The 108,049-nt window shown below is 71.4% G+C and carries 102 protein-coding genes and 1 riboswitch; of the genes, 49 read left to right on the top strand and 53 right to left on the bottom strand.

Translation table 11 applies throughout. From position 1 onward, the window contains the following. Positions 1-58: 58 nt before the first annotated feature. Positions 59-1,450: an MFS transporter gene (locus tag ACFVXA_RS32510; RefSeq protein ID WP_362027844.1), complete on the bottom strand. Its 1,392-nt coding sequence runs from the start codon at positions 1,448-1,450 to the stop codon at positions 59-61. 70 nt (positions 1,451-1,520) lie between these two features. Here ACFVXA_RS32510 and ACFVXA_RS32505 point away from each other — a divergent pair, with 70 nt between their 5' ends. The 4 genes from ACFVXA_RS32505 (at position 1,521) to ACFVXA_RS32490 (ending at position 4,994) form a co-directional block, all read left to right on the top strand. Then, positions 1,521-2,516, top strand: coding sequence for a helix-turn-helix domain-containing protein (locus ACFVXA_RS32505; protein WP_362027847.1), 996 nt, complete (start codon positions 1,521-1,523; stop codon positions 2,514-2,516). Further along, positions 2,513-3,019 (top strand): GNAT family N-acetyltransferase, encoded by a 507-nt coding sequence (locus ACFVXA_RS32500; RefSeq protein ID WP_362027849.1) that lies wholly within the window; start codon positions 2,513-2,515, stop codon positions 3,017-3,019. The genes ACFVXA_RS32505 and ACFVXA_RS32500 overlap by 4 nt, the downstream gene beginning before the upstream one ends. 81 nt (positions 3,020-3,100) lie before the next feature. Further along, complete coding sequence (locus ACFVXA_RS32495) at positions 3,101-3,820, top strand: DsbA family oxidoreductase (RefSeq protein ID WP_383748288.1); 720 nt, start codon at positions 3,101-3,103, stop codon at positions 3,818-3,820. Between the two features lie 124 nt (positions 3,821-3,944). Then, the gene (locus ACFVXA_RS32490) at positions 3,945-4,994 is read left to right on the top strand and encodes an aminotransferase class V-fold PLP-dependent enzyme (protein ID WP_390028044.1); all 1,050 of its coding nucleotides are present in this window, start codon (positions 3,945-3,947) and stop codon (positions 4,992-4,994) included. A 153-nt stretch (positions 4,995-5,147) separates the two neighbouring features. Here the strand turns inward: ACFVXA_RS32490 and thpD are convergent, their stop codons facing one another. From thpD to ACFVXA_RS32465, 5 genes are all read right to left on the bottom strand, one after another. Further along, positions 5,148-6,047: an ectoine hydroxylase gene (gene thpD, locus ACFVXA_RS32485; RefSeq protein WP_362027854.1), complete on the bottom strand. Its 900-nt coding sequence runs from the start codon at positions 6,045-6,047 to the stop codon at positions 5,148-5,150. A gap of 7 nt (positions 6,048-6,054) precedes the next feature. Continuing rightward, positions 6,055-6,453, bottom strand: coding sequence for an ectoine synthase (locus tag ACFVXA_RS32480; protein WP_362027857.1), 399 nt, complete (start codon positions 6,451-6,453; stop codon positions 6,055-6,057). 59 nt (positions 6,454-6,512) lie between these two features. Further along, entirely contained in the window at positions 6,513-7,784 is a 1,272-nt protein-coding gene (ectB, locus tag ACFVXA_RS32475) for a diaminobutyrate--2-oxoglutarate transaminase (protein ID WP_389939614.1), read from the bottom strand. Between the two features lie 55 nt (positions 7,785-7,839). Then, complete coding sequence (ectA, locus tag ACFVXA_RS32470) at positions 7,840-8,385, bottom strand: diaminobutyrate acetyltransferase (RefSeq protein WP_389469614.1); 546 nt, start codon at positions 8,383-8,385, stop codon at positions 7,840-7,842. Positions 8,386-8,919: 534 nt separating this feature from the next. After that, positions 8,920-10,020 (bottom strand): pyridoxal-phosphate-dependent aminotransferase family protein, encoded by a 1,101-nt coding sequence (locus ACFVXA_RS32465; RefSeq protein ID WP_390028050.1) that lies wholly within the window; start codon positions 10,018-10,020, stop codon positions 8,920-8,922. 211 nt (positions 10,021-10,231) lie between these two features. Here ACFVXA_RS32465 and ACFVXA_RS32460 point away from each other — a divergent pair, with 211 nt between their 5' ends. The 4 genes from ACFVXA_RS32460 (at position 10,232) to ACFVXA_RS32445 (ending at position 13,882) form a co-directional block, all read left to right on the top strand. Beyond that, on the top strand, positions 10,232-11,080 hold the full coding sequence (locus ACFVXA_RS32460) for a transporter substrate-binding domain-containing protein (protein ID WP_362027866.1): 849 nt from the start codon (positions 10,232-10,234) through the stop codon (positions 11,078-11,080). After that, positions 11,077-11,910 carry an amino acid ABC transporter permease gene (locus tag ACFVXA_RS32455; RefSeq protein ID WP_362027869.1) on the top strand — a complete coding sequence of 278 codons (834 nt, stop codon included), beginning with the start codon at positions 11,077-11,079 and terminating at the stop codon, positions 11,908-11,910. Before ACFVXA_RS32460 ends, ACFVXA_RS32455 begins: the two co-directional genes overlap by 4 nt. Beyond that, on the top strand, positions 11,907-12,692 hold the full coding sequence (locus tag ACFVXA_RS32450) for an amino acid ABC transporter ATP-binding protein (RefSeq protein ID WP_362027872.1): 786 nt from the start codon (positions 11,907-11,909) through the stop codon (positions 12,690-12,692). The genes ACFVXA_RS32455 and ACFVXA_RS32450 overlap by 4 nt, the downstream gene beginning before the upstream one ends. A gap of 101 nt (positions 12,693-12,793) precedes the next feature. Beyond that, the gene (locus tag ACFVXA_RS32445; RefSeq protein ID WP_384400966.1) at positions 12,794-13,882 is read left to right on the top strand and encodes an amidohydrolase family protein; all 1,089 of its coding nucleotides are present in this window, start codon (positions 12,794-12,796) and stop codon (positions 13,880-13,882) included. 59 nt (positions 13,883-13,941) lie between these two features. Here the strand turns inward: ACFVXA_RS32445 and ACFVXA_RS32440 are convergent, their stop codons facing one another. Then, positions 13,942-15,201: a serine hydrolase domain-containing protein gene (locus tag ACFVXA_RS32440; RefSeq protein ID WP_389469621.1), complete on the bottom strand. Its 1,260-nt coding sequence runs from the start codon at positions 15,199-15,201 to the stop codon at positions 13,942-13,944. Between the two features lie 335 nt (positions 15,202-15,536). Between ACFVXA_RS32440 and ACFVXA_RS32435 the strand changes: the two genes are divergently transcribed. Beyond that, the gene (locus ACFVXA_RS32435; RefSeq protein WP_390028042.1) at positions 15,537-16,451 is read left to right on the top strand and encodes an SCO1860 family LAETG-anchored protein; all 915 of its coding nucleotides are present in this window, start codon (positions 15,537-15,539) and stop codon (positions 16,449-16,451) included. Between the two features lie 129 nt (positions 16,452-16,580). Here the strand turns inward: ACFVXA_RS32435 and cobC are convergent, their stop codons facing one another. Genes cobC through cobM form a run of 6 tightly spaced genes read right to left on the bottom strand, consistent with a single transcriptional unit; the run spans position 16,581 to position 23,222 of the window. After that, positions 16,581-17,810 (bottom strand): Rv2231c family pyridoxal phosphate-dependent protein CobC, encoded by a 1,230-nt coding sequence (gene cobC / locus ACFVXA_RS32430; protein ID WP_390028039.1) that lies wholly within the window; start codon positions 17,808-17,810, stop codon positions 16,581-16,583. After that, on the bottom strand, positions 17,800-18,744 hold the full coding sequence (locus ACFVXA_RS32425) for a sirohydrochlorin chelatase (protein WP_383909076.1): 945 nt from the start codon (positions 18,742-18,744) through the stop codon (positions 17,800-17,802). Before ACFVXA_RS32425 ends, cobC begins: the two co-directional genes overlap by 11 nt. Continuing rightward, positions 18,741-19,361 (bottom strand): precorrin-8X methylmutase, encoded by a 621-nt coding sequence (locus tag ACFVXA_RS32420; protein ID WP_384023263.1) that lies wholly within the window; start codon positions 19,359-19,361, stop codon positions 18,741-18,743. Before ACFVXA_RS32420 ends, ACFVXA_RS32425 begins: the two co-directional genes overlap by 4 nt. A 5-nt stretch (positions 19,362-19,366) precedes the next feature. Then, the gene (gene cobJ / locus ACFVXA_RS32415) at positions 19,367-21,151 is read right to left on the bottom strand and encodes a precorrin-3B C(17)-methyltransferase (RefSeq protein ID WP_390028036.1); all 1,785 of its coding nucleotides are present in this window, start codon (positions 21,149-21,151) and stop codon (positions 19,367-19,369) included. Further along, entirely contained in the window at positions 21,148-22,407 is a 1,260-nt protein-coding gene (gene cbiE, locus ACFVXA_RS32410; RefSeq protein WP_362027891.1) for a precorrin-6y C5,15-methyltransferase (decarboxylating) subunit CbiE, read from the bottom strand. Before cbiE ends, cobJ begins: the two co-directional genes overlap by 4 nt. Beyond that, complete coding sequence (cobM, locus tag ACFVXA_RS32405) at positions 22,404-23,222, bottom strand: precorrin-4 C(11)-methyltransferase (protein ID WP_390028034.1); 819 nt, start codon at positions 23,220-23,222, stop codon at positions 22,404-22,406. Before cobM ends, cbiE begins: the two co-directional genes overlap by 4 nt. Before the next feature lie 249 nt (positions 23,223-23,471). Here cobM and ACFVXA_RS32400 point away from each other — a divergent pair, with 249 nt between their 5' ends. Beyond that, positions 23,472-24,200: a ZIP family metal transporter gene (locus ACFVXA_RS32400; protein WP_362027897.1), complete on the top strand. Its 729-nt coding sequence runs from the start codon at positions 23,472-23,474 to the stop codon at positions 24,198-24,200. 11 nt (positions 24,201-24,211) lie between these two features. Here ACFVXA_RS32400 and cobI read toward each other — a convergent pair whose 3' ends face one another. The 10 genes from cobI to ACFVXA_RS32350 form a co-directional block, all read right to left on the bottom strand. Continuing rightward, the gene (gene cobI / locus ACFVXA_RS32395; protein ID WP_362027900.1) at positions 24,212-24,943 is read right to left on the bottom strand and encodes a precorrin-2 C(20)-methyltransferase; all 732 of its coding nucleotides are present in this window, start codon (positions 24,941-24,943) and stop codon (positions 24,212-24,214) included. Then, positions 24,940-26,382 (bottom strand): cobyrinate a,c-diamide synthase, encoded by a 1,443-nt coding sequence (locus tag ACFVXA_RS32390; protein WP_390028031.1) that lies wholly within the window; start codon positions 26,380-26,382, stop codon positions 24,940-24,942. Before ACFVXA_RS32390 ends, cobI begins: the two co-directional genes overlap by 4 nt. After that, a complete protein-coding gene (cobO, locus tag ACFVXA_RS32385; protein ID WP_383745404.1) occupies positions 26,376-26,975 on the bottom strand; it encodes a cob(I)yrinic acid a,c-diamide adenosyltransferase in 600 nt (199 codons plus the stop codon). The genes ACFVXA_RS32390 and cobO overlap by 7 nt, the downstream gene beginning before the upstream one ends. After that, positions 26,975-28,990 (bottom strand): putative cobaltochelatase, encoded by a 2,016-nt coding sequence (locus tag ACFVXA_RS32380; protein ID WP_390028030.1) that lies wholly within the window; start codon positions 28,988-28,990, stop codon positions 26,975-26,977. The genes cobO and ACFVXA_RS32380 overlap by 1 nt, the downstream gene beginning before the upstream one ends. Continuing rightward, positions 28,987-32,640: a cobaltochelatase subunit CobN gene (gene cobN, locus ACFVXA_RS32375; RefSeq protein ID WP_384400987.1), complete on the bottom strand. Its 3,654-nt coding sequence runs from the start codon at positions 32,638-32,640 to the stop codon at positions 28,987-28,989. The genes ACFVXA_RS32380 and cobN overlap by 4 nt, the downstream gene beginning before the upstream one ends. Then, positions 32,637-34,169, bottom strand: coding sequence for a cobyric acid synthase (locus ACFVXA_RS32370; RefSeq protein ID WP_390028027.1), 1,533 nt, complete (start codon positions 34,167-34,169; stop codon positions 32,637-32,639). Before ACFVXA_RS32370 ends, cobN begins: the two co-directional genes overlap by 4 nt. Beyond that, a complete protein-coding gene (locus ACFVXA_RS32365) occupies positions 34,166-35,110 on the bottom strand; it encodes a cobalamin biosynthesis protein (protein ID WP_384023188.1) in 945 nt (314 codons plus the stop codon). The genes ACFVXA_RS32370 and ACFVXA_RS32365 overlap by 4 nt, the downstream gene beginning before the upstream one ends. A 118-nt stretch (positions 35,111-35,228) precedes the next feature. Continuing rightward, a riboswitch (cobalamin riboswitch) is annotated at positions 35,229-35,370 on the bottom strand. A gap of 112 nt (positions 35,371-35,482) precedes the next feature. Next, positions 35,483-35,707 (bottom strand): hypothetical protein, encoded by a 225-nt coding sequence (locus ACFVXA_RS32360; RefSeq protein WP_362027921.1) that lies wholly within the window; start codon positions 35,705-35,707, stop codon positions 35,483-35,485. Between the two features lie 12 nt (positions 35,708-35,719). Next, positions 35,720-36,961, bottom strand: coding sequence for an inorganic phosphate transporter (locus ACFVXA_RS32355; protein ID WP_362027924.1), 1,242 nt, complete (start codon positions 36,959-36,961; stop codon positions 35,720-35,722). Between the two features lie 179 nt (positions 36,962-37,140). After that, the gene (locus ACFVXA_RS32350) at positions 37,141-37,902 is read right to left on the bottom strand and encodes a lysozyme (RefSeq protein ID WP_383909096.1); all 762 of its coding nucleotides are present in this window, start codon (positions 37,900-37,902) and stop codon (positions 37,141-37,143) included. 196 nt (positions 37,903-38,098) lie between these two features. Between ACFVXA_RS32350 and ACFVXA_RS32345 the strand changes: the two genes are divergently transcribed. From ACFVXA_RS32345 to ACFVXA_RS32335, 3 genes are all read left to right on the top strand, one after another. Then, on the top strand, positions 38,099-38,827 hold the full coding sequence (locus tag ACFVXA_RS32345; protein WP_390028023.1) for a class II aldolase/adducin family protein: 729 nt from the start codon (positions 38,099-38,101) through the stop codon (positions 38,825-38,827). A 302-nt stretch (positions 38,828-39,129) separates the two neighbouring features. Next, on the top strand, positions 39,130-40,257 hold the full coding sequence (locus ACFVXA_RS32340; RefSeq protein WP_383909102.1) for an alpha/beta hydrolase family protein: 1,128 nt from the start codon (positions 39,130-39,132) through the stop codon (positions 40,255-40,257). A 250-nt stretch (positions 40,258-40,507) separates the two neighbouring features. Next, entirely contained in the window at positions 40,508-41,911 is a 1,404-nt protein-coding gene (locus tag ACFVXA_RS32335; RefSeq protein ID WP_383909105.1) for a hypothetical protein, read from the top strand. A gap of 19 nt (positions 41,912-41,930) precedes the next feature. Here ACFVXA_RS32335 and ACFVXA_RS32330 read toward each other — a convergent pair whose 3' ends face one another. Both ACFVXA_RS32330 and ACFVXA_RS32325 read right to left on the bottom strand, forming a co-directional pair. Further along, entirely contained in the window at positions 41,931-42,344 is a 414-nt protein-coding gene (locus tag ACFVXA_RS32330; protein WP_362027938.1) for a VOC family protein, read from the bottom strand. 104 nt (positions 42,345-42,448) lie between these two features. Then, positions 42,449-43,336, bottom strand: a complete 888-nt coding sequence (locus tag ACFVXA_RS32325; protein ID WP_384023197.1) for a neutral zinc metallopeptidase — start codon at positions 43,334-43,336, stop codon at positions 42,449-42,451. Positions 43,337-43,998: 662 nt separating this feature from the next. Between ACFVXA_RS32325 and ACFVXA_RS32320 the strand changes: the two genes are divergently transcribed. The 4 genes from ACFVXA_RS32320 to ACFVXA_RS32305 all read left to right on the top strand — a co-directional run bounded on the left by ACFVXA_RS32320 (position 43,999) and on the right by ACFVXA_RS32305 (position 48,026). Beyond that, on the top strand, positions 43,999-44,793 hold the full coding sequence (locus ACFVXA_RS32320) for a hypothetical protein (protein WP_383745380.1): 795 nt from the start codon (positions 43,999-44,001) through the stop codon (positions 44,791-44,793). 90 nt (positions 44,794-44,883) lie between these two features. Continuing rightward, positions 44,884-46,482, top strand: a complete 1,599-nt coding sequence (locus ACFVXA_RS32315) for an ABC-F family ATP-binding cassette domain-containing protein (RefSeq protein WP_362027947.1) — start codon at positions 44,884-44,886, stop codon at positions 46,480-46,482. Between the two features lie 372 nt (positions 46,483-46,854). Next, positions 46,855-47,076: a helix-turn-helix domain-containing protein gene (locus tag ACFVXA_RS32310; RefSeq protein WP_006123601.1), complete on the top strand. Its 222-nt coding sequence runs from the start codon at positions 46,855-46,857 to the stop codon at positions 47,074-47,076. Positions 47,077-47,222: 146 nt separating this feature from the next. After that, a complete protein-coding gene (locus ACFVXA_RS32305; protein ID WP_362027950.1) occupies positions 47,223-48,026 on the top strand; it encodes an enoyl-CoA hydratase/isomerase family protein in 804 nt (267 codons plus the stop codon). Between the two features lie 120 nt (positions 48,027-48,146). On the opposite strand, the gene ACFVXA_RS32300 is transcribed toward ACFVXA_RS32305, so the two are convergent. After that, a complete protein-coding gene (locus ACFVXA_RS32300; protein ID WP_390028022.1) occupies positions 48,147-48,884 on the bottom strand; it encodes a nucleopolyhedrovirus P10 family protein in 738 nt (245 codons plus the stop codon). Between the two features lie 86 nt (positions 48,885-48,970). Between ACFVXA_RS32300 and ACFVXA_RS32295 the strand changes: the two genes are divergently transcribed. The 5 genes from ACFVXA_RS32295 to amaP are packed head-to-tail and all read left to right on the top strand — an operon-like array spanning position 48,971 to position 51,359. Continuing rightward, positions 48,971-49,459, top strand: coding sequence for an Asp23/Gls24 family envelope stress response protein (locus ACFVXA_RS32295; RefSeq protein WP_383745375.1), 489 nt, complete (start codon positions 48,971-48,973; stop codon positions 49,457-49,459). Between the two features lie 33 nt (positions 49,460-49,492). Continuing rightward, the gene (locus ACFVXA_RS32290) at positions 49,493-49,678 is read left to right on the top strand and encodes a hypothetical protein (RefSeq protein ID WP_362027959.1); all 186 of its coding nucleotides are present in this window, start codon (positions 49,493-49,495) and stop codon (positions 49,676-49,678) included. Positions 49,679-49,723: 45 nt separating this feature from the next. Further along, positions 49,724-50,065, top strand: a complete 342-nt coding sequence (locus tag ACFVXA_RS32285) for a hypothetical protein (protein ID WP_390028021.1) — start codon at positions 49,724-49,726, stop codon at positions 50,063-50,065. Beyond that, positions 50,062-50,775, top strand: coding sequence for a DUF6286 domain-containing protein (locus ACFVXA_RS32280; RefSeq protein ID WP_389936604.1), 714 nt, complete (start codon positions 50,062-50,064; stop codon positions 50,773-50,775). Before ACFVXA_RS32285 ends, ACFVXA_RS32280 begins: the two co-directional genes overlap by 4 nt. Positions 50,776-50,780: 5 nt before the next feature. Further along, entirely contained in the window at positions 50,781-51,359 is a 579-nt protein-coding gene (gene amaP / locus ACFVXA_RS32275; protein WP_390028020.1) for an alkaline shock response membrane anchor protein AmaP, read from the top strand. A 27-nt stretch (positions 51,360-51,386) separates the two neighbouring features. Here the strand turns inward: amaP and ACFVXA_RS32270 are convergent, their stop codons facing one another. From ACFVXA_RS32270 to ACFVXA_RS32240, 7 genes are all read right to left on the bottom strand, one after another. Beyond that, positions 51,387-52,142: an SDR family oxidoreductase gene (locus tag ACFVXA_RS32270; protein WP_362027972.1), complete on the bottom strand. Its 756-nt coding sequence runs from the start codon at positions 52,140-52,142 to the stop codon at positions 51,387-51,389. Positions 52,143-52,147: 5 nt separating this feature from the next. Then, positions 52,148-54,016 carry a glycoside hydrolase family 15 protein gene (locus ACFVXA_RS32265; RefSeq protein WP_384023220.1) on the bottom strand — a complete coding sequence of 623 codons (1,869 nt, stop codon included), beginning with the start codon at positions 54,014-54,016 and terminating at the stop codon, positions 52,148-52,150. 113 nt (positions 54,017-54,129) lie between these two features. After that, positions 54,130-54,921, bottom strand: coding sequence for an SURF1 family protein (locus ACFVXA_RS32260; RefSeq protein ID WP_390028049.1), 792 nt, complete (start codon positions 54,919-54,921; stop codon positions 54,130-54,132). Positions 54,922-55,010: 89 nt separating this feature from the next. After that, the gene (locus ACFVXA_RS32255) at positions 55,011-55,244 is read right to left on the bottom strand and encodes a hypothetical protein (protein ID WP_362027978.1); all 234 of its coding nucleotides are present in this window, start codon (positions 55,242-55,244) and stop codon (positions 55,011-55,013) included. Between the two features lie 226 nt (positions 55,245-55,470). Next, positions 55,471-56,487, bottom strand: a complete 1,017-nt coding sequence (locus ACFVXA_RS32250) for a DEDDh family exonuclease (RefSeq protein WP_384401020.1) — start codon at positions 56,485-56,487, stop codon at positions 55,471-55,473. Positions 56,488-56,655: 168 nt separating this feature from the next. Further along, positions 56,656-59,241 carry an MXAN_6230/SCO0854 family RING domain-containing protein gene (locus ACFVXA_RS32245; RefSeq protein WP_390028048.1) on the bottom strand — a complete coding sequence of 862 codons (2,586 nt, stop codon included), beginning with the start codon at positions 59,239-59,241 and terminating at the stop codon, positions 56,656-56,658. A 196-nt stretch (positions 59,242-59,437) separates the two neighbouring features. After that, positions 59,438-60,055 (bottom strand): TetR/AcrR family transcriptional regulator, encoded by a 618-nt coding sequence (locus ACFVXA_RS32240; RefSeq protein WP_390028019.1) that lies wholly within the window; start codon positions 60,053-60,055, stop codon positions 59,438-59,440. A gap of 107 nt (positions 60,056-60,162) precedes the next feature. On the opposite strand from ACFVXA_RS32240, the gene ACFVXA_RS32235 reads away from it, so the two are divergent. The 8 genes from ACFVXA_RS32235 (at position 60,163) to ACFVXA_RS32200 (ending at position 68,041) form a co-directional block, all read left to right on the top strand. Then, entirely contained in the window at positions 60,163-60,960 is a 798-nt protein-coding gene (locus ACFVXA_RS32235) for an acetoacetate decarboxylase family protein (protein ID WP_362027986.1), read from the top strand. Beyond that, on the top strand, positions 60,960-61,844 hold the full coding sequence (locus ACFVXA_RS32230; protein ID WP_383745354.1) for an SDR family NAD(P)-dependent oxidoreductase: 885 nt from the start codon (positions 60,960-60,962) through the stop codon (positions 61,842-61,844). The genes ACFVXA_RS32235 and ACFVXA_RS32230 overlap by 1 nt, the downstream gene beginning before the upstream one ends. A 15-nt stretch (positions 61,845-61,859) precedes the next feature. Next, the gene (locus ACFVXA_RS32225) at positions 61,860-63,143 is read left to right on the top strand and encodes an amidohydrolase family protein (RefSeq protein WP_362027992.1); all 1,284 of its coding nucleotides are present in this window, start codon (positions 61,860-61,862) and stop codon (positions 63,141-63,143) included. Further along, positions 63,140-64,366 carry an amidohydrolase family protein gene (locus ACFVXA_RS32220; protein ID WP_390028017.1) on the top strand — a complete coding sequence of 409 codons (1,227 nt, stop codon included), beginning with the start codon at positions 63,140-63,142 and terminating at the stop codon, positions 64,364-64,366. Before ACFVXA_RS32225 ends, ACFVXA_RS32220 begins: the two co-directional genes overlap by 4 nt. A gap of 143 nt (positions 64,367-64,509) precedes the next feature. Next, on the top strand, positions 64,510-65,220 hold the full coding sequence (locus ACFVXA_RS32215) for a VIT family protein (RefSeq protein ID WP_362027997.1): 711 nt from the start codon (positions 64,510-64,512) through the stop codon (positions 65,218-65,220). A gap of 182 nt (positions 65,221-65,402) precedes the next feature. Further along, a complete protein-coding gene (locus ACFVXA_RS32210; protein ID WP_383745346.1) occupies positions 65,403-66,275 on the top strand; it encodes a sterol desaturase family protein in 873 nt (290 codons plus the stop codon). Next, positions 66,272-66,952: a lysoplasmalogenase gene (locus ACFVXA_RS32205; RefSeq protein ID WP_383745343.1), complete on the top strand. Its 681-nt coding sequence runs from the start codon at positions 66,272-66,274 to the stop codon at positions 66,950-66,952. Before ACFVXA_RS32210 ends, ACFVXA_RS32205 begins: the two co-directional genes overlap by 4 nt. A 39-nt stretch (positions 66,953-66,991) precedes the next feature. Then, positions 66,992-68,041 carry a zinc-dependent alcohol dehydrogenase family protein gene (locus ACFVXA_RS32200; RefSeq protein ID WP_390028015.1) on the top strand — a complete coding sequence of 350 codons (1,050 nt, stop codon included), beginning with the start codon at positions 66,992-66,994 and terminating at the stop codon, positions 68,039-68,041. A 52-nt stretch (positions 68,042-68,093) separates the two neighbouring features. Here ACFVXA_RS32200 and ACFVXA_RS32195 read toward each other — a convergent pair whose 3' ends face one another. From ACFVXA_RS32195 to ACFVXA_RS32175, 5 genes are all read right to left on the bottom strand, one after another. Further along, positions 68,094-69,107: a CopD family protein gene (locus ACFVXA_RS32195; RefSeq protein WP_362028008.1), complete on the bottom strand. Its 1,014-nt coding sequence runs from the start codon at positions 69,105-69,107 to the stop codon at positions 68,094-68,096. 100 nt (positions 69,108-69,207) lie between these two features. Continuing rightward, a complete protein-coding gene (locus ACFVXA_RS32190) occupies positions 69,208-70,728 on the bottom strand; it encodes a CoA transferase (protein WP_390028013.1) in 1,521 nt (506 codons plus the stop codon). A gap of 7 nt (positions 70,729-70,735) precedes the next feature. Next, the gene (locus ACFVXA_RS32185) at positions 70,736-71,047 is read right to left on the bottom strand and encodes a hypothetical protein (RefSeq protein WP_390028011.1); all 312 of its coding nucleotides are present in this window, start codon (positions 71,045-71,047) and stop codon (positions 70,736-70,738) included. Positions 71,048-71,052: 5 nt separating this feature from the next. Next, positions 71,053-72,585 (bottom strand): S8 family serine peptidase, encoded by a 1,533-nt coding sequence (locus ACFVXA_RS32180; RefSeq protein WP_390028010.1) that lies wholly within the window; start codon positions 72,583-72,585, stop codon positions 71,053-71,055. Positions 72,586-72,771: 186 nt separating this feature from the next. Continuing rightward, complete coding sequence (locus ACFVXA_RS32175) at positions 72,772-74,301, bottom strand: S8 family serine peptidase (protein ID WP_362028016.1); 1,530 nt, start codon at positions 74,299-74,301, stop codon at positions 72,772-72,774. Positions 74,302-74,705: 404 nt separating this feature from the next. On the opposite strand from ACFVXA_RS32175, the gene ACFVXA_RS32170 reads away from it, so the two are divergent. From ACFVXA_RS32170 to moaA, 3 genes are all read left to right on the top strand, one after another. Next, positions 74,706-75,062, top strand: a complete 357-nt coding sequence (locus tag ACFVXA_RS32170; RefSeq protein ID WP_362028019.1) for a DUF485 domain-containing protein — start codon at positions 74,706-74,708, stop codon at positions 75,060-75,062. After that, positions 75,059-76,681: a cation acetate symporter gene (locus tag ACFVXA_RS32165; RefSeq protein ID WP_362028021.1), complete on the top strand. Its 1,623-nt coding sequence runs from the start codon at positions 75,059-75,061 to the stop codon at positions 76,679-76,681. The genes ACFVXA_RS32170 and ACFVXA_RS32165 overlap by 4 nt, the downstream gene beginning before the upstream one ends. Positions 76,682-76,851: 170 nt before the next feature. After that, positions 76,852-77,841: a GTP 3',8-cyclase MoaA gene (gene moaA / locus ACFVXA_RS32160; RefSeq protein ID WP_362028024.1), complete on the top strand. Its 990-nt coding sequence runs from the start codon at positions 76,852-76,854 to the stop codon at positions 77,839-77,841. Here the strand turns inward: moaA and ACFVXA_RS32155 are convergent. After that, the gene (locus ACFVXA_RS32155) at positions 77,838-78,080 is read right to left on the bottom strand and encodes a hypothetical protein (RefSeq protein ID WP_390028009.1); all 243 of its coding nucleotides are present in this window, start codon (positions 78,078-78,080) and stop codon (positions 77,838-77,840) included. The genes moaA and ACFVXA_RS32155 overlap by 4 nt on opposite strands. 233 nt (positions 78,081-78,313) lie before the next feature. Then, the gene (locus tag ACFVXA_RS32150) at positions 78,314-78,724 is read right to left on the bottom strand and encodes a DUF3099 domain-containing protein (RefSeq protein ID WP_390028007.1); all 411 of its coding nucleotides are present in this window, start codon (positions 78,722-78,724) and stop codon (positions 78,314-78,316) included. Positions 78,725-78,970: 246 nt separating this feature from the next. Here ACFVXA_RS32150 and ACFVXA_RS32145 point away from each other — a divergent pair, with 246 nt between their 5' ends. Beyond that, positions 78,971-79,252: a GlsB/YeaQ/YmgE family stress response membrane protein gene (locus tag ACFVXA_RS32145; protein ID WP_384023235.1), complete on the top strand. Its 282-nt coding sequence runs from the start codon at positions 78,971-78,973 to the stop codon at positions 79,250-79,252. 78 nt (positions 79,253-79,330) lie between these two features. On the opposite strand, the gene tyrS is transcribed toward ACFVXA_RS32145, so the two are convergent. Genes tyrS through ACFVXA_RS32130 form a run of 3 tightly spaced genes read right to left on the bottom strand, consistent with a single transcriptional unit; the run spans position 79,331 to position 83,597 of the window. Next, complete coding sequence (gene tyrS, locus ACFVXA_RS32140; protein WP_384023238.1) at positions 79,331-80,599, bottom strand: tyrosine--tRNA ligase; 1,269 nt, start codon at positions 80,597-80,599, stop codon at positions 79,331-79,333. Positions 80,600-80,643: 44 nt separating this feature from the next. Beyond that, positions 80,644-82,038, bottom strand: a complete 1,395-nt coding sequence (locus ACFVXA_RS32135; RefSeq protein WP_390028006.1) for a metallopeptidase TldD-related protein — start codon at positions 82,036-82,038, stop codon at positions 80,644-80,646. Continuing rightward, the gene (locus ACFVXA_RS32130) at positions 82,035-83,597 is read right to left on the bottom strand and encodes a TldD/PmbA family protein (RefSeq protein WP_383745324.1); all 1,563 of its coding nucleotides are present in this window, start codon (positions 83,595-83,597) and stop codon (positions 82,035-82,037) included. The genes ACFVXA_RS32135 and ACFVXA_RS32130 overlap by 4 nt, the downstream gene beginning before the upstream one ends. Positions 83,598-83,805: 208 nt before the next feature. Here ACFVXA_RS32130 and fabG point away from each other — a divergent pair, with 208 nt between their 5' ends. From fabG to ACFVXA_RS32115, 3 genes are all read left to right on the top strand, one after another. Further along, positions 83,806-84,510 (top strand): 3-oxoacyl-[acyl-carrier-protein] reductase, encoded by a 705-nt coding sequence (gene fabG, locus ACFVXA_RS32125; RefSeq protein ID WP_362028045.1) that lies wholly within the window; start codon positions 83,806-83,808, stop codon positions 84,508-84,510. 5 nt (positions 84,511-84,515) lie between these two features. Further along, complete coding sequence (gene fabI / locus ACFVXA_RS32120) at positions 84,516-85,283, top strand: enoyl-ACP reductase FabI (protein WP_362028048.1); 768 nt, start codon at positions 84,516-84,518, stop codon at positions 85,281-85,283. A 168-nt stretch (positions 85,284-85,451) separates the two neighbouring features. Then, a complete protein-coding gene (locus ACFVXA_RS32115; protein ID WP_362028126.1) occupies positions 85,452-85,796 on the top strand; it encodes a hypothetical protein in 345 nt (114 codons plus the stop codon). On the opposite strand, the gene ACFVXA_RS32110 is transcribed toward ACFVXA_RS32115, so the two are convergent. Then, entirely contained in the window at positions 85,780-86,487 is a 708-nt protein-coding gene (locus ACFVXA_RS32110) for a FadR/GntR family transcriptional regulator (protein ID WP_362028051.1), read from the bottom strand. The two genes, ACFVXA_RS32115 and ACFVXA_RS32110, sit on opposite strands and share 17 nt — an antisense overlap. 127 nt (positions 86,488-86,614) lie before the next feature. Here ACFVXA_RS32110 and ACFVXA_RS32105 point away from each other — a divergent pair, with 127 nt between their 5' ends. The 4 genes from ACFVXA_RS32105 (at position 86,615) to ACFVXA_RS32090 (ending at position 89,207) form a co-directional block, all read left to right on the top strand. Next, complete coding sequence (locus ACFVXA_RS32105; RefSeq protein WP_383745320.1) at positions 86,615-87,943, top strand: CynX/NimT family MFS transporter; 1,329 nt, start codon at positions 86,615-86,617, stop codon at positions 87,941-87,943. Positions 87,944-88,051: 108 nt separating this feature from the next. Beyond that, the gene (locus ACFVXA_RS32100; RefSeq protein ID WP_268240483.1) at positions 88,052-88,168 is read left to right on the top strand and encodes an SGM_5486 family transporter-associated protein; all 117 of its coding nucleotides are present in this window, start codon (positions 88,052-88,054) and stop codon (positions 88,166-88,168) included. Between the two features lie 171 nt (positions 88,169-88,339). Further along, complete coding sequence (locus ACFVXA_RS32095) at positions 88,340-88,555, top strand: hypothetical protein (RefSeq protein ID WP_362028057.1); 216 nt, start codon at positions 88,340-88,342, stop codon at positions 88,553-88,555. A 133-nt stretch (positions 88,556-88,688) separates the two neighbouring features. After that, entirely contained in the window at positions 88,689-89,207 is a 519-nt protein-coding gene (locus tag ACFVXA_RS32090) for a histidine phosphatase family protein (protein ID WP_362028060.1), read from the top strand. A 100-nt stretch (positions 89,208-89,307) separates the two neighbouring features. Here ACFVXA_RS32090 and serB read toward each other — a convergent pair whose 3' ends face one another. Both serB and ACFVXA_RS32080 read right to left on the bottom strand, forming a co-directional pair. After that, positions 89,308-90,513, bottom strand: a complete 1,206-nt coding sequence (gene serB / locus ACFVXA_RS32085; RefSeq protein ID WP_362028063.1) for a phosphoserine phosphatase SerB — start codon at positions 90,511-90,513, stop codon at positions 89,308-89,310. 516 nt (positions 90,514-91,029) lie between these two features. Further along, positions 91,030-92,814 carry a streptophobe family protein gene (locus tag ACFVXA_RS32080; protein ID WP_390028004.1) on the bottom strand — a complete coding sequence of 595 codons (1,785 nt, stop codon included), beginning with the start codon at positions 92,812-92,814 and terminating at the stop codon, positions 91,030-91,032. Between the two features lie 241 nt (positions 92,815-93,055). On the opposite strand from ACFVXA_RS32080, the gene ACFVXA_RS32075 reads away from it, so the two are divergent. Then, positions 93,056-95,575 (top strand): FHA domain-containing protein, encoded by a 2,520-nt coding sequence (locus tag ACFVXA_RS32075; protein WP_390028046.1) that lies wholly within the window; start codon positions 93,056-93,058, stop codon positions 95,573-95,575. Positions 95,576-95,665: 90 nt separating this feature from the next. On the opposite strand, the gene ACFVXA_RS32070 is transcribed toward ACFVXA_RS32075, so the two are convergent. The 3 genes from ACFVXA_RS32070 to ACFVXA_RS32060 all read right to left on the bottom strand — a co-directional run bounded on the left by ACFVXA_RS32070 (position 95,666) and on the right by ACFVXA_RS32060 (position 98,530). Continuing rightward, positions 95,666-96,418 carry a transglycosylase SLT domain-containing protein gene (locus ACFVXA_RS32070; protein ID WP_383745312.1) on the bottom strand — a complete coding sequence of 251 codons (753 nt, stop codon included), beginning with the start codon at positions 96,416-96,418 and terminating at the stop codon, positions 95,666-95,668. Between the two features lie 298 nt (positions 96,419-96,716). Continuing rightward, positions 96,717-97,838 carry an S-adenosylmethionine:tRNA ribosyltransferase-isomerase gene (locus ACFVXA_RS32065; RefSeq protein ID WP_390028003.1) on the bottom strand — a complete coding sequence of 374 codons (1,122 nt, stop codon included), beginning with the start codon at positions 97,836-97,838 and terminating at the stop codon, positions 96,717-96,719. After that, on the bottom strand, positions 97,835-98,530 hold the full coding sequence (locus ACFVXA_RS32060; protein WP_389747756.1) for an SDR family NAD(P)-dependent oxidoreductase: 696 nt from the start codon (positions 98,528-98,530) through the stop codon (positions 97,835-97,837). The genes ACFVXA_RS32065 and ACFVXA_RS32060 overlap by 4 nt, the downstream gene beginning before the upstream one ends. A gap of 188 nt (positions 98,531-98,718) precedes the next feature. On the opposite strand from ACFVXA_RS32060, the gene ACFVXA_RS32055 reads away from it, so the two are divergent. The 3 genes from ACFVXA_RS32055 to chpE all read left to right on the top strand — a co-directional run bounded on the left by ACFVXA_RS32055 (position 98,719) and on the right by chpE (position 100,967). Beyond that, the gene (locus tag ACFVXA_RS32055) at positions 98,719-99,885 is read left to right on the top strand and encodes a GAF domain-containing sensor histidine kinase (protein WP_384401045.1); all 1,167 of its coding nucleotides are present in this window, start codon (positions 98,719-98,721) and stop codon (positions 99,883-99,885) included. Further along, positions 99,878-100,519 carry a response regulator transcription factor gene (locus ACFVXA_RS32050; protein ID WP_362028081.1) on the top strand — a complete coding sequence of 214 codons (642 nt, stop codon included), beginning with the start codon at positions 99,878-99,880 and terminating at the stop codon, positions 100,517-100,519. The genes ACFVXA_RS32055 and ACFVXA_RS32050 overlap by 8 nt, the downstream gene beginning before the upstream one ends. A gap of 202 nt (positions 100,520-100,721) precedes the next feature. Next, on the top strand, positions 100,722-100,967 hold the full coding sequence (chpE, locus tag ACFVXA_RS32045) for a chaplin ChpE (RefSeq protein WP_362028084.1): 246 nt from the start codon (positions 100,722-100,724) through the stop codon (positions 100,965-100,967). A gap of 333 nt (positions 100,968-101,300) precedes the next feature. Here chpE and ACFVXA_RS32040 read toward each other — a convergent pair whose 3' ends face one another. Then, complete coding sequence (locus ACFVXA_RS32040) at positions 101,301-102,089, bottom strand: hypothetical protein (RefSeq protein WP_383745300.1); 789 nt, start codon at positions 102,087-102,089, stop codon at positions 101,301-101,303. 121 nt (positions 102,090-102,210) lie between these two features. Here ACFVXA_RS32040 and ACFVXA_RS32035 point away from each other — a divergent pair, with 121 nt between their 5' ends. From ACFVXA_RS32035 to ACFVXA_RS32025, 3 genes are all read left to right on the top strand, one after another. Beyond that, positions 102,211-103,002: an ABC transporter ATP-binding protein gene (locus tag ACFVXA_RS32035; protein WP_383745297.1), complete on the top strand. Its 792-nt coding sequence runs from the start codon at positions 102,211-102,213 to the stop codon at positions 103,000-103,002. 94 nt (positions 103,003-103,096) lie between these two features. After that, positions 103,097-103,531: an NfeD family protein gene (locus ACFVXA_RS32030; RefSeq protein WP_390028001.1), complete on the top strand. Its 435-nt coding sequence runs from the start codon at positions 103,097-103,099 to the stop codon at positions 103,529-103,531. 130 nt (positions 103,532-103,661) lie between these two features. Continuing rightward, entirely contained in the window at positions 103,662-104,606 is a 945-nt protein-coding gene (locus ACFVXA_RS32025; RefSeq protein WP_362028094.1) for an SPFH domain-containing protein, read from the top strand. Between the two features lie 63 nt (positions 104,607-104,669). Here the strand turns inward: ACFVXA_RS32025 and ACFVXA_RS32020 are convergent, their stop codons facing one another. The 3 genes from ACFVXA_RS32020 to ACFVXA_RS32010 form a co-directional block, all read right to left on the bottom strand. Continuing rightward, the gene (locus tag ACFVXA_RS32020) at positions 104,670-105,176 is read right to left on the bottom strand and encodes an HNH endonuclease (RefSeq protein ID WP_362028098.1); all 507 of its coding nucleotides are present in this window, start codon (positions 105,174-105,176) and stop codon (positions 104,670-104,672) included. A gap of 158 nt (positions 105,177-105,334) precedes the next feature. Further along, positions 105,335-105,874, bottom strand: coding sequence for a YbhB/YbcL family Raf kinase inhibitor-like protein (locus ACFVXA_RS32015; protein ID WP_362028101.1), 540 nt, complete (start codon positions 105,872-105,874; stop codon positions 105,335-105,337). Positions 105,875-105,927: 53 nt separating this feature from the next. After that, complete coding sequence (locus tag ACFVXA_RS32010) at positions 105,928-106,713, bottom strand: sporulation protein (RefSeq protein WP_362028104.1); 786 nt, start codon at positions 106,711-106,713, stop codon at positions 105,928-105,930. Positions 106,714-106,909: 196 nt separating this feature from the next. Here ACFVXA_RS32010 and ACFVXA_RS32005 point away from each other — a divergent pair, with 196 nt between their 5' ends. Next, positions 106,910-107,551 carry a DNA-3-methyladenine glycosylase gene (locus tag ACFVXA_RS32005; RefSeq protein ID WP_362028106.1) on the top strand — a complete coding sequence of 214 codons (642 nt, stop codon included), beginning with the start codon at positions 106,910-106,912 and terminating at the stop codon, positions 107,549-107,551. The last annotated feature ends 498 nt before the right edge of the window (positions 107,552-108,049 follow it).

Below are 108,049 nucleotides of genomic sequence, written 5' to 3'. Positions count from 1 at the left end.
CCCTTATTCAGGGGCGCGGGGAACTGCGCGAACGGGGTCTGGGGCGGAGCCCCAGGGTCTAGCGCGCCAACCGCAACCCCAGCGTCGCCACCGCCGCCAGGGCGAGAAGCACCGCACTGAGTACGAGACTCACCCGAAGGCCACCCTCGAAGCCCCCGGAGACAAGGGAACCGAAGGCCGCGATGGCCAGCCCGCCCGCCACCTGGCGGGCCGAGTTGAGGACCCCCGCCGCCAGCCCCGCCCGGGCCGAGGGCACCGCGTCCATCATCGCGGCCGTGAGCGGAGGGATCGTCAGGGCGCATCCCAGGGCCATGGGGACCAGGAGCAGGGCCACCAGACCGGGCGGGGTCGACGAGTCGACGGACAGGAGGATCAGCAGCCCCACGGCGGCCAGGGACTGTCCGAGCAGCATCGGCAGGCGGGGCCCGAAGCGGCTCGCCAGCTTCCCCGCCGCGATGTTGGTGACCGCGATCAGCCCCGTCATCGGCAGGAACATCAGCCCCGCGTACAGCGCCGAGCGGCCCTGGACCTGCTGGAAGAAGAGGGAGAACAGGAACACCACCCCGTAGAAGGCCACGCTGCACGCGGCGCCCGCCGCGACCGCCACGCTCACGTTCCGGCTGCGGAACAGACCGAGCGGCACCACCGGATGCGTCTGCCGTGCCTCGACCCGGAGGAAGACCAGCCCCGCGACGACCGCCACCGCGAGGGCGCCGAGCCCCTTCCCGCCGCCCTCGATGACCGCGAAGGTCAGCGCCGTGAGTGCCACGATCGCCGTCAGCTGGCCGGGTAGGTCCAGCGGGGCGGGCCGGCGCTCCGAGCGCGGCGCCCGTACCAGCAGCGCGAGCGCCACCGCCCCCAGCGGCAGGTTGATGAAGAAGATCCCCCGCCAGTCCCACACCGTGGTCAGCGCGCCGCCGGCCACCGGACCCAGCGCCACCGCGACCGAACCGCCCGCCGCCCACAGGGCCACCGCCCGCGACCGCTGCGCGGCATCCGCGTACGCCTGCCGCACCAGGGCGAGCGAGGCGGGCAGGACGACGGCCGCCGCCGCCCCCTGCACGACCCGTGCGCCGACCAGCACCGGCAGACTCGGCGCCAGACCGCACGCCACCGAAGCCAGCGTGAACACCGCGATCCCGATCCCGTACGCCCGGCTCGCCCCGGCCCGGTCCGAGAAGGCCCCGGTGGACAGCATCAGCGCCGCGAAGGCCAGCGTGTACGCGTCCACCACCCACTGGAGCCCCGACATCCCGCCGCCGAGCGTCGCCCCGATCGACGGGAGCGCCACGTTCACGACGGACGCGTCGAGCGTGATCAGCGCGAAGCCGAGAAGGGCGGCGGTGAGGGTGAGGGCGGGTGAGGGGGAGGGGGAGGGGTTCAACGGGGCGGGAGAGTGAGGAAGTTGAGCGTCGGTCGAAGGCGTCTCGACAGCCGGTTCTGTTGACATGCCCCCATGCTGCGGATCTCCGGTGGCGTAGAGTAGTGGCCTGAATGCCATACATCCGGAGGTTCTGGCCATGGGCCGAGCGCAGTCCGCCCGTCGTATCGCCGTCGTCGCGGCGTCCCCCGTGTCGATGTTCAACCTCGCCATCCCGGAGCTGTTGTTCACGAAGGCGGAGATCGACGGCCGGCCGGGCTACGAGGTGGTCATCTGCGCCCCCGAGCCCGGACCGGTCCCCACCACCGGTGGCCTCGACCTGTACGTACGCCATGGGCTCGACGCCGTGCGGGACGCGGACACGGTGCTCGTCGCGGGGACGGGAGAGCGCTACACCCCCGACCCCCGGACCGTGGCCGCCCTGCGTGAGGCCGCCGCCGCGGGCAGGCGTATCGCCTCCATCTGCAGCGGCGCCTTCGCACTGGCCGAGGCCGGCCTGCTGGAGGGCAGGGAGGCGACGACGTACTGGGAGCAGGCCGAGGAACTCCGCAAGCGCTACCCGGCGGTCGACCTCAGGGGCGACGTCCTCTACGTCCAGGACGGCCAGATCCTCTCCTCGTCCGGGTACGCCGCCGGAATCGACCTCTGTCTGCACATCATCCGGACCGACTACGGCGCCGCGGTCGCCAACCGCGTGGCCCGGCTCGCCCTCGTCGCCCCCGTGCGGCCGGGCGGCCAGACCCAGTTCACCCAGACCCCGCTGCCGCCCGAGCGCGGCGAGGTCTGCGCGGACACCCGCGGCTGGGCGATGCGCAACCTCGACAAGCCGCTCACGCTCACCGACCTCGCCCGGCACGCGGGCGTCAGCGTGCGCACGCTCACCCGCCGCTTCCACGCCGAGAGCGGGGTGAGCCCTCTCCAGTGGCTCCTCCACCAGCGCATCGAACGCGCCAAGGAACTCCTGGAGACCACCGCCCTCCCCATGGACCAGGTGGCCCACGCCTGCGGCCTCGGCACGGCGGACTCGCTCCGCGGCCACCTGGTCCGGCGCACCGGCCTCACCCCGAGCGCCTACCGCGTCCAGTTCAGCCGCCTGGGAACCACGGCGACTCCGGTCACGTCCTCCGTTGCATGATCCATGACCGTGTGAACCATGTCGGCCGCGTGATCAGGACCGCGCTCCCCGCCGAGGCCGCGGCCGTCGCCGAACTGCACGCCCGGGCCCGGGCGACGTACTACCCGGACGGGATCCCGCAGGACGGGACGGACTGGCTCGCGGCCTGGCGGAGCGCCATCGAGCGGCCGGACGGGCATGTGCTGTGCGCCGTCGACAAGGGCCGGATCACGGGCATCGCCTCCTTCCGCACCGCCGAGGGCGCCCCCGCCGACACGGTGAAGCTCTACCAGTTCCATGTCGACCCGGACGGCTGGCGGGCCGGGATCGGTACCCGGCTGCACGCGGCCTGCGTCGAGGAGTGGCAGGCCGACCGGAAGCGGACCGCCACCCTCGACGTGCACGTCGACAACCGACGCGCCCAGGCCTTCTACGCCCGTCTGGGCTGGGTCCCCGACCCGGAGAACCCTCCCGCGGAGGGCGACCACCATCTCTTCCTGAGGTACACGGTGCCGGGGGAATGAACCCCGCCACTTGAACGTTCACGTACAGCTGACGCCTGGAGGGTGTCCCCGTACCCGTACGACCTGAAGAGAGCCGAAGAGATGCGCGTCGAGATCTGGACCGACATCGCCTGCCCCTGGTGCTACGTGGGAAAGGCGCGCTTCGACAAGGCGCTCGACGCCTTCCCGCACCGCGACGAGGTCGAGGTCGTGCACCGCTCCTTCGAGCTCGATCCGGGTCGCGCCAAGGGTGACATCCAGCCGGTCATCACGATGCTCACCAAGAAGTACGGCATGAGCGAGGCGCAGGCGCGGGCCGGCGAGGAGAACCTGGGCGCGCAGGCCGCCGCCGAGGGTCTGGAGTACCGCACCCGGGGCCGCGACCACGGCAACACCTTCGACATGCACCGCCTCCTGCACTTCGCCAAGGAGAAGGGCAGGCAGGACGAGCTGATCGGGCTGCTGTACAAGGCGAACTTCGCCGAGGAGCGGACCGTCTTCGGCGACGACGAGCGGCTTATCGAGCTGGCCGTCGCCGCCGGTCTCGACGCCGCCGCGGCCCGCGAGGTCCTCGCCGACCCGAAGGCGTACGCCGACGAGGTGCGCGCCGACGAGCGCGAGGCCGCCGAGCTCGGTGCGAACGGCGTGCCGTTCTTCGTCCTCGACCGCAAGTACGGCGTCTCCGGCGCCCAGCCCGCCGACGTCTTCACCCAGGCGCTGACCCAGGCCTGGGGCGAGCGCGCGCCGCTGAAGCTGATCCAGGACGGTTCCGCCGACGCGGAGGCCTGCGGTCCGGACGGATGCGCCGTACCGCAGCACTGAGGCGTGCAAGATCGCGGGCAGGCGGATAAAAGCGCAGGTCGGAGCGCACGTATAAGCGACCCTTAGCGGAACCACGCAAAATTTCGCAATGGACGGGGAGTTCCTCGGGCCGCAGAGTGGTCCCATGGAGACCTTCGAGACCCTCGTACGCGCCGAGTTCGCCCCGGAGAACACCTATCTGAACACCGCGAGCACCGGGCTCGTACCGGCCCGCACGGTGGCCGCCATGCGGGCCGCCGTCGAGTCCGTCGCGGCCGGACAGCCGGCCGACATGTTCGCGGACGTCGAGGCGGCGCGCGACTCTTTCGCGCGCCTGGTCGGGGTTCCCGGACGCCGGGTGGCGGCCGGGGCCTCGGTCGCCGTCTACAGCGGGCTGATCGCCGCGTCGCTGCCGCAGGGCGCCGAAGTGCTCACCGCCGAGGCGGAGTTCAGCTCGGTCGTCACCCCCTTCCACGTCCGCGGTGACCTCAAGGTCCGCGCCGTACCGCTGGAGCGGATGGCCGAATCCGTACGTCCCGGCACGGCGCTCGTCGCCGTCAGCGCCGCGCAGTCCGCGGACGGGCGGGTCGCCGATCTGGAGGGGATCCGCGCGGCGGCGCGGGCGCACGGGGCGCGTACCTACATCGACGCGTCCCAGGCCGCCGGATGGCTGCCCCTGGAGGCGGACGCGTACGACTACGTCTCTTCCGTCGCCTTCAAATGGCTGCTCTGCCCGCGGGGCGTGGCCTTCCTGGTCGTGCCGGAGGACCTCGGTGGCCTCACGCCGGTGTTCGCGGGCTGGGTCGCGGGTCAGGAGCCCTGGGACAGCTGCTACGGACCGGTCGAGGAACTCGCCCACTCCGCGCGGCGGTTCGACGAGAGCCCCAGCCTCTTCTCGTACGCCGGTGCCCGGCAATCCCTGGCGCTGATCGAGGAGTTGGGTGTGGCGAACGTACACGCCCACGACCTCGCGCTCGCCGACCGCTTCCGCGCGGGTCTGCACGCGCTGGGCCACGAACCGATCCCCGCCCCCGGCTCACCGATCGTCTCGGTCCCCGAACTCGGCCGCCTCCAGCCCGGCTTGAGCCGGGCGGGAGTCGAGGTGTCCGACCGCGCGGGCAGCTTGAGGGCCGCCTTCCATCTCTACAACACCGCCGGGGATGTCGACCGGCTGCTGGACGTCCTGTCCGGCTGAGCGGCCGGCAAAGCCCGGGGCCGAGCGGTACAGCGAGGCCCGGTGGCCGAGCGGTCCAGCAACGCCCGGTGGCCGAGCGGTACAGCAACGCCCGGTGGCCGAGCGGTGCAGCGAGGCCCGGGGCCCCTCCGGTGAGAGGCCCCGGGCACATGCTCACTTCACCGGCGTGAAGTCCCGCGCCCCGATGAACTCGGGACGACGCACCGGTGCCGCGAACGGCTCCACCGCCGCGTTCTCCACGCTGTTGAACACGATGAAGACGTTGCTGCGCGGGAACGGGGTGATGTTGTCGCCCGAGCCGTGCATGCAGTTGCAGTCGAACCAGGTCGCCGAGCCGGCCCGGCCGGTGAAGAGCTTGATGCCGTGCCGGGTGGCGAAGCGGGTGAGCGCCTCGTCGGAGGGCGTGCCCGCGTCCTGCATCTGCAGCGACTTCTTGTAGTTGTCCTTCGGGGTGGCCCCCGCACAGCCGAGGAAGGTCTTGTGCGACCCCGGCATGATCATGAGGCCACCGTTGGTGTCGTAGTTCTCGGTCAGCGCGATCGACACCGACACGGTGCGCATGTTCGGCAGGCCGTCCTCGGCGTGCCAGGTCTCGAAGTCGGAGTGCCAGTAGAAGCCGCTCGCACCGAAGCCGGGCTTGACGTTGATCCGGGACTGGTGGACGTACACGTCCGAGCCGAGGATCTGGCGGGCCCGCCCGACCACGCGCTCGTCGCGGACGAGCCGGGCGAAGACCTCGCTGATCCGGTGCACCTCGAAGACCGAGCGGATCTCCTGCGACGCCGGCTCGACGATGGACCGCTCGTCGGCGCGGATCGCCGGATCGGAGACGAGCCGCTCCAACTCCTGCCGGTACACGGCGACTTCGTCCTGGGTGATGAGCTCCTCGACGGCGAGGAAGCCGTCGCGCTCGTACGTCTGGAGCTCGGGCACCGTGATCGGGCCGGGCTCGCCCGGCGGGCTCCACACGACCGGGTCCTGGCGGGGCGCGGACACCTCGGTGGCGCCGCGGCTGGGGTAGAGATCGGTGAGCGTGGTCGTCCGGGTGGTCATCTGGGGATCACACCTCCTCGGTGAGCAGCGGGTAGACGCCGTTCTCGTCGTGGTCCTCCCGTCCGGTCACGGGCGGGTTGAAGACGCAGATGCAGCGGAAGTCCTCCTTGATCCGCATCGTGTGCCGCTCGTGCCCGTCGAGCAGGTACATGGTGCCGGGCGTGATCGTGTACTTCTGCCCGGTCTCGTCGTCGGTGAGTTCGGCCTCGCCCTCGACGCATACGACGGCCTCGATGTGGTTCGCGTACCACATCGACGTCTCCGTACCCGCGTACAGGATCGTCTCGTGCACGGAGAAGCCGACCCTCTCCTTGGCGAGGACGATGCGCTTGCTCTCCCAGGTGCCCGAGGCCGACTTGACGTGCCGGTCGGTGCCTTCGATGTCCTTGAACGAACGGACTATCACGGTGGTGCGATGCCTCTCTCTCGTGGCTCGGGGGTGTCGTACGGGGTGGCGCGGGCGCGTCAGACGGTTTCGCGTACGGCGCGGGCCAGGGTGCGCAGCCCCTCGTCGAGCTCGTCGGGGGTGATGGTGAGCGCCGGGAGGAGTTTCACCACCTCGCTCTCCGGCCCGGACGTCTCGATGAGCAGCCCGAGTTCGAAGGCGCGCTGCGCGACACGCCCCGCGCGCTCCTTCTCCTTGAATTCGATGCCCCAGACGAGCCCGCGGCCTCGGTACTCCTTGATGTCGGCGAGGTTCTCCTCGGTGAGGGAGATCAGCGCCTGCTCGATCTGCTCGCCGCGGGTGCGGGTCTGCTTCTCCATGGCGGAGCCGTCGGCCCAGTACGTCTCGAGGGCGGCGGCGGCCGTGACGAACGCCGGGTTGTTGCCGCGGAAGGTGCCGTTGTGCTCGCCCGGCTCCCAGATGTCCAGCTCGGGCTTGAACAGGCACAGCGACATCGGCAGCCCGTATCCGCTGATGGACTTGGACACGGTGACGATGTCGGGCACGATGCCCGCCTCCTCGAAGGAGAAGAACGCCCCGGTGCGCCCACAGCCCATCTGGATGTCGTCGACGATGAGCAACATGTCACGCCGACGGCACAGGTCGGCGAGGGCCCGCAGCCATTCGGGCCGCGCGACGTTGATGCCGCCCTCGCCCTGCACGGTCTCGACGATGACCGCGGCGGGCTGGTTGAGCCCCGACCCCTGGTCCTCCAGGAGCCGCTCGAACCAGAGGAAGTCCGGGACCTGCCCGTCGAAGTAGTTGTCGAACGGCATCGGGGTGCCGTGCACGAGCGGGATACCGGCGCCCGCCCGCTTGAAGGCGTTGCCGGTCACGGCGAGCGAGCCGAGGGACATCCCGTGGAAAGCGTTCGTGAACGACACGATCGCCTCGCGCCCCTTCACCTTCCGCGCCAGCTTCAGCGCGGACTCCACGGCGTTGGTGCCCGTCGGACCCGGGAACATGACCTTGTAGGGCAGATCGCGCGGCCGCAGGACGAGGTTCTGGAAGGTCTCCAGGAAGCCGCGCTTGGCGGTCGTCGACATGTCGAGCCCGTGGGTGACGCCGTCGCGCTCCAGGTAGTCGATGAGGGCCCGTTTGAGTACGGGGTTGTTGTGCCCGTAGTTGAGTGATCCGGCGCCGGCGAAGAAGTCGAGGTACTCGTGCCCGTCCTCGTCGTACATCCGGCTGCCCTGCGCCCGGTCGAAGACGGTGGGCCAGCCACGGCAGTAACTGCGCACCTCCGACTCCAGGGTCTCGAAGACGCTCAGGTCGGGCTGGGTGATGGTCACGGCGAATCGCTCCTCGAAGCGTGGGGGGAGGGGGATCGGGAAGAGGCCCGGTCGGTCAGCGGGAGAGGGGGCCGATGCGGTAGAGCACCTCGGCGTCGTGCGGTCCGTCGGGGAACTGCTCGGTCCGGAACAGCACTTCGCGCTCGACGCTCGCGCCGTGGCGTCGCGCGTACGACGTGAACAGGCGCTCGGAGGCGGTGTTGCCGGGCGTGATGGTGGTCTCGACGGTGCTCAGCCCGTGCCCGCTCTCCTTCGCCACCCGCGCGGTCAGCCCGTCGAGCAGCGCCGCGGCGAGCCCGCGCCCGCGGTACGTGCTGTCGACGGCCACCTGCCACACGAGCAGCGTGCCCGGCCGCTCGGGCCGGACGTACCCGGTGACGAAACCGACGGGCGCCCCGGCCGCGTCGCGCGCCACCGCCGAGGTGCCGGCGAAGTCCCGGCACCACAGCAGATAGCTGTACGAGGAGTTCAGGTCGAGGTTTCCGGAATCCTTGGCGATACGCCAGAGCGCGGCCCCGTCGGCCACCTCCGGACGGTCGATCCGAAGGCCATCCGGCATTTCCAGGAATTCCGCTTGCAAGTCTGCGTGTGCGGCGGTCATGCGGATTGAATTTACCGACCGAAAGTTCAAATTGCATCGCTGCACGGGGTTACGTATGGCGCCCCCATGTGTTATCACGCGCCCGTGAAGCGTCGCGCCGAGGCGGGTGTATCCCTCCCGATTTGCCCGGAAAATAGGGGAGAAAATGGACGCCCTGTGGAGTGCGTCACAGCCACGTAATGGCCCCGAGACCTGCCCGAATTACGTCGATTGGCGTTCGCAGAATCTTTGCGTTTAGGCAGCGATGAAGCGGGCAGGAGAATACGGGAAGCTGCACTTGATTAATAGCAGGATAAGCGCGCGGAGAAGCTTTTGAATTCCTGGGGCTGGAAGCCTTTGGGTCGTCCGGCGTTTCCTTCGGCGACAGGGGGCGGGCAGGGGCGGAGGGGGCGAAAACCCCTCAGATCACGCCTCCGGCACAGCGGCTCACGCTCACGCCTTCGCCACGGCGGCTCACGCCTACGCCTCTGCCGCGGCGGCTCACGCCTACGCCTCTGCCGCGGCGGCTCACGCCTACGCCTCTGCCGCGGCGGCTCACGCCCACGCCTCCGCCACAGCGCGACGCGCCCCCTCCAGGTCCACCGGCACCCCCGACTCGGCCAGCGCGGCCCCCAGCCCCGCGAGGCAGGCGTGCACGACCCCTCGCGTCGCATCCGGTCCGTAGTGGTTCACGCGGACCATCTCCTTCGCGAGAGCGCCCCCGCCCGCGACCAGCGGAAGCGCGGGATCGGCGGCCAGCGCCCGGGCGACCAACGCCGAGGCGTCGACCCCGGCCGGCACCCGCAGGGTCGTGGCGACCGGCGCCGCGTCCGACGCCGCGTACACATACGGTTCGAGGCCGCCACCCAGGGCGACGGCCCCCGCCCGGGTGGCCGCCGCGGCCGAGGAATGGCGGCTCATCACCGCGTCGAGCCCCTCGCTCTCGATGCGTTCGACGCAGGCCTCCAGCGCCAGCATCTCCAACTGCGCGGGCGCGTGCAGCAGAGCCTTGCGGCCGCCGTCGACCCACCGCTCCTTCCAGTCCAGCAGCGACAGATACGACCGGCGCGGCGCCCCCGGGTTGCCGGTCATCCGCGCCCACGCCCGCTCGCTCACCGACACCGCCGACACCCCCGCGGGGCCGCCCATCGCCTTCTGCGCCCCGATCACGCACAGGTCGACACCCCACGCGTCCGGCAGCACCGGCTCGGCACCGATCGAGGCGACCGCGTCCAGGTAGAAGAGCGCGCCGTGCTCGCGTACCACTTCGCCGATCTCCGCGACCGGGTTCGTGTTGCCCGTCGCCGCCTCCGCGTGCACCAGCGACACGAAGTCGATCGACGGATGCTCGGCGAAGGCCTCGCGGATCTGCGCGGCGGTGACGGCGGTGTGGAAGGGCACCGCCAGATCGATCACGGTCGCCCCGCAGTCGCGGAGCCAGTCGCCGAAGGTCTGCCCGTACGGACCGGTGATCACGTTGAGCGCGGTCGTGCCGGGCCCGGCCGTCGCGCGAATGGCCCCCTCCAGCGGGAGCAGCGCCTCGCCCTGCATGACCACGACGTCCTGCTCGGTGGAGAGCAACCGCGCCACGCGGTCCTCGATCGACGCGAAGTGCGCGGCACTCAGCGGCGTCAGGTCCAGGAAAGGATGGGTCACGGCGGTGCTCTCTTCGCTCACGGTTTTCCAGTACGCGGTACGCGCGTTCGAGCGTAACCGGCGGTCGGGTGGGCCGCGGGGACCCCCTCCCGGCGGCAGTCGGCAGTAGATAGATCTGAGGCCGGACGGCCCAGTGACCATCGGATTGGTTTGAGCACCCCAAACCTTTCCTTATAATCGGAACCCTCAGTCCCCCCACAGGAGGTCCCCCGTGAACTCGGTCCTCGGACGCCGGACCCGCATTCTGGCCGCCACCACCGCGACGGCAGGGCTGCTGCTCGTGGCCGGCTGCTCCTCGGACGGCGGAGGAGGCAAGGCCACCGCCAAGGGGGTCCCCGTGGTGAAGGCGGGCCAGCTCACGACCTGCACCCACCTCCCGTACCCGCCGTTCCAGTCGGAGATCAACGGCAAGGTCCAGGGCTTCGACGTCTCACTCATCGACCTGGTCGCCAAGAACCTCGGCGTGAAGCAGAACATCGTCGACACGCCCTTCGAGAACTTCAAGACGGGCGCCTTCCTCAACTCCGGCCAGTGCGACCTCGCCGCGGCCGGCATGACGATCACGCCGGAGCGCAAGAAGAACGTCGACTTCTCCGACCCGTACTTCGACGCCACGCAGGCCGTCCTGGTCGACAAGAAGAGCGGCGTCAACTCGCTCGCCGACGTGAAGGCCAAGGGCAAGAAGCTCGGCGCCCAGGCGCAGACCACCGGTGAGGACTACGCGAAGAAGCAGGGCTTCGACCCGGTCTCCTTCGAGTCCTCCGACGCCGTCCTCAACGGCCTGCGCACCGGCCAGGTCCAGGCCGTCATCATCGACTACCCGGTGGTCCAGGGCTGGCTGAAGGACAAGGCCAACGCCGACGCCTTCAAGGTGGTGGACAACCTCAACACCGGTGAGCAGTACGGCTTCACGGTGAAGAAGGGCAACACCAAGCTCCTCGCCGAGATCAACAAGGCGCTCAAGCAGGCGAAGACCGACGGCACGTACAAGAAGCTGTACGAGCAGTGGATCGGCCCGTACCCCGCGTCCGCGGCCACCGCTTCCCCGTCCGCCTCATGAGTGGTGCCGACGCGCACATCCAGCCCCGCAAGTCCGGCCTGACCCGGCGTCAGAAGCGCGCGCTGTCGCGCGGCGCGCAGTACGTCGTGTTCGTCGCGGCCGTGATCGCCTTCGCGGCCACGGCCGACTGGGGGCGTCTGAAGAACCAGTTCGCCCAGTGGGACCTGGTCAAGCAGATGTTCCCGGACGTCATCACGCTGGCGCTGAAGAACACCGTGCTCTACACGATGTCCGGCTTCGTGTTCGGTCTCGTGCTCGGCATGGTCGTCGCCCTGATGCGCCTGTCCCCCGTGGGCCCCTACCGCTGGCTCGCCGGGATCTACATCGAGATCTTCCGCGGACTGCCCGCCCTGCTGATCTTCGTCTTCGTGGGGGTCGCCGTGCCGCTGGCGTTCCCGGGCACGGAGATCCCCGGCGGCACGTACGGCAAGGTGGCGCTCGCCCTCGGCCTGGTCTCGGCCGCGTACATGGCCGAGACGATCCGCGCGGGCATCCAGGCGGTGCCCAAGGGACAGATGGAGGCGGCCCGTTCGCTGGGCTTCTCGCACGCCCGGGCCATGGTCTCGATCGTCATCCCGCAGGCGTTCCGCATCGTGATCCCGCCCCTGACCAACGAACTCGTCCTGCTCTTCAAGGACTCCTCGCTGGTGCTGTTCCTCGGCGTCACCCTGGAGGAGCGCGAACTCACCAAGTTCGGGCGCGACCTGGCCAGCCAGACCGCCAACTCCACACCGATCCTGGTCGCGGGCCTGTGCTATCTGCTGGTCACCGTGCCGCTCGGCTTCGTCGTGCGCCGCCTGGAGGCCAAGGCCGGGGAGGCCACCAAGTGAGTACGTCAACGACGCCCGAGATCCAGGTCAAGGACCTGCACAAGTCCTTCGGCGACAACGAGGTCCTGCGCGGTATCGACCTGGAGATCCGGCAGGGCGAAGTCGTCTGTGTCATCGGCCCGTCCGGGTCCGGCAAGTCGACCCTGCTGCGGTGCGTGAACCTCCTCGAAGAGCCCAGCAAGGGCCAGGTCTTCGTCGGCGGTACGGAGGTCACCCACCCCGATGTGGACATCGACGCTGTACGCCGCCGGATCGGCATGGTCTTCCAGCAGTTCAACCTCTTCCCGCACCTGTCGGTGACGGAGAACCTCACGCTGCCGCAGCGCCGGGTGCTCAGGCGGGACAAGGAGGAGGCGGCCAGGGTCGCCGCCGAGAACCTGGAGCGGGTGGGCCTGTCGGAGAAGGCCGACGCGTACCCCTCCTCCCTCTCCGGCGGCCAGCAGCAGCGCGTCGCCATCGCCCGCGCGCTCGCGATGGGCCCCGAGGTGATGCTCTTCGACGAGCCGACCTCGGCCCTCGACCCCGAGCTCGTCGGCGACGTCCTCGCCGTCATGCGCAGGCTCGCCCACGAGGGCATGACGATGATGGTCGTCACCCACGAGATGACCTTCGCGCGCGAGGTCGCCGACCGGGTCGTCTTCATGGACGGCGGCGTGATCGTCGAGGACGGCGCCCCCGCGCAGGTGATCGGCAACCCGAGCCACGAGCGCACCCGCCACTTCCTGTCCCGGCTCCTGGACCCGGCGATGGCGGACGTGGAGGAGGAGACGCCGGGCCGGTAGGGCGCGGCCGAAGGGGCGCGGGGCCGTGACACCGTGCGGCTCCGCCGCGTGGGCGCGACCGGCCGCGAATCACCCGCGGCCGCAGAACTAAGGTTCTTTCCATGAGCGATCAAGCCGTGCTGCATGTGAAAGGCAGGGTGCTCGTCGGCCCCGACGACGTCCGCGACGAGCTGTGGGTCGTGGGCGGCAGGATCTCCTACGAGCGCCCGGGCGTCCGTGACATCCGTACCGTCGAAGGCTGGACGCTGCCCGGACTCGTGGACGCGCACTGCCACGTAGGGCTCGACCAGCACGGGCCGGTCCCCGACGACGTCTCCGAGAAGCAGGCGCTGACCGACCGCGAGGCCGGCACCCTGCTCATCCGGGACGCGGGCTCGCCCTCCGACACCCGCTGGATCGACGACCGCGACGACCTCCCGAAGATCATCCGGGCGGGCCGCCACATCGCCCGTACCCGCCGCTACATCCGCAACTACGCGCACGAGATCGAACCCGAGGACCTCGTCGCGTACGTCGCCCAGGAGGCCCGGCGCGGCGACGGCTGGGTCAAGCTGGTGGGCGACTGGCTCGACCGCGGCACGGGCGACCTGGGCGCCTGCTGGCCGCGCGAGGCCGTCGAGGCCGCGATCGCCGAGGCGCACCGGCTCGGCGCCCGGGTGACCGCGCACTGCTTCGCCGAGGAATCGCTCCGCGATCTGGTCGAGGCGGGCATCGACTGCGTCGAGCACGCGACGGGCCTCACCGAGGACACCATCCCGCTGTTCGCCGAGCGGGGCGTCGCCATCGTCCCGACGCTGGTGAACATCGCGCTGTTCCCGCGGTTCGCGGACGACGGCGCGGCCAAGTTCCCCCGCTGGTCGGCGCATATGCGACGGCTGCACGAGCGGCGCTACGACACCGTGCGCGCCGCGTACGACGCCAAAATCCCCGTCTATGTCGGCACGGACGCCGGGGGCACCCTCGCCCACGGACTGGTCGCCGGCGAGGTCGCCGAACTCGTCACCGCCGGCATCCCGCCCGTCGAGGCGCTCTCCGCCACCGCGTGGGGCGCGCGCGAGTGGCTCGGACGGCCGGGCCTCGACGAGGGGGCGCCCGCCGACCTCGTGGTCTACGAGGGCGACCCGCGCGCCGACGTACGGGTGCTGGCGGCTCCCCGCCGAGTGGTGCTGAACGGACGGGTGGTCGGCTAGGGCCTGCGGATCATCCCGGAGGCGCGGGGGCCGGCGCGCCCGGCCGCGGAGCGCGTCGGTCAGTGCGCCGCGGGCTGCGCGGGCAGGTTGAAGATGTGCTGCGGGCTGACGATCTTCGTGATCGTCTCGCCGAAGACCGTACTGGGCTCCGCGCCCTTGTAGTCGATGTCGGTGTTCAGCAGCACGACGAGGGTCGCCTTGGCCGAGGGCAGGTAGATGGTCAGGGACTCGTAGCCCGGCAGCGAGCCGTTGTGGCCGATCCAGCCCTGGACGTTGAAGATGCCGAGGCCGTACCCGGCGCCCGGGATCGTGGTCGGGGCCGTGGTGAGCCGCTGCTTCTGGGTGGCGGGGCTGATCAGGGTGGTGCCGTCGGGCAGTACGCCCGTGGCGACCGTGGGCGCCCAGGTCCGCAGATCGTTCAGGTCGGAGATCATCGCGCCGGCCGCCCAGCCCCAGGAGGGGTTCCAGTCGGCGGTGTCCGCGACCTTCCCGTCCGCCGTCTGGTCCGTGTACCCCTGCGCGTGCGGGGTCGGGAAGGCGGCGTCGGTCGGGAAGACCGTGTGCCGCATGCCGGCCGGCGTGAGGACGTTCTTCTTGATGAAGTCCTGGATCGGCTCACCACCGGCCTTCTCGACGACCAGGCCGAGCAGGATCAGATTGGTGTTGCAGTAGGAGAACTCCTTGCCGGGCGGGAACAGCACCGGGTGCTTGAAGGCGTAGTCGAGCAACTGCTGTGGTGTGAACGGCCGTTGGGGATCGGACGTCAGCGCCTTGAAGAACTCCGGATCCTCGGAGTAGTTGAAGAGCCCGCTGCGCATCCCGGCCAGTTCGCGCAGCGTGATCCTGTCCCCGTTGGGCACCCCGGAGACGTACTGGCCGATCGGATCGTCCAGGCCGACCTTGCCCTCGTCGACCAGCTCGAGCAGCGCCGTCACGGTGAAGGTCTTGGTCTCGCTGCCGATGCGCACGTACAGGTCCGGCGACATCCTCAGGCCGGTGCTCTTGTCGGCGACCCCGAAGGACCGCACGTAGTTCCCCTTGTCCGGCGTCCACAGCCCCACGGTCACGCCGGGCACGTTCGCCTGCCGCATGACCTGCTGCACGGCCACGTCGAGCTGCCGCGTCACGTCGGGGGTGAGCGCGCGGACGTCGCCCGTGGAGGAGTCGGTGGGGGTGGGTGAGGGCGGCTCGGTGGCCACGGTGGGACCGGCGAACGCGGGCGCCCCGAACGCGGATCCGCCCGCGACGGGCACCACGAGCACCCCTACCGCCACGGCTGTGGCGGCCCCCCTGCGCATGCGTCCGCACGAGCGCGCCATGGGCTGACTCCAAGCCATGAGGACGGGCCCGCGACGTAGGCCGCAAGGCCCTCTGTACCACCAGCATAGGAGCGGTGGTGTCACGCCGCCTGTCGGAGCGTGACGACCGCCGTACCGGCTCGTTGAGCACTTCTTTTCGTGCTCCGGAGCGTCAACCGGCGTGTTCGGGTCAGGGCAGTTGAACGAGTGACGAGAGGGAACACCCGTGCCGCCAGATTCGAATTGACGCGCGGAACTCACACCTTGGAGTGAAGTCACGCCAGGTTGCTGACTGTTCACTCTCAGTGCGTAATTCTTTGCGGGTCCCAAGCTTTTCTCTTATGGGGGTCCCACCCTTGAACAGCAACAACTTCCGTATGCCGGTTCGCCGTTTGACCGCCACCGCGGCGGCCACCGTCCTCGCCGCCGGTCCCGCGGCGCTGGCCGGCGCGGACTCCGCCCACGCGACCGCCGACCACGGCCGCGCGAGCGCCGTCGTGCTTCGTACCGGGCTCGACGTCTCCCTGCTCAACAAGACCGTGAACGTCCCGCTCACGGTCTCCCTCAACGAGGTGCGCGCGCCGCAGAGCGCCCAGAAGACCGCGCTGACCGCGAGGTTGGACGGAGTCGACGGCGGGCGTCCCTTCAGTGTGCTGCGCGCGGACGTCGCCACCGCCAAGGCCACCGTGTCCTCCGGCAGGGCCGAGGGCTCCACGAACCTCGCGCACGCGACGGTCCATGTCCCCGGGCTGCCGCTGCTGTCCCTCATCGAGGTCGAGCAGGTGACTGCGAAGGCCACCTGCGAGACCGGGAAGAAGCCCGTGGCCACCGCGAACCTGCTCGGCGGGGTCACCGTCCTCGGCAAGAAGGTCACGGTGTCCGTGGGCGGCCCGACACAGGTGAAGGTGCCGGGGGTCGGCGAGGTGCGGCTCGATCTCTCCAGGACCGAGACCACCTCGCGTACGGCGGCCGCGTCCGCGCTCGAACTCAAGGTGTCCATCAATCCGCTGAAGCTGAACGTGGCGGAGGTGGAGGGAACCGTGACCCTGGCCGGGGCGACCTGTTCGTCCCCGGTGGCGCCCCCCGCCCAGCAGGAGCAGGCCGAGCCCGCCGATCCGGCGGCCGACGTGAAGCCCCAGGGGGCTCCCGCGGAGGCGGACCTCGCCGAGACCGGGGGGAGCTCCATGACGCCGTACATCGCGGGCGGCGCGATCGCGTTGCTGGTGGCGGGCGGGGGAGCGGTGGCCCTGGCGCGCCGCCGCCGGGGCTGACGGGGGAGGGCTGTTCGCCGCGCCCTTTCCGGGGCGCGGCGAACAGCGCGATCTTTTGGCGGGGGCCTGGGAAGGCGGAGCCCCCTGGTACGGGACGGGCAGGGGCGGAGGGGGCGAAAAACCCCTGCCTCAGCCCCCGCCCACCGTCACCGCCCGGTCCAGCGCCCGCAGGAACCGGTTGACCGTCCCCCGGTCCCGGACCGCCACCCGCAGCCACTCCTCGTCCAGCCCGGGGAAGGTGTCCCCGCGCCGCACGGCGAAGCCGAGGTCGCGAAGACGCCGGCGCACGGCGGCCGCACGCGGCAGACGGATCAGCACGAAGGGCCCCTCCGCCGGCTCCACGACCTGCAGTCCGTCCACCCCGAACTCCCGGAGTCCCGCGACCAGGTGGGCCCGATCGGCAGCGATCCGATGCGCCGCGTGCGCGGCCTCCGCCAGCGCCTGCGAGGACACGCACGCCTCCGCCGCCGCGAGGGCGGGCGTGGAGACGGGCCAGAGCGGCTGGGCACGCTCCAGCTCGGCGATCGTCTCGGGCGCGGCGAGGACGTACCCGATGCGCAGCCCCGCCAGCCCCCACGTCTTCGTGAGGCTGCGCAGCACCACGAGCCCGGGCACGTCCGTCCGCCCGGCCAGCGCCTCCCGCTCACCCGGCACCGCGTCCATGAACGCCTCGTCGACCACCAACACCCGCCCGGGCCGGGCGAGTTCGGCGATCGCCTCGGCCGGGTGCAGTACCGACGTCGGATTGGTCGGATTCCCGATCACGACGAGATCCGCGTCCTCGGGGACGGCCGCCGGGTCCAGCCGGAAGCCGTCCTCCGCGCGCAGCAGGACCCGGTCGACGGTGTGGCCCGCGTCCCGCAGCGCGGCCTCCGGCTCGGTGAACTGCGGGTGCACGACGACCGGTTGACGCACCTTCAGGGCGCGAGCCAGCAGGACGAAGGCCTCGGCGGCCCCCGCAGTGAGCAGCACCCGCTCCACCGGCAGCCCGTGCCGCGCCGCCACCACGGCTCGCGCGGCCCGCCCGTCCGGGTAGGCCGCGAGCCCGCTGAGCGACGCGGCGATCCGCTCCCGCAACCACGGAGGAGGCGTGTCCGCGCGGACGTTCACGGCGAGATCGGTGAGCGCGGAGCCGTCGTCGCGCACCTCGGCGTCACCGTGATGCCGCAGGTCGTGCGTGTGGCCCTTGCCGGCGCTCCCGTCTCGCGAGCCGCCCTCGCGGGCGCTCCCGTCTCGCGAGCCGCCCTCGCGGGCGCTCCCGTCTCGCGAGCCGCCCTCGCGGGCGCTCGCGTCTCGCGAGCCGCCCTCGCCGGCGCTCCCGTTCCGTGCCCCGCCCTCGCGGGCCCCGTCAGTGCGCATGGGACTGCGCGTGACCACCGTGGTGGCCGTGGCCGTGGTGGTGTCCGTGGTGGTGGTCGCCGTCGTCGTCCGGGTGGAAGTGCGGCTGCTGCGGGAGCCCCACCTTGTCCTCGAAGCCGGGCAGCGCTATCCGGTAGACGCAGGAGTCGCAGTTCATGCGCAGATCGCCCTTGACGGCCTCCGCGTACCGCTCCATGACGAGGTCGAGCAGCTCCGGCTCGGGGCCGATCACGTCGGCCGACCGCACCTCGACCTCGGGGTGCGCGGCGGCCCAGCCCTCGGTCTGCTGCCGTACCCGGTCGGGCAGGATGCCCGTGAAGAGGAAGTAGGGGAGCACGACGACGCGGCGGGCGCCCAGCTTCACGCAGCGGTCGAGACCGGACGGCACGTCCGGCGCCGCGAGCGACACGAACGCCGTCTCGACGCCCGCGTACCCCCGGCCCTCCCACAGCAGCCGCGCCGCCTTGTGCACCTCGGCGTTGGCGTCCGGGTCGGTGGAGCCGCGGCCGACGAGCAGCACGGTCACATCGGCCCGGTCCTCGGGCGTACGGGCGGTGCCGCCGAGGGCCTCGTCCAGCCGCCGCTCCAGGACGGCGAGGAGCGACGGGTGCGGGCCCAGCGGACGCCCGTAGGTGTACGAGATCCCGGGGTGCCGCTCCCTCTCGCGGGCCAGCGCCGCCGGAATGTCCCCCTTGGCGTGCCCGGCGGACACCAGCATCAGCGGTACGGCGGCGAAACGCCGTACCCCCTGCTCGACCAGCTCGGTCACGGCGTCACCCAGGGGCGGCGGCGAAAGCTCGATGAAGCCGCCCGCGACGGGCAGTTCGGGATGACGGCGCCCCAACTCCCGTACGAAGTCGCGGAAGGCCTCGGCTCCGGCCTCGTCCCGGGTGCCGTGTCCGGCGATGAGCAGGGCGGGGGGCGGGGTGGTCACGTTGTCTCCTCAGCAGGCTCGGAGGCCTTGGTCATGGGGTGGTACAGCAGGGCGTTGAGCGCGGCGGCGGCGACCGCCGAACCGCCCTTCTCGGACACGTTGCTGACGGCGGGCAGCCCGCTCTCGCGCAACGCGGCCTTGGACTCGGCCGCGCCGACGAAACCGACGGGCAGACCGATGACGAGCGCCGGATCGGCGTCCAGGGTGAGGAGCTCCTCCAGAGCGGTCGGCGCGCAGCCGATCACCCAGAGCGCGCCGGGCCCCACATCCTCGTAGGCGAGCCGGACGGCGTGCGCCGAACGGGTCAGCCCGGGGCCCGACTTGGCGTCCTTGAGGCGGCAGACGGTGTCGCGCCGCGTGATGCCCGCCGCGACCATCTCCACGTCCACCACGACCGGGGCCCCGGCGTGCAGCGCGGCGTGCGCCTTCTCCAGGGCGCCCTCGTCGGTGACGAGGTCGCTCGCGTACTCCAGATCGGCGGCGGAGTGGATGACCCGCTCCACCACCGCGCGTGTCAGCGGCGGGAAGTGCGAGGTGTCCAGGCGGGCGCGCAGCCGCCGGAAGGACTCCTGCTCGATCGGGTGCACGACCCGGCTCTCCGGGAACACCTGGCTCACTCGGCTCACTTGGGCTCCTCCTGCCAGCGGTAGCCACGCGGCGTCACCATGCGCCCGGCGATCTCACGGGTCGCCGTGTTGCCGACGGTCACCACGGTCATCATGTCGACGATCGCCGGATCCAGGGACCCCAGCGTCGTCACCCGGCTCGACTCGTCCGGCCGGGAGGCATTGCGTACGACACCCACGGGCGTGGTCGGTTCCCGGTGCTCGGCGAGGATCGCGAGCGCCTTCGGCAGCTGCCAGTCCCGGCCCCGGCTGCGCGGGTTGTAGAAGGTGACCACGATGTCCGCCTCGGCCGCGGCGCGCACTCGGCGCTCGATGACCTCCCACGGAGTGTGCAGGTCGGAGAGGCTGATCGACACATGGTCGTGCCCAAGGGGCGCGCCCAGGATCGCTCCGGCGGCGAGCGCCGCGGTCACGCCCGGCACCCCTGCCACGTCGATGTCGTCGGACGCCTCGGCCAGCGCGGGCGACGCCATCGCGTACACGCCCGCGTCGCCGCTGCCGATCAGCGCGACGGCCTGCCCGCGCCGGGCCTCCGCCACCGCCGTACGCGCCCGCTCCTCCTCCGCGCCGAGCCCCGACTCCAGGATCCGGGTCCCGGGCCGCAGCAGATCGCGGATCTGGTCGACGTACTGGTCGAGTCCGACCAGCACAGCAGCGCGGCGCAGTTCGTCCTTGGCGCGCGGGGTGAGCAGATCGCGCGCACCGGGCCCGAGCCCCACCACGGCGAGCCGCCCGCGCGCCGGCCGACGTACGACCGCACAGGTGGCCATCGCGGGCCGTCCGTCCGCCCGCTCCGACTTCCGCTTGGGGACGAGGAGTTCACCCCCGCGTACGAGGGCCGCGGCCTCCGCCACGGACGGCGTGCCGACGGCGGTGAGCGGCGCGTCCGAGGGGTTCGGCACCTCGACCGCCGCCAGCTCTTCGGCGGTGTATGTCACCAGGGGCACCCCGAGCCGCGCGGCGGCCTCCACGATGCCCGGCTCGTCGGCCTTGGCATCGACGGTGGCCAACTCGGCGACGGACGTCGCGGACAGCCCGGCGTCCCGGAGAGCCCCTTCGACGAGCCCGAGCACCTCGTCGGCCGGGGCGCCCTTCGAGGCCCCGACGCCGACGGCAAGACAGGGCGGCCTGAGCACGACTTCCCGCTCCGCAGGCTCAAGGACTCGGTCACTGACAAGGATTCGGTACCGCCCTGGGCCGTCGTCCCGCTGCGCGAGGGGGGTTCCCGCCGCTCCAGCGGAGCCGAGAGCTCGGGGGAGGGCGGGAACAGCCTCCGACGCCGGGCGCCGCACATTCGACGGCAGGGCAGGCAGAGGCCAGCTCACCTCCGCCTCCAGCGCGACGGGCTCCCCGTCCAGCATGGCCCGAGAGACCCCGGCGACATCCCCCTCCACCGGGACCCCGAGCGTATCCAGCCCCGGCACCCCGACGGAGTCGGTCGCGGTGGTCACCACCGGCTCGGCCCCCAGCAACTCGCCCACTTCGCGGGCGAGTTCGTTGGCCCCGCCGCCGTGGCCCCCCAGGAGGGCGACGGCGAACCGCCCCGCCTCGTCGACACACACGACCCCCGGGTCGGACACCTTGTCCGAGAGCAGCGGCGCGACGAGCCGCACGACCACTCCGGTGGCGAGGAAGCACACCAGCTGCTCGCACTCCGCGAACGCGGCCCGCACGGCGTCCCCGACGGCCCCGTCGTAGACACGGACACGCGTGGGCCAGGCACTGGCCAGCCGGTCACGGGCCGCCGCCCCCGCCGCCGTGGCGGAAATCAGGCCGATCACTGGGGCACTCCTTCGGTACGGGCCGGAGGCCGGACGCCCCACAGCAGAAAAACGGGATTGGTGGCCGCGAGCCGGGTGACGCCACCCGGCAGCGGCGCGAGCCGGGACGACTGGAGCAGCACGCCGTCGCAGTCGAACCCGGCGCCGGTGAGCGCGTCCCGGGCCGCCGGCACCCGGTCGAGGGCGGCCATGGCGACCACGACGGCCCGCCGGGCCCGCCGCGCGCAGGCCGTGACGATGGCGGGCAGTTCGCGGCCGCCGCCGCCGATGAAGACCGCGTCCGGATCGTCCAGGTCGGACAGCACGGTGGGCGCGGCCCCGTGCACGACCCGTACGTCCACGCCGTGCGCCTCGGCGTTGGCGCGGACGCGGTCGCAGCCGTCGCGCGTCTTCTCGATCGCGGTGACGGCGGCGCCGAACCGCGCGCACTCGACGGCGACGGACCCGGAGCCCGCGCCGACGTCCCAGATCAGCTCGCCGAGGCGCGGCCCGAGCCGGGCCAGCGCGAGCGCCCGTACCTCGAACTTGCTGATCATCGAGTCGCGGTGGGCGAACTCGCTCTCGTCCAGGGCCCATCGGGCGGGCCCGGCCGGTGGCCCGGCGACGGTCCGGACGGAGGCGAGGGCCCGTGACTCGTCCAGGCACAGGACGACGCTCACCGCCGTACCCCAGTCACGGGCGGCGGCCTCGGCGGGCGTGACCCGCTCGACGCGTTCGTGGTCGGGGTCGCCGAGGGCGCTCGCCACGACGAGGACGCGTTCGGCGGTGCGGTACGCGAGGGCGGCGCCCAGTTCGGCCGGCCCGGAGCCGGGTCCTGTCAGCACGGCCACCTTGGGCTGGGACCGGCAGATCTGGACGGCCGTGCGCAGATCACGCCCGTGCGCGCTGACGACCACCGCGTCGTCCCAGGGCAGCCCGAGCCGCGCGAAGGCGGTGGCGACGGACGAGACGCCCGGGCTGACGTTCAGCCGCTGCGCCCCGAACCGCTCGGCCAGCGCCCGCACGATCCCGAAGAACCCGGGGTCACCGGAGGCGAGGACGACGACGCGCCCGTCCTTCTGGCCTTTGTCCAGGTAGCGCTCGATGGAGTCGAGGGCGGGCGCGAGAGGCCCGAGCACGATCCGCTCGGCCCCCTCCGCGATCGGCGCGCCCGCGAGATGCCGCCGGCCGCCCACGACGAGCCCGGCCTCGGCCAAGGCGGCCTCGGCGTCCGGGGGAAGCGGCGCCCCCGTGCCCGTACCGACGACGGTGATCACGGCTTGGCACCCCGGGCACGAAGGGCCTTGCGGGCTTCCGGGTCGGCTTTGCGGAAACCGTGGAAGTGACCGGGGTGGTAGAGGTGCGAGCGGGTGCCGCTGGCGTCGAGCGCCGGGCCGACCAGGAAGAGGGTGTGCTTCCAGAGCTTGTGCTCCTTGACGGTCTCCTCCAGCGTCTCGATCGTGCACTTCACGATCAGTTCCTCCGGCCAGGTCGCCTGGTAGGCGACCACGATCGGCGTGGACGTCGGATAGCCGCCCTCCAGCAGCTCCCGTACCAGCTGGCCGCTGCGGGCTGCCGACAGGAAGAGGGCCATGGTCGTGCCGTGCCGCGCGAACTCGCGCACCTCCTCCCCGGGGGGCATCGGCGTCTTGCCGCCGCCGAGCCGGGTGAGGATCACGGACTGCGCGACCTCGGGAATCGTCAGTTCGCGCTGCGCGAGCGCGGCGACGGCGGAGAAGGAAGAGACACCGGGGATGATCTCGGTCTCGACGCCGATGTCCGCGCACCGGTCGAGCTGCTCCTGCGTGCCGCCCCACAGCGCGGGGTCGCCGGAGTGGATGCGGGCCACCTTCAGCCCGTCGCGAGCGGCCCGCTCGTACACGGCGACGACGTCCTCGAGCGACATCGTCGCCGAATCGAGGATCTCCGCACCCTCCCGGGCGTGGTCGAGGACCTCGGCCTGCACCAGGCTGGCCGCCCAGATCACCACGTCGGCCTCGGCGATGGCGCGCGCGGCGCGAAACGTCAGCAGGTCGGCGGCGCCGGGCCCTGCCCCGACGAAGATCACCTTGCCGGTGGGGGCATCGGCCATGGGAATCGGTCCTCTCCTACGAAACTCGGGTGCTGCGAAAGACGTGAGTACTGCGACTCGGGTGCTGCGAAAGACGTGAGTACTGGACTCGGGTGCTGCGAAAGACGTGAGTACTGGACTCGGGTGGTGCGACGTGGTTACTGCGAATGACTCGGGTGCCGCGAAAAAACTGGGGTGCTGCGAAAAGACTCAGTGATCATGTGTCCGTTGGACATGCGCGAACGGGCCCTGATCGGATAGCAAGGGCGTATGGCGGTCCTCGTCGCGCTCGGCGCGTTCCTGATGACGCTGGCCGGCGGCTGGACGGCACAGCGCGTGGTCGACCGCCGCCATCTGGTGCTGGGCCTGGCCGGCGGGCTGATGCTCGGTGTGGTCGGCCTGGACCTGTTGCCGGAGGCGCTGCACGCGGCCGGCGAGGAGGTCTTCGGGGTACCCGCCGCGCTGCTCCTCTTCGTGGCCGGCTTCCTGCTGGCACACCTGGTGGAACGCCTGTTGGCGCACCGTCAGGCCGCGCACGGCGGCGAGGAGAACGGCGGACGCGCGCCCCAGGTGGGCCTGACGGCGGCGGCCGCGATGGTCGGTCACAGCGCCATGGACGGCGTGGCGATCGGCGCTGCCTTCCAGGTCGGCGGCGGCATGGGCCTGGCGGTCGCCCTCGCGGTGATCGCCCACGACTTCGCGGACGGCTTCAACACGTACACGATCACCAGCCTGTACGGGAACGCCCGCCGCAAGGCGATCACGATGCTGGTCGCGGACGCGGCGGCCCCGGTGGTCGGTGCGGCCTCCACGCTCTTCTTCACCATCCCGGAGCAGCTGCTCGGCGGCTATCTCGGCCTCTTCGGCGGCGTACTCCTGTACCTCGCCGCCGCCGAGATCCTCCCCGAGGCACACCACGAGCACCCCGCCCGCTCGACCCTGTTGTGCACGGTCGCGGGCGCGGGTTTCATCTGGCTGGTGGTCGGCCTCGCGGGCTGAGGAAGCGGGTGTCACAGCTTGCCGCCGCGCCCGCCGTCGCGCCGTGCGGGCGCGATGAGCGTCGAGAGATACGGCAGCGGCCCACCGTCGAGTTCGGCCGCGGGCCGGATCGACTCCTCCTCGAGACCGAGCGCCGAACCCCATACGGCGTCGTCGATCCGCCCGGTCTCGCGCAGCGCCTCGGCGACCTCGCGCGCCTGCCGCCCGAACTTGTACGCGACGACGGTGCCGGGCCCGTTCAGGGCGTCCTTGAGCACGGCGGCCCCGGCGGTCACCGGTACCAGGGTGAGCGGTTCGGTCCCTTCGGTGAGCACGGCTCCGGACCGGGCGGCGAGGTCCTGCATGGCGGTGATGCCCGGCACGGTCGCGATCTCCGTCCCCGGGACCAGCTCGCCGATGGTGTGCGCGAGATAGGTGAAGGTCGAGTACACGTTGGGGTCGCCGATGGTCGCGAAGGCGACGACCGCGTGCCGCTGGAGCAGCTCCGCGACCCGCGCGCCCGCGGCGTCCCAGGCGGCCTCGCGCCGTTCCCGGTCGGTCCGCTCGTTGAGCGCGAACACGACCCGGACGACCTTCTCCTCGGGCACGTAGTGCAGAACGGTCGCCTCCGCCCGCCCCCGCTCCCCGGTGTCCATGACAGGCACCACGACGACCTCGGCGGTGCGCAGAGCGTTGACGCCCTTGACGGTCACCAGCTCCGGGTCGCCGGGCCCGACCCCGACTCCGATCAGCTTGCTGCTCATGACGTCAGGCACCTCTCCACGAACCGACGGGCGACACCGGGCTCGGACGCCCAGTGCGTGTGCAGATAGCTCGCATGCACACCTTGTTGTACGAAACCTTCGACACGCTTTTGAGGGGCGCGCACCCCCCAGGCGGGAGCCGCCCCGGCGCCCGGCTCCACGACGGTCCGGTGGAACTCGTGGCCCCGCATCCGCGCTCCCGGCTCCGCGAGCACACTCTCCGACACGGCGACGGCGTCCCGGTAGCCCAGGGTGAGCCGCTCGCTCATCCGGGCCGTGGCGTCGAGCACCCCGCACATGGGCTGCCCGTCCAGCTCGCGGCACAGATACAGCAGTCCGGCGCACTCGGCCGCGACGGGCGCCCCACTGAGCGCCAGTTCGGCAACGGCCTTACGGAGCGGCTCGTTGGCGGACAGCTCGGGGGCGTACACCTCGGGGAACCCGCCCCCGATGACCAAACCGGCCGTTCCCTCGGGCAGTTGCTCGTCCCGGAGAGGGTCGAACGTGACGACCTCGGCCCCGGCGGCGGCGAGCAGCTCCGTATGCTCGGCGTAGGAGAAGGTGAAGGCGGCACCACCGGCAAGGGCGATCACCTTCAGCCCGTCCGGCGTTTGAGGACGAGGCCGTCCAGGCCGAACGGGGGTCTGGGGGCGGAGCCCCAAGGTGTCGGGAACGGGAAGGGGCGGCGGGGGCGAAACCCGAACAGCCTCAGCCGCATCCCAAGCCGCACCCGGCAACGCGGGCGCACTGCGCGCAAGCGCGAAGAGCGCATCGAGATCGCACCCCTCCCGCACCTGCGAGGCCATGGCGGCAACCGCTTCGACGGCGTCCGAGCGCCGCTCGGCGACGGGCACCAACCCGAGATGCCGGGACGGCGTGTCCACCTGCGGAGCGCGCCGCAGCACGCCGAGCACAGGGACGCCCGACGCATCGAGGGCGTCCCGGAGCATGTCCTCGTGCCGCTCGGACCCCACCTTGTTGAGGATCACCCCCGCGACCCGCACCTCGGGATCCCAGGAGGCGAACCCGTGCACCAGCGCGGCCACGGACCGCGACTGCGACGAGGCGTCCACGACGAGCACCACCGGCGCCCGGAGCAACTTCGCCACATGCGCCGTGGACGCCAGTTCCCCCTGTCCGGCGGCCCCGTCGTACAGCCCCATCACACCTTCGACCACGGCGAGATCGCACCCGCGCGCACCATGCGCGAACAGCGGCGCGATCAACTCCGCCCCGCACAGACAGGCGTCGAGATTCCGCCCCACGCGCCCGGTGGCGAGCGCGTGATACCCCGGATCGATGTAGTCGGGCCCCACCTTGTGCGGGGAGACGGCGAGCCCCCGCGAGGCGAAGGCCGCCATCAGCCCCGTGGCAACGGTGGTCTTGCCGCTGCCCGAGGAGGGCGCGGCGATGACCAGCCGAGGGACGGAAGTCACCACTCGATGCCCCTCTGGCCCTTCTGGCCGGCGTCCATCGGATGCTTGACCTTGGACATGTCGGTCACCAGGTCGGCGAACTCGACGAGCTTGTCGGGGGCGTTGCGACCGGTGATCACGACATGCTGGGTCCCGGGCCGGTCCCGCAGCACCGCCACCACCTCGTCGACGTCCACCCACCCCCAGTGCATGGGGTACGCGAACTCGTCCAGGACATACAGCTGGTACGTCTCGGCGGCGAGGTCCCGCTTGACCTGCTCCCACCCCTCGCGGGCCTTCTCCTCGTTGTCCATCTGGGAGTCGCGCTGGACCCAGGACCAGCCCTCGCCCATCTTGTGCCAGTCGACGGAGCCGCCCTCGCCGGACGCACCGAGCACGCGCAGCGCGTTCTCCTCGCCGACCTTCCACTTCGCGGACTTGACGAACTGGAACACCCCGATGGGCCACCCCTGGTTCCAGGCGCGCAGCGCGAGCCCGAAGGCGGCGGTCGACTTGCCCTTCCCGATCCCCGTGTGCACGACGACCAGCGGCCGGTTCCGGCGCTGACGCGTCGTCAGCCCGTCGTCCGGCACGACACTCGGCTGCCCCTGCGGCATTACGCGGCCCTCCTCGAAGTCCCCTGCACATCCCTGACGAGACCGGCGATGGAGTCCGCCCTCAGCTCGTCCAACGTCACCGCGGTGCCGCCCAGTTCACCCGCGAGCTGCCCCGCGAGCCCGAGTCGCACGGGCCCCGCCTCGCAGTCGACGACCACGGAGGCGACCCCGTCGGCCGCGAAGAGCCGCGCCGCGCGCCCGGCGAGCGCGACCGGCTCGGGCCCGCCCGTGGCGCGCCCGTCGGTCACGACGACGACCAGCGGCCGCCGCGCGGCATCCCGCAGCCGCTCGACCCGCAGCACGTCGTGCGCGCGCAGCAGCCCGGCGGCCAGCGGTGTCCGGCCGCCCGTGGGCAGCGACTCCAGCCGGGCCGCCGCCGCGTCCACGGACGACGTGGGCGGCAGCGCCACCTCGGCCGCCGACCCGCGGAAGGTCACGAGCCCCACCTTGTCGCGCCGCTGATACGCGTCGAGCAGCAGTGACAGCACCGCGCCCTTCACGGCGCTCATCCGCTGCCGCGCCGCCATCGACCCGGAGGCGTCCACGACGAACAGCACGAGGTTGCCCTCACGACCCTCGCGTGTGGCCTGACGGAGATCGTCCCGTCGTACGACGAGACCGCGCCCCGACCGTCCGCGCGCCCGCTGGTGCGGCGCCGCCGCCCGCACGGTCGCCGCCAGGTGCAGCTTGGTGAGCGCCCCTCGGGGCCGCCGCGATCCGGTGGTCCGCCCGTGCTCGGTTCGCGCGCGCGAGCGCCGCCCGGCGGCACCCTCCCCGAGCCCCGGCACGCTCAGCACCTTCGTACGAAAGGGTTCGGCGGCCCGTACGGGGGACTGCTCGCCGCCGCCCTGGGCCGCCGGCGCCTGCCCGTCCTGCGAGGGCTCACCCTGCGCCGGGACGTCACCGGCGGGGGAGTCGTCGTCCGGCCCGTCCTGCGGCGGCTGCCCACCGCCACCGGGCCCGTCCGGGTCAGGGTCAGGATCGTCGTCCCCGTCCCCGTCCTGTCCGCCGAACTCCTCCAGCGTCTCGTCGAGCTTGTCCTCGTCGAGGCCCGGCGCGTCGAACGGGTTGCGCCGCCGCCGGTGCGGCAGCGCGAGCAGCGCCGCCTGTCGTACGTCCTCGGCGAGCACCTCGGTCCGCCCGGCCCAGGCGGCCAGCGCCGTCGCGGTCCGCGCCATCACGATGTCCGCCCGCATGCCGTCCACCTCGAAGGCCGCGCAGGTCGCCGCGATCTGCCGCAGCGCCCCGTCCCCGAGCCGCACGGACGGCAACAGCTCCCGCGCCGCGACGATCCGCGCCCGTACGGCGGACTCCTCGCCCGCCCACCGCTGGGCGAAACCGTCCGGATCGTCGTCGTAGGCGAGCCGTCGTCGTACGACCTCCACCCGCTGGTCGGGCTCCCGCGAGGCGGCGACCTCGACCGTCAGCCCGAACCGGTCGAGCAACTGCGGCCGCAGCTCGCCCTCTTCGGGGTTCATCGTCCCGACGAGCAGGAAACGGGCGGCGTGCCGTACCGAGACGCCCTCGCGTTCCACGTACGAGGCACCCATGGCGGCCGCGTCCAGCAGCAGGTCGACCAGGTGGTCGTGGAGCAGATTGACCTCGTCGACGTACAGGATTCCGCGGTGCGCGTCGGCCAGCAGGCCCGGCTCGAAGGCCTTCACGCCCTCGGCGAGGGCCCGCTCGATGTCGAGCGCGCCGACCAGCCGGTCCTCGGAGGCGCCGACCGGCAGCTCGACCATCCGGGCCGGACGGCTCTCGAACGCTCCCGGCTCGTGCGGGCCGTCGGGACAGGCCGGGTCGGGCCCCGCCGGGTCGCACGAGAACCGGCACCCGGAGACGACGTCCACCCCCGGCATCAGCGCCGAGAGCGCGCGCACGGCCGTGGACTTGGCGGTGCCCTTCTCGCCGCGCACCAGCACACCGCCCACCGCCGGCGACACGGCGTTCAGCAGCAGCGCGAGCCGCAGGTCGTCCTGGCCGACAACGGCCGTGAACGGAAACGGAGTAGTCACTGGTCGTCGCCCTCCAAATCGCCTTCGAGCTCCAGATAGGTGGCGCGCAGCCGCTCCAGCGTCTCCGCGTCCGGCTCGGCCCACAGCCCCCGGTCGGCGGCCTCGAGGAGGCGTTCCGTGATACCCCGCAGGGCCCAGGGGTTGGACTTCTTCATGAAGTCCCGGTTCTCCGCGTCGAAGACGTACTCCGCGCTGAGCCTCTCGTACATCCAGTCGTCCACGACCCCGGCTGTCGCGTCGTACCCGAAGAGGTAGTCGACGGTCGCCGCCATCTCGAAGGCGCCCTTGTAGCCGTGCCGCCGCATCGCCGCCATCCAGCGTGGGTTGACGACCCGGGCGCGGAAGACCCGGTGGGTCTCCTCGCCGAGGGTGCGGGTCTTCACCTGATCCGGTACGGCGGAGTCGCCGACGTACGCCTCGGGGGAGGCCCCCGTCAGATGGCGCACCATGGCGACCATGCCGCCGTGGTACTGGAAGTAGTCGTCCGCGTCGACGAGGTCGTGCTCGCGGGTGTCGACGTTCTTCGCGGCGACGGCGATGCGCTTGAACGCCGTCTCCATGTCACCGCGCGCGGCCCGCCCGTCCAGCCCTCGTCCGTACGCGTAGCCGCCCCACACCGCGTACACCTCGGCGAGGTCGGCGTCCGAGCGCCAGTTGCGCGCGTCGATCAGCGGCAGCAGCCCGGCGCCGTACGCGCCCGGCTTGGAACCGAAGACACGGGCGGTCGCCCGCCGCCGGTCGCCGTGCTCGGCGGTGTCCTCGTCGGCGTGCTTGCGGACGTAGTTCCGGTCGGCGGGCTCGTCCAGCTCGGCCACCGCCCGCACCGCGTCGTCGATCAGTCCGACCACGTGCGGGAACGCGTCCCGGAAGAAGCCGGAGATACGGACCGTGACGTCGATGCGCGGACGGCCCAGCTCCGCCAGGCCCACGATCTCGAAGCCGGTCACCCGGCGCGACGCGTCGTCCCACACCGGCCGGCAGCCGAGCAGCGCGAGGATCTCCGCGATGTCGTCGCCCTGGGTGCGCATCGCGGAGGTGCCCCAGACGGTGAGGCCGACGGACGTCGGGTACGCGCCGGTGTCCTGGAGATAGCGGGCCACCAGCGAGTCGGCGAGCGACTGCCCGACCTCCCAACTCAGCCTGGACGGAATCGCCTTGGGGTCGACGGAGTAGAAGTTGCGGCCGGTCGGCAGGACGTTGACGAGTCCGCGGGTGGGCGAACCCGAGGGGCCGGCGGGGACGTAACCGCCGTCCAGCGCGTGGAGGATGTGGTCGATCTCGTCCGTCGTCCGGGCGAGCCGTGGCACCACCTCGCGGCACGCGAACTCCAACACCGCCACGGCGTCCGGCAGTTCGACGCCCACGACCTCGTGGACGAGAGCGGGGACGGCGGCCGCGTCCCAGCCGCGCTCCTCCATGCCCTCGGCGAACCGGCGGCACAGCTGCTCAAGGAGGTCGATCGCGTCGGCGCCGGTCCGCGCGGGTCCCTCGACGAGCGAGGTCAGCCCGTCCGGCACCTTCACCGGCGCGCCCGGCTCGGCGAGCAGCTCCTTCTCGACCAGACCGAAGTGCTCGGCGAGGCAGGCCCGCAGACCGGGCAGCGCGTTGGCCGCGCCGCCCCACACCTGGGAGGCGCGCAGCACGGCCAGCACGAGGTTCACCCGCGGCTCGGCCTCCGGGCCGCCGCCGAGAATGTGCAGGCCGTCCCGGATCTGCACGTCCTTGATCTCGCACAGATAGCCGTCGATGTGCATCACGAACTCGTCGAACGCCTCGTCGCCCGGCTGCTCGTCGACATGCAGGTCGTGATGGAGTTCCGCCGCCTTGACGAGGGTCCAGATCTGCGCGCGGACCGCCGGGGCCTTGGTCGGGTCCAGGTCGGAGACGAGCGCGTACTCGTCGAGGAGCTGCTCCAGCTTCGCCAGATCGCCGTACGTGTCCGCGCGCGCCATCGGCGGTACGAGGTGGTCGACGACTGTGGCGTGCCCGCGGCGCTTGGCCTGGGTGCCCTCGCCGGGGTCGTTGACGATGAACGGGTAGACGAGCGGGAGTTCGCCGAGTACGGCGTCGGGCGCGCAGCCGCCACTGAGCCCAAGTCCCTTGCCCGGCAGCCATTCCATCGTGCCGTGCTTGCCCATGTGCACGACGGCGTCCGCGCCGAACGAATTGTCCAGCCAGCGGTAGGCCGCCATGTAGTGGTGCGACGGTGGCATGTCGGGGTCGTGGTAGATCGCGATCGGGTTCTCGCCGAAGCCGCGCGGCGGCTGGATCATCACGACGACGTTGCCGAACTGGAGGCAGGCCAGCACGATGTCGTCGCCGTCGACGTAGAGGGAGCCCGGCGGTTCGCCCCACGCCTCCAGCATTCCGTTCCGCAGCTCGGGGTCGAGCTGGTCGAACCATGCCCGGTAGTCGGCGAGCGGCACGCGTGCGGGCGCCGTGGCGAGCTGATCCTCCGTCAGCCACTCGACGTCGTGACCGCCGGCCTCGATGAGCCGGTGGATCAACTCGTCGCCGTTGTCGGGGTATTCGGTGAGCGCGTAACCGGCGCCCCGCAGCGCGTCCAGCACGCGTACCGCCGAAGCGGGCGTGTCGAGCCCGACCGCGTTGCCGACCCGCGAGTGCTTGGTCGGGTAGGCGGTGAAGACCAGCGCGAGCTTCTTCTCGGCGTTCGGCTTGTGCTTCAACCGGGCGTGGCGCAGGGCGATTCCGGCGACGCGCGCGGCCCGCTCGGGGTCGGCGACATACACCGGCACGTCGTCCGGACCCTGCTCCTTGAAAGAGAACGGCACGGTGATGAGCCGCCCGTCGAACTCCGGGATCGCTACCTGCATCGCCGCGTCCATCGGGGAGAGCGCGGCGTCCGACGCCTCCCAGGCACTCTTCGACGACGTCAGGCACAGTCCTTGCAGCACGGGGATGTCGAGGTCGGCGAGGGCGCCGATGTCCCAGGCCTCCTCGTCGCCACCCGCGGACGCCTGCGAGGCGTGGGTGCCGCCCGCCGCGAGCACGGTGGCGACCAGCGCGTCGGCCTTCCCGAGGATCTCGTACAGGCCGGCGTCCGCGCCGCGCAGCGAACCGCAGTACACGGCAAGGGCGTTGGCGCCGCGCGACTCGATCGCGTCGCACAGCGTGTCCACGAAGGCGGTGTTGCCCGACAGATGGTGCGCCCGGTAGAAGAGCACGCCGACGGTCGGCCGGCCCTCGACGAACGCGCGCTCGCCGTGGACGCCGAACTCGGCCGTCTTCTGCGGCTCTTCGAAGCCCTCGCCGGTGAGCAGTACGGTGTCGGAGAGGAACCGGGCCAGTTCGGTGAGGTTCGCGGGGCCGCCCTCCACGAGGTAGCGCAGTGCCTCGGCCACCACACCGGCGGGCACCGACGACTCGGCCATCAACTCCGCGTCCGGGACGGACTCCCCGCCGAGCAGCACGGTCGGGATTCCCGAGGCCTTCAGCCTGCTCAGGCCGTCCTCCCAGGCCCGCTTGCCCCCCAGCAGCCGTACGACGGCGATGTCCGCGCCCTCGACGAGCCCGGGCAGCTCCTCCGCGACATCCACCCGGGTCGGATTGCCGATCCGGTACGACGCGCCGGAGGCACGGGCCGCCAGCAGATCCGTGTCGGCGGTCGACAACAACAACACTGTGCTCATGCGGGCGCTCCCGGTGGAATGAAAGGCAGTCCTTGCGGCGCGCCCGACTCGATGAGCCGCCACAGCGCGTCCGTGTCCGCGTGTTCCTCGATCAGATCGCCGAGCCGGTCCAGCTGCTCCTCGCGCAGCGCCGCGAACGACGTGTCGGCGGCCGGCACGAAGCGTCGGCCCGCGGCGGCCGCCACCTCACGCAGGAAGGCGCGCCGGAATCCGTCCGACTCCAGCGAACCGTGCCAGTGCGTGCCCCAGACGGCACCGACCCGGCAGCCGTCCAGGCTCCGTCCGTCGTCATCGGAGAGGAACGCGTCTCCGCCCGCGACGTCGGCGACGCCGTGATGGATCTCGTACCCCTCGACGCGCTCGCCGAGGGCCCGGCCGACGGGCCGGGTGAGGGTCTTCTCGCGCGCGAACCGCACGCGGACGGGGAGGAGTCCGAGGCCCTCGACCCGCCCCGCCCGCGACTCGACCTCGTCCTCGATGCGCTCGCCGAGGACCTGGAAGCCACCGCAGATGCCGAGGACGGGACGGCCCTCGGCGGCTCTGCGCGCGATCGCGGCCGCGAGCCCGCGCTTGCGCAGCCACTCCAGGGCGCGCACGGTCCCGCGGGTGCCGGGGATCACGACCAGATCGGCGTCGGCCAGCTCCTCGGCCCGGTCCACGAACCGCACGACGACACCCGGCTCGGCGGCCAGCGCGTCCACGTCCGTGAAGTTGGACATGAGGGGGATCGCGCAGACGGCGACCCGCAGGACGTCCTCGCCGACCGGCGAGGTGACCGCCGACTCCCGGACCGTCCCGCGCAGGGACACCCGGAGCCCGTCCTCCTCGTCGATGCCGAGGCCGTGCCGGAAGGGCAGCACGCCGTACGACGGGCGTCCGGTGAGGCCGTGGAGCATGTCGAGCCCAGGCTCCAGCAGGGACACGTCCCCACGGAACTTGTTCACCAGGAACCCGGCGACCAGCTCCTGGTCCTCACGGGACAGCAGCGCGACCGTGCCGAAGAAGGAGGCGAAGACGCCCCCGCGGTCGATGTCGCCGACGACGAGCACGGGCAGCCGCGCGTTCCGCGCGATCCCCATGTTCACGATGTCCGTCCGCCGCAGATTGATCTCGGCGGGACTGCCCGCCCCCTCACAGATCACCGCGTCATACGTGCCCCGCAACTCGGCGAGGCAGTCCAGCACGGTCCCGAGGAGCCGCTCCTGCCGTCCCCCGTGATAGCCGCGCGCGCTCATCTCGCCCACCGGCTTGCCCATCAGCACGACCTGGCTGCTGCGGTCACTGCCCGGCTTGAGGAGCACGGGGTTCATCAGCGCGGTCGGCTCCACGCGCGCGGCCTGCGCCTGCATGGCCTGCGCCCGCCCGATCTCGGCACCCTCACGCGTCACGAAGGAGTTGAGGGACATGTTCTGCGCCTTGAAGGGCGCGACCTTGACGCCCTGCCGCACCAGCCACCGGCAGATCCCGGCGGTCACGACGCTCTTGCCGGCGTCGGAGGTGGTTCCGGCGATCAGCAGTCCGCCGCTCATGACGTGCCTCCCCGTCGTGTCAGGGTTCGGGCGGCCACGCTGACACCGAGCGCGAGCAGGCTCACGCGCCGCGACAGCCGTACGGCCCGTTCGATGTCGTCGACCTCGACGGCGCGGCCCGCGCCGTTCAGCACGGGCCGGTGCTCGACCCGGCCGCTGTAGGAGAGCGTCCCGCCGAGCCGCACACCGAGCGCACCCGCGAACGAGGCCTCGACGGGGCCGGCGTTGGGGCTCGGGTGCTTGCGGGCGTCCGCGCGCCAGGCGCGCACGGCGCCGCGCGGGTCGCCTCCGGCGACGGTGGCGAGCGCGGCGGTCAGCCGCGCGCCCGGCCAGCCCGCGACATCGTCGAGCCGCGCGGAAGCCCAGCCGTAGCGCCGGTACTTGGCGGACCTGTGCCCGACCATCGCGTCGAGCGTGTTCACGGCACGGAAGGCGACGAGACCGGGCACGCCGCCGACGGCGCCCCACACCAGTGCCCCCACGACGGCATCGGAGGTGTTCTCCGCGACGGACTCGACCACGGCACGGGCGATCCCGTCCTCGTCGAGCGCCTGCGGATCCCGCCCGCACAGATGCGGCAGCCGTTCCCGGGCCACCTCGACGTCCCCGGCCGCGAGCGCACCGCCGATCGCCCGGGCCTCCCGGCCGAGGGAGGTCCCTCCGACTACGGCCCAGGTGGCGGCGGCGGTCAGGGCGACGGAAGCGGTACGAGAGGTACGTACGGAACGAGCCGCGACGGCCGCGAGCCCGGCGGCACCCCCCACGCACACGGCGGTGTGCAGTGCGCCCCACCCGCGGTGGTCCCGCCACAGCACCCGCTCCACAGCTCCCGCGGCCCGCCCGAACGCGGCGACCGGATGCCCCCGGCGAGGATCGCCGAGCAGCAGGTCACCGAGAAGGCCGGCGGCGGCGCCGTACGCGAAGACGCGATCGGCACGCATCGGTTCAGCCGACCGTCGGGTCGGGCACAGCCGTCGTCCGCGTCATTCGCTTAGTTGGCAGAGCACTTGGGCAGCCGCGCATGGCGATATGTCCTCACTCAGGGTGTCCACGCCCTGGTTCGACGAGACCGGCGGTGAGAGTTCCTGGCTCCCGGGGACTTCCTTCCCCGGTGACAGTGGCGGGACCGCGCCGGATTCACACCGGCTTCCTCTCATGTCGCCGTACTTGGCTCCGGCAGTCCACCACGGGCCGAGAACACCCGTCAACTTGCTGTTGACCTGCGGAGGGAGAGTGTGCGAAGGCCCACACACGGGTGGGGTGCGAGACGGTGATCCGTCCCGCACCCCACTCGAAGTGATGCCCTTTTTACGTTACTTGCCGACGATCAGATAGATCCCGTACGCCACCGCCGCCGCGCAGGTCGCGAAGCAGACGTAGGCGCCGGTGACCGCGAGGGCGGCGGAACCGCCCTGGGCCGAGGCCGACTCGCGCTTGGAGAGTCCGACGATGCCGAGGGTGAAGAGGCCGACGAGGGCCACGGTGGTCACGAGGCTGACTCCGAAGACGGAGCCGAGGGCTGCCCAGTCGATGTGCATGCTGTTCGTTCCTTACACCGTGGCCGGGCGGGTGGGCTCCGCGTCCGGGGCCGGGATGGTGGTCTTCAGGTCGGTGTCCGCCGTGGCGATCGAGCCGGCCGGCGGCGGGGTGACCGCGGCGATCGCCGCGGTGACGACGCCCGCGGGCTCCGCGGGGACGTCGTTGACATTGTCGACGGTGACCGGCTGGCGGCGGGAGAGCGTCCAGATGACGCCGGCGCCGGCCACCAGCAGTACGCCGGTGAGGACGATGCCCCAGGTGCCCTGCTTGGTGAGGAACTCGGCGGAGGCGCCGGCCAGACCGGCGGCCGGCAGGGTCAGACCCCACGCGACGAACATCCGGGTCGCGGTCGACCAGCGGACGACACTGCCCTTGCGGCCGAGGCCCGAGCCCATCACGGCGCCCGAGCAGACCTGGGTGGTGGAGAGCGAGAAGCCGATGTGCGAGGAGGCCAGGATGGCCGTCGCGGCGCTGGTCTGGGCGGCGAAGCCCTGCTGCGGCGCGAGGTCGGTGAGGCCCTTGCCCATGGTGCGGATGATGCGCCAGCCGCCCAGGTAGGTGCCGAGCGCGATGGCCGTACCGGCCGAGACGATGACCCAGGTGGGAGGGTTCGAGCCCGGGGCGATCACACCGCCGGTGACCAGGGCGAGGGTGATGATGCCCATGGTCTTCTGCGCGTCGTTGGTGCCGTGGGCGAGCGAGACGAGACCGGCGGAGGCGATCTGGCCCGCGCGGAAGCCCTTGGCGGTCGCCTTCTCCTCGGCGCGGTTGCCGATCTTGTACGTCAGCCGGGTGGCCAGCATGGCGGCGAGTCCGGCGACGAGGGGGGCGGCGACCGCGGGGATCAGCACCTTGGTGACGACGGTCGAGCCGTTCACCGACGACCAGCCGGCCGACATGACCGCGGCGCCGATCAGGCCGCCGAAGAGTGCGTGGGAGGAGCTGGAGGGCAGACCCAGAAGCCAGGTCAGCAGATTCCAGAGGATGGCGCCGACGAGCGCCGCGAAGATCACTTCGGTGCGAATGCCCTCTTCGTTGATGATCCCGCCGGAGATCGTCTTGGCGACCTCCACGGAGAGGAACGCACCGACGAGATTCAGCACGGCGGACATGGCCACCGCCGTCTTGGGCTTCAGAGCGCCGGTCGAGATGGTCGTCGCCATCGCGTTGGCAGTGTCGTGGAAACCGTTCGTGAAATCGAACACGAGAGCGGTGACGATCACGATTCCGAGGAGGAGCGTGATGTGTTCCATTTACCCAGGCTTCTGTTTGACGTCAGTGGCAAGTGGACCGTAGGCAACCTGAGTGAACGGAAGATGAACTGGGGCGGGCGGTGGGGTGTCTCAATGGGTGGACCGCCCCTCCGTTTGTGGCGGAGGGGCGGCCCGATGGGCTCGAACGAAGGCGGAATCCTGGGCTCCGCTCCCTTTTTCTAGCCGCCGGCGAGCCGCTTGAGCTGAGTGCTGGATCCGTTGAAGAGATTCTGGTCACCCGGCAGGCTGCCGCTGTTGTCGTACTGCCAGAAGGTCCAGAACGACCAGCCGGCGGGCAGCGTGCCCGCGTCCGCCGAGTCGTAGCGGGCGAGCCACAGGGCGTGGTTCGCGGCGAAGGCGCGGCTGCCGCCGGTGCAGGTGTTCCACCAGTGCGTGGTCGTGTAGATCACCGGACGGCGGCCGGTCTCCCGCTTGACCTCGTCACTGAACGCCTTGATCCAGCTCACCATCCTGGCCTTGCTCAGGCCGTAGCACTTGTGGCTGCTGTACGGGTTGTACTCGATGTCCAGCGCGGGCGGCAGCGTCCAGCCGTCCGAGCGCCATGCGCCTCCGTTGCGCACGAAGTACGCGGCCTGGGTGGTGCCGGACGACTTGTCCGGCACCGCGAAGTGGTAGGCGCCGCGGAGGATGCCCGCGTCGCGCGCGCCGTTGTACTGCCGGCTGAAGTACGGATTGCGGTAGGTGTGGGACTCGGTCGCCTTGACGTAGACGAACTGGGCGCCCTTCGCTTTCGCGCTCGGCCAGTCGACGTTCTTCTGGTGCGAGGACACGTCGTGCCCCTTGGGCCTGCTCGCGGCGTCGGCCGGAAGCGCGGTGAGGGCCGTCCCCCCGGCGGTGAGTGCCGCCACGACGGCAGCCGCCGCGACGACGTGGGTGCGGGCGCGGGCGCGCCGACGGAACGGTTTGTGATCACGGGCCATATTTCCCCCCGGAATGGCGACGTGCACGACAAATCCCCCAGAGGTTACTGGAGGACCAGGCCATGCCCGTCGATCCCCAGCCAATCGCCAACAGAGGGGGATATATGCCCATACGCGACCTTACGGACGCATGGCTTCCGCCCTAAAGTGCCCTCGCCTGCGGCGCGTTGACGACTCTCCCTGGCAGGATCGCGGCATGGCTGAGCAGCGGCGGGACGCACGGGACGTGCGGGAGGAAGCACAGGTGGCGCCGGAGCGGGGAGAGTTGGACGGGCGGGACGCGCGGGACGAAGTGGAACGGGCGTGGGACGAGCTCGTCGCGACGGCCTGCCGGACGGTGGCCGACGGGCTGGTCGTCGGTACATCGGGCAATGTCTCGGTACGCCTCGGAGACACCGTCCTGGTCACACCGACGGGAGTGCCGTACGACCGGCTGCGGCCCGAGGACGTCGTCGGGGTCGATCTCGACGGCCGGCAGGTGCGCGGCTCGCTCCTTCCGACGAGCGAACTGCCGATGCACCTCGCGATCTACCGCGCCACCGACGCGCGCGCCGTCGTGCACACCCACGCCGCGCACGCGACGGCCGTCTCGACCCTCGTCCCCGAGCTCCCGCTGATCCACTACATGGCGGGCGCCCTCGGCGGACCGGTCCGTGTCGCCCCCTATGCGACGTACGGCACTGCGGAGTTGGCCGAGAACATGCTCCGAGCCCTCACCCACCGCACCGCCTGCCTCCTCCAGAACCACGGCACCATCGCCTATGGCTCCTCGTTGCACCAGGCCTACGACCGCACCGCCCAACTGGAATGGATGTCCCGAGTCTGGCTCCTCTCCGCCTCCGTCCCGGGCCTGACCCCGTCCCTCCTGTCGGGCGAACAGGTGACGGAGGCGGGGGAGCGCCTACGGGGGTACGGCCAGAGGTAGCCGGCGCCACCCTCCAGCCCGTCCGCCGTCCGCCGTCCGCCGTCCGCCGTTCGAGGACGAGGCAGTCCGGTCCGATACGGGGGTCTGGGGGGCGGAGCGCTCCAGGTACGGGACGGGCAGCGGCGGAGGGGGCGGAAAACCCACCCACCCGCCACCCACAGGGCTCAACCGAGCCGTACGGACCCGGCGCTCCCACCCCACCCGCACCACGGGGACCCACAGGCCCCGTCCCGGGGCGGAAGCCGTCATCCCGCCCCCCGCTCCCGCTGGCCTATAACGGACTCCCCCGGGAGACTGGATCCGTGCGCACCCTCAAAGCCACGGCCGCAGCCCTCACCGCAGCCATAGCCGCGGGCGCGGCCTCCGTGGCGGCGGGCCGCTTCGCCAGCGACGCCGCGCTGAAGACGCCGCCCGGCAGGCCCCTGCCCACCGAGCCCCGGCTCACCGTGCACGCCACGACGGCGGGCGGGATCACGCTCACCCGGGACCTGGCCTCCCAGCGCCCGGGCACGTACGGCCTCGCCGGGGACGGCTCCCACGCGGTCGTCGGCCCGGTCATGAACGCCACCCCGCACCCCGTCGACACGGTCGTACGCCGCCTGGAGCGGGTCACCCACGGGTCCCTGGAACCCGGCGACAAGGTGTGGCTCACCCCGAACCTCCACATCGGCGACCCGGGCGCCGCCCTCGGTCTCGAACACGCCGACGTCGACGTCCCCGGCGAACTCGGCGCCCTGCCCGCCTGGTTCGTGCCCGCCGTCCGCGACACCTGGGTGATCACCGTGCACGGCCTGGGCGGCACCCGCGAACATCCCATGAACGTGATGGAGTTCCTCAACCGCCACCACTTCCCGGTGCTCGACCTCGCCTACCGCGGCGACCTCGGCGCCCCCCGCTCCCAGGACGGTCTGAACCACCTCGGCGAGACCGAGTGGCGCGACCTCGACGCGGCCATCCGGTACGCCGTGCGCTACGGCGCCGAGCACGTCGTCCTGTACGGCTGGTCCACCGGCGCCACCATGGCGCTGCGCGCCGCCGCGCACTCCGCGCTGCGCGAGCGGATCTCCGGCCTCGTCCTGGACTCGCCGGTGCTCAACTGGGAGACCACACTGCGCGCCCTCGCCTCGGCCCGCCGCACCCCCAGCGCCCTGCTGCCCCTCGCGGTGCGCGCCGCCCAGGGCCGCACGGGCCTGCACGGCGACCGCACCGAGAACGCCGCGCGCCCCGACCACCTCACGGTGCCCACCTTGGTGGTGCACGGCCCGGGCGACACCATCGCCCCCTGGGGCCCCTCCCGCCGCCTCGCCGAGCGCCGCCCCGACCTGGTCACCCTGCACACCGTCCAGGACGCCCCGCACGGCGCCATGTGGAACGCCGACCCGGCAGGCTACGAAGAGGCCCTGCGCCGCTTCCTCACCCCCCTGATGTAGCCACCCGGCCGACCCCCGCCACAGGGCCGGACCACCGCCCCGCCCAAGGCGCCCCGACGAACCCGAGACCGCCCCGCCGAAGGCGCCCCGACGAACCCGAGGACCTCCTTCCGGTTCGGCCTCGGACAACTCTCGAGGAGGCTCGTTCCCGCGTGTCGAGTGCCTCGGGAACCCCGTGCGCCCACCGCCCCCGTCGCCCGCCGTGGCATTCCGTTTGGGTTTTCGGACTGTCAACCGGAAGACTGCACCCGTGACGTCCCGTAACCCGCGCGACTCCAGGCTCCGACTCGTCAGCCCGCGGCCCCTCGCGGCCGCCCCCCGAGCGGTCACCCAGCGCCGCACGCGCCGCCCCGCACCGAGGCCGCCCGAGGGCACACCGCCGCCCGCGGAACTGGCCCGCATGGCACGCATCGGCCTGTCCGACGCGGCCCGTGTCGCCCGCTGGGCCGACGCCGCCCTGCGCCCGGGGCGCGACGGCGGGAGCCCGGACGGCAAGGGCACCCTCTCCGACGCCACCGCCGAAGGGGCCGCCGCCGACCTCGGGCTGACCCCGGCTCAGGTCCGCGCCAACTGGGACACCGCGCGCCTGGCGGGCCTCATCGAGGTGCACGGCGACAGCGCCCGCCCGGGCTGGCGGCTGCGCGCCTGGAACCGCGACGACAGCGCCGTACTGCGCGGCTGGGTCGCTCTCTTCGACGCCTGGTCGCTCGCGTATCCGGAGCCCGCGGACCGCGAACCCGCCGCCGTCGCCGAGGTCGTCTCCGCGATGCCTCAAGTGCTTTCCTTCCTCCAGCTCTCCGCCGGACCCGTCCCCGTGGAGCAACTCCTCGACCTCCTCGAACAGCGCGTCACGGAACTGCGCACCGAGCGCTGCGAAATCCCCTACGGCCCCCAGCCGGGGCCGGCCCCGCAGCCCCCCGAGGTCGCGGACGCCCCGCTCGCCCCCCTCCTCGACTGGGCCCTGCACGCCCTCGCCTCCGTGGGCGCGCTCACCTGCGCCGACGGCCAGGCCACCCTCACCCCGCTCGGCAGCTGGGCGGTCTGGGTCAAGCTGGAGCAGATCTGCGTCGCCGCACAGAGCCCCGCTGGGAACATCGAGCAGTCCGCCGAGGACATGCTCCGCGGCTGCGCCCAACTGCGCCCGAACGCGGCCCGCGCCGAATACCGGGCCTGGCTCGCCGCCCGCCCCGTCGGCAGCGCCGTCACCGAACTCCTCGACGCCGCCCGCGGCGAGGACGCCCTCACCCGCGGCCTCGCCTTCGAGGCGCTGCGCGTGGTCGGCGCTCCCGCCGAGCCCGACGTACGCGCCGTGGCCGAGCAGACCTCGCTGCGCCCCTACGCCCTGCTGTGGCTCGCCGAGCACGACGGCCACGACCCGGAGGACGCCCACGAGGTGCTCACCCGCGAGGAGGCCACCTGGCTGTGGGTCGACACCGCGGCCGCCGTCGCCGACCACGGCGAAGCCCCGCTCCTTGTACGGCACTTGGAGTCCGCGGTGCAGCCCACCGTGCCCGCGCTCCTCGACGAGGTGCGCGCGGTCGGGCATCCCCGCACCGTGCAGGTCCTGGTCGCGCTCGCCGCCGCGCATCCGGACCCGGCGCTGGCCAAGGCCGTACGCCGGGCCGCCTTCCAGGTGCACACCGGGGGGAGCTGAAGGCGGAGCGGGCCTGCTCCTACGCCCCTATCTCGGGGGCGTAGGTGCCGAAGCTCCAGATATTGCCCTCGATGTCCCGGGCCATGTAGTCCCGTGAGCCGTAGTCCTGGTCCGTCGGGGGCATCAGGATCTCGGCGCCGTGGTCCACGGCCCGCTGGTGGTGCCCGTCCACGTCGTCCACGACGATGTACACCCCCCAGGGACCCGCGCCCTTCATGGCCTCGTCGAAGCGGCCGCCGCGGCCCTTGGAACCGAGCATCACCGCGCCGTTGCCCTGCACCAACTCGGCGTGCATCACTGAGCCGTCCTCACCCTCGTACACCGACAGTTCGGTGAAGCCGAACGCCTCCGTGAGCTGCCTGATCGCCCCCTTCGCGTCCGCGTACAGCAGTGACGGGTAGATGCTCGGGCGCCCGCCGCTCATGCCTGCCATGCCGATCACTCCCTCTGGTCCCGCTGCCGGATTTCGACCTGTTGCCAGTCTTGCACCGGCCACTGACAACGCCCCGCGGAACGGGAATCGCCGGCCGTCCCGCCTCAGCGGAACGTGTTGCACCGCGCCATGTCGCCGCTGCTGTAACCCTGGTAGAACCACTGCTGCCGCTGCTGGGAGGAGCCGTGCGTCCAGGTTTCGGGTGTCACCCGGCCCTGGGACCTCTCCTGGATCCGGTCGTCGCCGACGGCCGCCGCCGCGTCCAGGCCGTCGCGGATGTCGGCGTCCGTGAGTCTGGTGATCAGGGGCCGTCCCGTCGACGGGTCCTTCGTCGTGGTCGCGTGGTGCGCCCACACCCCGGCGTAGCAGTCGGCCTGCAGTTCCACCTTCACCGAGTTGCTGTTCGCGCCGGTCAGACCGTTCTGCGACCTGCCCAGCGTGCCCATCAGGTCCTGCACGTGGTGCCCGTACTCGTGCGCCACGACGTACGCCTGGGCGAACGGCCCGCCGCTGGAGCCGAACTTGGTGCGCAGCTCGTCGAAGAAGCCCAGGTCCAGATAGACCTTGCGGTCGCCGGGGCAGTAGAACGGCCCGACGGCGAACGTGGCGGTGCCGCAGGCCGTGCCGACCCGGTTGCTGAAGAAGACCGTCGGGGAGCGGGTGTACCTGCCGCCGCGGCGCGTGAACTCCTGCGCCCAGAAGGCCTGCACGCTGTTGACCACCGCCACCGTGCGGCAGTCCTCCTGGGCGTTCGCGTCGCTTCCCTTCCGGCAGGTCTGCTGGACCTGCGCGAGGGAGGAGGAGGTCGCCGCGGGCCGGCCGCCGGAGGAGAGCCCGAGCTGGTCGGGGCCGATGCCGAAGAACAGTCCGATGAGCAGGGCGATGAGGCCGGCGATGCCGCCACCGACGGTCGCCCTGCCGCCGGGGATTCGACTGCCGCGCACATCCTGGACCTCGGAGGTGTCCAGATCGGCGTCGTCGTCGAACTGCATGGGCACACCACCCTCTGCCGTACGTCGCTCTGTGGCGCCATCCTCGTACGCCCTCGGGCGCCGGGCCCCGGACGGAGGTCCGAACGGGGGACGCCCTCCCCCCGCTCCGCCGTGTCCGACGGCCCTCCCGGGCCGCCCCCGCCTACGCTCTGCGCCGGATCCGTGGGCTGTGGTGGCGAGAGGGCAAGGTGGTCGTTCTGCCGATCGAGGTGACCGACCCGGACTCCCCGACCCGACACGATCAGGACCTCACGACCGACCCCACCCCGGGTGCCGTCCCGCCGAGGCGATCGACGGACGCAGAAGCTGCCCGGTCGAGGCGGGCGACGGATGCGGAGCCTGCCCGGTCGCGGCGGGCGACGGGCGCAGAGCCTGCTCGGTCGCGGCGGGCGACGGATACGGAGCCTGCCGGGTCGAGGCGAGTGGCGGACGTGGAGCCTGCCGGGCCGAGGCGGGTGACGGACGTAGAACCGGCCCGGTCGCGGCGAGTGGCGGACGCGGAGCCTGCCGGGTCGCGGCGAAGGACGGACGTAGAGCCTGCCGGGTCGCGGCGAGTGGCGGACGTGGAGCCCGCCCGGTCGAGGCGGGTGACGGGCGCAGAGTCCGGCCCGGTGCCGCGACCGGCTCACCCGGGGGCAGCTGCCACGCCGCGACCCGGTTCCGTGGAGCCCGTTCCGCTGCTCCGCCCCACCGCTCCGGGCGCCGCACCGACCCCGCGACCCCTTTCCCCCGCACTCGCCCCCGCGCGCCGCGCCCTCCGCCGTGTCCTCTCCGCCACTCTGGCCCTCCTCCTGGCAGCTCCCCTCCTCGCGGCGGCCCGCGAGGCCCGCCCCGCCGCCTACGGGGACCGCCTCACCCTGCACGCGCGCGTGGAGCACGCCCCGCGGCCCGCGCTGCGAAGGAGCGGGGCCACCGTCGAGGCGTACGACGAAGGGACCGGGCGGCTCCGGTGGACGTACGCGCGCGAGGGGCGGCGTCCGCTGGGCGTGCTCCCCGCGCGCGGGGACGCGATCGCGCTCTGGGACGACGGGCTGGTCACCGCCACCGTGCGCGACGACGGCAGTACGGTGCGCTGGCACCGGGCGCTGCCCGGGGCCGCGCGCTGGCTCGCGGCCCACGGGGGAGCGGGCGTGCTGCGCGGCCTCGGTCCCCGCATGCTCGCCGTCGTCACTCCGCAGCGCATCGCCGCGTACCGCATCGCGGACGGGGACCTGCGCTGGGTGCTGCCCGCCCGCCCCGGCTGCGCCTTCGCGCCCGCGCGCGCGGTGCGTGACCGCGCCGCGCTGCTGGTCGCGCAGCCCTGCGCCGCCACCGACAGCTGGACCGGCGAGATCATCGCCGTGGACGAACTCGGCAGGATCACCCCGGACCGCACCCCGCTGGACAACGAGCGGCGGGGCGAGCGTCACAGTGCCGAACACCCGCACACAGAAAAAGTGGTTGCACGGCCCCGTTAGACTTGGCCCATGGCCATTCTCCTCGCGCATTAGACGGCGGGAACGTCCTCAGCCGTCCATCCCGCCACCCATCCGCCCTGGAGTCTGTCCGTGATCTCCGCCTCCGGTATCGAGCTGCGCGCCGGCGCCCGCATCCTCATCGAGTCCGCCACCTTCCGTATCGCCAAGGGCGACCGCATCGGCCTGGTCGGCCGCAATGGTGCGGGCAAGACCACGCTCACCAAGGTCCTCGCGGGTGAGGGCATCCCCGCCGCCGGTGCCGTCACCCGCTCCGGCGAGGTCGGCTATCTGCCGCAGGACCCGCGCACCGGCGACCTCGACGTGCTCGCCCGCGACCGCATCCTCTCCGCGCGCGGACTGGACGTCCTGATCCGCAAGATGCGGGACAACGAGCAGCGGATCGCGAACGGCTCGGGCGCCACCCGCGAGAAGGCGCTTCGGCAGTACGAACGCCAGGAGACGGAGTTCCTCACCAAGGGCGGGTACTCCGCCGAGGCCGAGGCCGCGACCATCGCCGCCGCGCTCAACCTGCCCGACCGCGTGCTCGGCCAGCCCCTGCACACGCTCTCCGGTGGTCAGCGCCGCCGTATCGAGCTGGCCCGCATCCTCTTCTCCGACGCGGACACGCTGCTCCTCGACGAGCCCACGAACCACCTCGACGCCGACTCGATCGTCTGGCTGCGCGACTACCTGAAGACGTACCGCGGCGGCTTCATCGTGATCTCCCACGACGTCGACCTCGTCGAGACGGTCGTCAACAAGGTCTTCTACCTGGACGCCAACCGCGCCCAGATCGACGTCTACAACATGGGCTGGAAGCTCTACCAGCAGCAGCGCGAGGCCGACGAGAAGCGCCGCAAGCGGGAGCGGCAGAACGCCGAGAAGAAGGCCGCCGCCCTGCATTCGCAGGCCGACAAGATGCGCGCCAAGGCCACCAAGACCGTCGCCGCGCAGAACATGGCCAAGCGTGCCGACCGGCTGCTCGCCGGGCTCGACGCGGTACGGGTCTCCGACAAGGTCGCCAAGCTGCGCTTCCCGGAGCCCGCGCCCTGCGGCAAGACCCCGCTCATGGCCGAGGGCCTGTCGAAGTCGTACGGCTCCCTGGAGATCTTCACCGATGTCGACCTGGCCATCGACAAGGGCTCGCGCGTCGTCATCCTCGGACTGAACGGTGCGGGAAAGACGACCCTCCTCAGGCTGCTCGGCGGCGTCGAGACGCCCGACACCGGCGGGGTGGTCGAGGGCCACGGCCTCAAGCTCGGCTACTACGCACAGGAGCACGAGACCCTGGATCCCGAGCGCACGGTCCTGGAGAACATGCGCTCCGCCAACCCCGACCTGGACCTGGTGGAGGTCCGCAAGACGCTCGGCTCCTTCCTGTTCTCCGGTGACGACGTCGACAAGCCGGCCGGTGTGCTGTCCGGCGGCGAGAAGACCCGGCTCGCGCTCGCGACCCTCGTGGTCTCCTCCGCGAACGTCCTCCTGCTCGACGAGCCGACGAACAACCTCGACCCGGCCAGCCGCGAGGAGATCCTCGGCGCGCTGCGCACCTACAAGGGCGCCGTCGTCCTCGTCACCCACGACGAGGGCGCCGTGGAGGCGCTCCAGCCGGAGCGGATCATCCTGCTGCCGGACGGCGTCGAGGACCTGTGGGGCGCCGACTACGCGGATCTGGTCGCGCTGGCGTAGCTCCCGCCCCGGCCCCCGAGCGTGTCAGCGGGACTTGATCGAATGACTGATCCACTGCGTATGGATCATTCGGCCGATCCGTGATCCATCATCTGTGTGAGATCTCCTCGTACCGAGGTGTGTCGTACATCGATTTCGCGGCCGAGCCCTTTGTTCCCAAGGGCTCGGCCGTCTTGCGTCGCTGACCAGGTACTTCATGGAAGAACCCGATCGGCCGTACGAGGAACGGCAGCCGGAACCAAAGATTCCACTCGTGGGGATGGGCTCCTGTCGTCAAAACCTTGTCTTACGGACCTTGCCGAATGGGTGGCCATGAGGCCCGGGAGGGGTGATCATGAGAGTCCAGAGCGCACTTCCCATGAGGAGGCACGGGTGGCCGAGACTCTGAAGAAGGGCAGCCGGGTGACCGGCGCCGCGCGCGACAAGCTCGCGGCAGACCTGAAGAAGAAGTACGACTCCGGTGCGAGCATTCGAGCGCTGGCCGAAGAGACCGGCCGCTCGTATGGCTTCGTGCACCGGATGCTCAGCGAATCGGGCGTCACGCTTCGAGGGCGTGGCGGAGCGACGCGGGGCAAGAAGGCCGCCTCGGCCTGAGGCCGGGCGTCCCCATCGGCTTCGGTGGTGGCCACCCGGTCGGTCGGGTGATCGACCGGGTGGTTACTGTGCAGTCACTTAGGTGTGTTCCTCGTGTTCCTCATGGGGTACGCACCTGATCCGACCGCACCCATCGGAGGCACCCCATGGCTTCGCTCGACCAGGACCTCGGTCCCGTACTCGACAAGGACGGCGTACGGCTCACCGTCGACGACGCGATCGCCACGGTGACGCTGACCAACCCGGCCAAGCGCAACGCTCAAAGTCCTGCTCTGTGGCGGGCGTTGGCGCAAGCCGGAAGGTCGCTGCCGGGCTCCGTCCGGGTGGTCGTCCTGCGCGCGGAGGGCAAGTCCTTCTCCGCGGGGCTCGACCGGCAGGCGTTCACGCCCGAGGGCTTCGACGGGGAGCCGTCGTTCATCGACCTCGCGCGCGGCTCCGACGCCGAGCTCGACGCGGCCATCGCCGAGTACCAGGAGGGGTTCACCTGGTGGCGGCGCAGCGACATCGTGTCCGTCGCCGCCGTGCAGGGGCATGCCATCGGCGCGGGATTCCAGCTCGCGCTCGCCTGTGACCTGCGGGTCGTCGCGGACGACGTGCAGTTCGCCATGCGCGAGACCAGCCTCGGACTCGTGCCCGACCTCACGGGTACGCATCCGCTGGTCGGCCTGGTGGGATACGCCCGCGCACTCGAGATCTGCGCGACGGGCCGCTTTGTCGGGGCCGAGGAGGCCGAACGCATCGGGCTCGCCAATCTCGCCGTGCCCGTCGACCAGGTCGACGCCGCGGTGCGGGATCTCGCCGGTGCGCTGCTTGCCGCGCCGCGCGACGCCGTCATCGAGACCAAAGCCCTGCTGCGCGGTGCGCAGGAGCGGACGTACGAGGAGCAGCGGGGGGCCGAGCGTGCGGCTCAGGCGCGGCGGCTGCGGGACCTCGCCGGGGTGGGCGACTGACCTCGCCCCGCGCTCTTGCGGGGAACCTCGCCTGCGCTCTTGTGGGGTTGGGGGGCCGGGAACGTCTTGGGCGCCGGTCGTCCGTGGCTGGTCGCGCGTTCCCCGCGCCCCGAAGCGGCCTCAGTGCACGGCGGTCACCAGTACGGCCACTGACGGTGTGTCGGTCAGGGCCCGCGTGACCGCCGTCCGCACGCCCCTCGCCACGTCGACCGTGCGCTGGTCCGGCGAGACCGCCAGTTCGACACGGACGTGGCGGCGCGGCAGGGCGGGGTCGCCCTCGCGGTCGCGCACCTCGTCGATGTGAACGGCGCGGCCCAGGACGTCCGTCAGGTGGGTCACGCCCGGGACGGCCAGGGCGGCTGCCGCGATCCGGGCCTCGTCCGGGGCCGTCGGCGCGGCGGCCGGTCGTACGTCATCCGGTGGTACGGCGCGCTCGGGAACTCCTTCCTCCAGCAGGTCCGTGACCCGTAGGTCCACCTCCGTGACCGTCAGGCCGAGATGTTCCGTCGCCGCCGCGAGCAGGGCCGTGCGGAGGCGGAGCGCGGTATTGGGGAGCGGCTCCGCACCCGGGGCGGTGGGGTCCGTCGTGGCCGTGAAGTCCGCGGTGATGCGGAGGGGACCGGGCGGCAGCGCGCTGGGCGGGGGCGGCACGGCGGGTTGGTACGTCTGGTCGGGGTCGGCGAGCGCGATCCGGAGCGCGCCGAGGCGCACACCGTGCACGGGATCCGCCGCGCGCCGCAGCACCGAGTCGGCCGCCCGCTCCGTGATCCACGCGCCGTCGTGCGGGAGGCCCAGGGGCAGGAGTCTGCCGAGCCCGAGCTGGTGCTGTACTGCCTGTGTCCACCGGTCCGCCGTCATGGCTCCAGCCTGTCGCATCCCTGGCGCGGGACCACGCAACCCGGCTTAGTGTGGGCAAGGGAGAACGACCGGAAGGACGTACGGCGATGACCGACATGACGGAGCCGAGCCCGACGGGGACCCCTGTCGGCGAGCAGGGATCGCCCCAGACCCGTAAGCCCGGTGTCACCAGACGCGGCGGTGGTGATCCCGCCACCCGGGGACGGACCACGATCGCGGACGGCGTCGTGGAGAAGATCGCCGGGCTCGCCGCCCGCGACGTGCTCGGTGTGCATGCGATGGGCAGTGGGCTGAGCCGGACGTTCGGGGCCGTGCGCGATCGGGTGCCCGGCGGTACGAAGTCCGTCTCGCGGGGGGTGAAGGCCGAGGTCGGTGAGTTGCAGACCGCGCTCGACCTGGAGATCGTCGTCGACTACGGCGTGTCGATCGGCGACGTGGCCCGTGCCGTGCGCGAGAACGTCATCGTCGCCGTCGAGCGCATGACGGGCCTCGAGGTCGTCGAGGTCAACATCGCGGTGAGTGACGTGAAGCTCCCCGACGAAGAAGAGGAGGAGCCGGAGACACGGCTCCAGTGATCACCCGGCCACCGAATCGCTGAGGAGCGCATCATGAGCTTGGCCGTGATCGGCATGATCGCCGGAATGGCGCTTGGCTTCGCCGGGTACTTCGGCGGTTTCGGAGCCTTCCTCCTGGTGGCGGCGCTGGGGGCCGTCGGTTTCGTCGTCGGGCGGTTCCTGGAGGGCGATCTGGACCTCGGCGACTTCTTCCGCACCCGCGACGACCGGCGGCGGTGACGCGTGCCAGGTCACGTCGACCGGCTCGGTGAGACGCGGCGACCCGTGACGACCGTCGCGGCGGCCGAGCGGGGCGCCACCCGGATCGCCGACCGGGTCGTCGCGAAGATCGCCGCGCAGGCCGCGCGCGAGGCGCTTTTGGCACTGCCCGCGGACGCCGCGCGACCGCACGCGAGTGTCCTCGTGCACCAGGACAGCGCCCATGTGCGCGTCAGCATGGAACTCGACTACCCCTCCGACATCGGTGGCCAGTGCACCGCGGTGCGTCGCCGTGTCGCCCAGCGGGTAAAGGCGTTGGCGGGGATGGACGTTCCGGAGGTGGCCGTCCAGGTGGAGCGGCTGCACCTGGTGCAGGCGCCCGGCGTGGCACAGGGGAGGACGCAATGAGCGAGCCCCAGGGCTCCGACAGCACGCAACGCTTGCCCGTCATGGAGAAGGCCACCGAGAGGGCCACCGAGATGGCCGGCGAGATGGCCGGCGAGGGTGGCGCGCTCGGCCAGTCCGCCTCCGCGGCGGACTACGAACCGCTGGGCACCGTCGACGACGAGGACGGCGGCCAGGGCCGGTTCTGGTCCGCGCGCCGCGTTCCCGCGGGCATCCTCGCGGTGCTGCTCCTCGTCGGCGCGGGCACCTTGCTGTACGACGTCGCGGCCGTACGCGCCCACCGGCCCGCCATGCGCTGGCGCAGGTCGCTGGCCCGGCAGCTCGCCGAACGGCCTCTCGACGACACCTGGGTGCTGGTCGGAGCGGGAGTCGCGGCGGCCCTCGGGATCTGGCTGATCGTCCTCGCCGCCACCCCCGGACTGCGGGACGTCCTGCCCATGCGGCGCACCCATGCCGACATCCGGGCCGGGCTGCACCGGAGCGCCGCCGCGATGGCCCTGCGCGACCGGGCCATGGAGGTCGCCGGTGTGCAGTCGGTCCGGGTCCGTATGGGGCGTAAGAGGGCCGACGTCCGGGCGGTCTCGCACTTCCGTGAACTCGACGACGTACGCGCCGACTTGGACGCCACACTCGCCGACGGCATCCGAGGACTCGGGCTCGCCCGGCCGCCCGCGCTGTCGGTGCGTGTCGGGCGGCCCGGACGGAAGGGGTGAGGCCGATGCTCCGGATGGTCAACCGCGTCCTGATGGGGATCATCGGTCTCGCACTGGTCGTCCTCGGCGGCTCCGTGATGGCCGTCGGTCTCGGCGCCGACTCGCCCTCCTGGTGGATCCACGACGGGCGGCACGACGTACTGCTCAGCGACACCGAACGGACCCGGTGGCGGGATCACGGCTGGTGGTGGCCGGCCGTCATCGCCGCCCTCGCGGTCCTCGTCCTGCTCGTCCTGTGGTGGCTGGCGGCCGTGCTGCGCCGGCGCCGGCTCGCCGAGGTGCTCGTCGACACCGGCGACGGCGAGGGCGCGCTGCTGCGCGGGCGGGCGCTGGAGGGCGTACTGAGCGCCGAGGCGGCGCAGTTGGACGGCGTCGCGCAGGCACAGGTCCAGCTGACCGGGCGCCGCGGCACGCCCGAGGCGCGGGTGCGGCTCCTGCTGGAACCGCATGTCGACCCCGGGCACGCGCTGCATCTGCTGACCGCCGAGGCGCTGGCGCACGCGCGGGATTCGGCGGGCCTCGCCGCACTCCCCGCGGAGGTACGCCTGCGCGGGGTCAAGCACCGTGCGGCGCGGGTCGGTTGAGCGCGTACGGGGTGGAGAGGGGCTGCCTCAGAACCCGTGCCGCATGCCGCCGTCCACCGGCACCATGATGCCCGTGAGGTACGACGCCGCCGGCGAGAGCAGGAACGCGGCCGTGCGGCCGAACTCCTCCGGGGCGCCGTAGCGGCGCAGCGGGATGCGGGACTCGTTGGCCGCGCGGGTGGCCTCCGGGTCGGCGGACAGACCGTCCAGCTCGCGCAAGCGGTCGGTGTCGATGCGGGACGGGAGCAGGCCCACGACGCGGATGCCGCGCGGGCCCAGTTCGTCCGCGAGGGACTTGGCGAAGCCCGCGAGGCCGGGGCGCAGCCCGTTGGAGATGGTCAGCCCGGGGATCGGCTCGTGCACCGAGCCGGAGAGCACGAAGCCGATGACACCGCCGTCGCCGAGTTCCGCGGCGGCCGCCCGGGCCAGCCGCACCGCGCCCAGGAAGACCGACTCGAACGCGGCCGACCACTGCTCGTCCGTGTTGTCGGCGACGAACCCCGGCGGCGGGCCGCCGACGCTGATCAGGATGCCGTCGAAGCGGCCGAAGTGCTCGCGGGCGGCCGCGATCAGCCGGGACGCGGTCGCCGGGTCGGCGTTGTCGGCGGCGACCCCGAACGCGGTCGGGCCGAGTGCGGAGGCGGCATCGGCGACGTTCTTCTCGTCGCGCCCGGTCACGATCACCTTCGCGCCGTCGGCGACGAGCTCACGAGCGGTGGCGCCGCCCAGGCCGCGGGTGGCTCCCGTGACGACGTACACGCGGTCCTTCAGTCCAAGATCCATGGTCCCTATCCTGCCTGCTCGCTCCCGAACAGGGCGAGGGCGGTGCCCACCAGGCCGATATGGCTGAACGCCTGCGGGAAGTTCCCGAGCTGGATGCCGGCGACGGGGTCGTACTCCTCGGACAGCAGACCGACGTCGTTGGCCAGCCCCACCAGTCGCTCGAACATCTCGCGGGCCTCCTGCGTACGGCCCGTCAGATGCAGCGCCTCCGCGAGCCAGAACGAACAGACGAGGAACGTGCCCTCACCGCCCGGCAGCCCGTCGATGGCATGTTCCTCGGTGACGACGCTGGACGACTGGGCAAGGATGCCGGGCCCCTCGGCGATGATGTCGGTGCTCTCGGTGGTGATGCTGGTGGCCTGGACGCTGTAGCGGCGCACGAAGCCGTCGTGGCCGAGCTCCTCGCGGATCGCGGTGATCGTGCCGAGGACCCGTGGATCGTCCGCTGGCAGGAAGCCGACCCGGGGGATGAGCAGCAGCGAGGCGTCCAGCTCGCGCGAACCGTAGGACTGCGTGAAGGTGTTCCGCTCGGCGTCGTAGCCGCGCTCGCACACCTCCCGGTGCACCTCGTCGCGCATCGCGCGCCAGCCCGCCAGATCGCCCCCCAGCCTCGGGTCGTCCTCCAGGGCGCGCACGGCGCGGTCCGCGGCCACCCACGCCATGACCTTCGAGTACACGAAGTGCCGGCGCGGCCCGCGCACCTCCCAGATCCCCTCGTCCGGCTGCCGCCACGCCGTCGACAGGAAGTCCATCAGGGCGCGCTCCACCGCCCACATGTGCGGCCTGAACGGCAGGCCCGAACGCCGGGCGAGCGACAGCGAGTCGATGACCTCGCCGTACACGTCCAGCTGAAGCTGCTCCACGGCGTCGTTGCCGACCCGCACCGGATACGAGTCGGCGAAGCCGCGCAGCCACGGCAGCTCGTACTCCGTCAGCCGGCGCTCGCCGCCGAGGCCGTACATGATCTGCAGGTCCGCGGGGTCGCCCGCGACCGCGCGCAGCAGCCAGTTGCGCCAGGCCTCGGCCTCTTCCAGGTAGCCGGCCTCCAGCAGCGCGCCGAGGGTGAGCGTGGAGTCGCGCAGCCAGCAGTAGCGGTAGTCCCAGTTGCGGACGCCGCCCAGCTCTTCGGGCAGCGAGGTGGTGGGTGCGGCCACGATGCCGCCGGTCGGCCTGTAGGTGAGGGCCTTGAGGGTGATCAGGGAGCGCACGACGATGTCCCGGTACGGGCCGTCGTAACGACAGTGCGCCGCCCACGCCTGCCAGTCCTCGACGCTGGAGCGCAGCGCCTCGAACGGGTCGCACAGGGGTGGCCGCGGCTCGTGCGAGGGATGCCAGGTCAGTACGAAGGCGACCCGGTCGCCCGCTTCGACCGTGAACTCCGAGTACGTGCGGAAGTCCTGGCCCCAGGTGTGCACGGGCGGCTCGCTGCGCACCCACACCGAGTCCGGGCCCGCGATCGCCACGCGGTGGCCGTCCGCCCGGCGCATCCAGGGCACGACCGAGCCGTAGTCGAAGCGCAGCCGGAGCATGCCGCGCATGGTCACCCTGCCGCTCAGCCCTTCGACGATACGGACGAGTTCGGGGGCGCGGTCGCGCTGCGGCATCAGGTCGGTCACCCGGACCGAGCCCTCGTCGGTGTCCCACTCGGTGTCGAGCACGAGCGTGTCCGGGCGGTACGCGCGCCGGGTGCAGAGACCCGCCCCCTTGGGCGCCAGTCGCCAGTGGCCGTTGTCGTCGTCACCCAGCAGTGCCGCGAAACAGGCCCCGGAGTCGAAGCGGGGCAGACACAACCAGTCGATCGAGCCGTCACGGCCCACCAGTGCGGCGGTCTGTTCGTCCCCGATGAGCGCGTAGTCCTCGATGCGTCGTTGCACGTGGGGCGAGTTCCCGGCGGGGGCCGGGACCAATCGGTACGGGGGCCGACCGGGTGATGGGCGGGTCGAGGGTATCTCCGCCTCCGGCGGACGGCCGGTCGGCGCCGCCGCGACTACACGCTCGCCGTTGCCGTCTTTGGCGCGGTCTCCGCCACGGCCGCCGAAGCCCGGTCACGGCGTTCGCGGCGGACCAGGATCACCCAGCCCACCGGGACGCCCGCGGAGAAGAGCCACCACTGGATCGCGTACGCCATGTGCGGACCGATGTCGCTGTGCTCGGGGTCGGGGATCAGCTCGGGGGAGCCGCCCTTGGGCTCCGGCGCGGTCTGCTCGATGTAGCCGCCGAGGACCTGCTTGCCGAGCCGTCGTGCCTCCTGCTCGCTGCTGATCAGCATGACCTGGCGGTCGGGCAGGCCCTGGACGTTCTTGATGCCGCTGTCCGCGGTCGTCTCGTCGGCCATCAGGCGCCCGGTGACGGTGGTCTCGCCCTGCGCGGGCGCCGGGATCTTCGGGTACGCGGTCTGCGCGCCGTCTGCCGGGATCCAGCCCCGGTTCACGACGAGCACCCGGCCGTCGTCCAGGACGAACGGCGTCAGCACGTGGTAGCCGACCTCGCCGTCGGAGTTCGTACGGCGGCGTACGACCTCTTCGTGCGCGGTGTCGAAGTGGCCCTTCGCGGTCACCCGGCGGTACAGGTCGTCGTGCTTGATCCGCTGTCCCGGCGCGGTGAGCGACTCGGCGGGCACCGGCTTCGCGGCGAGCGAGTCGGAGATCACCGTGTTCAGTGCGACCTTGTGCTCGTGGCGGTGCAGCTGCCAGTAGCCCAGCTTGATCATCGTCGGGATGAGCGCGAGGGTCACAAGGGTGAGAATCACCCACTGCCGGGTCAACAGGAAGCGGTACACCCCATTGACGTTACTCGGCACGATTCGGCCCCCGACGGGAGGGTCCCGCCGAGGGCCGTGCCGACGCCTGGTACCGGGGACAGCGCGGCTCAGACCTTGTCGATGATCCCCACCTGCCCCTCCGCGCGGGCGCAGTGCGCGCCGCAGAACCAGTGGCCCTCGACCTCGACCCCTTGGCCGATGATCTGGACGCGACAGTGCTCGCAGATGGGCGCCATCCGGTGGATCGCGCAGGAGAAGCAGTCGAACACGTGCACCGCGCCCTGCGCGTGCACCTCGAACGTCATGCCGTAGTCATTGCCACAGACTTCACATCTCGCCATGCGCCACAGGGTGGGGTGCCGACGCGGCGCGGGCGAGCGGGTGCCGGGCGAGTCGCCCGGCAATCACCCGTACGTCCGCCAATAGCCTGCACGTCCGCCGACCGCTCGCATGGCTGCCGGCCCGCCCGTACGTCCGCCGACAGCCCGCACGGCTGCCGGTCCCGTACGTCCGCCGACAGCCCGCACGGCTGTCGGTCCGCCCGTACGTCCGTCCGCGGTCCCCGGATCACTTCTCCGACGCGGGCTCCACGTCCCGCAGCAGCTGGCCGAACGCCGCCTCGTCGATGACCGGCGTGCCGAACTGCTTGGCCTTGACCACCTTGGACGTGCTGGAGTCCGGGTCGTTCGTGACGAGCAGGCTGGTGAGCCGGGACAGGCTCGTCGCGACATGCAGGCCGGCCTCGACGGCGCGGTCCTCCAGCAGTTCACGGTCGACGGACGTGTCCCCGGAGAACGCGACCCGCATGCCCTGCTTGAGCGCTTTGCCCTCTTCATAACGGCCTGGGTTGGGATAGGGGCATGCGGGGCGTTTGCGGGAGGGCCGCCAACTCCCCGACGGGTAGCCGCCCCCGGACGGGTAACCGCCGGACGGGTAACCGCCGGACTGCCGCCCGATCCGTGGCGTGGCGGCGCTGTCGGACCACTCCTTCAGCGGCCGGCACTCAAGGAGCGGCAGGCGTACACCCTTGCTCACGGCGGCCCGCAGGCTCGGCCGGAACGCCTCGGCCAGCACGCGCGCGTCGTCCAGCGCGTGGTGCGCCCGCTGCTGTACGACCCCGAAGTGCGCGGCCAGCGACTCCAGCTTGTGGTTGGGCAGCGGAAGCCCCAGTTCCTTGGAGAGCGCGATGGTGCACAGCCGCTGACGCACCGGCGCCTCGCGCTCCGCGCGCGCGTACTCGCGCGCGATCATCGACCAGTCGAAGACCGCGTTGTGCGCGACGAGCACGCGGTCGGCGAGCCGGGCCGCGAACTCCTCGGCGATGTCCGGGAAGAGCGGGGCCCCTTCGAGCATCTCGCTCGTCAGGCCGTGGATCCAGACGGGGCCCGGGTCCCGCTCCGGGTTGACCATCGTGTACCAGTGGTCCTCGACCTCACCGCGCGCGTTCAGCCGGTAGACGGCGGCCGAGATGATCCGGTCGTCGCGCGCCAGCCCTGTGGTCTCCACGTCAACGACCGCGTATCCCTGCGGATACGCGGCCGGCCAGGAGGCTGGGGGCGCTGCGGTCGTGAGGTCTTCGAGCATGGTCACTGAGGATACGGGCCCCGACTGACAGCCCGCCGGTCGCCTTCCCGGAACGCGGGACTCCCAGGGCCCCGGACATGGCCACGCGCGCGTGGACATCGCAATGACGCCGCACGGTCCCGGAGTTGACGCCGCACCCGGCTTCGGGCCCGGCGCCACCACCGGCTCTCAGCCCAGTGCCGCCACGAGGTCCCCCGCCGTCAGCGGTTCCAGTCCGCAGCCGTCCACCGGTCCGGGCAGCAGCCGGTACACGGCGCCGGTCGCCTCCTGCGGGGCGACGCCCCCGTGTACCAGGGCGAGCAGTACGTGCCTCCTGGCGGCCAGCGTCTCCGCGTCCTCGGCGGGGCGTCGCGCCTGAGGGGGATCCAGGGCACGCACGCGGGCCGCGAACGCCGTGTCCGGCTCGCCCTCCTCGCGCCGGTAGTGCCACAGCTCCTCGGCCCCCGGGACGCGACGGACCACCGCGACCTCGTCCGTCCGCGCCGCCGCGTGCCAGACCGCCAGGTCCCACAACGTCGTACGCCCGGAGGTGAAGTACTGGAACAGGTCCTTGCCGACCCGGCCGAGGTCGCCGCTGTGCCGGTGCACGCTGTGGAAACCCTCGGACGGCGGCATGTGCAGGTCCGTCCACAGGAACGTGCGGCGCTCCAGGTCGACCAGCATCGGGACGTGCATGCGCGACTCGCCCTCCAGGTCGTAGCGCTGGCGCACGGTCCGGGGGTCGTACGAGGCGTCGCGGCCGTCCTTCGAGGGCAGCGCCATGAAGCCGGCGAAGGCGTCGAGGAGCCGCTCGAAGGGGACGTTGTTGAAGCTGAAGACGATGGGCACGGCGAACCGCACACGGCCGTCGGCGAGCGAGGTGAGGTCCAGGTCGACGTACTCGGTCGCGCCGTCGGGTGCCGGGGCCGAGGTGAGGTCCCCGGAGTGGACGGCGGCCCGCTCCCCGTACACGAGGTTCGTGTAGTCGCACACGCCCGTGAACGTCCAGTCCTCGTCGTACAGCGCGACGGACAGATCGAGGTCCACACGTGTCTTGTCGGGCTGGGTCCAGTGCAGGAAGAGCCGCAGGATCTCGCCCTCGGGCAGTGGCTGGCTGCTGCCGCGCGGCACCGAGACCAGTGCCTTGGCGGACGCCCGCTCGACGGAGGGGACCGCCAGCCCCGCGAGGCCCGCGTCGAGGACGGCGACGTCGAAGCGGGAGGCATCCGACAGACGGCGCAGGGCCTCCGCCTCCAGAAGCGCGCAGACGCCCTCGGTGACCTGCTCGGCCAGCGGGGCCCGGGTGTCGTCGACGGTGAAGGAGTGCGTCACCTGGCCGCGCGGGAAGAACACCCGCCGCTCGCCGGGGAGATGACGGACGCGCAGCCGCCCGAGCGCCGCGAGCAGCGGGCCGGGACCGGCCTTGGGCAGCACCCGCCGCAGGGTCTCGGCGAAGCCGTCCGGCCGATCCGCCAGTTCGTGCAGCCGCAGTACGTGGTCGAGCCTGCGCAGCAGTTCGCCCGGGCGCTGGGCCAGCAGGGCGAGCGCGGCGGGCAGGTCCTTCTCGCGCAGGGCCTGTTCGGTGCGGGTGCCCCAGGTGTCGGCCCTGACGCGGGTGCCGTCGACGCGCACCGCCTGCGGGTACGCGGCCGCCGTACGCAGCAACGCCTCGCCGAGCGGTGTGGCGGAGGTGTCGGTGGCGCGCAGCACGGCGAAGGCGAGAGCGGCCTTCGGGTGGCGGGCGTGCTCCTCGTACGGATGCAGGATCTCGGCGGCCCGCTTCCAGGCGACCGGATGCCGCAGCACGTCCTCGACCAGCGCCGCCGCCTCGAACCCGTCCAGCAGGGCGAGGAGTTGACGGCGCAGGGCGCGCGGCAGGGAACGGAAGCGCCGCGGCTCGATCAGGTCGGCCTCGCCGCCCGACCACACGTGCAGCAGCCGCAGCACATCGGTCGCGGTGGTCAGATGTACGTCGAGCAGCGGGCGCACCGTCTCGCGCGTCCGTCGGTCCAGCAGCAGGCTGCCGAGGACCAGCGCCTTGGTCTCGCGGACCGGGATCTCCTCGGGCATCCAGGCCGGCGCGGCGGCCGCGTGCGCCAGCAGCAGCTTCACGTCCTCGCGGTCCTGCGGCGGCAGCGGCGTACGCCGGGCCAGCAGCTGGAGCAGCGCCTTCGTCGTGTCGGCGGTCCTGTCGGTGCCGAGGGCGAGCAACTTCAGTGGTCCGGTGGGCAGTTCGTGCCGACGGCGGGGCTCGGCCGGCTTCAGGAACGGGTCGTCGCGGTCGAGACGCCGATGGCAGATCGGGCAGCCGGAGTACTCGGCGCCGTCCCAGCACGTGCGGCACACCAGGTGGGCGCAGGGAGATACGGGCTGCACGCTGCCGACGGTGCCGCACAGCACGCACGGCTGGGCGGGCCACTGGAGCAGCAGGGTGAAGACGCGGTCGACGTACAGCGCGACGGTGTCGTCGGGAACCGAGGCGGGGAAGCTGCGGAACAGCGGCATGTGCGTGCGGTCGGCGCCCAGTTCCGCGTCGATCGCCCGGATCAGGGAGCCGCCGGCATCGGCGAGTCCGGCGGGGCCGAGCCAGGCGAGCGCGGCGCGCAGCGATGCCGACGGGGCGAATCCCCGGTCGAGCAGCTCGGCCTCCAGGGCGGTGAGGCCCTCGGCCGTCGACGGGTCGCCCGGGCGCGGTCCTGCCTGGTCGACGTAGACGGTACGGAGTCGGCGCAGCAGCACGGACGACAGCACGGACGACAGCACGGACGACGGCACGGACAAACGGATTCCCCCCGGAATGTGTGTGAGGCGGGGGCGGAGAGTGAGCGCGCTACGGGTTCATCGGAAGAAAGGAGAAGGAAGCACGCTTGCGGAGCCGCCCCCGCGATCACGGAGTCTAGGCAGAGGGTGGAGGCGCGGACCACCGAATATTTTCCACGCGGTCAGGCCGCTGGGAAGCCAGGGCGTGGGGTCACTGCGCCAGCAGCGAGTCGACCAACGCCCGTACGGACGTGACGAACAGCCTCTCCGGGTCGACCGGGCGGGCCAGCGCACGGGCCAGGCCCGGGTCGCCCTCCGCGGTCTCCGCGTCCCACAACTCCTCCTCGCCGGGCCGCTGCGTGGGCGCGCGCTCCCGGTTGCGCTCGACGAGGACGAAGCCGACGACCTGGACCTGCACGGCCCGTACGACCTCGGCGGCCCGGGCACCGCGCAGTCCGGCCCCGTGCACCTCGTGCACCAGGGCCTGCTGCGCGGGCAGGAACATCCGCTCCGTCAGGCCGCGTTCGTGCACCATCGCGACGAGGTGCGGACGGTCGCGCAGCTGTCGGCGCAGGGCACGGGCCACCGACACGATGCGGCCCGCGGGCGTGCGCCCGGCGGGGCGGATCTCGCCCAGGTCGGCGACGGTCCGCTCGACGAGCGCGTCGAGCAGCGACTCGCGGTTGCCGACGTGCCAGTAGATCGAGGTGACGGCGGTGCCCAGCTCGGCGGCGAGCCTGCGCATCGTCAGGGCCGTGGGCCCGTGCTGCTTCACGATTCCGGCGGCGGTCTCCAGGACCTCGTCGCGGGTGAGCGAAGGTCTCGCCATGGTGCTCCCAAGTCCGTGTCGTGCACGGGTGTTTACCCTTCGCGGACTCTGCTGTAACTCTGTTACAGACCACCTCCTGACGGCCCATCAGCGAAGGGCGGTACGACATGGCACGAGTGAGGTACGGCGCGCGGACCGACGCGGAGATCGCCGCCGCGCGCACCGCGAGCTCCAAGCTCCCCGACATCTGGTCCACCGGCGTGGTGGCCGTCTGGGAGAGCGACCCGGACGCGGTCGCGGCGGTCCTGCCGCCCCCGCTGAAACCCACCGGGCGGCCCCTGGTGCGGGTGAACATCAGCAAGGTCGAGCTGCCCGGATACCCGCTGGGCGCCGGCTCGTTCGCCGTCGCCGCCGCGCACGACGGCGTCGAGGGCTGGTATCCGCTGGTCATGCCGATGACTCACGAGCGGGCGCTGATCGGCGGCCGTGAGGTGTTCGGGGAGCCCAAGAAGCTCGGCGAGGTGACGGTCGAGCGCGACGGACTCGTCGTCCGCGCGGCGCTCGCCCGGCACGGCATCGCGTTCGTCGAGGTGCGCGGCGCGGTGAGCGGCGCCCTGCCCCTGCCGGAGCCCGTCCAGAAGACCGACTTCTACTTCAAGTTCCTTCCCGCGGTGGACGGTTCCGGCTTCGACGCCGACCCCGTCCTCGTGCACTGTCTGCGCAACGAGAAGGTGCGCAAGCTGGAGCGGATCACAGGAGACGTCGTCCTGCGCGAGTCGATGTACGACCCGGTCGCCGACCTGCCGGTCCGCGCACTCGTCGAGATCACCATCGGCGAGAAGACCACCGACCAGAGGGGCAAGGTCGTCGAACGCGTCAGCGCCGAGGCTCTGCTGCCGTACCTCCACCAGCGCTACGACGACCCGCAGCAGATCCTCGACGGGCCTCCCCAGGGGAGCGTGTGATGGAGCTGCGCGCAGGGCAGGTCGCCGTCGTCACCGGGGCGGCGAGCGGCATCGGGCTCGCGATGGCACGGCGGTTCGCGGCGGACGGTCTGAAGGTGGTCCTCGCGGACGTCGAGGAGGGCGCCCTGGAGAAGGCCGCCGCCGAACTGCGCGAGGACGGCGCCGACGTGCACGCGCGCGTGGTGGACGTCGGGGAGCGCGAACAGGTGGAGGCGCTGGCCACAGAGACGTATGAGAAGTACGGCGCCGCGCACGTCCTGTGCAACAACGCCGGTGTCGGCTCCGGTGCCGAGGGCCGCATGTGGGAGCACGATCCGAACGACTGGAAGTGGGCGTTCGCCGTCAACGTCTGGGGTGTCTTCCACGGCATCCAGGCGTTCGTGCCACGGATGATCGCCGGCGGAGAGCCCGGCCACGTCGTCAACACCTCCTCGGGCGACGGCGGTATCGCGCCCCTGCCCACCGCCTCCGTGTACGCCGTCACCAAGGCGGCCGTGGTGACGATGACCGAGTCGCTGTACGCCCACCTGAAGGCGGAGCACGCGCGCGTGGGCGCGTCCGTGCTCTTCCCGGGGCCCCACATGCTGCGTACGGGCCTGTGGGAGTCGCACCGCAACCGGCCCTCGCGGTACGCGAAACAGCGGCCCAGGAAGACCCCTTACCGCAGCCTCGGCCAGTGGGAGGCCGCGATGAAGGAGGCGGGCCACGAGGTGCGGTTCACGCCGGTCGAGGAGGTCGCCGACCTGGTCGCCGAGGGGATCCGGCAGGACCGCTTCTGGCTGCTGCCCGAGAGTGAGCACAGCGACCGGCAGATCCGGGCACGGTCGCGGTCGATGCTCGACCGGGCCAACCCGTCGTACCTGGAGAACTTCATCCTGGACTGAACCGAGGTGTGTGCGATGACCGACCAGGACCCGTACCTCATCATCTCCTCCGACTGCCACGCCGGGCTCCCCACCGAGGAGTACCGGCCCTATCTGGACCCCCGGTTCCACCGCGACTTCGACGACTTCCTCGCGGGCCGCGACCGGCGCCGTGAGGAGATGACGCGGCTCGGCATCCGCAACGAGGCGTTCGCGGACAAGTGGTTCCACGACAACGAGGAAGGCCTGCGCGGCGGCTGGGACACCGCGCAGCGCCTCAAGGAGCTGGACGGCGACGGCGTGGCGGCCGAGGTCGTCTTCCCGGACGCGGACGCCGTGGACAGCCGCACGGCGGCCCCCTTCGGCGTGGGGCTCGGCCTCTCCGGCGACCAGGACCCCGAGCTCGGCATGGCGGGCGCGCAGGCGCACAACCGCTGGCTGGCGGAGTTCGTGGGGGAGAACCCCGAACGACACTGCGGGGTCGCCCTGTTGCCCGTCACGGCCGAACCGGCGCGTGTGGTCGCCGAGGTGTACCGCGCCAAGGAGTCGGGCCTCGGCGCCCTGATGATCCCCTCCATGTGGGTCGACAAGGAGCCGTACCACGACAGTCGTTACGACCCCGTGTGGGCGGCGGCCGCCGAGTGCGGGATGCCGGTGGTCACCCACTCGGGCGCGGCACCGCGGCACGAGTACGGCGACCATCTGGGGATCTATGTCTCCGAAGTCACCTGGTGGCCCGCGCGGCCCCTGTGGTTCCTGCTCTGGTCGGGCGTCTTCGAACGCCACCCGGGCCTCAGGTTCGGTGTGGCGGAGTCGGGTTGCTGGTGGCTGCCGAACCTCCTGTGGTTCATGGACCGGCTCTACCTGGGCGCGCACGGCGGCAAGAAGCTGTCGCCCTTCGCGGAGCTGAAACGGCCCCCGCACGAGTACCTGGACCGCCAGGTCTTCATCTGCGCGACGAACACCAAGCGCCGCGAGCTGGCCCAGCGGTACGAGATCGGCGTCGACAACATCCTCTGGGGCAGCGACTTCCCGCACCCGGAGGGCACCTGGCCCGACACGCGCGCGTGGCTGGCGAAAACCTTCCACGACATCCCGGTCGAGGAGACCCGCCGCATGCTCGGCCTGGCGGCCGCGGAGGTCTTCGGTTTCGACGTCGACCAGCTCGCCCCGCTCGCCCGGCGCATCGGCCCGACACCGGCCGACCTCGGCCAGAGCGACGACCAGACGGCCGTGGAGGCGTCCTGGGCGCGCTCGCGCGAGGTGGGCCGCCACTGGCTGACCGACCACGACTTCCCGGTCCTGGGAGCCACATCATGACCGACCGCTACACGGTGATCTCCGCGGACTGCCACGCGGGCGCCGATCTCCTGGACTACAGGCCGTACTTGGAGCGGCGGCACCACGACGCGTTCGACGCGTGGGCGGCCACGTACGTCAATCCCTACGAGGATCTGCTCGCCGACACGGCCGACAAGAACTGGAACTCCGGGCGGCGCCTCGCGGAGCTGGAGGAGGACGGAATCGTCGCGGAGGTGGTCTTCCCCAACACCATCCCGCCGTTCTTCCCGTCGGCCTCCCTGATGGCGCCCGCGCCGACGGCGGAGGAGTTCGAGCGGCGGTGGGCCGGGCTGCGCGCACACAACCGCTGGCTCGCGGACTTCTGCGCCGCCGCGCCGGGCCGCCGCGCGGGCGTGTTCCAGATCCTCCTGAACGACGTGGACGAGGCCGTGCGCGAGATCCGCCGGTGCGCCGACGCGGGCCTCAAGGGCGGCCTCCTGCTGCCCGGCACACCCCCCGGCTCGGGCCTGCCCGAGCTGCACTCGTCGGCGTACGACCCGATCTGGGCGGTCTGCGCGGAGCTGGGCGTGCCGGTGAACCACCACGCGGGCTCGGCGTCGCCGCCCCTGGGTGACGAACCGGCCGCCCGGGCGGTCTTCATGGTGGAGACCACCTGGTTCTCGCACCGCGCGTTGTGGCACCTGATCTTCGGTGGGGCGTTCCGCCGCCATCCGGACCTGAGACTGGTGCTGACCGAGCAGGGTTCGGGCTGGATCCCCGGGGTGCTCGACATGCTGGACTACTACCACGGGAGGCTGGTGGCGGCCGCGACGAAGGCGTCGACGGCCGAGTCGAAGTTCGGCGCGGGACTGGCCGGGGCGATGGGCAAGGGCCCCTCGGAGGTCTGGCGGGACAACTGCTTCGTCGGCGCCAGTTTCATGCGCCCGCACGAGGTGCCGCTGCGGGACCGCATCGGCCTCGACAAGATCATGTGGGGCAGCGACTACCCGCACGACGAGGGCACTCACCCCTACTCCAGGGAAGGACTGCGCATCGCGTACGCGGGCCTGCCGCCGGAGGAGATCGCCGCGATGGTCGGCGGCAACGCGGCCCGCGTGTACGGCTTCGACCTGGCCTACCTGGACGGGATCGCGGCAAAGGTGGGCCCCACGGTGGCGGAGCTCGCCGAGCCGCTCGCCGCTCCGCCGGCGGACGCGACCAGCCCGGTGTTCGCGAAGGGAGGGTCGGTTCGGGTGTGGTGACACCTGGACGGGGCGGTTCGGGTGTGGTGGCACCTGGACGGGGCGGTTCGGGTGTGGTGGCACCCGGCCAGGTCGGTACGGGTGTGGTGACACCTGACGGGTCGGTACGCCGCTGGGGGCGGCCGGAGTGCGATCCTCCCCGTGTGACCGAACCCACGCACGACGAGGCCCACCAAGGCGCGCTCGGATCGCGGCTGAACTGGCTGCGAGCCGCGGTTCTGGGCGCCAACGACGGCATCGTCTCCACCGCGGGCCTCGTCGTCGGCGTCGCGGGCGCCACCGGCGACCGCTCCGCGCTGCTCACGGCGGGGCTCGCGGGGCTGCTGGCCGGGTCCATGTCGATGGCGACGGGCGAGTACGTGTCCGTCTCCACCCAGCGGGACTCGGAGCTGGCCGCCCTGGCCCTGGAGAAACGGGAGCTCAAGGAGCAGCCCGAGGCCGAGCTGGAGGAGCTGACCGAGCTGCTGGAACAGCGCGGCCTGTCGCGGGAGGTGGCCCGCGAGGCGGCGGAACAGTTCACCGCGCGGGACGCGCTGAGGACCCACGCGCGCGTGGAGCTCGGCATCGACCCGGACGCGCTCACCAACCCGTGGAACGCGGCATGGGCGAGCTTCCTGTCGTTCACCGTCGGCGCCCTGCTGCCCCTGCTGGCGATCGTGCTGCCGCCGGCGGCCTGGCGGCTCGGGGTCACCGTCGTGTCGGTGCTGGCCGCGCTCGTGCTCACCGGGTGGAGCAGCGCGCGACTGGGGGCGGCCCACGTGGGTCCCGCGGTGCTGCGGAACGTGGCCGGGGGAGCGCTGGCGATGGCGGTGACGTACGCGGCGGGAGCCCTGCTGGGAGCGGCGGGCGTGTGAAGCCCCGGCAGGCACGGCCCGTGCCCGGTGTGCGCACGGGGCACGGCCCGTGCCCGGTGTGCGCACGGTCCGGTGCCGGTCGGCCATTGGCGGAGATCGCCAAGAAGCAAGCGCGTACCGCCGGTAATACTTGTGGGTAACAACGTCTAGCGGCAGCCGACCAGCGGTTCTACGGTGCATCCATGCCGAACCTCCCCGATGTCGTGGTCTGGTCGATACCCGCCTTCGTGCTGCTCACCGTCATCGAGATCGTGAGCCTGCGCATCCATCCCGACGAGGAGGAGGCGGGGTACGAGGCGAAGGATGCCGCGACGAGTGTCGGCATGGGACTCGGGAGCCTCGTCTTCGACTTCCTGTGGAAGATCCCGATCGTCGCGATCTACTCGGCGATCTACGCCCTGACACCCCTGCGGGTGCCCGTCCTGTGGTGGACGGTCCCGCTGATGCTGCTCGCGCAGGACTTCTTCTACTACTGGTCCCACCGCGGCCACCACGTGATCCGCCTCCTGTGGGCCTGCCACGTCGTCCACCACTCCAGCCGCAAGTTCAACCTCACCACCGCCCTGCGCCAGCCTTGGACGTCGCTCACCGTCTGGCCCTTCTACGTCCCGCTCATCGCCCTCGGCGTGCACCCCGCCGCGCTCGCGTTCTGCTCGTCCGCGAACCTCGTCTACCAGTTCTGGATCCACACCGAGCGGATCGACAAGATGCCCCGCTGGTTCGAGTTCGTCCTCAACACGCCCTCCCACCACCGCGTCCACCACGCCTCCCAAGGCGGCTACCTGGACCGCAACTTCGGGGGCATCCTCATCGTCTGGGACCGGCTCTTCGGCTCGTTCGTGCCCGAGACCGAGCGGCCCGTCTACGGGCTCACCAAGAACATCGCCACGTACAACCCGCTGCGCGTGGCCACCCATGAGTACGCCGCCATCGCCAGGGACCTGAGGGCGGCGACGAGTTGGCGCGAGCGGGCGGGGCGGGTCTTCGGCGGGCCCGGCTGGCAGCCCGCGCCCCCGGCCGCCCCGAAGGCGCCGGTCACGGAGCCCGTCGCGTGAATCCACGCCTCGCGCGCGTGCTGCTCGTCTCGTTCGTCGTGGCGGCCGTCGTGGACCTGGTCTGTCTGGCGGCCGGGTACGACGCCGGGCACCGGATCGCCAAGCCCCTCCTGATGCCGCTGCTCGCCGCCCACGCGGGCGTACGCGGTGGCCCGCGCCTGCTGGTCGCCGCCCTGCTCTGCGGCTGGGGCGGCGACGTCCTGCTCCTGTCCGACGCGGACCCGGCCTTCCTCGTGGGGATGGCCTCCTTCGCGGCGGGGCATGTGTGCTACCTCCTGCTCTTCCGGAGAGCTCCGCGAACTCCACGCGCGCGTGGAGCCCGGCTCGCGACTGTGTACGCCCTCGCCCTCGTCGCCACCGTCACCCTCCTGTGGCCCGACCTGCCCGCCGGTCTGCGCGTCCCGGTCGCGGGCTACAGCCTGCTGCTGACCGCGATGGCGTACGGGGCCACCCGGCTCGGCCTCGTCGCGGGTCTCGGCGGCGCCCTCTTCATGCTCTCGGACACCCTCATCGCCACCGGCGTCGCCGACTGGCCGCAGCTCCCGAGGCCGGACTTCTGGATCATGCTCACCTACGCCGCCGCCCAGTATCTGCTGGTCCGCGGCGTGCTGGGCACCCTCGGCGCGCGGACCGCGCCGGCGGCGGCGTACGGTGAGATGCGCTCAACCACCCCCTGAGCGCATCCACCGACGCCCCGCACGAGAAGGACCCTCGCCATGCGCGCCACCACCATCCACGCCCCGTACGACATGCGCGTGGAGGACGTGCCCGAGCCCATCGTGCAGCTGCCCACCGACGCGGTCGTCCGGGTACTGCGCGCCTGCATCTGCGGCAGCGACCTGTGGGCGTACCGCGGCGAGGCGGCCCGGCAGCCGGGGCAGCGGATCGGGCACGAGTTCCTCGGCGTCGTCGAGGAGACGGGCTCCGAGGTGACCGGTGTCCGGCGCGGTGACCTGGTCGTCGCGCCCTTCATGTGGTCCGACGGCTCTTGCGACTACTGCCGCGAAGGGCTCACCACGTCGTGCGAGCACGGCGGCTTCTGGGGCGCGGTCGGGTACGACGGCGGGCAGGGCGAGGCCGTGCGCGTGCCCTTCGCCGACGGCACCCTCGTACAACTGCCCAAGGACGCGGCATCCGACGACCACCTGCTGACCGCCCTGTTGACGCTCTCCGACGTCATGGGCACGGGCCATCACGCGGCCCTGGGCGCCGGGGTCCGCAAGGGCGCCACCGTCGCCGTCGTCGGCGACGGGGCCGTCGGGCTGTGCGCCGTGCTGGCGGCCAAGCGGCTCGGTGCCGAGCGGATCATCGCGCTCGGACGCCACCAGGTGCGTACGGACATCGCACGGAGCTTCGGCGCCACGGACGTCGTCGCCGAGCGGGGCGCCGCGGCCGTCGAGGCCGTGCGGGAGCTGACCGCAGGCCAGGGCGCGCACTGCGTCGTCGAGGCGGTCGGCACCGAGCAGTCCATGAAGACGGCCGTGAACATCACCCGCGACGGTGGCGCCATCGGTTTCGTCGGGGTCCCGCACGGCAGCGGTACGGGCTTGGACCTGAGCGTCATGTTCGACCGGAACATCGCCCTGCGCGGCGGTGTCGCGCCCGTGCGCGCCTACATCCCGGAGCTGCTGCCGGACGTCCTCGACGGAACCATCGACCCGTCGCCCGTGTTCGACATGACCGTCGGCATGGAGGGTGTGCCCGAGGGCTACAAGGCGATGGACGAGCGGACCGCGCTCAAGGTGCTCATCACCAACGGTTCCTGACCGCCCGACTCTTCACCCCTCGCTTTGACCGTCGGAGGCTCGGCCTGCTGGCTCATGACCATCTGATGGGCAGCGGCAGCGCCGTCAGCACCGCCGAGACCACCACCACCGCGCCCAGCGCCACGACCTCCGCGCGCGCGGGGGCGTAGGCGCTGAGCGGGTCCGCCGCGCGGCGCAGCCGGAGGCGGGCGCACAGGGCGAGGACGGCCACGACGGCCACGAGGAGCACCTTGGCGAGCAGGGTGCGCCCGTAGGCCGTCGCGGTCAGCTGGTCCAGGACGGTGCCCGGCGGAATGCGGCGCAGCGCGCTCCATGTGCCCGTCGCCGTGATCGCGGCGAACAGGACGGCCGCCACGCGCGCGTAGAGGCCGAGCAGCGCCGCACCCGCCGCCGAAGGACGCCATCTCCGCAGCATCCGCAGAACGTGCAGCAGACCGCCCGCCCACAGCGCGGCGCAGGTCACGTGAAGGAGCGTCAGACCGGAGCCGACGAGCGGGCCGTGCTCCGTGGCGGGATGGGCGCGCAGCGCCTCCGCGACCACCAGGGCGGCCAGCGGCCACACCTGGGTGCCCGGCCGGCGCGAGCGGGCGCACAGCCATGCCGCCGCGAACGCGTTGACCTCCAGGAGCGCCAGTTTCCCGTCCCGGGTTCGGTAGAGCCCGCCGAGGTCCAAGTCGGAGAGGTGGTGGGGCAGCAGATTGCCGGTGGCCACGACCGAGGCGAGCCCCAGCGCGGCGACGAACCCAGCGGCGGCGGTGCGGGGCGCCCAGCTGCGGGGCACGTCCGCCAGGGGCGCCCCCGGCACCCGGCGGGCCAGCCGCGCCACGAACAGTTCGCCGGCGGGGACGCACAGCGCCGTGAACAGCACGGCACGCAGCAGGGCGATGCCGCCCACGCCGGGGGCCGCGGCCTCGCCCGTACCGTCCAGCGCGGTACGCGGGCCGAGCAGCGGGATCAGGGCCGCCCCGGCCACCAGCGCGAGCACGGCGACGGCCCGTGCGGTGGCCCGGCGCCGCGCCGGCTCGCTCGCGTCCGTCCCCTCGGCTGGCGGTCGTATCAAGGTCACCTCGAGATCTTCGCCAGGTGCCACAGAACGGGGCAAGTGCGCGAAAACAAGTGGGGGTGCGGCATTCCACCCATGGGTACGTATCCGGCCGCCCGACGGCTCAGGCCTGTCCGGCCCAGCGGGCCGGATCCGTCCCCCAAGGCCCCGGCGGTCGCGCCCAGTCGGCCGGTCCGCCGGCGAAGGAGACGGGCGGCAGGGCGTACCGCAGCCGCCCGATCCCGCTGTCCCGCTCGGCGAGCCAACGGCCGGGCTCGTCACCGGAGTCGGCGGCCGAACTGGAGCCGACAGCCGAACCGGAGCCGACAGCCGAACGGGAGCCCGCGGCCGAACGGGCATCATCGGCCGACCCGGAGTCGGCGGCCGAACCGGAGCCCGCGGCTCCCTCATCATGTACGAGCCCGTTCAGCCCGTTCAGCCCGTTCAGCCCGTTCACCAACCACGCGGCCGTCCGCGCCAGGGCGGCCCGTACGAGCCGCGTACCGCCCTCGTCCCCCTGCTCGATGAGCGCACGGAGCACCGCGGCGGCCAGCAGATACCCGGTGCCGTGATCGAGGGCCTGCGCGGGCAGCGCACCAGGCCGCTCCGGCGACCCCTCGACCGCCGCGATGCCCGTGGCGACCTGCACCAGGCTGTCGAACCCGCGCCGCTCCCCCCACGGCCCATACGCCCCCCACGCCGACAACTGCGCCACGACCAGCCCCGGTCTGCGCTCGGCCAGCGCCTCGGGCGAGAGCCCGAACCGGTCCAGGGAGCCCGGCCGGTACCCGGTGACGACCACGTCCGCCGCCGCGAGCAGGTCCTCCAAGACGCGCCGGTCGGCCGCCAGGTCCAGCGTCGCCGACCGCTTCCCGAAGCCCGTGTCGGCGTGCGCGTCGGAGTGTTCGGGCAACTGCGGCGCGTCCACGCGCAGGACGTCCGCGCCCAGCAGGGCGAGCGTGCGGGTGGCGACCGGGCCCGCGATGACCCGGGTCAGGTCCAGGACGCGGACTCCGGAGGCGGGCAGCAGGGGATCACCGTCGAGCGGGGCGAGCACCCGCGCGCGAACGGAGTCCACGCGCTCGCGCTCGACCAGCGGCCGTCCGGCCACCCTGATCCCCTGCTCATGTGCGGCCCACTCCACGGCCGTACGCAGCGCGACGGCGAGGCCCCCGGCGCCGTTCACCGTCTCCTCCACCTCCGACGCCGACCGCTCGGCGAGCAGACCGGCGACGTCCTCGACCGTCGCGTCGTCCGCCAGCCCCAACGCGCCCAGCAGCCGCGCCCGGTGATGCGGATAGTTCGCGTGCGTGCGCACCCACCCGTCGGCAGTCCGCCAGAACCGGGACAACGGAGCGAAGGTGACGGGCGCCCGCCCGTCGATCAGCAGATGCCGCTCACTCACGAACGCGGTGGCCACGGCCCCGTCGTCCACCCGTACGCGTGGGACCTCCGCGAGCCCGGCCCGCCGCGCCCCGAGCTCTGCCCCCGCCAGCGCGCACACGCCCACGCAGGCCCGCGCCAGCTCCCGTACGGGCAGCCGCGCCTCCAGCGCGCCCGGCCGCACCACGGTCGAAACCCGGTGAAGGAGCGCGGGATCGCCGCCCAGTTCCTCCCACACACCAGCCATCGGTGAATGCGTCATACAGGCACTATGCCGGGTGGATGCCGTCAACAGGGGAGGCGGCCGCCCACCACAGGCGCACCTCCTTGCGCACGTCCGTCGGGCGCAGCTCCCATCCCTGTGCGAGGGCGACTTCGGCGACGTAGCTGCCGCCGACGCCCCGGTAGACGTGCAGCGGTATCTCGCACTCGACCGCTGGCTTCGCCTTCTTCGGCTCGGGCGGCGCCGAGGCCGCCGCCGTCCACCGGCTGACCGCCTTGTCGACGCGCGCCCTGTAGTACGGCCGTATCGGACGGCCGGGCCGGGCGGATCGTCCGCCCGGCCCGAACCATCTGCACACAAGCCCTACTTCGTCACCGCGTCCAGCGCGTCCGCGGTGCCCCAGCCGTAGAAGCCGTTACGGTTCTTCGGGCCCTCGCACACCGCGTCGACCTTGCCGTCGCTGTCGATGTCGTACGGGTCGGTGCACGGCGTGGCGTCGGCCTCGGCGTACAGCAGCGCCTTCACCAGCGCGGCCGGGGCGTGCGGATGCGTCGACTTGATGAGGGCGGCCACACCCGCGACATGCGGGGTCGCCATCGACGTACCGGCCATGTAGCCCCATGTGCCGCCGGGCAGCGGGCCGAGGATCAGACCGCTCGTGGCGGGCGGCGCCGGGGTCTGGTAGCGCGTCGAGTCGCCGCCGGGCGCGGCGATGTCGATGACGCCCCGGCCGTAGTTCGAGAAGGACGACTTGAGGCCCTTGGCGCCGGTCGCGGCGACGGTGACCACGCCCGGCAACTGGGTGGGAATGTCATAGCACTTGGACGGGTCGATCACCCGGTCCGACGGGGTCCCGTCGTTCGGGGAGACCGGGTCGGTGATCGAGTCGGCCGCCAGGTCGTAGCTCTCGTTGCCCGCCGCCGCGACGTTGACCGCGCCCTTCCGCTCCGCGTACTGCGAAGCGCGCGTGATCGCGTCGACCAGGGCCTTCTGGTCCGGGTCGTCCTTGCAGTTGAAGTACCAGGGGTCGGTGTAATAGCTGTTGTTGGTGACGTCGACGCCGTGCTCGGCCGCCCACACGAAGCCGCAGACCACGGCCTCCGTGTAGAAGTAGCCGGCGGTGGTGGCCACCTTGATGCCGGCGACCTTCACGCCCGGCGCGACACCGGTGATGCCGACGCCGTTCTTGGCACCCGCGATCTCGCCCGCCACATGCGTGCCGTGCGGGCTCTCCCCGGTGGTGGGACGCCAGGCCCCGTCGGCGGTGTCCGGCTTGCCCGTCACGCAGTTGACCGACGCGTCGCGGTCGAAGTTCGGCGCGATGTCGGGGTGGGTGTCGTCGACGCCGGTGTCGATCACGGCGACGGTGACGTCGCGGCTGCCGAGCGTCTTCTCGTGCGCCTTGTCCGCCTTGATGGCGGGCAGGTCCCACTGCAAGGGCTCCAACGGATCCTGCCCATCGGTGGCTTCGGCGCTCGCGGACTGCTCCTGTTGCGCGGTGAGCGCCTTCGGGGTGCCCACGTCGGTGGTCGACTGCGCGGGCAGCGGCGCGTTGCGCGTGTTCCCGGCCGACTCCACCCCGCGTACGCCACGGATCGTCTTGGCGAAGTCGGCGTTCGACGAGTGGACGACGATCACGCCGATCTGGTCGTACGACGTCACGATCGTGCCGCCCGCCGCGGCGATGGCCTTCTTGACGGAGGCGGACGTGCTGTGCCCGGGGCGGACGTTGACGACATAGCTGAGCGAGGCCGCGTCGGCGGCGGCGACCTGCTGGGGCGCCTCGACCTCCGTGGCCGACGCGGTGACGTTCGGCAGGAAGGCGAGGGCCGTGGCCGTGGCCATCCCCAGCGGGATGGCTATGGCGCGACGGGAGCGCTGGTAGCGCGCGGTCATGAAATCTCCAGTTCAATTCGCGGGACGAGCCGTGCGAGCCGTGCGGAGGCTGTACACGCCGTACGAGCCGTGCGGAGCTGTACACGCCGTACGAGCCGTGCGGAGGCTGTACACGCTGGGCGAGCCGTGCGGAAGCTCAACGTGCGATCAGAGACCGGTAGGTGGCCTGGCGGCCGCTACTTCGGCTCACTTGACCGCGCGCAGTGCGTTGACGATCCCGAATCCGTAGAAGCCGTTCACGCGCTTGCCGCCCGCGCAGGTGGCGTCCACGACGCCGTCGCCGTTCCCGTCGTACGGGTCGGCCGGGCAACCCGGGTTGTCCGCCTCGGCCTTGAGCAGCGCCTGGAGCTGAGCCGGGGTGGCCCGGGGGTACTCGGACTTCAGCAGCGCCGCGACACCGGCGACGTGCGGCGTGGCCATCGAGGTGCCCTGGAGGAAGCCGTACTGGTTGTTCGGCATCGTGGAGAGGATGCGGCCGTTCTGCGACGGCGTGTCCGGGATCTGGTACTTGTCGCCGCCCGGTGCCGACACGTCGATGACCCCGTCTCCGTAACTGGAGAAGTACGACTTGGCACCCTTGACGCCGGTCGAGCTCACCGTGACGACGCCCGGCAGCTGGGTCGGCACGTCGAAGCACTGGTGCGGGTCGACCGTCCGGGTGGCCGGGGTCGAGTCATCGGGGCTGGAGCTGTCGACGAGCGCGTCCGAGTCGAGGTCGTCGTTGGAGTTGCCCGCCGCCGCGACGTTCAGGGTGCCCTTCTTCTGAGCGTACAGCTGAGCCCGGTTGACCGCATCGACGATGGCCTTCTGGTCGGGATCGTCGAGGCAGTTGTAGAGCCACGGGTCGACGTAGTAGCTGTTGTTGGTGATCTCCACGCCGTGGTCGGCGGCGAAGACGAAGGCGCAGACGACGCTCTCCGGGTAGAAGAGCTGGGTGGAGTCCGGTTCGGCCACCGTGATGCCCGCGACCTTCACGCCGGGCGCGACACCGGCGACACCGATACCGTTGCGGGCCGCGGCGATCTCACCGGCGACATGCGTCCCGTGGTAGTGGTCGGCGTCCACGGGCCGCCAGGCGCCGTACGTGGTGTCCGGCTTGCCGCCCACACAATTCGCGGACTGTGAGGCGGAGAAGTTCGGGGCGATGTCCGGGTGGGTGTCGTCCACGCCGACGTCGATCACGGCGACCGTCACGTCCTTGCTGCCCGGGTTGATCTTCGCCGCCTTGTCGGCGCCTATCGCGCGCAGGTCCCACTGGTCGGCCTCCAGCGGCTCCTCCCCGGCCGTGGCGCTCTGCGAGACCTTGGCCGCCTGAGCGGCCGACAGCACCTGTGCCGCGCCCTCGTCGGTCGTCCCCGCGGGCGTCAGCGGCGCGGTCCGCGTCGCGCCCGCCGACTGCACTCCGCGGGCCGCGCGTATCTGCTTCCCGAAGTCCGGGTTGGCGGAATGGACGACGATCACGCCGATCTTCTCGTACGCGATGACGACGGTGCCGCCGGCCGCCGTGATCGCTTTCTTCACCGACTCGATCGTGCGGTGGTCCGTCTGGGTGTTGACCACGTAGGCCAGGTTCGGGCCGTCCGCGGTCGTCGTGGCGGGCGCGGTGAGCGGCGTGGCCGACGCGGCGCCCGGCAGGAAGCCGAGCGAGGCGGTCAGCGAGAGGACCACCGGCACGGCGAGGGCGAGCCGACGTCTGGAACGCAGCAGATGAGCCATGGGATCTCCATACCATCCGGAAAACGGAGCTGCCCGAACACAGGTGGTGCCCGGGCAGGTACATGACGGAGTGGTGCAGGCCGAAGCTATCCCCCCTCCGACCTGGCCAGCAATGACTTCCGGCGATGACTTCCGAAAGAAGTCGGGGGAGTTGAACCGGTCCACGCGTGGCGCCGTGACCTTGAGCAGGGAGCCCGAGGACGATCGAGCCCTCTGTCGGATCACGCTCCGTGGCTCTACCATCGCCACTCGGTTACGTGATCTACGTCACTGCGAGGTCAAGAAGAGCCATGTCCGTACCCCACCCGTCCCCGTCGGCGAGTTCCGGCTCGTCCCCGTCCGCGAGTTCCGACTCGCCCCCGTCCGCTGTCGCAACCGCACCCGCAACGCGAGGAGACACCGCCGTGGCCACCGACGCACCGCCACCCTCGAAATCCGGACCTTCCCTTCCCTCCACCGAGGAGTTCACCGAGGTGCAGGAGAGCGCGGAGTTCGGTGAACTGCGCCACTCCTACCGCTCCTTCGCCTTTCCGCTGACCGTCGGCTTCATCCTCTGGTACCTGCTGTACGTCCTGCTCTCGAACTACGCGGGCGGCTTCATGGGCACCAAGCTGTTCGGCAACATCAACGTCGCCTTCGTGTTCGGTCTCGCCCAGTTCCTCACCACGTTCCTCATCGCCTGGTGGTACTCGCGGTACGCCAACGCGAAGCTCGACCCCAAGGCCGAGGCCATCAAGTCCCGGATGGAGGGCGGCGCATGAGCTCCGCACAGACTTTTCTGGCGGCCGGAGAGGCCAGCCAGCACCGGCCACTGATCATCAGCCTGTTCGCGGTGTTCGTCGCCGCGACCCTCGTCATCACCGTCTGGGCCGGCCGCCAGACCAAGAGCGCCGCCGACTTCTACGCGGGCGGCCGCCAGTTCACCGCCTTCCAGAACGGCCTCGCCGTCTCCGGCGACTACATGTCCGCCGCGTCCTTCCTCGGCATCGCGGGCGCGATCGCCCTCTTCGGGTACGACGGCTTCCTGTACTCCATCGGCTTCCTGGTCGCCTGGCTGGTGGCGCTGCTGCTGGTCGCCGAGCCGCTGCGCAACTCCGGCCGGTACACCATGGGCGACGTCCTCGCGTACCGCATGCGCCAGCGCCCGGTCCGTACGGCCGCGGGCACCTCCACGATCGTCGTGTCGATCTTCTATCTGCTGGCCCAGATGGCGGGCGCCGGCGTCCTGGTCTCGCTGCTCCTCGGCATCACCAGCGACGGCGGCAAGATCGGCATCGTCGCCCTCGTCGGCGTCCTGATGATCGTCTACGTCACCATCGGCGGCATGAAGGGCACCACCTGGGTGCAGATGGTCAAGGCCGTCCTGCTGATCATCGGCGCCCTGCTGCTCACCTTCCTGGTGCTGCTGAAGTTCAACTTCAACATCTCCGACCTGCTCGGCAAGGCGGCCGACAACAGCGGCAAGGGCGCGCCCTTCCTGGAGCCCGGCCTCAAGTACGGCGCCACGTCCACGACCAAGCTCGACTTCATCTCCCTGGGCATGGCACTGGTCCTCGGCACCGCGGGCCTGCCGCACATCCTGATCCGCTTCTACACCGTGCCCACCGCCAAGACCGCGCGGAAGTCGGTGAACTGGGCGATCGGCCTCATCGGCGCCTTCTACCTGATGACCCTCGCACTCGGCTTCGGCGCCGCCGCGCTGATCAAACCGGACGAGATCATCGCGTCCAACAAGGCGGGCAACACGGCGGCACCCCTGCTGGCACTGCATCTGGGAGGCGTCGACTCCAGCTGGGGCGCCATCCTGCTCGCCTCCATCTCCGCCGTCGCCTTCGCCACGATCCTCGCGGTCGTCGCGGGCCTGACGCTGGCCTCGTCCTCCTCCTTCGCGCACGACATCTACGCGAACGTCATCAAGAGGGGGCAGGCCACCGAGAAACAGGAGATGACCGCCGCCCGGTACGCGACGGTGGGCATCGGCGCCGTATCCATCGTGCTGGGCGCCCTCGCCCGTGACCTGAACGTCGCGGGGCTCGTCGCGCTCGCCTTCGCGGTCGCCGCCTCCGCCAACCTGCCGACGATCCTCTACAGCCTCTTCTGGAAGAGGTTCACCACGCCGGGCGCGCTCTGGTCGATCTACGGCGGTCTGGTCACCGCGGTCGGCCTGGTGCTGTTCTCGCCGGTGGTCTCCGGCAAGCCCACCTCGATGTTCCCGGACGTCGACTTCCACTGGTTCCCGCTGGAGAACCCCGGACTGATCTCCATCCCGGTCGGCTTCCTGCTCGGCTGGCTGGGCACCGTCCTGTCCAAGGAGGAGCCGGACGCCGGCAAGTACGCCGAGCTGGAGGTCCGCTCCTTGACGGGCACCGGAGCGCACTGAGCCGCGCCGTCGACGGCCCCGTCGTAGCCGCTGGTGGATCACTACTAGTAGGTCCCTACGACGGGGCCGCGCCGTACCTCGTGGGATCGGGCCGCTGTCGATGTCAGTCCCGTCACGTAGGCTCGCAGGTGTCTGAACAAATGTGATCCGCATCGAGGGAGGGGGCCCACGTGCTCATCGACACCTACGGCCGAGTGGCCACCGACCTGCGCGTCTCGCTGACCGACAGGTGCAATCTCCGGTGCACGTACTGCATGCCCGAAGAGGGCCTGCAGTGGCTGGCCAAGCCCGATCTGCTCACGGACGACGAGATCGTCCGCCTGATAGACATCGCGGTGACCAGCCTCGGCATCACCGAGGTCCGCTTCACCGGCGGCGAGCCCCTGCTGCGCCCCGGCCTGGTCGGCATCGTCGAGCGGGTCGCCGCGCTCGCTCCCCGCCCCCAGATGTCCCTGACGACCAACGGCATCGGGCTCAAGCGCACCGCGACCGCCCTGAAGGCAGCGGGCCTGGACCGGGTGAACGTCTCGCTGGACACCCTGCGCCCCGACGTCTTCAAGACCCTCACCCGCCGCGACCGCCACAAGGACGTCATCGAGGGCCTCGAAGCCGCCCGCGACGCCGGCCTGACCCCGGTCAAGGTCAACACGGTCCTGATGCCGGGTCTGAACGGGGACGAGGCCCCGGACCTCCTCGCCTGGGCGGTGGAGCACGACTACGAACTCCGCTTCATCGAGCAGATGCCCCTGGACGCCCAGCACGGCTGGAAGCGGGAGGGCATGGTCACCGCCGGTGACATCCTCACCGCACTGCGCACGCGGTTCGAGCTCACCGAGGAGGGTGCCGGTGAGCGCGGCTCCGCGCCCGCCGAGCGCTGGCTCGTCGACGGCGGCCCGCACCGCGTCGGCGTGATCGCCTCGGTCACCCGCCCGTTCTGCTCGGCCTGCGACCGTACGCGGCTCACCGCCGACGGCCAGGTCCGCACCTGCCTGTTCGCCACCGAGGAGACCGATCTGCGCGCCGCGCTGCGCTCGGACGCCCCTGACGAGGAGATAGCCCGCATATGGCGCCTCGCGATGTGGGGCAAGAAGGCAGGCGCGGGTCTGGACGATCCGTCGTTCGTGCAGCCGGACCGGCCGATGTCGGCGATCGGCGGCTAACTCCCTGCGGACTCCCACTCCGCCAAGGGCACCACGTCCTTCAGGAACCCGCGTACACCGAGGAACGCGGACAGCTGCTCGCGGTGCTCCTCGCACGCGAGCCACGTCTTGCGGCGCTCCGGCGTGTGCAGCTTCGGGTTGTTCCAGGCGAGCACCCACACGGCGTCGGCACGGCAGCCCTTGGCCGAGCACTGAGGAGTGGCGGGGGCGGGCGAGGCATCGGGGAGCGGGAGATTCACGCCTCAACCCTAGACGGCCCCGAAATGGCGACGCCGAGCAGCCACGGGGGGAGCTGCCCGGCGTCGGTCCGTCGCTCCGACGGGGGATGCGGAGCGCGTACGAAGTATGTCACGGGTAACCCGTCGCCCGGCACCGGAACAACATGATTGATCTGAGCTTTTCTTGAGCTTGATGCGCGGCGGGATTCCGTTTTCGGAGGATCCTCCGTGGTCAGGTCGGGGTCGCGTCCGGGTCAGCTCAGGTCGTGCGGCTCGCCCCGCAGCCGTGCCCCCGGGTCGGCCACGACGTCCTCCGGGATGTCTTCCGGGCCGTCCCCGGGGACGGATTCCGCGAAGCCGTCCTCGCGCGGCGGAGCGATCATCGGGCGGTTGGGAGCGGCGACGAAGGTCGAGGGAAGCGACGGCGCGTTCTCCCGTCCCGCGTTGGCGATGACGACGGCGACGTAAGGGAGAACCAACCCGAGTACCAGCGCGACGAGGGCGACAGGCCGCTCGACGTTCCAGAGCGTGGCGGCGAGGATCACGGCGACCGTGCGCACGGACATCGAGATGACATAGCGGCGCTGCCTGCCGCGTACGTCCTCGTCGAGCCCCTGCCTGGCCCCGGTGATCCGGAAGACCTGGACATTGCTCTGCTTCCGCATCACGTTCCACCACCCGCCTGCCGTCGGACGCTCCCCGGTCCGTACCCGGTCCGGACCCGGTTGATGAAGCCGACCCGAACAACCTCCACGTTACGCCGCGGCTGCGTCGCGTTCGAGACCGGGGCATGTCCTGACGGGGTGGACATGATGCGTCGTACCGCGTATGGCTCCGCCCGACATGCGCCGTACGTGGGACGGCCCGAGACTGGGCGTAATGCTCACGTCGAGCCGTACAAGGAGGCAGCCATGGGCTGGTTGTGGGCGATCATCGTGGGATTCGTGCTGGGCCTGATCGCGAAAGCGATCATCCCCGGCAAGCAGCACAGCCCCCTCTGGCTGACCACCATCTTCGGCATCCTCGGCGCGATCGTCGGCAACGCGGTCGCCCGCGCGGTCGGCGTGGAGGCCACCGCGGGCATCGACTGGATGCGGCACCTGTTCCAGCTCGTGGCCGCGATCATCATCGTGTTCCTCGGCGACATGGCGTACATGGCGATGTGGGGCAACAAGAAGCAGCAACGCGTCTGAGGCCGGGTACGGCGGTCACGCACGGCGAAGGGGTGGCATCCCGTCAGGGAGGCCACCCCTTCGACCCGCTTTGCTCGCTCAGCCGCCCGTGACCTCGACCGCCGCCAGGTTCTTCTTGCCCCGCCGCAGCACAAGCCAGCGCCCGTGCAGCAGGTCCTCCTTGGCGGGGACCGCGTCCTCGGCGGAGACCTTCACGTTGTTCACGTACGCCCCGCCCTCCTTGACCGTGCGACGCGCGGCCGACTTGCTCGCCACCAGGCCGACCTCGGCGAAGAGGTCCACGACGGGACCGAGCTCGGCCGCCCGGACGTGCGGCACCTCGGAGAGGGCCGCGGCCAGCGTCCTCTCGTCGAGCTCAGACAGCTCGCCCTGGCCGAAAAGCGCCTTGGACGCGGCGATCACGGCGGCCGTCTGGTCGGCGCCGTGCACCAGCGTCGTCAGCTCCTCGGCCAGCGCGCGCTGCGCGGCACGGGCCTGCGGGCGCTCCTCGGTCTGCTTCTCCAGCTCTTCGAGTTCCTCGCGGGACCTGAAGGACAGGATCCGCATGTACGTGGAGATGTCCCGGTCGTCCACGTTCAGCCAGAACTGGTAGAACGCGTACGGCGTCGTCATCTCCGGGTCGAGCCAGATGGCGCCGCCCTCGGTCTTGCCGAACTTGGTGCCGTCCGCCTTGACCATCAGCGGCGTGGCCAGCGCGTGCACGTGGGCCTGCGGCTCCAGGCGATGGATCAGATCGAGGCCCGCGGTGAGGTTGCCCCACTGGTCGCTGCCGCCCTGCTGCAGCGTGCAGCCGTGGCGTCGGTACAGCTCCAGGAAGTCCATGCCCTGCAGCAGCTGGTAGCTGAACTCCGTGTAGCTGATGCCCTCTTCGGACTCCAGACGGCGGGCGACCGAGTCCTTCGTCAGCATCTTGTTGACGCGGAAGTGCTTGCCGATGTCCCGCAGGAACTCGATCGCCGACAGGCCGGCCGTCCAGTCGAGGTTGTTCACCATCACCGCGGCGTTCTCGCCCTCGAAGGACAGGAACGGCTCGATCTGTGAACGCAGCCGGGTCACCCAGTTCGCGACCGTCTCCGGGTCGTTCAGCGTGCGCTCGGCCGTCGGGCGCGGGTCGCCGATCTGGCCCGTCGCACCGCCGACCAGGGCGAGCGGGCGCAGGCCCGCCTGCTGAAGGCGGCGCATGGTGAGGACCTGCACCAGGTGCCCCACGTGCAGGCTGGCCGCGGTCGGGTCGAAGCCGCAATAGAACGTGACCGGACCGTCCGCGAGCGCCTTGCGCAATGCATCTTCGTCGGTGGACAGGGCGAACAGGCCCCGCCACTTCAGCTCGTCGACGATGTCCGTCACGGTTCTCGTATCTCCTTCGGTGGTCTCGTGAATCAGGTACGAGGTTATACGCCCTGGCTGACAGAGCTCATATTGAAGTCGGGCACCCGCAGCGCGGGCATCGCAGCCCTGGTGAACCAGTCGCTCCATTCCCGCGGCAGCGTCTTTTCCGTCCGCCCCGCCTCCGTGGCCCGGCCCAGCAGGTCCACCGGCGACTCGTTGAACCGGAAGTTGTTCACCTCGCCGACGACCTGGCCGTTCTCGACGAGGTAGACGCCGTCCCGGGTCAGCCCGGTCAGCAGCAGCGTCGCCGGGTCGACTTCGCGGATGTACCACAGGCAGGTCAGCAGCAGACCGCGCTCGGTGGCGGCGACCATCTCCTCCAGGGAGCGGTCCTCGCCGCCGTCCAGGACGAGGTTGCCGATCGACGGCGTCACCGGGAGCTTGGTCAGCTCCGCGCTGTGCCGGGTGGTCGACAGGTGCTTCAGCTCGCCCTCGCGGACCCACTCGGTGGCCGTGAGGGGCAGCCCGTTGTCGAACACGGACGCGTCGTCGCCGGAGGAGTGCGCGAGGACGAAGGGGGCGCACTCCAGACCCGGCTCGTTCGGGTCGCTGCGCAGCGTCAGCGGCAGGTCGGTGAGCTTCTCGCCGACGCGGGTGCCGCCGCCGGGCTTGCTGAAGACCGTCCGGCCCTCCGCCGCGTCCCGGGCCGCCGCCGACCACATCTGGTAGATCAGCAGGTCCGCGACGGCGGTCGGCGGCAGCAGCGTCTCGTACCGCCCCGCGGGCAGGTCCACGCGCCGCTCCGCCCAGCCGAGCCGTACCGCCAGCTCGGCGTCCAGCGCCGCAGGGTCGACGTCCTTGAAGTCCCGCGTCGACCGGCCGGCCCACGCCGATCGCGTACGGTCCGGCGACTTGGCGTTGAGCTCCAGCGTGCCCTTGGGCTGGTCGTGCCGCAGGCGCAGCCCTGTCGACGTACCGAGATAGCTGGAGACCAGCTCGTGGTTGGCGAAGCCGTACAGCTCGCGTCCGCCCGCACGCGCGCGTGCGAACGATTCGCCGAGGGCCGGCGCGAAGTCCGCGAAGACGGCGGACGAGGTCTCGGCGGGCGCGTCCGTGAAGTCGGGGGACTCCGGCACGCCCGAGACGAGCGGCTGGGCGTCCTCGGCCGGACCCGCGCCGCGCGCCGCGGCCTCCGCGGCGCGCACCAGCGGCTCCAGCTCGTCGGCGGTCACGGCCGAGCGCGAGACGACGCCGGACGCGGTGCCCTCGCGGCCGTCGACGGTGGCGATGACGGTCAGCGTGCGCCCGCGCGTGACCCCGTTCGTGGTCAGCGCGTTGCCCGCCCAGCGGAGGTTGGCCGTCGACTCCTCGTCGGCGATCACCACGCAGCCGTCGGCCCGGGAGAGTTCGAGGGCACGCTCGACGACCTCGTGCGGCTTGTTCGTACGGGCGCTCATCGACCGGCCTCCTGCGTGGTGTTGAGGATGTTGACACCCTTGAAGAGGGCGGACGGGCAGCCGTGCGAGACCGCGGCGACCTGGCCCGGCTGGGCCTTGCCGCAGTTGAAGGCACCGCCCAGGACATACGTCTGCGGGCCGCCCACCGCGGCCATCGAACCCCAGAAGTCGGTGGTCGTCGCCTGGTACGCGACATCGCGCAGCTGACCGGTGATCCGGCCGTTCTCGATCTTGAAGAACCGCTGCCCGGTGAACTGGAAGTTGTAGCGCTGCATGTCGATGGACCAGGACCGGTCGCCGACGACATAGATGCCGCGGTCGACGCCGCCGATGAGGTCCTCGGTGGCCAGGCCGCCCGGATCCGGCTGAAGCGACACGTTCGCCATGCGCTGCACGGGCACATGCCCGGGGGAGTCGGCGTACGCGCAGCCGTTGGACCGCTCGAACCCGGTCAGCTTCGCGATGCGCCGGTCCAGCTGGTAGCCGGCGAGCGTCCCGTCCTTCACGAGATCCCAGGACTGCGCGGCGACACCCTCGTCGTCGTACCCGATGGTCGCGAGACCGTGCTCGGCGGTGCGGTCGCCGGTGACGTTCATCAGCTCGGAGCCGTACTTCAGCTTGCCCAGCTGGTCGAAGGTGGCGAAGGAGGTCCCGGCGTACGCCGCCTCGTAGCCCAGGGCGCGGTCCAGCTCGGTGGCGTGGCCGATGGACTCGTGGATGGTCAGCCACAGGTTGGACGGGTCGACGACGAGGTCGTACACCCCCGCCTCGACGCTCGGCGCCCGCATCTTCTCGGCGAGCAGCTCCGGGATCCGCGCCAGCTCGGACTCCCAGTCCCAGCCGGTGCCGGTCAGGTACTCCCAGCCGCGCCCGACCGGCGGCGCGATGGTCCGCATCGAGTCGAACTCGCCGCTGGACTCGTCGACCGCGACCGCGGTGAGCTGCGGGTGCAGCCGCACGCGCTGCTGCGTGGTCACGGTCCCGGCGGTGTCCGCGTAGAACTTGTTCTCGTGCACGGTCAGCAGCGAGGCGTCGACGTGATTGACGCCATCGGCCGCCAGCAGCCGCGCGCTCCAGTCGGCGAGCAGCCCGGCCTTCTCCTCGTCCGGCACGGAGAAGGGATCGATCTCGTACGAGGAGATCCACGTCTTGTCGGCGTGCACCGGCTCGTCCGCCAGCTCCACTCGCTCGTCGGACCCGGCCGCCTTGATCACCTGGGCGGACAGCTTCGCCATCGCCACGGCCTGCGACGCGACCTTCGCGGCGGCGTCCATCGTCAGGTCGACACCCGACGCGAATCCCCAGGTCCCGCCATGCACCACCCGCACCGCGTACCCGAGGTCCGTGGTGTCGGACGACCCGGCCGGCTTGGCGTCCCGCAGCCGCCAGGCCGCGCTGCGCACCCGCTCGAACCGGAAGTCCGCGTGTTCGGCGCCGAGCGCCCGCGCCCGCGCGAGCGCGGCGTCGGCCAAGGCACGCAGCGGTAGTGCCGTGAAGGCTTCGTCGATGGAATGAGGCACGGAGGTCTCCCTGCTGTCGTGGCCTGTCGGTCCGATCATGTCGCGCGGGCGGGCCCGGCGGCCACGTCTTTCCGACGCCTGCCGCATCTTTCGGCCGCGCGGCCAGCACTTTCTGTAGGGATCCGACAGCGAGTCCCCGGTCCCACTGTCGGTGCCCGCTTCTTCGCCCGGCGGGCTCGACCGATAGGTTTTCGATGAAGGCGCCTGTCTTGCAGGGGTTCCAGTCCGCTATCGAAAGGGTGATCCGTTGAGCCGCTCGGTTCTCGTCACCGGAGGCAACCGGGGCATCGGCCTCGCCATCGCCCGCGCGTTCGCCGAGGCCGGCGACAAGGTCGCGATCACATACCGGTCGGGTGAGCCGCCGGCCGGCTTCCTTGCCGTCAAGTGCGACATCACCGACACCGAGCAGGTGGAGCAGGCCTACAAGGAGATCGAGGCCGAGCACGGCGCGGTCGAGGTCCTCGTCGCCAACGCCGGCGTCACCAAGGACCAGCTGCTGATGCGCATGTCCGAGGAGGACTTCACCTCGGTCATCGACACCAACCTCACGGGCGCCTTCCGCGTCGTCAAGCGCGCCAACCGCGGCATGCTGCGCGCCAAGAAGGGCCGCGTCGTCCTCATCTCGTCGGTCGTCGGGCTGCTCGGCTCGGCGGGGCAGGCGAACTACGCCGCCTCCAAGGCCGCCCTGGTCGGTTTCGCGCGCTCGCTCGCCCGAGAGCTCGGCTCGCGCAACATCACCTTCAACGTCGTCGCGCCCGGTTTCGTCGACACGGACATGACCCAGGCGCTCACCGACGACCAGCGTGCGAACATCGTGTCGCAGGTGCCGCTGGGCCGGTACGCGCAGCCCGAGGAGATCGCCGCGACGGTGCGGTTCCTCGCCTCGGACGACGCCTCGTACATCACTGGAGCCGTCATCCCTGTTGACGGCGGACTGGGAATGGGTCACTGAACACCATGAGCGGAATTCTCGAGGGCAAGCGCGTCCTGATCACCGGTGTGCTGACGGAGTCCTCCATCGCCTTCCACACCGCCAAGCTGGCCCAGGAGCAGGGCGCCGAAATCATCCTGACCGCCTTCCCGCGGCCCACGCTGACCGAGCGCATCGCCAAGAAGCTCCCCAAGCCCACCAAGGTCATCGAGCTCGACGTCACCAACGACGAGCACCTCGGCCGCCTTGCCGACATCGTCGGCGAGGAGCTGGGCGGCCTCGACGGCGTCGTGCACTCCATCGGCTTCGCGCCGCAGGACGCGCTCGGCGGCAACTTCCTGAACACGCCGTTCGAGTCGGTCGCCACGGCCATGCACGTCTCGGCGTTCTCCCTGAAGTCGCTGACCATGGCCTGCCTGCCGCTGATGCAGAACGGCGGCGCGGTGGTCGGCCTCACCTTCGACGCGCAGTACGCCTGGCCGCAGTACGACTGGATGGGCCCGGCCAAGGCGGCCCTGGAGGCCACCAACCGCTACCTCGCCCGCGACCTGGGCAAGCAGAACGTGCGCTCCAACCTCATCTCGGCGGGCCCGCTCGGCTCCATGGCCGCCAAGTCCATCCCGGGCTTCAGCGAGCTCGCCGCCGTGTGGGACTCCCGCGCCCCCCTGGAGTGGGACCTCAAGGACCCGGAGCCGGCCGGCCGCGGTGTCGTCGCACTGCTGAGCGACTGGTTCCCGAAGACCACGGGCGAGATCATCCACGTGGACGGCGGCCTGCACGCGATCGGTGCGTAAACGTTCGTGTAAGCGCTTTCGTACGGTTCCGACGCCCCGTTTCCCCGCCCTGTGCGGGGAGCGGGGCGTCGCCCGTTCGGCCCACTCGGCCGGGCGGTCGGGGTGGCCTACCGCGCACGCTGGGAGGACGCACCGCCCCGCAGCCGTACGGCCGAGGAGGTCCCCCTTGTGCGCCTGTCCCGCCGCTTTGCTCCGGTGTTCGCCGCTGCCGCTCTCGTGATGGCCCTGCCGTACGACGCGGTACCCCACGCGCGCGGGGGGCACGAAAAGCTCACTGCGCCAGAGCTGTTCGGTGCCGAGTGCCGCACCACTGTCACCGGCTCCCGCGTGGTCGCCTACTGCCACAACCCATACCCGGAGACGGACCACGTCTCCCTGCACATCGAGTGCGCCCGCTGGTGGGACATCGACACCGACAGCGCCCCCGTCGACACCGCGCCCGCGGCGACGGTGCGGTTGGCCGGCCGGTGCTGGAAGGAGATCCGCTCGGTCTGGATCAGCCACGAGAAGTGAGGTCCGGAACCTGCCCGCCGAGCCGTCCCGGGCGGCACAGGAACGGATAGTCCGCGGCCTCCCTGGCGGCGGACTGCGCGTCGCCCGCGCGGATCGCGTCGACGAGCCGGGCGTGGTCCATGTACGTCTCCGGCGTCAGCTTCTCGCCTACGTCCTCGCGCAGCCAGTCGCGCAGCACCTCGCCCAGGTCCGCGTACATCGCCGTCATGACGTCGTTGTGGGACGCGGCCACCACCGCCAGATGGAAGGTCGCGTCGGCGGCCACGAAGGCCTCCGCGTCGCCCGACTCCCAGGCCTCCTCACGGCGTACGAGGAGGGCGTCCAGCTGCTTGAGATCGCGCTCGGTGCGCCGCTCGGCGGCCAGCTTCGCGGCGCTCGACTCCAGCGTGGAGCGCAGCTCGGCGATGTGCCGCGGGTCGGCGTCCGCGAAGCGCCGGTGCATCACGCCCGCGAGCTCGCTGGTCGCCACGACGTAGGTGCCGGAGCCCTGCCGGATGTCGAGCAGGCCGTTGTGGGCGAGCGCGCGGACGGCCTCGCGGACCGTGTTGCGGGCGACGCCGAGTTGCTCGACCAGCTCCGGCTCGGTGGGGATGCGGGAGCCCACCGGCCACTCGCCCGAGGTGATCTGGTTCCGCAGCTCATTGATGACCTGCTCGGACAGCGCCGAACGGCGGGGGTGGCTCAGCGGCATGACGGTCCTTCGTACGGGCCCGGGGTGGTTCGATCGCGCCGGGCCGGAGGCTCCGGAGATTAACGCAAGGGGATAGGACACCCAATGAATTGGACACCCAATCATCCCATGATTCTATGATGGCGCCATGACTGCCGAGGAAACCCGGACTACGACGTCCCCACCGATACGCACGTCCGCGGGCACGCGGCCCGAGGGGCCGGGGAGCCAGACGCCCGCCACGCGCGCGTGGACGACGCGTCTGGTGGTCGTCGGCATCGTCCTCACGGCCCTCAACCTGCGTCCCGCGATCACCAGCCTCGGCGCCCTCCTCGAAGAGGTGCGGGACGGGCTCGGCATGAGCGGCAGCGTCGCCGGCCTGCTCACCTCCGTGCCGCCCCTCTGCTTCGCCGTCTTCGGCGTCATGGCACCCCGCCTCGCCCGGCGCTTCGGGCCGGGCGCGGTCGTCTGCGCGGGCATGGTCGCCATCACGGCGGGCCTGGCGATCCGCCCGTACGCCGGGAACACGGCCGGCTTCCTGGCCGCCACCGCGCTCGCCCTCATGGGCATCGCCGTCAGCAACGTCCTGATGCCGGTGATCGTCAAGCGCTGGTTCCCGGACCGGGTCGGCTCCATGACCGGCCTGTACTCGATGGCCCTGGCGCTCGGCACCGCGGCCGCGGCCGCCGTGACCGTGCCGGTGACCGACGCCCTGGGCGGCCGTTGGCAGTCCGGGCTCGCGGTGTGGGCGGGGCTCGCCGCGGCGGCCGTGGTGCCCTGGATTCCGCTCGTACGCGCGCGGGGTGCCGCATCCGCGAGCGGCACCCCCGGACCCCGTACCGAGGCGGGGAGGGGTACGCCCGCCCGACGGGAGCCCGACGACCTGCGCATCACCCGCAGCCGTACCGCCTGGGCGCTCGCCGTCTTCTTCGGGCTCCAGGCCACCGCCGCGTACATCACGATGGGCTGGATGGCGCAGATCTTCCGCGACGCGGGCGTCTCCGCCGGCACGGCCGGGCTGCTCCTCGCCGTCACGATGGTGATGGGCGTACCGCTGGCCTTCGTCATCCCGCGCCTCGCCACCCGGCTGCCCCACCAGGGGCCCATCGTGGTCGCGCTCGGCGCCTGCGGACTCGCGGGATACGCGGGCCTCTACCTCGCCCCGGCGGCCGGCGCCTGGGCCTGGGCCCTCCTGCTCGGCGTCTCCAACTGCGCCTTCCCCCTCGCCCTCACCCTGGTGGGCATGCGCGCCAGGACCGGCGCGGGCGTCGCCAAGCTCTCGGCGTTCGCCCAGAGCACCGGCTACCTGCTCTCGATCCCCGGCCCGCTCCTGGTGGGCGTGCTCTACCAGCACAGCGGCGGCTGGGGCCTGCCCCTCGCCCTGATGGCGGGGCTGATGGTCCCGCAGATCGCGGTGGGCATCCTGGCGGGCCGCAACCGCACCGTGGAGGACGAGGCCGCCCGCCGCCGACCGTGACCACTTCGGGCGGGAGCCGCCGGCACCGCCCCCTGAGGCCACCCATGCGGGTCCGTCCGAGCCGACCCCCACCCGTGAGGCCCGGACGAAGGGTGCGAGACTGACGTCATGCCTGTGCTCGAACCGAACCCCCCGAACGGCCAGAAGAAGATGCTGCTCGTCTTCGGCACATTCCTCGCCATCACCGTGATCATCGGCATCATCGCGACCATCGCCTCACCGTGACCGCCGGCCCGACGGGCGGATGGTGGGGTTAACCCCCCATCCCCTAGGGGGCGAGTGTCAGGGTCAAGTGGGTGGATCACCGGATGGGTTGAGCGCCCCGGATTCCGTAGCTTCGAGTTGTGGCCGCGAGGACGCGGATCACGGACCACCCGAAGATCCACGGAGGCGGCAATGTCGGCCCACACGCACCCCCGGCCCCACCCGGCGACCTCGGGCCGTGTCGACGTCCGGCTGCCCTGGTGGGCGCTCGCCCTGCCGACGCTCGCCTTCGTCAGCCTGCTGCTCCTGATACTCAATCCGGTGGACGCGCATGCCGCGGGCAGCAACCCCGCGATCACCCACGTCTTCGAGCGCGTCCAGCACACGGTGCTGCACCAGACGCCGTGACCCGCCCCGCGGGCGCCGCGCGGCGCCCCGCACGCGAGGGTCGCCCCGCCACTCGGCAGCCCTCGTCACCCCTGTTGCGGGAGCACGTCAACTCCCTGCGCCCCATGGCGTGTTTCATGCGAAGCTGGGACGCATGAGCGTCGCAGAACCCCGCAGGATTGTCCTCTTCCGGCATGCGAAAGCCGACTGGCCACAGGTGGCCGACCACGAGCGGCCGCTCGCTGACCGGGGCCGCAAGGACGCCGCCGTCGCCGGACGCAAGCTGGCCGACAGCGGCATCCCCTTCGATCTGGCCCTCTGCTCCACCGCGACCCGGACCCGCGAGACCTGGAAGCTCGCCGTCCATGAGCTCGCGCACCGGCCGAAAACAGTCTATGAGGAGCGGCTCTACGAAGCCTCGCCCGGCGAGCTGATCGCCGTGCTCAACGAAACCCCCGACGACGCGCAGAACGTGGTCCTGATCGGCCACAACCCGAGCGTGCACGGCCTCGCCGAGATCCTGGCAGGCCAGGCCGAGGGCGACACCCGCGCCCGGATGAACAGCCGCGGCTTCCCCACCGCCGCCTTCGGGGTACTCACCTTCGAGGGCTCTTGGAAATCCCTGGAGCCCGGAGTGGCCACCCTGATCGACTACTGGGCGCCGACCGAGTGACCCACCTCTGCGCCGAAGGGGGCCCGGCACCTCGGTGGTGCCGGGCCCCCGCCGACGTACGACCGTATCCACGCCCTACGAGACCGGACGGCCCACGAGCTCAGTAATCGTCCTCGTGCATGTCGGCGGCCTCGACCTCTTCACGGGTGACGCCCAGCAGATACAGGACGGTGTCCAGGAAGGGGAAGTTCACGGCGGTGTGCGCGGCCTCGCGGACCACGGGCTTGGCGTTGAAGGCGACCCCGAGACCGGCGGCGTTGAGCATGTCGAGGTCGTTGGCGCCGTCACCGACCGCCACGGTCTGGGCCAGCGGCACCCCCGCCTCGGCGGCGAACCGGCGCAGCAGCCGCGCCTTCCCCGCCCGGTCCACGATCTCCCCGACGACCCGGCCCGTCAGCTTCCCGTCGACGATCTCCAGCGTATTGGCCTGCGCGAAGTCGAGCCCGAGCCGTTCCTTGAGGTCATCGGTGACCTGGGTGAAGCCGCCCGAGACGACACCGACTTGGTAGCCGAGCCGCTTGAGCGTACGGATCAGCGTGCGCGCCCCCGGCGTCAGCCGCACCTCCTCGCGCACCTTGTTCACCACCGACGCGTCCAGCCCCTTGAGCAGCGCCACGCGCGCGTGCAGCGACTGCTCGAAGTCCAACTCTCCGCGCATGGCGGCCGCCGTCACCTCGGCGACCTCGGCCTCGCAGCCGGCGTGCGCGGCGAACAGCTCGATCACCTCGTCCTGGATGAGCGTCGAGTCCACGTCCATCACCACGAGACGCTGGGCTCGGCGATGCAGTCCCGCCGCCACCACCGCGATGTCGACACCGAGTGCCGCGGCCTCGGTCACCAGCGCGGTGCGCAGCGCCTCGGTCTCCGTGCCGGACACGGCGAACTCGACCGCCGTCACCGGGTACTTGGCGAGCCGGAAGATACGGTCGATGTTGCCGCCGGTCTTCGTGATCCGCGCGGCGATCGCCGCCGTCGACTCCGCGGTGAGCGGATGCCCGAGCACGGTGACGAGCGAACGCCCGAGACCACGCGGCCGGTTGTCACCGAGGCCGGAGATGATCTCCGCCTGCATCTTCATCGACTCCGCCCAGCTGTGCACGGTGGCCCGCAGATCACCCTCCAGACCGGCGGACGGCTCGGTCACGAGCGCGCACAGCACGATCCGGCCACGGGTGACGACCTGCTCGATGTCGACCACGTCGACGGAGTAGGCGGCGAGGGTGTCGAAGAGTCCGGCCGTGATGCCCGGCCGGTCCTTGCCGAAGATCTTGACGAGGAGAGTGGGAACGTCAGAGGAAGCGCTCATGGTCCTCCCACCGTATCCGGCACCCAGTGCCCCCCGCCCGCCCGGTCCGCCCAGCGGACACGGAACACTGGCCGACCGTGAGGTAGCCCCCACATGTCCCACGGGCGACGCCCCCGCACTCGCGCCGGGCCCCGGGGAGCCACCCACCGCACCCGACCCCGCGCGAAGGCCCCCGCCCCACACCCTCACTCACCCGCACCCGCACCCGCACCCGCACCCGCACCCGCACCCGTCACGCACCGCCGGACGGCGCCTGCCGCGCACCGCCAGACACGAGCTGCCACGCGCCGGCGACAGCGCCCGCCGCGCACCGTCGGACAGCGCCCGCACCCGCCACGCACCACCGGACAGCGCCCGCACCCGTCACGCACCGCCGGACAGCGCCCGCCGCGCACCGCACCGCCGGACAGCGCCCCGAGCCGCCACGCACCGGCGACAGCCCCCGACCCGCCGCTCACCGCCGGACAGCGCCCCGACCCACCACGCACCGTCGTCGGACAGCGCACCGGCGCATGCTCACCCCCGCCCCCGTGGCCTCCGCGGCGGTGGACCCTCGTCCGGCGGTGGTGGGGGCGGCGGCGGCCCCATCGGCCTCACCACTGTCGGCGCGCCATGCACATCGTCCGGCTCCCGCGGAGCACGCGGCCCCCTGCCGCCCTCCGACCCCCTGCCGCCCTCCGGCCCCCGTAGCTCGTCCGGCACTCGGAGATACGGATTGGTATCCGGATTGGGTGCCCGGTAGGAGGCCCGAGGGCGGTACGGCCCAGGCTCCCCGGAGACCATGGGATGCTCCCCGGCAGGCGGCACCCCACCCGAGTCACCCCCTGCCGCCGACAGTGCGAACCCCGTCGCCCGTCGCCCCGCCGCCCCGCTCACCCACGCCAGCAACGCACCCACGGCGCCCGCCCCGGCCCCCCACGCGCCCCCCAGCACCAACGCCATCCCCAGATGCCCGTGCAACTCGATCCCCGCCCCGAACGCGTCGAACCCGAGCACCGAGAGCGAGGCGTCCGCGGACACCTCCGTCAGCCACACCAGCAAAGGCAGTGCAAGCGCCGTAACGACCCCCAGCCGAAGTGCGCAGCGCCCCGCGAAACCAAGGGCACCCCCACCTCGTACATCAGGGGCACCCGCGCCTCCCGCGACAGCCGCACCCGCGCCTCCCACGCCGGCCGTCCCCACCCCCCGTACAGATGGCGTACGCGTGGCGGCCAGGACGCCCGCGAACAGCATCATGACCGCGGTCGCCACCCCCAACAGCCACACGCGGCCGTCGAGTTCGGCGAGCCGGCCCAGTGTGACGGGCTGGTCGGAGTTGACGCTCAGCAGCTTGTCCAGCGGGTCGGGCAGCAGCTTGGCGAGCTCGCCGGTGGCCTTGCCGTCCCAGGGCACGAACAGACCGATCGGAACGCCGAGCCACACCCCGTTCGGCGCGCCGAGCAGCGCCGCGCCCGCGATCCGCTTCGGGTGCGCGTCGCCGATCGCCGCGTACGCCGCCGCCGCGAGCCCGGCCAGGACCGCCACCAGCACCACCGTGACCACCGCGGAGACGGCCGGCCGTACCACTCGGTGCACGGATTCCCAGCCGCGGGGGAGCGGCGTACGGCGGGAGGCGAGCAGCGCGATCACCAGCACGCCGGCCGCCCAGACCGTCCCGCCGAGCAGCGTGGGCACGGTGTCGACGGTGAAGCCCACCGCCGCCTTGGCGTTCACGAGGTCGCCGATCTTGTCGGGCAGCAGTCCGCCGAGATCCCCGAGCCCTCCGGGGAGCTTGTCCGTGATGTCGCCGAGGCCGCCGCCTGAGCCGCCCGTGACCTTGTCGAGCCCGAGCTTGCCTCCGTCGATGGTGATGACGTCGTGCCCGGCCCAGGCGAGCCCGCCCAGCGTCGCCACGAACAGCACCACCACCGAACCCGCGCGAGCCAGGAGTTCGGACGGCGCGATCACAACTCCCGCCGTGCGCAAGGACCGTAGGAAGAACCACGACATCAGCAGCGCGCCCACCAGGCCCACACCCAGCGGCGTGACCTGGATGGCCGTACTCGCCTCCGCTCCTTTCAGCCCGAAGGCCGACACATCGCCGGACGGCTCGACCGCACCATTGGCCCCCAGCGCCACCACCGCCGCGGTCATCGGTCCGAGCGAGCCCGCCGCGTCCGCCCCGAGCAGATGCAGACCGAGCGCGGCCGTGCCCGCCATCCCGATCAACGCCCAGCTCACAGAGGCGACCGCCGACAACAGCACATCCCCCCACGGCACACTCCTGGCATCGCCGCCGTGGTCCGCGGTCTCGATGTTCATCGTCAGACCCCCCGATCCGCGCCGCGGCGATCCACCGCGGATGTCCCCCTCGCGTGGGATTACCACTCTCCGGGCCGGTTTCAACCCCGTCAACGGAAACGGGCAACCCGCCCGTACGCGGTCTTCACAGGGCCCGACTTTCGGTCAGGGGGCTGCTCCTGAAATAGTTCCCCCCGATGTTCGACATCCCTAGACTCCCTGTGATGGGGGAACTTCGGGGGACAACTCAGTGGGGCATGGAGTGCCGGAACTCGTACTGGAATTGAATGGACGGACCTGGACGCTCGATGCGTCCAGGCCATACTCCCTCGGCCGTGATCCGGGGGGAGACATTGTGCTCGACGACGCCAGGGTGTCCTGGCGTCACGCCACGATCAGCTGGGGCGGCCGTAGTTGGGTGATCGAGGACCACGGCAGCACCAACGGCACCTTCGTGCAGGGGCAGCGGATCCACCAGATGGAGATCGGCCCCGGCTCCGCCGTGCACCTCGGCAACGCGACCGACGGACCGCGTCTGAACCTGTCCGGCGCCGCGGCCGCCGTGGCGCAGCCGCAGCAACAGCCGTTCGCGGCCCAGGGAGCGGGCCCCGGCTGGGCTCAGCAGCCGACGCCGCAGCAGCAGGCGCCGGAGCAGAGCTGGCAGCAGCCCCAGCAGTCCCAGCAGCCACAGCAGGCGGCGAACATTCCGCCGCAGCAGGGACCCGGTGGTGGCGCGGGGGCGCCGCCGGTCTACGGCGACCGCAGCCCCACCACGTTCCACCAGTTCTCCCTCGGCCGTGTGATGCGCATCGGCCGTGCGCTGGAGAACGAGCTGGTCGTCTCCGACCTCCAGGTCTCCCGCCACCACGCCGAGTTCCACGCGACGCCCGACGGGCGCTTCGAGATCCGCGACCTCGGCTCGCACAACGGCACGTACGTCAACGGCCAGCCGATCGCCAAGGGCGGCTCGGCGCTGCTCGGCCCGAACGACATCGTCGGCGTCGGCCACTCCACGTTCCGCCTGGTCGGCGACCGCCTCGAGGAGTTCGTCGACACCGGTGAGGTCTCCTTCTCGGCCCGCCACCTGACCGTCACGGTCGACGGCGGCAAGCAGATCCTGAAGGACGTCTCCTTCGGCGTGCCCGAGAAGTCGCTGGTCGCGGTCATCGGCCCGTCCGGCTCCGGCAAGTCGACGCTCCTGAAGGCGCTCACGGGTTACCGTCCCGCCAACCAGGGTGATGTCCTCTACGACAACCGGAACCTGTACAAGCAGTTCGCCGAGCTGCGCCAGCGCATCGGTCTGGTCCCGCAGGACGACATCCTGCACAAGGAACTGACCGTCAAGAAGGCCCTCAAGTACGCGGCCAAGCTGCGCTTCCCCGCGGACACCACGACGCAGGAGCGCGAAGCCCGCATAGACGAGGTGCTGCGCGAGCTGAAGCTGGACATCCACAAGGAGAAGAAGGTCACCTCCCTCTCCGGCGGCCAGCGCAAGCGTGTCTCCGTGGCCCTGGAGCTGCTCACCAAGCCGTCGCTGATCTTCCTGGACGAGCCGACCTCCGGCCTCGACCCGGGCATGGACCGTGACGTCATGCAGCTGCTGCGCGGCCTCGCCGACGACGGCCGTACGGTCCTCGTCGTCACGCACTCCGTGGCCGAGCTGGCGATCTGCGACAAGCTCCTCGTGATGGCGCCCGGCGGTGCGGTGGCCTACTTCGGCCCGCCGGAGGAGGCACTGAACTTCTTCGGCTACCAAACCTGGGCCGACGTCTTCTCCGCCTTCGAGAACTACCGCGACTACGACTGGGCGGGCCGCTGGAAGGGCTCGCAGCACTACCAGATGTACGCCGCGGACATCGACGCGGTCGCTCCGCAGTCGACCCAGATGCCGCCGCCGCAGGCGATGAAGCCGCCGAAGCCGCAGAGCTGGGGCTCGCAGCTGACCACCCTGATCCGCCGCTATGTCTCGGTGATCGCCTCCGACAAGGGCTTCCTGGCGCTGACGGTGATCCTGCCGGCGGTGCTGGGCTCGGTGAGCCTGCTCATCGACTCGAACAAGACGCTGCTGGTCAACCCGATCGTCACGAAGCAGGGCTTCCACGTCGCCAACGGCACGGCCACCACCGTGCTGCTGATCCTCGCGGTCGGCGCGTGCTTCGCGGGCGCCGCCAACTCCGTCCGTGAGCTGATCAAGGAACGGGTGATCTACGAGCGGGAGCGCGCGACGGGTCTGTCGCGTTCCGCGTATCTGATGTCCAAGGTGATCGTCCTCGGCGTGATCACCGTGCTCCAGGGTGCCCTGATCGGCGCCATCGGGTTCGGCAGCCGTACGGTCCCGAGCGAGGGCCTGATCCTCACGAGCCTGCCCAAGCTCGAGCTCACCATCCCGATCATGGCGCTCGGCTTCGCGTCGATGATGTTCGGTCTGGTCATCTCCTCGCTGGTGAAGACCGCCGAGAAGACCATGCCGCTGCTGGTCATGTTCGCGATCGTCCAGGTGGTCTTCACCGGCTGCCTGTTCATCCTGAACGGCACCCCCGGTGTGAACCAGTTCTCGTACCTGATGCCGGCCCGCTGGGCGGTCGCCGCCTCCGGTACCACGCTGGACTTCAACAACATCTTCCCGAACCAGGACGACCCGAGCAGCACGGACCCGCTGTGGGACCACACGGCCGGGGCCTGGACCCTGGACATGGTCGCCCTGATCGCCCTGGGCGTGCTGTGCGGCTTCTTCGTGGCACGCTTCCTGCGGCGCCACGAGCCCGAGGTCATGCGCAAGTAGTCGCGCGGGCACGGCGGACATGACTGAAGGGCGGCACCCCAGCAGGGGTGCCGCCCTTCGGCGTCTGTGTCGGAGCTCCGCGCTCGGTCCTCAGTACGCGCTGTTGACGTTGTCGATCGAGCCGTACTTGTCGGCCGCGTAGTTGGCGGCGGCGGTGATGTTGGCGACCGGGTCGTAGATGTTCGTCGAGGTGCCGGCGACGTGGTAGGCGTTGAACGTCGGCGGGATGACCTGGAGCAGGCCCTTCGACGGGATGCCGTTGATGGCGTTGATGTCCCAGCCGTTGATGGCGTTCGGGTTGCCCGAGGACTCGCGCATGATGTTGCGGTACAGCCCGTTGTACGAGCCCGGGATGCCCTTCTGCTTCATGATGTCGAGCGCCTGGCGGATCCAGCCGTCGAGGTTGTTGGTGTACGTCTTCGCGGCGACGGTCTCGATCTGGATGCGCTGTGTGGAGCGGCTGGCGGCCTGCTCCTTGGCGCGCGCCTCCTCGGCCTTCTGCTTCGCGGCGGCCTCGGCGGCGGCCTTCTTCTTGGCGGCCTCGTCGGCCGCCTTCTTCTTCGCCGCCTCGTCGGCGGCCTTCTTCGCGGCGATCGCCTGGGCCTTCAGGTCGGAGGCGGCCAGCTGGTCGGTGATCTGGGCCTTGACGCCCTTGATCGGCTGCTGGCTGTAGGCGACCTGGGCCGTGGAGGCCGCGTCGGCCGTGGTGGTGGTCTGCGCGTTGGCCGGCACCAGGGAGAACGAGAGGGCGGCGGCACCGAGAGCCGCGACACCGGCGATCGAAAGCTTGTGGGCCTTGGTCAGCTTGGGACTATGACCAGGAGTGTTGATGTTCTTGGGCATGACTGATGGACCTCTTCGAATAGCGCGGAGGTCGCTCTCGGTCCGGTGGGGACAGAGTGTTTCCGGAACAAGCACCGGGGGGCGGAACCCTCGGTGCTGAGCGACGGAGGCAATTCTTAGCGGCCGCAAAATGCTGTGGCAAAGGTGTGACGTACGAAGCCGGGTAGTGGACCCGGAAAGGGCAAAACGGGGCAGACTGACACGTCTGCCCCGCTCATGCGGGCCTTCTTTATCTCCTATGTACCTTCGTACGTGATGTGCGCCCTATGTGCGGGCTCACATCGGCCGTGTATCAATCTCACCAGCAGTTGCTGGAGCAATGCTCAGAGTGAGGCCTCTCCTCCGGGAGGATGAGGTGGACGTCCCCGAACTCGTGCCAGAGGTAGAGCCCGCTCAACGCCTCGTCGTAGCTGCGGTCGACCGCCGCCCCTCCCGCGATCGCCTCCAGCATCAGCAGATGCGAGGCCTCCGGCTCGTGCAGCCCGGTCAGCAGCCCGTCCACGACCCGTACCCCGCGCTCAGGCGTCACCACAAGACCGGTCCAGCCCCGCGTCGCCCGGACCACCCCGTCGGGGCCCGTCGCGGACTCCACGGCGCGCACCGCCGTCGTACCGACCGCGATGATCCGCCCCCCGCCGGCCCGCGCCGCGTTGATCAGCCGCGCCGACGGCTCCGGCACCTCGTACCGCTCCGGGTACGGCGGCTCATGGGCCTCCGCCGACGCCACCCCGGTGTGCAGCGTGACCGGCGCGAACTGCACACCACGGCTGACCAGCTCCGCCACCAGACGCGCGGTGAAGGGGCGCGCCGCGCTCGGCATCTCCGCGCTGCCCGCGCCGTCGGCGGACGGCAGCGCGAACACCGTCTGATAGACGGACAGCGGCTGGTCCCGGTCCGTATAGGAGTAGCGAATGGGCCGCCCATGCCGCTCCAGCAGCCCCAGGACGTCCGCGTCCGAGACCCGCCCCCACCACAGCCGCGGGCTGCGCGCGGTCAGCGGCTCCTCCAGTACGAGGCGCACGTCCCCCGGGAGGCGCACCACTGTTCCCGCGGGGCCGCCCGCACGCGCACGCGTGGTGCCCCTGCCGTCGGGATCCCGCAGCTCGACCGCCCACCGCCCGTCGTCGCCCCGCGTGGAGAAATGCACCACCACGCGCGCGTGCCCGACGTGAGCGTCCACGGCGGCGGCCAGCGTGCTGGACGTGTTGACCACGAGCAGATCCCCGGCCCTCAGCTGCCGGGGCAGCTCCACGAACGCGTGGTGCGACACCTCGATGCCGCGCGACACCAGCAGCCGTACGGCGTCCCGGTCGAGCCCGGGCCCCCGCTGCTCGGCCGGCACCCGCGCCGACAACTCCTCCGGCACCCTCCGCCGCTCTCGACGGCGTTCGAGCGGGGGGACCCCCATCGCGGTCGTCATCGCTCCCCCAACAGGGCCGGAGCCCCGTAGCGCCCGCTCGCGGGCCGCTCGTCGAGCAGCCGCAGAAAGGCCGGAACCACGCTGTCCGGCGTCGGCCGTGGATCGTCGTCGTCCGGTACGGCCGCCGTGTACAGGTCCGTGCCCATGTCCCCGGGGTCGACGGCCCAGACCCGCAGCCCTGGCTCCTCCGCGCCGAGCACCGCGGAGAGGTGGTCCAGCGCCGCCTTGGAGGCGCCGTAACCGCCCCACGTCTCGTACGGCTCCGCGGCCGCGTCCGAGCTGACGTCCACGACCGCCCCGGCCGCCGCGGCCCGCAACAGCGGCAGCGCCTCCTGGATCAGGCCCAGCGCGGCCACCACATTGACCTCCAGGGCCTGCCGTAGCCCGTCCAGGGTCAGGTCCGCCAGGCGCACCAGCGGCTCGGCTCCCAACGCGCTCGCGTTGTTCACCAGCAGGTCGACGCCGCCGAGCTTGCGGGCCGCCGCCACCAGCTCCACGCGGTGCCCGGCGTCCGTGACGTCCCCGGGCAGCGCCTCCACCCGCGTCCCGTGAGCGGACAGTGCCACCGCCGTCTCCTCCAGAACCCCGGCCGTTCTGGCGTCGAGCACCAGATCCCAGCCGCGCTCCGCCAGGGCCGCGCCGAGCGCCCGCCCCAGCCCCTTCGAAGCCCCCGTGATGATCGCTACCGGCATGACATCCGTCCCCTCGTCCCTCGACCGCCGCTCCGGGCGGCTGTCCACACGGTAGGAACCGCACCGCCCCCGCCGCCTCGTCCGCGGGCCGCAACGATCAGGGGCCCTTCGTCCTAGTCCCACCGGCCTAGGCGAGGGCCATCACCGGCCCGATACGCGGTGTCACACCCCGCCGGTACTTTGGGGGCATGAGTCAAGGCCCCCGGTCCGGTCTGTACGCGGTGAGTTCCGCGCTGCTGGCCATGAGCAGGCACCTCGAAGTGCGCGACGTCCTCAAGACGATCGTCGCCTCGGCCCGCGAGCTGCTCGACGCGCAGTACGCGGCCCTCGGTGTGCCCGACGACCACGGAGGCTTCGCCCAGTTCGTCGTCGACGGGGTCAGCGACGCGCAGTGGAAGGCCATCGGCCCGCTCCCGCGCCAGCACGGCATCCTCGCCGCGATGCTGCACGAGGCCCGCCCCGAGCGCCTCGCCGACGTCCGCAAGGACCCCCGTTTCGAGGGCTGGCCCGCGGCCCACCCCGACATGTCCGACTTCCTGGGCCTGCCCATCCGCGACGGCGACGAGATCATCGGCGCCCTCTTCCTCGCCAACAAGCTGCGTCCTGTCGGGGGACACCCCCCGAGCCCCGAAGCGGACGGCTGCGGCTTCACCGAGGACGACGAGGAACTCCTCACCATCCTCGCCCAGCACGCCGCGATCGCCCTGACCAACGCCCGCCTGTACGAGCGCAGCCGCGAACTGACCATCGCCGAGGAGCGCTCCCGGCTCGCCCATGAACTGCACGACGCGGTCAGCCAGAAGCTGTTCTCCCTGCGCCTCACCGCGCAGGCCGCCGCCGCCCTCGTCGACCGAGACCCCGCGCGCGCCAAGGGCGAACTCCAGCAGGTGGCCGCGCTCGCCGCCGAGGCCGCCGACGAACTGCGGGCCGCCGTCGTCGAGTTGCGCCCCACCGCCCTCGACGAGGACGGTCTGGTCGCCACCCTGCGCACCCACATCCAGGTCCTCGACCGCGCCCACTCCGCCCACGTCACCTTCTCCAGCTGCGGAGTACGGGCGCTGCCCGCCGCCCAGGAGGAGGCCATGCTGCGCGTCGCCCAGGAAGCCCTGCACAACGCGCTGAGGCACTCCGGAGCTGTCAAGGTCGACGTGACGCTGGTCAAGCGCGGACCGGGCGCCGTCCTGAGCGTCACCGACAATGGCAGCGGCTTCGACCCCATGGCGATACGCAGCGCGGGCCGCCACCTCGGCCTGGTCTCCATGCGCGACCGGGCGAGCGGAGCCGGCGGCACACTCACGGTGGAATCGGCGCCCGGAAAGGGCACCACGATCGAGATGGAGGTCCCTGGTGGCTGACGCAATCAAGGTGCTGCTCGTCGACGACCACCAGGTCGTCCGCCGGGGCCTGCGCACCTTCCTCGAGATACAGGACGACATCGAGGTCGTGGGAGAGGCGTCCGACGGCGCCGAAGGGGTCGCCCGCGCCGAGGAGCTGAAGCCGGACGTCGTCCTCATGGACGTCAAGATGCCGGGCATGGACGGCATCGACGCGCTGCGCAAGCTCCGCGAACTCGCCAACCCCGCGCGCGTGCTGATCGTCACCAGCTTCACCGAGCAGCGCACGGTCGTACCGGCGCTGCGCGCGGGCGCCGCCGGGTATGTGTACAAGGACGTGGACCCCGACGCCCTGGCCGGCGCCATCCGCTCCGTGCACGCCGGGCACATCCTGCTCCAGCCCGAGGTCGCGGGCGCGCTGCTCTCCCAGGAGGAGGCCAACTCCGGCCAGGGGAGAGGCGGTTCGCTCACCGAGCGGGAGCGCGAGGTGCTCGGCCTGATCGCGGACGGCCGGTCCAACCGCGAGATCGCCCGCGCCCTCGTCCTCTCCGAGAAGACCGTCAAGACGCATGTGTCGAACATCCTGATGAAACTCGACCTCGCGGACCGCACCCAGGCCGCCCTCTGGGCCGTACGACATGGGGTGGCGGGCTGATCACCAGCGCTTACGCGCTCCAGCGCACCACTCGCACGCGGTCGAGGCGCCGGCGGGGCGACAATTCGGAGGGTTCCGCTCCGGGATGAGATTCATACCGTCGTGTGTATGTCCCCCGGATGGCGCATCCTCCGTGGAGTTCGGCCGTTCTTCAAGGCGTGCTGCGGCGACTGCCGCAGTGATCGCTAGGAGGGGTTGAGAAGTGAAGAACCTGAAGAAGGCCACGGCTGTCGCGATGGTGGCCGGTGGGCTGGTTGCCGCTGGTGCCGGTATGGCCTCCGCCACCGACGGCTCGTGGGCCGGCGGCAAGGCCGAGGGCTCCCCGGGCGTCATCTCGGGCAACCTCATCCAGGCCCCGGTGCACGTCCCGGTGAACGCGGTCGGCAACAGCGTGAACGTGATCGGCGTTCTGAACCCGGCCTTCGGCAACCTCGGCGTCAACCGCTGAGTTCCGCACCGGAACGATCATGACCACCGGCCTCCCGGGGACTTGCCTGGGGGGCCGGTCAGGTTTGTCGGCTGGTCTGCTGGCCTGCCGGTCCGCTGAACGACTCGTCGGCTCGTCGCAAGACTGAACCGAAACGTGCCGTCGAGTAAGGCGTCCCAAGCCGTCCTGGCCCCCTGGCGTCGCTCAACGTACGGCCGGGCCGGGCCGGTCCGCGCGGTGTGAGTTCCCCACTCCGTGGGCCCCGCGCCCCCGCTTCCCCGTGAACGCGGTGTGACCCCCCGCCCAGTGAGCCCCCGCTCCCGTTCCTCCGTGAACGCCCTGCGAGCTCCCCGCTCAGCGAGCCCCCCGCTCCCGTTCCTCCACGAACGCGTTGTACGCGGCCACCTGAGCCCGTCGAGCCGTCCTCTCCACCGGCCGCAACGCCTCCGTCCGGGCCGCCATCTCCGAGGCGCTCACCGCCCCACCGTGCCCGTTCTCGTACGCGACGGAGATCAGCAGCCCCACTCGCTGAGCGAGCTCCAACACCCGCACCGCCCGCGGCGGATACCCGGGGGCGAGAACCTCCCGCCCCCGCTCCGCCCGAGCCCGATACGCATCGATCGCCGCCTCCGCGACCGGCCCCGACCCCGCCACGTCCAGCCGCGACAACACCTCCGTCGCGTCGCGCAGCGCCTCCGCCAGCTCCCGCTCGGCCTCCCCGAGCGAGGGCACGTCGGCGGGCGGCGCCTCCCGCACGGCGAGGCAGTGCCAGACGACCTCGACATGGACATCACCGGCCGGCCCGGCCTCGTACACCTCCGGCACCAGCCCGAGCGCGGCGCCGTGGCAGACGACGGCCTCCTCCGCGTCGAGGGCGCGCGCGTTGAATTTCGGCGGTCCGCTGAGCCCGAGCGGGTGCCCCGGCGCGGGCAGCGCGACCCGCAGCCCGGTCACCCCGAGCGCGCGCAGCCGGCCGAGGGCGAGCGTGAGCCCGACGGGCCCCGACTCGCCCGGCAGCCCCTCTACCCGGTGCACCGCGTCCTCGCCGACGATGGCGAGCACCGCGTCATCCGGTGAAACAAGTCCGGCCAAAAGGGCATTTCCCCATGCGGCCAACTGTCCAGAGCGTGGTTCCGAGAGCATGCCCCCACCCTAAGGACCGACCGATGGAATAGAGCGCCCGACCGGTGGCGTAGGTTTTCCCTGGGGGCTGCGTCCACAGACGTAAGCGACGGCCGAGACTGCAATGGGAGACAACGCGCTCATGAGCGATGTACTGGAGCTGGAGGACGTATCCGTGGTCCGCGAGGGCCGGGCTCTGGTGGACCAGGTCTCCTGGTCGGTCAAGGAGGGAGAGCGCTGGGTCATCCTCGGCCCGAACGGCGCCGGAAAAACGACCCTTCTGAACGTCGCCTCCAGCTACCTCTTCCCCAGCCAGGGCACCGCCACCATCCTCGGCGAGACCCTCGGCAAGGTCGACGTCTTCGAGCTGCGACCGCGCATCGGCATGGCCGGCGTCGCCATGGCCGAGAAGCTCCCCAAGCGCCAGACCGTCCTGCAGACCGTGCTGACCGCCGCGTACGGCATGACCGCCGGCTGGCACGAGGACTACGAGGACGTCGACGAACAGCGCGCCCGCGCCTTCCTCGACCGCCTCGGCATGAGCGACTACCTGGACCGCAGGTTCGGCACGCTCTCCGAGGGCGAGCGCAAGCGCACCCTGATCGCCCGCGCCCTGATGACCGACCCCGAGCTGCTGCTGCTCGACGAGCCCGCCGCGGGCCTCGACCTCGGCGGCCGCGAGGACCTCGTACGCCGTCTCGGGCGCCTCGCCCGCGACCCGATCGCCCCCTCCATGATCATGGTCACGCACCACGTCGAGGAGATCGCCCCCGGCTTCACCCACGTCCTGATGATCCGTCAGGGCAAGGTGCTCGCCGCGGGCCCGCTGGAGCTCGAACTCACCTCGCGCAACCTCTCCCTCTGCTTCGGTCTCCCGCTCGTCGTCGAGCAGGTCGGCGAACGCTGGACCGCGCAGGGCCTTCCGATGGCCTGAACACCAGGGCGCCGGACCCCGCGCCGCGGACCGGGCGTGTCCCAGTTGATCGCGCGCCCTGTCCGCCGACGGAGCGCGGTCCTACCATGACCACGTGAACGACATCAACGCGTGGGTGTGGTGGCTGGTCGGGGCGGTCGGACTCGGCATCCCGCTCGTCGTGACCGCCATGCCGGAGTTCGGCATGCTCGCCGTCGGCGCGGTCGCCGGCGCGGCCGTCGCGGGACTCGGCGGTGATGTCGTCCCCCAAGTCCTCGTGTTCGCCGCCGTATCGATCGCGCTCATCGCCGTCGTACGCCCCATCGCGGCCCGGCACCGCGCCCAGCGGCCCCAACTCGCCACCGGCATCGAGGCGTTGAAGGGCAAACAGGCCATCGTCCTGGAACGGGTCGACGGCTCAGGTGACGGCCGGATCAAACTCGCCGGAGAGATCTGGTCGGCGCGCGCCCTCGATGCCGGACAGACCTACGAGGTGGGCCAGGAAGTGGATGTCGTGGACATCGACGGAGCCACGGCGATCGTCATGTGACCTCGCACGACGCAAGTGAACCGAACGCCCCACGCGGCAGACGACGGTCTGTCAGACTCGTCCAGCAAGATCTTCAACAACCATAAGATCTTCAGGAATTACCGAGCGGAGAAGGGTACGGGGAGCAACGATGGCACCAATCATCATCGTCCTGATCATTCTGGTGGTGTTGGTCTTCATCGCCCTGATCAAGACCATCCAGGTCATCCCACAGGCCAGCGCCGCCATCGTCGAGCGATTCGGCCGCTACACACGGACGTTGAACGCCGGCCTGAACATCGTGGTCCCGTTCATCGACTCGATCCGCAACCGCATCGACCTGCGTGAACAGGTCGTCCCCTTCCCGCCGCAGCCGGTGATCACCCAGGACAACCTGGTCGTCAACATCGACACGGTCATCTACTACCAGGTGACCGACGCCCGCGCGGCCACGTACGAGGTCGCCAGCTACATCCAGGCGATCGAGCAACTCACCGTCACCACCCTGCGCAACATCATCGGCGGCATGGACCTGGAGCGGACCCTCACCTCCCGCGAGGAGATCAACGCGGCCCTGCGCGGCGTCCTCGACGAGGCCACCGGCAAGTGGGGCATCCGCGTCAACCGCGTCGAACTCAAGGCGATCGAGCCGCCCACCTCCATCCAGGACTCGATGGAGAAGCAGATGCGCGCCGACCGCGACAAGCGCGCCGCCATCCTCACCGCCGAAGGTATCCGCCAGTCCCAGATCCTCACCGCCGAAGGTGAGAAGCAGTCGGCGATCCTGCGCGCCGAAGGTGAGGCCAAGGCCGCCGCGCTGCGCGCCGAGGGCGAGGCCCAGGCGATCCGTACGGTCTTCGAGTCCATCCACGCGGGCGACGCCGACCAGAAGCTCCTCGCCTACCAGTACCTCCAGATGCTCCCCAAGATCGCCGAGGGCGACGCCAACAAGCTCTGGATCGTGCCCAGCGAGATCGGCGACGCCCTCAAGGGACTGAGCGGCGCCATGGGCAACTTCGGCCCGATGGGCGGCGGTTCGGGCAACTCGGGCAACGGAGGCACCGAGCGCCGAGAGAAGCCGTCCGTCACCGACTGATGCGTCAGGAGTACGACGATGGGGCCCACCTCCCCCGGGAGGTGGGCCCCATCGTCGTACGACCTATGCCGCGGGCTCTGCCAGCCACTCCGGCAGCGCGTCGAAGTCGTCCTGGCCGAGTGCCAGCAGCATCGCGTTCGCGGGGGTCGGCTCGAACGGCTGCCGCAACAGCGGCATGCCCGCCTGGTCCGGCGTACGGTCCGCCTTGCGGTGGTTGTCCTCCGCGCAGGACGCGACCGTATTCAGCCAGGAGTCCTGACCGCCCTGCGCGCGCGGCACCACATGGTCGACGGTGGTCGCCCGCCTTCCGCAGTACGCGCACCGGTGCCGGTCCCGTACCAGCACACCGCGCCTGGACCACGGCGCTTGTCTTCGGAACGGCACCCGGACATAGCGGCAGAGCCTGATCACCCGGGGCACGGGTATGTCGAGCGCGGCGCCGCGCATACGGAGTTCGGGGTGGGCCTGCTCCACGACGGCCTTGTCCTGCAGCACCAGAACGACGGCTCGGTTCAACGTCACCGTCGACAGCGGCTCAAAGCTCGCGTTCAGTACCAGCGTGTCCCGCATCCAGCCCACCTCCCGTGTGCACCGGCCCACCCCCTCGCGGACGGGCTTGGATCAACTCTGTCCGGGCACGCCGAGATGGACAACGCAATAAAAAATGCCCGCCTCTGATCACTTCCAAGACCAGAGACGGGCAAACGTTCAGTGAACGCTTGGCTGAGTCAGCTTTCCGACGGATTCTCGTACTCGCCGATCAGCTGGGCACGCGCGAGCGTGTGGAACCGCAGGTTGAAGCCCACGACGGCGGGCGACACCTCGGAGTCCGGTCCGAGCTTCTCGCTGTCGACGGCGTACACCGTGAAGACGTACCGGTGCGGCCCGTCCCCGGGCGGCGGCGCCGCCCCGCCGAAGTCCTTGGACCCGTAGTCGTTGCGGACGTGCACAGCACCCTCGGGGAGTCCCTCGAACTTGCCGCTGCCCGCACCCGCCGGCAGCTCCGTCACGGACACCGGAAGGTCGAAGAGCACCCAGTGCCAGAACCCGCTGCCCGTCGGGGCATCCGGATCGAAGCACGTCACGGCGAAGCTCTTCGTCCCGGCCGGGAAGCCTTCCCAGCGCAGCTGCGGCGACGTGTTTCCCGCCGCGTACACCTGAGCCTCCGCCAGTACCGCACCCGGCTCGATGTCGTCGCTCACCACGGTGAACGACGGCACCGGCGGATGGAAGTCATGGGGAAGCGGAGCCCTCTTCGCCTCGGTCACGTCTCAACCTCCGATTCGGCCGACTGTCTGCGCCCCCAGCCTAGATCCACCGCCTAGAACCAGCTGCGCTTGCTGCCGACCTCCGACAGCCACTGGTTCAGGTACGCGGCCCAGTCCGTGCCCTGGTAGTCGTGCAGACCCACCTGGAAGGAGCGGTAGGAGTCGCTGCCCTCGCTGAAGAGGCCGGGCTTCTTGTCCATCTCCAGGACGACGTCCATCGCGTGGTCGTCCGCGACGAAGCTCAACTCCACCTGGTTCAGTCCGCGGTACTGCGACGGCGGGAAGAACTCGATCTCCTGGTAGAACGGCAGCTTCTGCCGCGTACCCCGGATGTGGCCGCGCTCCATGTCCGCGTTCTTGAAGCGGAAGCCCAGCTGGATGAAGGCGTCCAGGAGCGCCTTCTGCGCCGGCAGCGGGTGCACATTGATCGGGTCCAGGTCACCAGAGTCGACGGCGCGCGCGATCTCCAGCTCCGTGGTCACACCGATGTGCATCCCGCGCAGGCTCTGACCGTCGATCGTGGTGATCGGCGTCTCCCACGGGATCTCCAGACCGAACGGCACCGCGTGTACCGCACCGGCCTTGAGCTCGAAGGCCCCGCCGAGCCGCAGCTTCGTGAACTCGATGTCCTGCTTGTACTCCTGGTCGTCGTGCCCCTCGACCTCGACCTTGGCCTGCAGACCGACCGACAGACCCTCGATCGCCTGGTCCACCGACCCGCCCTGGATCCGCACCTCGCCCTGGACGACGCCGCCCGGAACGGTGTTGGCCTCCGTCAGCACCGTCTCGACCGAAGCCCCACCGGCCCCCAGGCTCGCAAGCAGCCGCTTGAACCCCATGTCACTTCCTCCCCAGGCAACGCCTGTTCCGTCCTGATGTCCGTATGGATTCCTTGATCCCTACAAACGCGATCCGACCGCCGCCGGTTCCGAGTCCTCACCCTTCCAAGGCCGAGGACCCCTGACCACCCCATCGGCAAGCTCCGTTCGGACCACACCCGGACCACTCCCGACGACTGGACTACGCTCGTACGCCATGATCGCGGCCCCTGACCGTACGCCCCTCCCACGCGCGTTCTTCGACCGCCCCGTACTGGAGGTCGCCCCCGACCTCCTGGGGCGCATCCTCGTGCGCACCACCCCCGACGGTCCGATCGAACTCCGCCTCACAGAGGTAGAGGCCTACGACGGTCCGAACGACCCGGGCTCCCACGCCTATCGCGGCCGCACGGCCCGCAATGACGTGATGTTCGGTCCCCCCGGTCACGTCTACGTCTACTTCACCTACGGCATGTGGCACTGCATGAACCTGGTGTGCGGTCCGGAGGGCCGGGCGAGCGCGGTCCTGCTGCGGGCGGGCGAGGTCACCGAGGGCGCCGAGCTCGCCCGCAAACGTCGACTCTCGGCCCGAAATGACAAAGAACTGGCCAAAGGGCCGGCCCGGCTCGCCACGGCGCTCGGGGTGGACCGGTCGCTCGACGGCACGGACGCCTGTGCCCCCAAGGGGTCCCCACTGACCCTCCTGTCGGGCGCCCCCGTCCCCTCCGACCAGGTAGGCAGCGGTCCCCGCACGGGAGTGGCCGGCGACGGAGGCGTCCACCCGTGGCGCTTCTGGATCGCCAACGACCCGACGGTGAGCCCTTATCGGGCCCATACGCCCCGCCGTCGCTCAACTTGACGCGTCCCTGGGGGGTCCGTAATGTAGCCCGAGCCGCTTGAACCGGGTACGGCGTTCAGCCAGCAGCCGGAAGTGGCCAACCCACTACATACGACTTCCCCTCAGCGGGGGCGAATTCGGCGTGCCTGCATGCCTGAATTCCTCTCGCGGAACTCGATTATGAGTTGCCGAGGGAATCGGTTAACGTAGTGAATGTCGAAAGGCCGCGAGACGCGAAAGCGCTCGGAGCCCGGAAGCAAATCCCGCCGACAGGGAAATCGGACACGAAAGAGTCTGATAGAGTCGGAAACGCAAGACCGAAGGGAAGCGCCCGGAGGAAAGCCCGAGAGGGTGAGTACAAAGGAAGTGTCCGTTCCTTGAGAACTCAACAGCGTGCCAAAAATCAACGCCAGATATGTTGATACCCCGTCTCCGGCCTTTTCGGCTGGGGCGAGGTTCCTTTGAAAAAGTCCTGTCGGGCAGTGTCCGGCAGGCGCACAGCGAGGACGCTGTGAACCT

Source organism: Streptomyces sp. NPDC058246, from assembly GCF_042881985.1.
Classification (GTDB): Bacteria; Actinomycetota; Actinomycetes; order Streptomycetales; family Streptomycetaceae; genus Streptomyces.
This window is presented reverse-complemented; position numbering and strand designations above follow the sequence as displayed.

What these genes read in the sequence shown, in the direction of transcription:
- ACFVXA_RS32510 (WP_362027844.1), bottom strand. Translation starts at nt 1,450, where the DNA reads ATGTCAACAGAACCGGCTGTCGAGACGCCTTCGACCGACGCTCAACTT.
- ACFVXA_RS32505 (WP_362027847.1), top strand. Translation starts at nt 1,521, where the DNA reads ATGGGCCGAGCGCAGTCCGCCCGTCGTATCGCCGTCGTCGCGGCGTCC.
- ACFVXA_RS32500 (WP_362027849.1), top strand. Translation starts at nt 2,513, where the DNA reads ATGATCCATGACCGTGTGAACCATGTCGGCCGCGTGATCAGGACCGCG.
- ACFVXA_RS32495 (WP_383748288.1), top strand. Translation starts at nt 3,101, where the DNA reads ATGCGCGTCGAGATCTGGACCGACATCGCCTGCCCCTGGTGCTACGTG.
- ACFVXA_RS32490 (WP_390028044.1), top strand. Translation starts at nt 3,945, where the DNA reads ATGGAGACCTTCGAGACCCTCGTACGCGCCGAGTTCGCCCCGGAGAAC.
- thpD (WP_362027854.1), bottom strand. Translation starts at nt 6,047, where the DNA reads ATGACCACCCGGACGACCACGCTCACCGATCTCTACCCCAGCCGCGGC.
- ectA (WP_389469614.1), bottom strand. Translation starts at nt 8,385, where the DNA reads ATGACCGCCGCACACGCAGACTTGCAAGCGGAATTCCTGGAAATGCCG.
- ACFVXA_RS32455 (WP_362027869.1), top strand. Translation starts at nt 11,077, where the DNA reads ATGAGTGGTGCCGACGCGCACATCCAGCCCCGCAAGTCCGGCCTGACC.
- ACFVXA_RS32445 (WP_384400966.1), top strand. Translation starts at nt 12,794, where the DNA reads ATGAGCGATCAAGCCGTGCTGCATGTGAAAGGCAGGGTGCTCGTCGGC.
- ACFVXA_RS32440 (WP_389469621.1), bottom strand. Translation starts at nt 15,201, where the DNA reads ATGGCGCGCTCGTGCGGACGCATGCGCAGGGGGGCCGCCACAGCCGTG.
- cobC (WP_390028039.1), bottom strand. Translation starts at nt 17,810, where the DNA reads ATGCGCACTGACGGGGCCCGCGAGGGCGGGGCACGGAACGGGAGCGCC.
- cobM (WP_390028034.1), bottom strand. Translation starts at nt 23,222, where the DNA reads ATGGCCGATGCCCCCACCGGCAAGGTGATCTTCGTCGGGGCAGGGCCC.
- ACFVXA_RS32400 (WP_362027897.1), top strand. Translation starts at nt 23,472, where the DNA reads ATGGCGGTCCTCGTCGCGCTCGGCGCGTTCCTGATGACGCTGGCCGGC.
- cobI (WP_362027900.1), bottom strand. Translation starts at nt 24,943, where the DNA reads ATGAGCAGCAAGCTGATCGGAGTCGGGGTCGGGCCCGGCGACCCGGAG.
- cobO (WP_383745404.1), bottom strand. Translation starts at nt 26,975, where the DNA reads ATGCCGCAGGGGCAGCCGAGTGTCGTGCCGGACGACGGGCTGACGACG.
- cobN (WP_384400987.1), bottom strand. Translation starts at nt 32,640, where the DNA reads ATGAGCACAGTGTTGTTGTTGTCGACCGCCGACACGGATCTGCTGGCG.
- ACFVXA_RS32370 (WP_390028027.1), bottom strand. Translation starts at nt 34,169, where the DNA reads ATGAGCGGCGGACTGCTGATCGCCGGAACCACCTCCGACGCCGGCAAG.
- ACFVXA_RS32365 (WP_384023188.1), bottom strand. Translation starts at nt 35,110, where the DNA reads ATGCGTGCCGATCGCGTCTTCGCGTACGGCGCCGCCGCCGGCCTTCTC.
- ACFVXA_RS32360 (WP_362027921.1), bottom strand. Translation starts at nt 35,707, where the DNA reads ATGCACATCGACTGGGCAGCCCTCGGCTCCGTCTTCGGAGTCAGCCTC.
- ACFVXA_RS32355 (WP_362027924.1), bottom strand. Translation starts at nt 36,961, where the DNA reads ATGGAACACATCACGCTCCTCCTCGGAATCGTGATCGTCACCGCTCTC.
- ACFVXA_RS32350 (WP_383909096.1), bottom strand. Translation starts at nt 37,902, where the DNA reads ATGGCCCGTGATCACAAACCGTTCCGTCGGCGCGCCCGCGCCCGCACC.
- ACFVXA_RS32345 (WP_390028023.1), top strand. Translation starts at nt 38,099, where the DNA reads ATGGCTGAGCAGCGGCGGGACGCACGGGACGTGCGGGAGGAAGCACAG.
- ACFVXA_RS32330 (WP_362027938.1), bottom strand. Translation starts at nt 42,344, where the DNA reads ATGGCAGGCATGAGCGGCGGGCGCCCGAGCATCTACCCGTCACTGCTG.
- ACFVXA_RS32325 (WP_384023197.1), bottom strand. Translation starts at nt 43,336, where the DNA reads ATGCAGTTCGACGACGACGCCGATCTGGACACCTCCGAGGTCCAGGAT.
- ACFVXA_RS32305 (WP_362027950.1), top strand. Translation starts at nt 47,223, where the DNA reads ATGGCTTCGCTCGACCAGGACCTCGGTCCCGTACTCGACAAGGACGGC.
- ACFVXA_RS32300 (WP_390028022.1), bottom strand. Translation starts at nt 48,884, where the DNA reads ATGACGGCGGACCGGTGGACACAGGCAGTACAGCACCAGCTCGGGCTC.
- ACFVXA_RS32295 (WP_383745375.1), top strand. Translation starts at nt 48,971, where the DNA reads ATGACCGACATGACGGAGCCGAGCCCGACGGGGACCCCTGTCGGCGAG.
- ACFVXA_RS32290 (WP_362027959.1), top strand. Translation starts at nt 49,493, where the DNA reads ATGAGCTTGGCCGTGATCGGCATGATCGCCGGAATGGCGCTTGGCTTC.
- ACFVXA_RS32280 (WP_389936604.1), top strand. Translation starts at nt 50,062, where the DNA reads ATGAGCGAGCCCCAGGGCTCCGACAGCACGCAACGCTTGCCCGTCATG.
- amaP (WP_390028020.1), top strand. Translation starts at nt 50,781, where the DNA reads ATGCTCCGGATGGTCAACCGCGTCCTGATGGGGATCATCGGTCTCGCA.
- ACFVXA_RS32270 (WP_362027972.1), bottom strand. Translation starts at nt 52,142, where the DNA reads ATGGATCTTGGACTGAAGGACCGCGTGTACGTCGTCACGGGAGCCACC.
- ACFVXA_RS32255 (WP_362027978.1), bottom strand. Translation starts at nt 55,244, where the DNA reads ATGGCGAGATGTGAAGTCTGTGGCAATGACTACGGCATGACGTTCGAG.
- ACFVXA_RS32250 (WP_384401020.1), bottom strand. Translation starts at nt 56,487, where the DNA reads ATGCTCGAAGACCTCACGACCGCAGCGCCCCCAGCCTCCTGGCCGGCC.
- ACFVXA_RS32240 (WP_390028019.1), bottom strand. Translation starts at nt 60,055, where the DNA reads ATGGCGAGACCTTCGCTCACCCGCGACGAGGTCCTGGAGACCGCCGCC.
- ACFVXA_RS32235 (WP_362027986.1), top strand. Translation starts at nt 60,163, where the DNA reads ATGGCACGAGTGAGGTACGGCGCGCGGACCGACGCGGAGATCGCCGCC.
- ACFVXA_RS32230 (WP_383745354.1), top strand. Translation starts at nt 60,960, where the DNA reads ATGGAGCTGCGCGCAGGGCAGGTCGCCGTCGTCACCGGGGCGGCGAGC.
- ACFVXA_RS32225 (WP_362027992.1), top strand. Translation starts at nt 61,860, where the DNA reads ATGACCGACCAGGACCCGTACCTCATCATCTCCTCCGACTGCCACGCC.
- ACFVXA_RS32220 (WP_390028017.1), top strand. Translation starts at nt 63,140, where the DNA reads ATGACCGACCGCTACACGGTGATCTCCGCGGACTGCCACGCGGGCGCC.
- ACFVXA_RS32210 (WP_383745346.1), top strand. Translation starts at nt 65,403, where the DNA reads ATGCCGAACCTCCCCGATGTCGTGGTCTGGTCGATACCCGCCTTCGTG.
- ACFVXA_RS32200 (WP_390028015.1), top strand. Translation starts at nt 66,992, where the DNA reads ATGCGCGCCACCACCATCCACGCCCCGTACGACATGCGCGTGGAGGAC.
- ACFVXA_RS32190 (WP_390028013.1), bottom strand. Translation starts at nt 70,728, where the DNA reads ATGACGCATTCACCGATGGCTGGTGTGTGGGAGGAACTGGGCGGCGAT.
- ACFVXA_RS32180 (WP_390028010.1), bottom strand. Translation starts at nt 72,585, where the DNA reads ATGACCGCGCGCTACCAGCGCTCCCGTCGCGCCATAGCCATCCCGCTG.
- ACFVXA_RS32175 (WP_362028016.1), bottom strand. Translation starts at nt 74,301, where the DNA reads ATGGCTCATCTGCTGCGTTCCAGACGTCGGCTCGCCCTCGCCGTGCCG.
- ACFVXA_RS32165 (WP_362028021.1), top strand. Translation starts at nt 75,059, where the DNA reads ATGAGCTCCGCACAGACTTTTCTGGCGGCCGGAGAGGCCAGCCAGCAC.
- ACFVXA_RS32150 (WP_390028007.1), bottom strand. Translation starts at nt 78,724, where the DNA reads ATGCGGAAGCAGAGCAATGTCCAGGTCTTCCGGATCACCGGGGCCAGG.
- ACFVXA_RS32145 (WP_384023235.1), top strand. Translation starts at nt 78,971, where the DNA reads ATGGGCTGGTTGTGGGCGATCATCGTGGGATTCGTGCTGGGCCTGATC.
- ACFVXA_RS32135 (WP_390028006.1), bottom strand. Translation starts at nt 82,038, where the DNA reads ATGAGCGCCCGTACGAACAAGCCGCACGAGGTCGTCGAGCGTGCCCTC.
- ACFVXA_RS32130 (WP_383745324.1), bottom strand. Translation starts at nt 83,597, where the DNA reads ATGATCGGACCGACAGGCCACGACAGCAGGGAGACCTCCGTGCCTCAT.
- fabI (WP_362028048.1), top strand. Translation starts at nt 84,516, where the DNA reads ATGAGCGGAATTCTCGAGGGCAAGCGCGTCCTGATCACCGGTGTGCTG.
- ACFVXA_RS32110 (WP_362028051.1), bottom strand. Translation starts at nt 86,487, where the DNA reads ATGCCGCTGAGCCACCCCCGCCGTTCGGCGCTGTCCGAGCAGGTCATC.
- ACFVXA_RS32105 (WP_383745320.1), top strand. Translation starts at nt 86,615, where the DNA reads ATGACTGCCGAGGAAACCCGGACTACGACGTCCCCACCGATACGCACG.
- ACFVXA_RS32100 (WP_268240483.1), top strand. Translation starts at nt 88,052, where the DNA reads ATGCCTGTGCTCGAACCGAACCCCCCGAACGGCCAGAAGAAGATGCTG.
- ACFVXA_RS32095 (WP_362028057.1), top strand. Translation starts at nt 88,340, where the DNA reads ATGTCGGCCCACACGCACCCCCGGCCCCACCCGGCGACCTCGGGCCGT.
- ACFVXA_RS32090 (WP_362028060.1), top strand. Translation starts at nt 88,689, where the DNA reads ATGAGCGTCGCAGAACCCCGCAGGATTGTCCTCTTCCGGCATGCGAAA.
- serB (WP_362028063.1), bottom strand. Translation starts at nt 90,513, where the DNA reads ATGAGCGCTTCCTCTGACGTTCCCACTCTCCTCGTCAAGATCTTCGGC.
- ACFVXA_RS32080 (WP_390028004.1), bottom strand. Translation starts at nt 92,814, where the DNA reads ATGAACATCGAGACCGCGGACCACGGCGGCGATGCCAGGAGTGTGCCG.
- ACFVXA_RS32070 (WP_383745312.1), bottom strand. Translation starts at nt 96,418, where the DNA reads ATGCCCAAGAACATCAACACTCCTGGTCATAGTCCCAAGCTGACCAAG.
- ACFVXA_RS32065 (WP_390028003.1), bottom strand. Translation starts at nt 97,838, where the DNA reads ATGACGACCGCGATGGGGGTCCCCCCGCTCGAACGCCGTCGAGAGCGG.
- ACFVXA_RS32060 (WP_389747756.1), bottom strand. Translation starts at nt 98,530, where the DNA reads ATGCCGGTAGCGATCATCACGGGGGCTTCGAAGGGGCTGGGGCGGGCG.
- ACFVXA_RS32055 (WP_384401045.1), top strand. Translation starts at nt 98,719, where the DNA reads ATGAGTCAAGGCCCCCGGTCCGGTCTGTACGCGGTGAGTTCCGCGCTG.
- ACFVXA_RS32040 (WP_383745300.1), bottom strand. Translation starts at nt 102,089, where the DNA reads ATGCTCTCGGAACCACGCTCTGGACAGTTGGCCGCATGGGGAAATGCC.
- ACFVXA_RS32035 (WP_383745297.1), top strand. Translation starts at nt 102,211, where the DNA reads ATGAGCGATGTACTGGAGCTGGAGGACGTATCCGTGGTCCGCGAGGGC.
- ACFVXA_RS32025 (WP_362028094.1), top strand. Translation starts at nt 103,662, where the DNA reads ATGGCACCAATCATCATCGTCCTGATCATTCTGGTGGTGTTGGTCTTC.
- ACFVXA_RS32020 (WP_362028098.1), bottom strand. Translation starts at nt 105,176, where the DNA reads ATGCGGGACACGCTGGTACTGAACGCGAGCTTTGAGCCGCTGTCGACG.
- ACFVXA_RS32010 (WP_362028104.1), bottom strand. Translation starts at nt 106,713, where the DNA reads ATGGGGTTCAAGCGGCTGCTTGCGAGCCTGGGGGCCGGTGGGGCTTCG.
- ACFVXA_RS32005 (WP_362028106.1), top strand. Translation starts at nt 106,910, where the DNA reads ATGATCGCGGCCCCTGACCGTACGCCCCTCCCACGCGCGTTCTTCGAC.